Source organism: Cellulomonas sp. NS3 (assembly GCF_024757985.1).
GTDB lineage: Bacteria > Actinomycetota > Actinomycetes > Actinomycetales > Cellulomonadaceae > Cellulomonas_A.
On sequence record NZ_CP103289.1, the window covers coordinates 3,941,470 to 4,056,812 of the forward strand.

A 115,343-nucleotide genomic window follows, 5' to 3' on the forward strand; every position below is an offset into this window, starting at 1 on the left:
ACCCGCTGTGGGTCGACGAGGCCTCGGGCGAGTGGGGTCTGGAGTACCTGTTCGGCGTGGTCGAGGCCCCGGCGCGTCCGGGCGACGCGCCCGTCTTCCGGACGTTCTGGGCCCATGACCGTGCGGCGGAGAAGCAGGCGCTGCTCGACTTCCTCGACTATCTCACCGAGCGCCGCCGGCGCCACCCGCACCTGCACGTCTACCACTACGCGGCGTACGAGAAGTCGGCGCTGCTGCGGCTCGCGGGCCGGCACGGCGTCGGGGAGGAGGTCGTCGACGACCTGCTGCGCGACGGCGTGCTCGTCGACCTCTACGCGACCGTGCGCGCGAGCCTGCGCACGGGCGCCCCGTCGTACTCGATCAAGAAGCTCGAGCCGCTGTACCGCGACGCCGCACGCGACGAGGCGGGGGTGACGACCGCGGGCGACTCGATCGCCGAGTACGCCGCGGCGTGCACGCTGCGCGCCGTCGGGGCGCTCGACGAGGCGCAGCGCCGCCTCGACCAGATCGCGACGTACAACCGGGACGACTGCGTCTCGACGCTCGGGCTGCGCGACTGGCTGCTGGCCCGGGCGGCGGGGCACGGCGTGCACCCCCGGGCACCGCTCGACGCCGAGCCGCTCGACGGGGTCGACGACGAGGCGCCCGAGCGCGACCCGCTCGTCACGACCCTGCTCGCGTACGCGGACGCCCCGGCCGACGCGCAGCCACCCCTCGACGCAGCGCCGGACCGGCCCAGCGGGACGCGCACCGGGCAGCCGTCCGCCAGGAACGCCCGCACCGCCGACCAGCAGGCCGTCGCGCTCCTGGCGGCCGCGCTCGGGTACCACTGGCGCGAGGACAAGCCGTTCTGGTGGGCGCACTTCGACCGGCTGAGCGCCGCGCCCGACGAGTGGACCGAGCGGCGCAGCACGTTCGTGGCCGACGAGGTGGAGGTCGTCGAGGGCTGGTCGATCCCGCCGCGCGCCCGCACCGCGCGCCGGGTGCTGCGCCTCGTCGGCCGGCTCGAGCCGGGCAGCGACCTGCGCGGCGGGGCGAAGGCCTTCGCGCTCTACGACCCGCCCCTCCCCTCGGCGGCGAAGCGCAGCGAGGGCGGCCTGCGCGGCTGGACGGAGCGGGTGACCGTGCGAGCCGTCGGGACGGAGGCGACGATGCCCGCGGGCGTGCACCCGGGGCTCACCGCGCCGGACGGCGCCCCCGACGCGGGCGCCCCGCCGGGTCCGGCTCCGCTCGACGCGCCCGCCCGAGGAACCGCCCGCGCCGCCGACCGGGCCCCCGACCGTGACGTCGTGCTCGTGGAGGACGCCCTCCCGTCCGACGCCGACGAGCACGACGCCCTGCCGATGGCACTCGGCCCGTGCGCCCCGCCGCGCACCGCCTCGATCACCGCCGCGGTCCGCGCGCTCGCCGAGGCCGTCGCGGCGCACCTGCCCGGCGTCCCGCGCGGGCCCGCGCTCGACCTGCTCCGGCGCGTGCCCCCGCGGACCCGCAGCGGCGCCCCGCTGCCGGGCGTGCGTCGCGCGCCCGACGGCACGCCCGACTACGTCGAGGCGATCACCGCGGCGCTGCTGGACCTCGACGACTCCTGCCTCGCCGTCCAGGGACCGCCGGGCACGGGCAAGACGTACACGGGCGCCCGGGTCGTCGCGGCGCTCGTCGCACGCGGGTGGCGCGTCGGGGTCGTCGCGCAGTCGCACGCGGTCGTCGAGAACCTGCTGCGCGCGGTCGTCGCCGCGGGCGTCGACCCGGACCGCATCGGCAAGAAGCCGTCCGAGGCGACCGACCCCGCCGCTCCCTGGCGGCACCTGCGCACCGACGCGCAGTTCGCCGCGCTGCTGGGAGACCCGCCCCCAGCCCCGTCCGCCGGCGACGGCGCACCCGCCCCCGGTCCGCGCACGGGGCCCGGCGCGGTCGTCGGCGGCACCGCGTGGGACCTCACGCACACCGGCCGGGTCCCGCGCGGCTCGCTCGACCTGCTCGTCGTCGACGAGGCGGGGCAGCTCTCGCTCGCGGACACCGTCGCGTGCTCGGTCGCGGCACGGCGGCTCCTGCTGCTCGGCGACCCGCAGCAGCTGCCGCAGGTCAGCCAGGGCGTGCACCCCGAGCCCGTCGACCGCTCGGCCCTCGGCTGGCTGACCGACGGCCACGACACGCTCCCGCCGCACCTCGGGTACTTCCTCGCGGAGAGCTGGCGCCTGCACCCGGCGCTGTGCGCGGCGGTCTCACGGCTGTCCTACGACGGGCGGCTCACGAGCGTGCCGGCCGCCGCCGGGCGCTCTCTCGAGGGCGTCGAGCCCGGCGTGCACCGCGTGGTCGTCGAGCACGAGGGCAACGCCGTGGCGTCGGTCGAGGAGGCCGCAGCCGTCGTCGTGCTCGTCCGCGACCTCGTCGGACGCCGGTGGCGCGACCCCGCCGTGCACGCGTCCGGGGCCGCGGTGGACCGTCCGCTCGAGGCCGAGGACGTCGTGGTCGTCGCGCCGTTCAACGCGCAGGTGTGGACGGTCCGGCGCGCGCTCGACGCCGCGGGGCTCACCGCCACGCGCGTCGGCACGGTGGACCGGTTCCAGGGCCAGGAGGCGCCCGTCGCCGTGCTGACGACCGCCGCGTCGTCCCCCGAGGACGTGCCGCGCGGCATCGAGTTCCTGCTCGACCGGAACCGGGTGAACGTGGCCGTGTCGCGCGCGCAGTGGTGCGCGTTCGTCGTGCGGTCGGACCGGCTCACCGACCACCTCCCGGCCACCCCCGAGGCGCTCGCGCAGCTCGGGGCGTTCGTCGGGCTCTGCGAACCGGTCGTGACCCCTGCCGGGGCGCACCCCCGCAGCGCTAGCGTGGCGACGTGAACCGTCGTCCGCTGCCCCGGTCCCTGCTCGGCGTCCTCGTGGTGGCGATCGGGGTGGCCGCGCTGCTCGACCAGCTGGGTCTCCTCGACGTGAGCCTCGGCGACCTCGTCTCGACGTGGTGGCCGCTCGCCATCATCGCGGTCGGCGTCGCGGCGCTCGTGACGGTGCCGCGTGCCTGGGTCGGGCCCGCGGTGATCCTGACCGTCGGCGTCCTGCTCCAGCTCGGTCGGCTCGGCATGCTCGACGTGAGCCTGTGGGGCCTGCTGTGGCCCCTCGCGATCATCCTCGTCGGGATCTCGCTCCTCACGCGGCTCGGCAGTCCCGGGACCGACGACGCGATCGTGAACTCGGTGGTCCTGTGGTGGGGGTCCGAGCGGCGCTCGACGTCCCAGGCGTTCCGGGGCGGGAGCCTCAGCGCGATCATGGGCGGGATCGAGCTCGACCTGCGTCAGGCGGCGGTCGTCGAGCGCGCGGAGATCGCGGTGTTCGCGCTGTGGGGCGGCGTCGAGATCACGGTCCCGCCGACCTGGCGGGTCACCGTGTCCGGGCTGCCGCTGCTCGGCGCGTGGGAGAACACGACCACCCCGCCCGCGGACCCGCACGCCCCGGAGCTCGTCGTGCACGTCACCGCGATCATGGGGGGCGTCGAGATCACGAGCCCGTCGCTGCTGAGCACGGACTGAGCGTGACGACCGCCGGGACGCGGCACGACGTCCGCCTGGCCGACGGCCGGACGCTCGCCGTCCACGACACCGGGCCGTTCGCCCCGGGCGGACCCGCCGACGCGCTCACGCTCGTGTGGCACCACGGGTCGCCGCAGACCGGCGCGCTCCTCGAGCCGCTCGTGCGGGCGACGCGTCCCCGCCACATCCGGCTCGTGTCGTACGGCCGCCCGAGCTACGGCGGCTCGTCGCCGCTCCCCGGCCGGGACGTCGGCTCCGCGGCGCGGGACGTCGAGCAGGTCGCCGACGCGCTCGGGCTCGGGCGGTTCGCGGTCATGGGCTCGTCGGGTGGGGGCCCGCACGCGCTCGCGTGCGCCGCCGCCCTGGGTGACCGCGTGACCGGCGTGGCGACCTTCGCCAGCCCGGCGCCCTACGCCGGGGACGAGGCCTGGTTCGCCGGCATGGCTGACGACGCGGCGCTGCGAGCCGCACTGCTGGGCCGGGACGCGCGGGCGCGCTTCCAACTCACCGCGGAGTTCGACGCGAGCGTCTTCGTGGCCGCTGACTGGGACGCGCTCGCCGGGCCGTGGGCCGCGATGAACGACGACGTCGCCCTGGCCGCGAGCGCCGGGAGCGACGGGCTGGTGGACGACGACGTCGCGCTCGCCCGGCCCTGGGGCTTCGAGCTCGGGCAGGTCGGGGCGCCGGTGCTCGTCGTGCACGGCGAGGTGGACCGGATGATCCCGGTCGCGCACGCCGACGCCCTCCTGCGCGGCTGCCCGCGCGCGGACCTCTGGCTGCGTCCCCGCGACGGTCACGTCTCCGTGCTCAGCGCGGTCCCCGTCGCGCTCGACTGGCTGCTCGACCACGCGCACGACGGGGTGGGCGACCTGTCGCCGGTGGACCAGCGGCGTCCCGGGCAGCCCGCCCCGGCCTGACCGGTCGGGTCCATCCTCCGCTGTCGCTCGGCGCCCCGCGTACGCCCGTCGGAGGCGCGCCACGTCGGAGGTACGCGCCACGTCGGAGGCGCGCAGCTCTGCGGGCACCCTGCACCGGCGCGCCGCGGGCGCGTCGCGCGCCCGCGGATCGTCCGGCGCGACAGCCCTCAACGATCCGGTGCAGGTGCGCGTTGTGGTGTCAGCAGCCCGGGACGAGGGGAAGGACGCCGCGTGGCGCACTGGAGGAAGACCCTGGACCGGATGGTCCAGGAGCGGCGGTCGGCGCTCGTCGCCTACGCGTGCCTGTTCGTGGTCGACCGCCGCGACGCGGAGGACCTGGTGCACGAGGCGCTCGTGCGCACGTTCGCCCGGCCCCGCGTCGTCACGGACGTGCACGCGGCGGAGGGCTATGTGCGGCAGGCGATCCGGACGGTCTACCTCGACCAGGTGCGGCGTCGGCGCACGTGGCGGGAGAAGGCGCACCTCTTCGCCGGGGGCCCCCCGGCGCGCGCCGCCGAGGACGCCGCGACGGCCGCGACCGACGTGGGTGCGGCGCTCGCGCTCCTGTCGCCCCGGGAGCGCGCGTGCGTCGTCCTGCGCTACTTCGACGACCTGACGGTGCCGCAGGTCGCCTCAGCGCTGCAGATCAGCGAGGGCTCGGTCAAGCGCTACCTCGCCGACGGCACCCGCAGGCTCCGGGGCGCGCTGCGGCTGGACGGCCCGGCGTCCGACGACACCGAGATCGTGCACGTGACCGACACGGGAAGGAGCGGGGCATGAACGACGACCTCGCCGCCGCGCTGCGCGGCTTCGCTGACCAGGAGCGCCACGTCGCCGCGGCGTCCGCCCCGGACTCGGCGCGCGAGTCGCGCGCGCTCGCCCGGCGGGTGGTGCGCCGCCGCGCCGTCCGCACCGGTTCCACGGTGACCACGACGCTCGTTGTCGCCGGCGGGATCGCCGCTGGGGTCCAGGCGTGGGATGCCAGGCCCGAGCCCCCGGCGCGACCGGTGCCCGCGCCGACGGCACCGGCTCCGACGCCGACGTCACCGACTCCGGACGTCACGCCGACCACGACGCCCTCCCCGACGGCCACCTCGGCGCCGCCGCCCACCCCCACTTTCCGCGACGCGGAGCCGATGTCGCCGGGGATGCTCGAAGCCTCGGCCGCAGGGTGGATGCTCGTCCAGCACGGCACGTGGCTCGACGGGGAGCGGGTCGGCTCGCCGGTGCGGCTGTACCTGGTGAGTCCGGAGGGCCGGCCGTACGTCGTGCCGACCGCGGGGGACCCGACGGAGTGGCTGGCTCTCGACTGGGCGCCCGGGACCTCACGCGTGCTGGTGCACGTGCGGGCGACGGCCGAGGTCGCGGTGCTCGATCTCCTCACGGGCGTGCGGGGTCCGACGCTCGGGAGGGGGACCGAGGCGCGGCTGGTGCCCGACGGCAGCGGCGACGTGCTGCTCCCCTCCGTCGACGGGACGGTCCGGCGGCTGTCAGCGGACGGGGCCGTGCGGTCCCTCACCCCCGCGTCCCCGGTGTACCCGGTCTCGGCCACGGCCGTCCTCGGTCCGGACGGCAGCGCGTTCGTCACCAACGACCAGGCGGGTCCGCGCGCCGTCGACGCGGACGACCTCTCGGTCCTGCCGATGCGGAGCCCGTATCCGGACCTGCCGGGCGCGTGCCGGGCGTGGATGTGGGTCGGCGCCACGGAGGTGCTGCACGAGTGCTCCGCGGGCGGCGCGTCGACCTTCGTCCTGCCGTCACCCGGCAGCGAGCTCTGGCTCGTCCCCGTAGGGGCGGGCACGCCGCGCAGGCTCACCGGGCTGCCCCCGGTGACGGAGGTCGGCGGCGCGTGGCGCGTCGGCGACCGCGTGGTCGCGGGGTCCTTCGGCTGGAATGTGACCGAGAGCACCTGGTGGGACGTCACGGACGGTACGGCGACGCAGCTGAGCGGCGGCGGGAGTGCGAGTCTCACCGTCGTCGGTGTCCGTCGGGACGAGCTGATCGTGGCGGACACCCCCTACGGGCCCCGCGGCGACCTTCCCGCCCACTGGATCCGCGCGGTCGACCCTGTCACGGGAGCCGTGCGCAGTCTCGTGGAGGGCGAGCCCGCCGGAGTGTCGACGTTCGTCGTGCTCCCGGCGACCTACGCCTCGGCGCCTCCGACGGAGATGGGGGACTGACGCAGCCGCACCCGGTACTCCTGCGGACTCACGCCGTGCGCGCGCCGGAACGCGGCGCTGAGCGCGAACGCGCCGCCGTACCCGACCTGGCGGGCGACAGCCCCGAGCGTCGCGTCGGTGCTGCGCAGCGCGTCGGCAGCGAGCGCCATGCGCCACCCGGCGAGGTACGTCATGGGCGGCTCGCCGACGAGCTCGGTGAACCGGCGGGCGAACGCCGCGCGGGAGACCCCGACCTCGGCGGCGAGACCGGCGACGGTCCACGGCTCGCCGGGCCGGTCGTGCACGAGCCGCAGGGCCCGCCCGACGACCGGGTCGCCGTGCGCGCGGTACCACGCCGGCGTGCTCGCGTCCGGGCGCGCGGACCAGGCCCGGACGGCGGAGACGAGCACGAGGTCGAGCAGCCGGTCGAGCACGACGGCCTGGCCCGGGGCGTCGCGCGCGATCTCCTGGGCGAGAGCGTCGACGACCGCCGTCGACCCCTCGCCGTGCCGCACGACCACGAGCGGGGGCAGCGCGCGCAGCAGCCGCTCGCTCACGACGCTGTGCTCGGGGTAGGTGCCGATGAGCATGAGGTCGGGGCCGTCGAGGTCGTTGCCCCACGTGCGGACGCCGAGCTGCATCGAGAGCACGAGGCTGCGGCCGTCGAGCGTCGTGCAGCTCTGATCCGGGTGGACGAGCACGCCCGGGGGCGTCCCGGGCTGGTCCGCGAGCGTGTACGGGTCCGGGCCGCGCAGGATCGCGACGTCGCCGGGGCTGAGCGCCTCGGGTGCGCCGGACGCGGGCAGGACGCACGCGGAGCCGCGCAGGAGCGCCACGACGGTGATCGGCGCGCGGTCCTGCACGCGGATCGACCACGGCGGGGCCATCACGCCGCGGAGCAGGAACGCGCCGAGCGCTCGCGGGGAGTCGAGCAGCCCGGAGATCGGATCCATGGGCCACACCCTAGACGCTCGAACATGTCAGCGCGCTCCTGAGCCATTCGCCGTCTCGCGCGGACGCGGTTGGCTCGTCCCATGACCACCACGCAGAGCTCTCCGCCCTCCGTCCCGACGACCTCCACGACCGGCGCGACCCGCCGCACCCCTCTGCCCGACCCGGGCACCGTCCTCGTCCTCGGCGGCACCGGCAAGACCGGCCGCCGCATCACCGCCCGCCTGCGCGACCGCGGCGTCGCCGTGCGCGTCGGCTCACGCTCGGCGACGCCGGCGTTCGACTGGACCGACCCCTCGACGTGGGACGCTGCGCTCGCCGGGGTCGACGCGGTCTACGTGTGCTTCGTGCCCGACCTCGCGGTCCCGGGCGCCGTCGACGTCGTCTCGGCGTTCGTCGCGCGCGCCGAGGCGGCCGGCGTGCGCCGCCTCGTCCTGCTGTCGGGCCGCGGCGAGGAGGGCGCGGAGGAGTGCGAGCGGCTCGTGCTCGGCAGCAGCATCCCGTCGACGGTCGTGCGTGCCGCGTGGTTCGACCAGAACTTCAGCGAGTACTACCTCGTCGACGGCGTGCTCGCGGGCGAGGTCGTCCTCCCGGCGGGCGACGTGACCGAGCCGTTCGTCGACGTCGACGACCTCGCGGACGTCGCGGTCGCGGCGCTCACCGAGGACGGCCACGCGGGCGAGCTCTACGAGGTCACCGGCCCGCGGCTGCTGACGTTCGCGCAGGCGGTCGCCGAGATCGGCGCGGCGACCGGGCGCGAGATCGCGTACGTCGAGGTGCCCGTCGCGGACTACGCGGCGGCGATGACCTCGATGGGCGCGCCCGAGGACGACGTGTGGCTGCTCACGTACCTCTTCACGACCGTGCTCGACGGGCGCAACAGCAGCGTCGCCGACGGCGTGGAGCGCGCGCTCGGCCGCCCGCCGCGCGACTTCGCCGAGTACGCGCGCGACGCCGCGGCGGCGGGGGCGTGGGACGGCGCCCCGGACGCCTGACGGGCGGGAGGCGGGCGACGCGGGTGCCGGTGGCTGCCGGCACCCGCGTCGTCAGCGGCGGAAGTACCCCGAGACGTCGGCCACGAGGTGGAGCGTGCTCGACGGGGCGTAGAACGACACGCGGCCCCCGGTGCCGGGGCGCACGATCACCAGGTTCGGCTCGTCGCGCCCCGCGACCAGGTTGAGGTTCGACACCAGCGGGAGCGTCGCGGGCGTCGTCGTCGGGAAGACGCGGACGTGCGTGACGGCCTGCGGCGCGACGCCCGTCACGTTCAGGACGACCGAGCTCGCGTCCTCCGGCACGCCGCGCCAGCCGGTGACGGTCAGGGTGGCCGGCACGCCCGGCTGGAGCGGCCCGCCGGAGATGCCGAGCCCGGTGCGCGTGTCGGCGAGGCGCTGCGGGGCGAGGGCGACGTACCCGTTGTCGCCCGTCGGCGCGTAGTACCCGGCGAGGTCGGCGACGAGGTGCAGGTCCGCGGCGTAGGTGAAGAAGCGGACCCGCCCCCCGTCGCCGACGCGCACGGTCACCAGGTTCGCCTGGTCGCGCCCCGGGCGGAGGTTCAGGTTCGAGATGACCGGGGGCTCCGCGCTCTCCGACGCCGCCGGCGCGGGGTACACGCGCACGTGCGTCATCTCGGCCACGTGCGTCGCGGTGACGTTGAGCACCACGGCGGTCGCGTCCACGGGGACGCCGTTGCGCCCGGTGACCACGAGATCGACCCACCGGCCGCCGCGCACGGGCGCCGACGGCACTCCCCCCGTCCCGTCGCGCGTGTCCAGGGCGCGCACGGGCGACATGGGGACGAACGCCGTCGCCGCGCCGGGCGCGTAGTACCCCGCGAGGTCCGCGACCGCGTGCGTCGAGGGGCCGTCAGCCATGAGGTCGACGCTGCCACCCGCACCCAGCGCGACGGTCACGAGGTTCGGCTGGTCCACGCCCTGCACGATGTTGAGGTTCGAGACCTCCGGCGGCCCACCGGCTCCGGCCGGCGTCGGGTACACCCGCACGTTGCCGGTCCCGGTGGCCTGCGTCGAGGTCACGTTCAGGACGACCGCCGTCGCGCCCGGCGGCAGCAGGTCGCCGAGCGGGAGCGAGACGGGCCGGCCGGACTGGAGAGCGCCGCCGCCGACGCCGGTGCCGTCGCGCGTGTCGAGCACGCGCAGCGGGTCCACCGGCGTGAAGCGGTCCCCGCCCGCGGCGACCGTGAACCAGCTGCGGAACGTGCCGGGCTGGACGGCGCCGGCCGGGCTCGTGAGCCCCGAGACGAGGAGCTCGTAGTGCCGGCCGCGCACGAGGTCGGCGGTCGGGGTGATCGAGACCCTGTGGGTCCTCGCCTCGTAGCTGCGGGTCGCGCTCACCGCGGTCCCCGTGGTCCCGTCGACGAGCCGGACGGTCTGCTCGGTCACGGAGGACGGCGCGACGTCCGGGAACGTGTGCACGGTCACGGTCGGGCGGACCGCGACGCCCGCCGCGTGCGGCTCCGGGAACACGTCGTGGACCCAGTCGACTCGGCCTGTGGTCCAGTCGAGACGCGTCTGCCGCAGCGCCAGGACGCTGTCTCCCGCGAGGACGCCGTCGAGCAGCCCGTCGCCGTCGAGGTGGGCGAGCGCGAGCCCGTGCGCGGAGACCGTCTCCTGCCACGGCACGGCGGAGGACGTCGGCGTGCTGAGCGTGCCCGACGCGCTCTGGAACATCACGCTGACCGAGCCGGCCCGTCGCGCGGCACCGACCACGTCGAGGAGCCCGTTGCCGTCGACGTCACCCAGGGCGAGAGCTCTCGGTGTCGCGACGTTGTCGTACAGGAGTCGCTCCCCGAAGCCGCCGCCGGGCAGCGCGGGGTTGATGGACAGGCCGCCCGCGGCGCGCACGACGTCGGGCAGGCCGTCCGCCGTCAGGTCGCCGATCACGACGTTGCCTCCGGCCGGCCCGTCGAGCGCGACGCCGGGCCCGAACGAGCCGTCGGCGAGCTGCGGGTGCACCTCGGTGCCGCACACGACGTCGGGGCGCCCGTCCTGCGTGAGGTCGCCCACGGCGACGGGTGCGCAGAGCGTCCCGAGCGACGCCCCGGCCGTGAACCCGCCCGCGCCGTCGTTGATGAACGCCTGCGTGGCACCACCCGCGTCCGCTCCGGCGTTGACGACGAGGTCGACGTCGCCGTCGACGTCCAGGTCCGCCGCCTCGATCTCGCGCGCTCCCCCGGCCACGGGGGTGAGGCCTGCGGCGACGAGGGTCCCGGCGTCCTGGCGCAGGACCTGGATGCCACTCGTCGTGGTCACGGCGACGTCGGTGCGCCCGTCGCCCTCGACGTCGAGGACGGCGACCTGCGTGCCGCTCAGCGTGCCGCCCGCGGCGACCCGCACGGCCGGGGCCAGCGTGGCGTCTCCCCGCCCCGGGTGGAGCAGCACCGAGGTCTCGCCCGGGACCGCGAGCACCGAGTCGACGAGCCCGTCGCCGGTCAGCTCGGCGGCACCGACGGCGCCGCCGTCCGGACCCGGCTGGGCGGACGGCAGGAAGACCGGCCGGGGGGTCGCGGAGACCGTCAGCCGGTAGGTTCCCTCCGGGCTCGAGCCGTTGGCGTTCCGGACGGCGATGGAGAGGGACCATGCGTCCGGCACGGAGACGATGCCGCGCTCGCTCGTCTCCGACTCGTCGACGTCGAGGAGCACCCGGCCCCCGGGAGCCTGGACCTCGAGGACGAGGTCGAGGGCGGGCGACCGGTCCGCGCCGGCGTAGTTCTGGACCTCCACCGCGTAGTACCCGGCCGACGTGGCGTCGTAGCGGTACCAGTCGACGTCGCCCTCGGGCGCGAGCGTCCCCTGCGCGCTCGCGTGCGACCACGTCTCCACCTCGAGCACCTGGGAGTTCGTCGACGTGTCGCCCGCGTCGTCGGCGTCCCGCGGCGCCCGGTCCAGCGGCACCGCCGGCGCGACCGTGCGGGCGGTCGGGGAGTCGACCGCCGCCGCCGCGTCCAGCACGCCGCGCCCGTAGAACGGGTCGACGCCCCGCGGGCCCGCGTCGCGCGCGGTGCTCACGAGCCGGTCCTCGACCAGCGCCGGGGTCGCGCCCGGGGTCCGCGCGAGCACGAGGGCCGCGGTCCCGCTCACGAACGGTGCCGCGAGCGAGGTCCCGTCGGCCTGCGCGTAGCCGCCACCGGCCGCGGGTCCGACGATCCGGGACCCGGGCGCCGCGATCGACACCCAGTCGCCCCAGCTCGAGAAGTCGGTGAGGGCCCCGTCGTCGTCCGTCGCGCCGACCGCGAGCACGCCGGCCACCTGCGGCGCGTACGCCGCGGGGTACTGGGCGACGTCGCTGCCGTCGTTCCCCGCGGCGACGACCACGACGACGCCGCGCGCGACCGCGGCCTGCATCGCGGCGAGCAGCACCGGGGACGGGTCCGAGCCGCCGAGCGACAGGTTGAGCACGTCGGCGCCGTGGTCGACCGCCCAGGCGATGCCCTGCGCGACGACGGAGTCGGCGCCGTTGCCGCGCGCGTCGAGGACCTTGACCGGCAGGAGCCGCGCACCGTACGCGGCCCCGACCGCGCCGACGCCGTTGTCGCCGTGCGCCATCGCGGCGCCCGCGACGATCGTGCCGTGCCCGTGGTCGTCCGCCGGGTTGCTGTCGCCGCTCACGAGGTCGATGCCCGGCTCGACGGAGCCGGCCAGGTCGGGGTGCCGGGCGTCGACCCCGGTGTCGAGCACCGCGATCACCGTGCCGGCGCCCGTGCTCAGATCCCACGCACGCGGGAGCCGGGTCAGGTCGAGGTAGGGCCACGTGTGCTCGAGGAGCGGGTCGTCCGTCCACGCCGCGGCGGAGCGCACGTGGTCGAGCTGGACCTCCGCGACGAGCGGGTCCGCCTCGAGCCGCGCGAGGACGTCCTCGGGCGCCTCGTCCCCGACCGGGACCTCGACGAAGCCGGTGCCGTCGACCTCGTCCGCACCGCGGGCGCCGACGGCCCCGAGCACCGCCCGCTCCTGGGTCGGGGTGGCGTCGTCGACGAACCGCACGAGCACGTGGTCGGCCTCGGGCGCCGGCTCGGCCTCCGGCGCGGGGGCGAACGACGGGACGTCGCCGCGGTCCGTGGGCCGCTCGCCGCCCGTCGGGTCCGCGACCGCGGCGGGCGAGGCGCCGGCGGGTGCACCGGCGGCCGGGAGCACCCCGGCGGCCAGCCCGAACCCGACGCACAGAGCGGTGATGCCGGCGACGCGACGACGCACGATTCTCCTGAGCTCGTTCCCCCGCAGGACGCGCTCGCGCCCCCCGACCTGCCATCGGCAGGAGGACGCACGCCGTGAGTGCCCCTGCACCGCTGCGGCGCGACGACCGGGCCCCGGCCCGGTGCGCCCGCGCAGGCAGCGGCACGACGATAGGCCCACGACGGCGGCGCGCGAAGGGAGTTCCGGGAGCAGCTCGTCCTGTCACCCTTCCGGACGCGCCCCGCCCCCGCAGGAGGCCTTCTGCGGGGGCGGGGCGAGCGGTCTGCAGCGCGTGCGTCGCGCCGCGGGTGCGCTCCGCGGGTGCGCGCTGCGCGCGTGCGGGCCGTCGGTCAGGTGCCCGCGTTCGGGTGGATCCCCTCCACGCGCGTCGCCCCGCGCCGCCGGACCGTGACCGGCTCGGCGATGTCCTCGAGCGACGACCATCCAGTGGAACCTCGTCCACGGCAGCCGGTCCATGCGGGCGGGGATGAGGCTGCGTACGGCGGGCCGATCGGTGAGGCCCTGGGCTGTCGCGTCCATGCGGACTCCTGTGTGCGCGTTGCGACGGGGAGGGCGAGGGGACTCCCGGCCCCGCCTGATTTCCCGGCCGCTAGGCGCGCGCACAGGGGCCTGCAACACGAACGGGGTGGTCAGCGGCTCCCGCGGTAGGTGCTCCGGCACGCCGAGCCGGCGTCGGAGTCCACGGGGGCGGCGTCGGCGAGCACCGCGACGGCCCGCGACCGCGCGAGGTGGGCGTCCCCCAGGCCCTCGGGCGCGACGACGCGTCGGCCGTCGAGCACGCAGGAGCGCAGGGGCTCGTCGAGCGCGTCGAGCGCGGGCACCGCGTCCGCCGAGAGCCCTCGCAGGTACAGCACGTCGAGCTGTTCGCGGGCCTCCTCGGTGGTGTTGTGCCGCACGATCAGCGCGTCAGGGTTGGCGAGCGCGAGGGCGAGCATCGCGACGGCGACGACCTGGACCGCCGCACGCGGCAACCACGTCCCGCGCCAGCGCACGCCCGCGGCCATGACGAGCACGAGCAGCACCGCGAGCACGATCTCGGCGACGAGCACGAGCAGCCGCAGCCGGGTCAGCCCGAACGCCTCGACGTACAGGTCCATCCGGCGCAGCGCGGAGGCGACGACCCCGAGCGACCCGACGCACAGGAACCCGAGCGCGACGCGGGAGACCAGCCGGTCCTGCGCGGTCGCGCGCGGCGCCCGGCGGGCCGCGACACCGACGACGACGAGGGTCAGCGCGGTCACGGCCACGAGCTGCGCGAAGCCCTGGCGCGCGTACTCCGCGTAGCTCAGACCCAGCGTGTCGAGCACGTGCCGGTGGCCGTCGACCAGCGCGCCGACCTGGACCAGCACGAACGCGAGGACGAGCGTGCCGAGGGCCACGACCGGCAGCAGCCACTCCCCGCGCCGGGCGGGCCGCCCCTCGGGCAGCCGGTGGTCGGACCACGCGGGCGGCGCGAGGGCGAGGTGCGCGAGCGTCGCGGCGACGAGCGCGACGAGGGCCCCGACCGCGAGCTGCGCCGGCAGCAGCCCGACGCCGAACCGTGGCAGGTAGCTCGCGAACACGGTGTCCGCGCTCGCGAACAGCGCGCCGAAGACGACGAGCAGCGCGACGGTGACCCCGACGCTGCGGAGCGCGACCAGCAGCTCCGCCCGGCGCGCGCCGACGAGCGCACCCGCGCCGTGCCGGACCCACGGCAGCGCGCGGAGCAGCCCGGCCGCCCAGCCGAGCAGGCTCGACGCGACGGCCAGCGCGCTGCGTGCGGACGTCGCCGCCACCGCCCCGGCGACCGCCGCGACCGTCAGGCAGAGCGCGACGACCCAGGTCGCGTCCCGCACCGCGACCATCGCCACGAGGGCGACCGCGAGCGCCGCGGTCACGAGCGGGCCCCACGCCCGGTGGCGCACGAGCGACGGCACCGCCGCCCCCCAGACCGCGAGCCCGACGAGCGCCGCCCCGAGACCGAGCGGGTGACCGACGAGCAGCACCCCGCCGAGGGCTCCGACGCCGGCGCACGCCGCGAGGGTGGGCGCGGGGGCCGGTACCGCGCGGCCCGCCGCCCAGAACGCGTCGCGCGCGAGCGTGAACCGGGTCGGCGGGAGCGGCGGCGGCAGGTACGTCGGCGCGGGCCACGTGGTCGGCGGCATGGCGGTCGCGACGGCACCGCGCGCCGGGGCGCCGTACGGCGGGACCCCGGCAGGGGCGTGGGAGGCGGTCGCCGCCGGGGCGGGGTCGCGCGGGGTCGGGGGCGGCGCGGCGGTGGTCGGCGGTGCGGGAGCCGGCGGCGCGGCGGTGGTCGGCTGTGCGGGAGCCGGCTGCTCGGGGGCCGGCGTCGACGCGGCCGGCTGCTCGGGGGTCGGGTCGGCGGGGGTGGCGGGCGGGCCGGCGTCGGTCATGGCGGCCACGCTAGGGACTGCCGCGAGCCCGCGGCGGCCGCGCCGGGGGCGGTCCGGTGAGGGTTGTGTTCACGTCCGTGCACATCCGGTGACGGCGCCCCGGACCGGGGTGCCGCCAGGTCAGAACGTCGCGCGACCGTCCTCGGGCATCGGGTGGTCGGCGGTCTCGAACGGGGTCGGGCGCAGCGCCGAGTACACCGCGCCGGCCCGGGTGCGGCGCTGCTCGACGAGGTCGAAGCCGGTCGGCGGGGCGTCCTCGGCGAACAGCCGCTTGCCGTGCCCCACCGCGACGGGGAAGACCAGGAGCCGGAACTCGTCGACGAGGCCCGCGGCGTGCAGCGTGCGGACGAGCGCGCCGCTGCCGTGCACCTGCAGCTCGTCGCCGGGCTTCTCCTTGAGCGCGGCGACCGCCTGCACGACGTCGCCCTGGAGCACCGTGGTCGCCGCCCAGCCGGGCTCCGTCACGGTGCCCGACGCGAGGTACTTGGGCAGCCCGTTCAGCGCGACGCCGACGAGGTCGTCGGGGTCGGTGACCTGCGTCCAGTAGTCGCGCATCATGTCGAACGTCGTGCGGCCGAGCAGGATCGCCCCGGCGCGCGCGAACCAGTCGTCGACGATCGCGCCCATGTCCTCGTCGGCGTACGGCACGAGCCACCCGCCGCGCGTGAAGCCGCCCGAGGGGTCCTCGTCGGCCGCGCCCGGGCCCTGCATGACGCCGTCGACGGTCAGGAACGTGTGCACGGTGAGCCGCACGGGTCTCTCCTCCGGGAGCGGGGCGCTGGTCGGGGGGGTGGACCGGCGCGCGCCGCGGAACTCATCGTTCGCTGCGGGCAGACCTCGGGGGCCGGTGCGCACGCCGCGCGCGCTGCTACGTTCGCCAGGAGACGACCCCGGAGGTCCCCATGGCGCGTGAACCCCTGCTGCGACGGCTCGTCGGTGCGATCCTGCGGGCCCGGCGCGAGGCCCAGGGCCGCACGCTGCGCGACGTCGCGACCGACGCCCGGGTCTCGGTCGCGTACCTCTCCGAGATCGAGCGCGGCCGCAAGGAGGCGTCGTCCGAGGTGCTCGTCGCGGTCTGCGGCGCGCTGGGGATGGGTCTGGCCGACCTGCTCGCGGAGGCGCACCGGACCCTCGTCGGGCACGTGCAGGTCGTCGACCTCACGGCGGCCGTACCGGGACGGACGAGCGGCGGCACGGTGCACGTGCTGCAGCCCGCGCGCACCCCGGGGCCGGCGGCCGGCACGTCCGCCGCGGTCCTGCTCCGCGCGGCCTGACCCGGCACGTCGCGGTCCGCGCGGCTCCGACCCGGCACGTCGACGTCCGCCCGTCCTGACCCGGCACGTCGACGTCCGCGCGGCCTGACCGGGCACGTCAACCCGAGTCCCCGGGGCGTCCCCGGACCGCTGCGGTGGCCGGGCCCGGCCGTCGCGCAGCCGCCCCGCACGGCTACGCCGCCTGCGCCGCGCCCGCCTTGAGCGTGCGCACGACCCCGTCGACCAGCCCGTACGCGACCGCCTCGTCGGCCGTGAGGATCCGGTCCCGGTCGGTGTCGGCGCGCAGCTTCTCCACGGTGTGGCCCGTGTGCCGCGCGAGCACGTGCTCGACCTGCGCACGCAGCCGCAGCACCTCGCGGGCCTGGATCTCGAGGTCCGCCGCGGTGCCCTCGCCGCCGCCGGACGGCTGGTGGAGCAGCACCCGCGCGTGCTCGAGCGCGAACCGCTTCCCGGGCGCCCCGGCCGCGAGCAGGACCGCCGCCGCCGACGCCGCCTGCCCCATGCAGAACGTCTGGACCTGCGGCTTCACGAACTGCATCGTGTCGTAGATCGCCATGAGCGCGGTCAGCGAGCCGCCCGGCGAGTTGATGTAGAGGCTGATGTCGAGCTCGGCGCTCTCCGACTGCAGGTGCAGCAGCTGCGCGATCGTCACGTTGGCGACGCCGTCGTCGATCTCGGTGCCGAGGAAGATGATCCGCTCCGAGAGCAGCCGGCTGTAGACGTCCGAGAACCGCTCCCCCGTCGGCCGCTGCTCGACGACCATCGGGACGGTGTGCTGCCCGGCCATCAGAGGCCGACCTTCGCGCGGCCGGCGTCGGGGCGCACGTCGTCGAGCTGCGTGACGACCCGGTCGACGATCCCGTACTCGCGCGCCTCGTCCGCGGTGAACCAGCGGTCCCGGTCGCTGTCGCGCTCGATCGTCTCGACGCTCTGGCCGGTGTGCTCGGCGATGAGCCCCTGCATGGTGCGCTTCACGTGGGCCATGTTCTGCGCCTGGATGGCGATGTCGACGGCCGTGCCGCCGAGCCCCCCGGACGGCTGGTGCATGAGCACGCGGGCGTGCCGCAGCGCGAACCGCTTGCCGGGCGTGCCCGCGGCCAGCAGGAACTGCGCGGCGCTCGCCGCGAGCCCCATGGCGAGGGTCGCGACGTCGTTGGGGATGAGCCGCAGGGTGTCGTAGATCGCGAGCCCGGCGCTCACCGAGCCGCCCGGGGAGTTGATGTAGAGCGCGATGTCGCGACGCGGATCCTCGGCGGACAGCAGGAGGAGCTGGGCGCAGATGCGGTTCGCGATCGCGTCGTCGACCTCGCGGCCGAGCACCACGATGCGCTGGTGCAGGAGCCGGGTCGCGAGCTGGTCGTCGAACGGCGCGGGCGGCGCCTCGGTGCGCGCCGTGGGCGGTGGGACGGTCGTGGCGAGCGGAGGGAGCAAGGACGGGACGGTCATCGTGGTGCCTTCCGGTGCGGGGTTCGGTCCCCCCACCGTCACACCGCCGGAGCCCCCGGGACCCGCCCGTCTGCCTGCGGCAGATCTGCCGACGGCAGACGCGTGCGGCGTGCGAGCACCCACCAGACGATGCCGCCCGCGAGCATGAGGAGGCCGACGAGGCCGAGACCGATCGCGAGGAACACCCCGAGGATCGACCCGAAGATCCCGGCGAAGAACGGCGCGAAGTCCTGGTCGGGGGCGAGCAGCACCGTCGCGGGCGAGCCGTCCTCGGTCGGCGGCGAGACCACCGTGTACGTGCCGGGCTCGGTGATCGTGAACGACGCGACGGTGCGTGCGGTGACGCCGCCGCCGCCCGTGGTCGAGGTCACCTGGGGCCCGCGCGAGGTGTCGACGACGGTGCCGTCCGCGGCGGCGACGAGCAGGTCGGCCGCGAGCCCGGCGGCGTCGTCGGCGTCGTCGCGGCCCGCCGACGGCTGCGCGACGTAGACCGCGTACCGGTCCGCGGCGAGCTCGACCTCGGTGACTCCCGGGGCGTCGAGGCTGGCGACGACCGCGGAGCCGGGCTCCCCCTGCGACGTGAGGATGCCGAGCGGGAGCACGCCGAGGAACACCCGGGCCACGCCGATGCTGAGCGCGAGCGTGAGGAGCAGCACGAGCGCCCCGCCGGCGGTGAGGATCTTCGCGCCGCGCGTCGAGCGCGGGGGCGCCGGCGCCGTGGGGCGCGACCCGGCCGGGGGGTGCGGGACGGGGTGCTGGGTGGGGCTCGGGCCGTTCTGCGGGACGGAGGTGCTCACCCGCGGACGGTAGCGCGCGCCGGCCCGGCACGGGACCCGCTGCGTCGACACCGTTGACCGGACAGGACGTTCGGTAGTACACCTGCTACATACGATGGTAGGCGAACGACATCCCAGGAGTGAGCCCATGCGTCACGACGAGGTGGTCATCGACGTCCGCGACCTGCGGATGCGCTACGGCAGCACCGACGTGCTCGACGGCGTCGACCTGCAGGTCCGGCGCGGCGAGGTCATCGCCCTGCTCGGGCCCAACGGTGCCGGCAAGACCACGACCATCGAGATCCTCGAGGGCTTCCGGAACCGCTCGGGCGGTGAGGTCCGGGTGCTCGGCGAGGACCCCGCGGCCGCCGGCGAGGACTGGCGGGCTGGCATCGGGATCGTGCTCCAGTCGTGGCGCGACCACGGTCGCTGGCGGGTCCGCGAGCTGCTCGAGCACCTCGGCCGCTACTACGCGCCCTACGGCGCACCCGGCCGGCCGCGACCCCGCGACACCGACGAGCTCGTCGCGACCGTCGGGCTCACCGCCCACGCCGACCAGAAGATCTCGACGCTGTCGGGGGGCCAGCGCCGGCGGCTCGACGTCGCGATCGGCATCGTCGGGCGGCCCGAGCTGCTGTTCCTGGACGAGCCCACCGCCGGGTTCGACCCCGAGGCCCGACGCGAGTTCCACGACATCGTCACCGGGCTCGCCGACCTCGAGGACACCACGATCCTGCTCACGACCCACGACCTCGACGAGGCGGAGAAGCTCGCCGACCGCATCCTCATCCTCGCGGGCGGCCGGATCGTCGCCGACGGCAGCGCCGACGCGCTCGCCCGGGAGGTCGCCGGCACGTCCGAGGTCCGCTGGGCGCGCGGCGGCGAACGGTTCGTGCACCCCGCGCACGACGCCACCGCGTTCGTCCGCGAGCTCCTCGCGCAGCACGCCGACGTCACCGACCTCGAGATCCGCCGCACCACGCTCGAGGACTCCTACATGACCCTGGTGCACCGGCACGAGACGGCCCCGGAGAGCCGGCGGCTCCTGGAGGTGACCCGATGAACCACACCACCTACGCGATCCGGGTCGGGATCGGGCGCGGTCTCGCCGAGTTCCGGCAGAGCCTGCGCAGCTCGCAGGACTGGATGTTCTACGTCGTCGTCGGGCTCGGGTCCCTCGCCTACCTGTGGGCGAACCGTGCCACGCCCGTCGAGGGGACCGGGCTGCTCCTCCCGACCCTCATCCTGCCCAGCATGCTCGGCGGCCTCGTCGTGTTCGGCGGCATCGTCGGGCCAGCGTTCACGCTCGCGATCGAGCGCGAGGACGGCACGCTCCTGCGCGCGAAGGCGGTGCCCCACGGCATCACCGGCTACATCTCCGGGCAGGTCCTGTTCCAGAGCATCGGCGTGCTGCCCATGCTCGTCGTGCTGCTCGTGCCGAGCGCGCTGCTGTTCGACGGGCTCATGCACCAGGGCGCGCGGGGCTGGCTCGTCGTCGCCGGCTACCTCGTGCTCGGCCTGGCCACCTGCCTGCCGATCGGCTTCATCATCGGCTCGCTCGCCACGACCCCGAACAAGGTCAGCACGTGGGGGATGCTGCCCGTCATCGGGCTCGCGATCATCTCCGGCATCTTCGTGCCGCTCAGCTCGCTGCCGGGGTGGCTCCAGAGCGTCGCCCAGGTGTTCCCCATGTACTGGGTGGGGCTCGGCATGAGGTCCGCCTTCCTGCCCGAGTCCGCCGCCGCGCTCGAGATCGGCGGCTCGTGGCGCACGCTCGAGACGCTCGTCGTGCTCGTACTCTGGGCGGTCGTGTCGATGCTCCTGCTCCCCCCGCTGCTGCGCCGCATGGCCCGGCGCGAGTCCGGCTCGTCCGTCGAGGCCCGCCGGCAGGAACGGATGCAGCGCGTTGGCTGAGGCCGTGGGTCAGGAGGCGGAGGGCCGGGAGGCGGACGGCCGGGAGGCCGAGGGCCCGCAGGGCGGCGGCGCCCGGACCGCGGGTCCGCAGGCCGTGGGACCGGAGGCCGTCGGTCCCCAGGCGGCCGGGCAGCGGTCGCCCGAGACCGTCCACAACCGCATCGCGGTGCTGCGCGCCGAGCGCGGGATCTCGCGCCGCCAGCTCGCCGAAGCCCTCGACGTGCACTACCAGACCGTCGGCTACCTCGAGCGCGGCGAGTACAGCCCGAGCCTGTTCCTCGCGCTGCGCATCGCCGAGTACTTCGAGGTGCCCGTCGAGGTCGTGTTCTCGACGCGACCGTTCCCGCGCATCGGGAGCTGACCGGCCCGGACCGCCGGAGGCACCCGTTGTCCACCGGCGCCTGCCCTCGGTGTGCGCAGCTCGACGTCCGTCCTGGTCAGGAAGCCCCCTCCGACGGCACGGCGTCCTTCACCGAGTCGAAGCCGCACTCGTCGAACGGGACGAGCAGCACGCGCCGGTGCTCGGCCTCGAGCGACTCCCCCGCCGCGAGCGCTGTGGCCGCGTTCTGGATCCCGCCGGCGACCCGCGAGACGTACACGCCCTCAGGAAGGTCGTCGTCGGTGAGTCCGATGCTCCGGAAGGCGTCGAGCGACGCGCTGTAGAGCGCAGTCTTGACCGGCGCCGGCAGCCGGACCTCGTTGAGAGCTCGACCGGCCGCGACGACCGCGCGGCTGGGCAGCGCGAGCTCCGCGTAACGGCGCCACACGTCCTTCCCCGTCGAACGCACCTCGTCGAGGAACGCCTCGACGAGCTCGCTGTGGGCCCCGAACCTGTGTGCCATCCTCACCCCTCGTGTCAGGTGCCCGACGCGGACGCAGGCACGGCGTCGACCACCTTGATGCGGACGTTCATGCGGACGTCTCCCAGCAGGTGCGCCGGGATGCCGGACTCCGCCGTCAGTGCGTCGAGCTCGAGCCGGAGCGTCTCGGCGTTGCGGCCGGCGCCCCACCCCCAACCGTAGGCGCTGTTCACGCCGCCCTCGCCGAGCCCGGTGAAGTGCCGCGGGTTGCCGCCGCCTCGCTGGTCGGGTCCGTGCAGCGCGAACTCGTTCGCGAGCTCCGTGCGTGCGCGCGTGAATGCGTCCTTCCTGGAGACCCCCTCCCTCATGAACCCTTCGGCCATGAGGCGGATCTGCGCGCGGCGGTACTTCCCCTGGAACTTCTCGTCCGTGCGGCCGTGGGTGTCGTAGTCGCTCATGCGCTTGTTCCAGTCCGCGACCGACTGCTGGTTCACGCTCTGCTGCTGGAGCTGTCCCTGGCGCGCGAACTCGGCAGCGTCGTGGTTCGGGTTCGAGCGCGTGAACGTGATCTCGATCGGCTCGGCCATGCGGAGGACGCCGTTGTCGATGACGACGACCCCACGGTCCACGAACGGCTGCAGCTGGTCCGGGACGAGCGCCGGGTGCAGGAGCCGGCCGCTGTTCGTGAGGCCGGTCGGCGAGATGGTGTCGGGGTCGATGGTGCCGACGTTGCCGTGCTGACCGCGCGGCACGGCGTCGTAGTGCGGGTGGGCCGGGTCGAGCTCGGGGTTGCCCCAGTGCTCCTCCGGGACGGCACGCACGTCGGGCCGCCCGTTCAGCCGCGTCGGGCCGTCCCACACCGGGGCGTTCCCGTGCGGCGGTGCAGGCGTCCCGCTGCCGGAGCCACCTCCCGTCGGCGACGACCCGCCCGCACCCGGCCGGGACGAGCCGAACAGGTCGGTGCTCACCGACGGCGGGCTGTGCGGCACGACGTGCGACGGCGTGTTGCCGGTGACGGCGTTGACCAGTCCGGTCATGCTGAGCCGCACCCCGCCCGCACCGGCACCCGCACCCGCGAGCGCCGGGCTGCGGAACCCGCCGGCCATCAGGTCGCCGCCGAAGACGAGCGCCTCCCGCAGCCCCGTGACGAGCTTGATGCCGCCCTTGACGACCCACGAGCCGCCCTGGACCACGAACTCCGTCCCGGCCGCGGCCATCTTGGTCAGCTTGGCCGTGGCTGACGCACCCTTCGCGAAGGACCCGACCTGCCCCGCGCCGGGGATGAAGAACGTGCCGATGCTCAGCACCGCGCCGGTGCCGGCTGCGACGCCGTCCTCCTTCCACTTGTGCCAGCCGTCCTCGGCCCCGTGGTCGTACCCGATCAGGGTTCCGAGGCCGCCGACGACGGTGTCGTAGCGGTCGTCCATGAACCGGACGAAGTCGTTGTCGGTGTTCCCCGTCGCCTGCATGCCGATCGCGACCCACGCGACCGGCGAGGCGAAGAGCGCGATGGACCCGACGAGGTCACCGAGACCGCCCCACGCCTGCCCGTACGCCTTGCCCTCGAACCAGCCGCCGGTCTCGGGGTTGTAGCCGAGCACGAGCTGCCCGGCCCCCTGGATCAGGTCCTTGCCGAACGTGTAGGCACCGCTGCCGACCGACTCCGGGCAGTTGCGGTCCTCCTCGCGCGGCTCGCCCCACGGCATGGGCTGCGCCGGGTTGGTGAACGCCTCCGCCGGGATGACCTCGACGGGCGTGACGCACATGTTCTTGACGAGGCCGTTGATGTCGTTCGCGCACTGCGCGCTCGCCGTCGAGACGTCCTCGAGCAGCTCCGCGTACTCGGCGAGCAGGTCCTTGTTGCGCTGGACGGTGTCCCCGTCCTCGTACCAGGGCACGGTCACCTGACGCTCGTCGACCCCGGCCCACTCGAGCATGCCCTTCCCGTAGTCCAGGAGGCCCGCCTCGTTGGACGACGACGCGTCGATCTGCACCCCGTTGATGACCTCGGCCCGGAACGCCGCCGCGCGCCGCTCGAACGAGGCGAGGCGCGGCTTGATCCCGTCGAGCGCGGCCGCGTACGTCTCGAGGTGCCCCGCCATCGTGTGGAACGCCGTCTTGAGCTCGTTCGCCGACGTCACAGCCGGGCGCATCAGGTCGTAGACCCGCTGCTGCTCGGGCGCCTCGTAGCTGTGCGTCAGACCGCTCCAGCTCGTCGCGATCGAGCTCGTCTCGTCCTGCACCGACGTGCCCATCGTCTTCACGGACGCCGCCGAGTCCCGGATCGTCTCCGGGTTCAGGTCGGCCGACTTCGCCGGAAACATCGCGGGGTTGATCAACCCGCCGTCCGCGACGCACTGCGTCGGTGTGACCGTCATGTCTGCCCCCTCAGGCCTTGTACCCGTGCTTCACGAAGTACGAGAAGTCACCCGACTCCGCGGACTTCAGCAGCTCCGCCTGGTACGACCCGGCCATGTCCTGCTGGCCGTTGTTGTACGCGATGACGGCGTTCGAGACGCCGACGACCCCCGCGTTGATGCGGTTGCCGATGTTCCGCAGGTTCGCGCTCTGGTCGCCCAGGACCGCGTTGACGGCGGCCGCGACGTCCTGCGTGAGCGGGCCGCCCCAAGTCAGGCCGTCGAGCACGCCCTGGAACTTCGCCTCGGTGAGCGCCTTGCCGAGCTCCTCCGCGTCGGCGTTGACCCCCGTCAGGATGCCCTGCACGTCGGCCGGCGTGATCTTCCAGCGCGTCATGCCCGCTCCCCTCTCCCCCTGGTGACCGCCACGGTGGTGCGGGCGGTCCTGATGGTCCTCGTCGTGCTCGTGCTGGTGGAGCTCGTGCTGGTAGAGCTCGTGCTCGTGCTCGTCATGCGCGCTCCCGGATGACGCCACCCACCGCGTCGGCGATGGCCTCCGCGAGCGCCCGCGCCGTCTCCGGCGCGCCGTACGGGACTGCCAGGTCGGTCCACAGCGCGAACGACTGCGGCGGGTCCTGCACCGCGGCCGCCGCCTCGCGGGGGACGGACACCGGACGTGTCCGGTACACCTGCAGCAGCGCCCGGCCCTCGGCGTCGACGAACTGGCGGATCTGCCCGTCGCGGTACTCGAGGAAGGTCCCCAGCGGGTGCTCGACCGACGCCGCACGGACCATCGCCTCGGACGTCGGCTCGACGTCGCTCAGCAGGACGAGCTCGGTGGGCACCTCACACCTCCGTGTCGAGACCGGTCGCCGCGGCGATCCTGTCGTACCCGAGGTCGTGCGCGAACGCGACGAGCTGCGCCCACAGCCCCACGTCGGGGTCGCTGAACCGCACGAGCACGCTCGGCAGGCGCTTGCGCCCGAGCACCGTCACGTCGTGCCGCTCCGCGAGCTGCGCCGGGTCCACCCGCAGGTCGTGCACACCGCGTGGCCCGATGACGACCGCGAGCGGGACCTCGAGGCGCTTCGCCGAGACGCCCTGGGTCACGCCCTCGTCGGTCTCGGCGAGCGACACGAAGCCGATCGTCGGCTGGAACGCCTCCGCGACCGCCGCGAGCGTCGCCGACGCCTGCGCGACGACCCCGCCGATGGTGCCGGGGTACGCCCCGACCGGGACGCCGCCCTTGACCTGCTCGAGGACCCCCCGGCGCGTCCGTGCGACCGCCACGTCCACGAACGAGCCGTCGGGCCCGCGCGCGTGCATGAGCTCGGACGCCGGCATCCCGCGCCGGGCCGTCTCGGTGAGCACCGCGGTGTCCCACGCCTCGACCAGCGGCTCGTGCAGACCCCACACGTCGAGCGGCTGCCCGCCGAGCGAGCCCACGACCGATGCGGCGAGCTCCCCGATGCGCGTGTCCGCCGCGGCGCGCTGGTGCGCGAAGACGTCGAACATCAGGGCACCGCGCGGCTCGGCCGACCACCGCTCGAACGTCCCGAGCCGGTCGCGGTCCTCCGTTCCCGAGCGCTGCCACAGGTCCGGGAACGAGTCGATCCGGTACCCCGAGAGCCCGTCGAACACCCGCCCGTCCTCGTGCCGCACGGCCCAGTGCCCCGCGGCGCGACGCATCGCGAGCGAGACGAACGGGCTCAGGCGTGCGTCCGCCGACGTCACGAGGACCGGGCGCAGGCGCTCGGTCCTCGCGAAGTCGAGGAACGCGGCGAGCGGCTCCGACAGCAGCACGGAGCGGCCCGACGCCACGAACACCGCGTACTCGTCATCCCACTCGTCGGCGACCGGGTGGACGATGTGCACGGTCAGTCCGGGATGTAGGACGCGGCCTGCTGCAGGCCGCGACGCGCGATCTCGTCGTTGTCGGCCAGCGAGTTGCGGATCGCCGAGATGATGCCGCGGACCTCGGTGCCCGCCGCGTTCCACTGCTGCTCCATCGCGGCGTAGCGGTCGCTCACGCCGTCGGCCTGGTACACCGCCATCGCGGCCTTGACGTCGGCGTCGCGTCGCGCGAGCGCCGCCTCGAGAGCGCTCGCGGCGCGCTCGAAGTTGGCCTGCGCCGACTGCGAGGCGTTGATGTCGTAGTCGTTGCGGTCCAGCTGGTTCGTCGACATGGCGGTCCCCCTCAGGCCCTCGGTGCGAACTTGGACGTGTCGGCACCCGCGAAGTCGGCGGAGCCCTCGGCCGAGCGGTGGACGTCGGCCCCCTCGTCGGCGGTCGTGACGAACGCGCGGTTCTGCCCGGCGATCGACTCGGTGATGCCCACGAGCGCGTTGTTCAGGACCGTCGAGATGTCGTCGGTGCGCTCCTTGAAGGAGACGAACGACGCCTTCGCGACACCGTTGAACGTGCCCTCGAGCGGCTCGGCCGCCTCCTTGAGGTTCCGCACGAGCTGCCCGAGGTCGTCGGACTCCGTCGCGGTCTTCCGGCCGAGCACCTGCAGCGCGTCGGCCTCCATGGCGAACTTCATGAACCCTCCCCTGCGTGTCATGAAACCGCCCGAATCGGGCAGCGGCACGATCGTAGGGCGGGCGTCCGACACGCGCTACGGAGTTCCCCCGACCGGCACGGAACCTCCACGACAGATGTGGGCGGCACGCGCTAGCGTCGAGGCCGGTCAGCGAGCACAGGGGGTCCCATGCCGACGTTCACGAACTTCACCCGCACCACGGCGGTCGCCGAGGAGACGGTCGCGCGGTTCGAGGCGTCCGTGCCGCCGGAGATCGCCCGGGTGTGGCGGGAGGACGGCGCCGGTCTGGTGGGCGACGGGTTCGTCCGCGTCGTGGACCCGGACCGCGCGACGACGATGCTCGAGGGCGTCGTCGGCATGCCCGCGGGCGCCGTGCCGGTCCTCACGACCGCCCTCGCGGACCTCGTGATCTACATCCGTCCCCTGTTCCACGTGCTGCGGTTCCGGTTCGGGGTCATCGACGTGATCGGCTTCGACGCGGCGCAGCTGCTCGCGGACGTGCAGGACGAGACGTTCCTCGACGAGGTGCTCGCCCGGCAGCCCTACCCCGCGGGGGTCGAGCGGCTCGGCGTCCCCGGGCCGGACGAGTGCTTCGGGTTCGTCCCGCTGCTCGCGCTCGGCGGCGCACCCGACCCCGCCCGCCTCGACCGTGGCGGGCTCTGGGAGCACATCGCGATCATCATGGAGCTCGCGGGCCCGCCCCGGTCGCGCGCGTCCTCCTGACCGCTCCCCGACACCGCCCCGCCCCGGACGACCACCGACCGTCACCGATGAGTGCCTTCACCGCCGTCGACCCGCCGCGCACGGACGCACCGTCCGCCGTGCCGCGCGCGCCCGTGCCCACGGCCGTCCTGTTCCACGGCGTGGTGCTCGCCGAGACGCGGCGGACCTGGGCGCTGCTCGTGGACGCCGGCGTCGTGGTGCTCGCGCTCGTCGTCGGGCTCGTGCTGACGCCGCTGCTCGGGCTCGTGCTGCCCGTCGTCGCGGTGCTCGCGGTCCTCGCCGGGCTGGTGCGCCACGGGCGCACCCCGGGCCACCTCGCCCTGCGGCTGCGGACCGTGGACGCGCGCACGGGCATGCCCGGGGGTCCGCTCGCGCTGCTCCCGGCACGCGGGGTGACCGCCGACCTCGCGCGCGGGCGCGACCCGCTGCGGGTGATCCCCTCGGCGCTGACCCCCGGCCCGCGCACCCCGGCGCCGCGCTCCGCCGACCCGTGGGCCGAGGGCAGCCGTCGCCCGGCGACCGTCGTGCTCCTCACCGACGACGGCTCGGTGCTGCACGTCACCGGCCCCACCATCGTCGGGCGCAGCCCCGTGGACCCGACCGGGGCGCACCTCCTGCTCGGCATCCCGGACCTGAGCCGGAGCATCTCGCGCAGCCACGCCCTGCTCGAGCCGCACGGCGCCTCGGTGTGGGTCACGGACCTCGGGTCGGCGAACGGCACCGCGGTCGCGCTGCCGGGCGAGCCGCTCGTCCGGCTCGCCCCGAACGTGCGCGTCGAGGCCCCGGTGGGCGCGCGGCTCGCGCTGGGCGACCGCGTGGTGCACCTCGCGCAGGCGCAGACCACCGGCCCCGGACCGGAGGGAGCACGGTGAACGACCCGGACCGGACCCTGATCGAGACGACGCGGACGCACCGCGACCGGCTCGCGTCGGCGCTGTCGTTCGGCGCGCTCGACCGGCGGCGCCCGGTCAACACGAACCTGCGCCGCTTCGTCGGCTCGGTGGTGCTCGCCGCGGTCGCCGGGGTCGGCTGCCTGACCTTCTCGTTCGTCGTCCACCTGCTCGACGACCGGCGCGAGGACCAGGCGCTCGCCGCGTTCCGTGCCGCGCTGTCCGCCAACCCGATCCAGCCGACCGACCAGATGCCCGAGGACCCGCTCACGGGCTTCCTCGAGGACCCGGCGTCCGAGGACCTCATCGACCCGCAGACCGGGTTCGTCGTCGACCGCGAGACCGGGCTGGCCCGCGACCCCGAGGGGAACACCATCGACCCGCGCATCGACTGGTACCTGGACCCGGCGAGCGGGTACTACACCGACCCGGCGTCGGGCGTGACGATCGACCCACGCACGCTGCAGGTCGTCGAGGAGGACCGGTGACCGAGTACACCCGCGTCACGGTGCAGGGCGAGGGGCGCAAGGCCGACCTCGTGCTGCCCGACGACGAGCCGGTCGCCGCGATGCTGCCCGACGTGCTGTCGCTGCTCGACGACGGCCAGGCCCGCTCGGCGCGTCCCGTCGCGCTCGTCACGACCGTCGGCGACCAGCTCGACCCGTCGCTCACCCTCGCGGAGCAGGCCGTCGCGCACGGCACCCTCCTCCGCGTCGTGCGGGTCGACCAGGCCCCGCCACCCCCCGAGGTCGCGGACGTCACGGACGTCGCCGCCGACGCGGTGCAGTCCCGGTCCGACGCGTGGCGCCCGGTCTGGGGCGTCGTCGCCGGGGCGGTCCTCGCGGGCGTCCTCGGGTTCCTCGCGGCCGGGCTCGCGGTGCGCGACCTCGACGTCCGGGCCGCCACGCTGCTCGGGGTGTGCGCCGCGCTCGCCGTCGTCGCGGCGCTGCTCGCGCGCCGGGACCGCACCGAGCCCGCCGTCGTGGCGGTCGCCGCCGCCGTCGGGGCCGCCGTCGTCGCTGCCCGCGAGCTGACGTCGGGCGCGCCCGGGGAGACCGCCCTGGTCGCGTTCGGGCTCGTGGGGCTGCTCGTCGCCGTGGTCGCCGCGGCCGGGTCCCGCGACACCGGGCTCACGCTCGGGGGCGCCACCGCGGCCGCCCTCGTGGGTGCGGTCGTCGGGATGCACGCGCTCGACGCCGAGCCCACGCACACCGCCGCGGTCGTCGCGGTGCTCGGCTGCCTGCTGGTCGGGCTGCTGCCCGGGATCGCGATGTCGGTGAGCGGCCTCAACGGGCTCGACGACCGGGTCGTCGAGGGCCGGCGCGTCTCGCGCGCGGAGGCGCACCGCGCCGTCGGCACGACGCACCGGGCGCTCACGTGGTCGACCGTCGCCGCCGCCGTCGTGACCGGCGCGTGCGCCTGGGTGCTCGCAGGCGGCGAGGACCCCTGGAGCCGGCTGCTCGCGGTCGCCGTGGCCGGGGTGCTGCTGCTCCGCACGCGCGTCTTCCCGCTCGCCCCGCAGCGCCTCGCGCTCCTCGCCGCGGGGGCCACGCCGCTCGTCGCGCTGCTCGCGGAGCTCGGGAGGACCGACCCGGCGCGGGCCCTCGCCGTCGCCGGGGTCGTGCTCGTCGTGCTCGCGCTGCTCGTGGGCGCACGTCCGCGCGAGCACGTCGTCGCCCGCGCCCGCCGGCTCGGGAACGTCGTCGAGCTCGTCGCGGTCGTCGCGCTCGTCCCGCTCGTGCTGGCGCACCTCGGCGTGTTCGCGGACCTCGTGGAGACCTTCTGATGGGCCGCGCGTGGACGACCGTCGTCTCGGCGCTGCCCGGGCGCGTCGACGAGCTGCGCCGGCTCGACGCGGCGGTGCGCGCACCGCTGCCGCTCAGCACGCGCGTCGGGTTCACGGGCGTCGCCGGCGGGATCGGCTGCTCGGTGGCCGCAGGGCTCGCGGCGTCGGTGCTCGCCCGGCGGCGGGACCACCGGGTGCTCGCGGTGAACGCCTCGCCCTCGACGCGCTCGCTGCTGTGGCACGCCGGGCTCGCGTCACCCGCGACGAGCACCCCCGAGCACGAGGTCGAGCGCCGCGCCGCGCGGCACTCCTCGGAGGCGACCGCGGGCCTCGCGCGCACGCCCGGCGGGCTGCACTGCCTGGACCTGCACGCCGACGGGACGCCCGTGCGCGACGCGCGCTGGTGGGAGGCGGTCGCGCCCGCAGGCCGGTTCTTCGACTTCGTGGTCACCGACTGGGGCGTGCGCGACGCGGCGACGATCGGCAGCGTCGTCTCGGCCAGCACGGTCGTGTGCGTCGTGACCGCACCGGACCGCGCGTCGGTCCAGGCCGGCGTCGACCTCGCGCACGCCGTCGACGACCCGGCGGTGCGTGTCCTGCTCGCGGTGGTCGACGCGGCCGGTGCGCGGCGGGCGGCGACCGGCGACCTCGTCCGCCTCCTGCCCGTCCCGGCGGTCGAGGTCCCCCGGGACCGGGCGCACGGCGCCGTCCGTCCGGTGCCCGGTCCGCGGCTGCGCGCGTCGACCCACCTCGCGGCGCTGCGGCTCGCGGCGGCGCTGGTCGACGCGGCCGTGCCCGCGGGCGGTCCGGTGCCGGGCGCCCGTCCGCGGCGGGAGCGTGCCGCGTGACGCTGACCCTCGTCCACCGGCCGACCCGCAGCACGGTCCCGCTGACCCGCCCCGACGCCGAGCAGATCGCGCCGCCGCCGCCGCTCGGCGACGACCCGGGCGGACGGACGCCGCTGCAGTTCCTGCTGCCGATCGTCGGCGCCATGTCGTCCGTCGTCATGATGGTCGTGCTGCGCAACGGCCAGCCGCTGTTCCTCGTCATCGCCGCCCTCGTGTTCGTGGTCGCGATCATCGCGGGCGTCGGGTTCGCTATCTCGTCGCGCGGCGCACAGCGCAAGCAGCACCGCGCGCAGCGCGAGCTCTACCTCGACTATCTCGAGCAGCTGCGCCGCGACCTCACGCGGCGCACCGAGGCCGCGCGGCTCGACGCCGCGGTGCTGCACCCCGAGCCCGCGGCGCTCGTCCCGCTCGTCCGCGACCCGGCACGGCTGTGGGAGCGGCGGCGGCGCGACGCCGACTTCCTGGCGGTGCGGCTCGGGACCGGCTCGGTGCCGTGGTTCGGCCTGTCCGTGCCGCCGCCCGAGTCCCCGATGCAGCCGCACGACCCCATCCTGCTCTCGGAGGCCCGGCTCATCGCCGAGCAGTCCGAGCGCGTCGAGGCGATGCCCGTGACGGTCGACCTGCGCGGCGCCGGGGTCGTCGCGGTCATCGGCGAGCGCGCACAGGCCGTGGGCGTCGTCCGCAGCCTGCTCCTGCAGCTCGCCGCGCACCACGGGCCCGACGACGTGGCCGTCGCCGCCGCGTTCGACGAGGACCGCGCCGCCGACTGGCACGGGCTCGACCTGCTGCCGCACGTGCAGGACCCCGAGCTGTTCGACGGCCCGGTCCCCGCCCGCCGGATCGCCCCCGACGTCGACGCGCTCGCGCACGTGCTCGGCGCGACCCTGACCGACCGGCTCCAGCACGCGCACTCCGCCCGGCGCACCGGCGCGACGCGCACGCAGCCGTCGCGGCTCGTCGTCGTCGTCGACGACCACGGCCGGCGCGCGTCCCGGCTGCCCGTGGGCGGCGGGGCGTCGCTGCGCGAGCTCGCCGTGACGGTCGTGCACGTGCTCGCGGACCGGCTCGACGAGCCGAACGACGTCGACGTGCGGGTCATCCTGCGCGGCGACGGCTCCCCGGGGCCGTCCACCGGCGAGCCGGTCGGCACGTCCGTCCGCGCGCGCGCCCTCCGGTCGGCCCCCGGCGCGGCCGGCGCGCCGGTCGTCGGGACCGGCGGTCAGCCCGTCGACGAGGGGAGCGTCCTGACCGTCGACGCGGGGACCCCCACGGCCGTCGACGTGGCGCTCGTCCCGGACGTCACCAGCCCGACGCTGTTCGCCTCGACCGCCCGCGCGATGGCCGCCCTGCGCGTCTCGGCGGCGGCCGCGCAGGACGAGCAGGGCAACCGCACGCTCGACGTCGCCGAGCTCCTCGGGGTCGACGGGGTCGAGGACCTCGACCCCGAGCTGCTGTGGCGGCCGCGCGCCGCGTCGGAGTTCCTGCGCGTGCCGTTCGCGACCGACGACCTCGGCAGCCCCGTGCACCTCGACCTCAAGGAGAGCGCGCAGCTCGGCATGGGGCCGCACGGCATCTGCATCGGGGCGACCGGCTCGGGCAAGTCGGAGATGCTCCGGACGCTGATCCTGTCGCTCGCGCTCACGCACCCGCCCGAGGACCTGTCGATGATCCTCGTCGACTACAAGGGGGGCGCGGCGTTCGCCCCGTTCGTCGGGCTCCCGCACCTTGCGGGGCTCATCGACAACCTCGCCGACGACCCGCAGCTCACGACGCGGGCCCGGGCGTCGATCCAGGGCGAGGTCGTGCGGCGCCAGCGGCTGCTCAAGGACGCGGGGTCCTCGCCGTCCATCACGCACTACCGCGAGCTGCGCCGCGAGCGCCCCGACCTGCCGCCGATGCCGCACCTGTTCGTCGTGATCGACGAGTTCGGCGAGCTGCTCACCGCCGAGCCGGAGTTCATCGACCTCTTCCTGCAGATCGGGCGCATCGGCCGCTCGATCGGCGTGCACCTGCTGCTGTCGAGCCAGCGCATCGAGGGCGGCAAGCTCCGCGGGCTCGACACGTACCTGTCCTACCGGCTCGGGCTGCGCACGTTCAGCGAGCCCGAGTCGCAGATGGTGCTGAGCACGGCCGACGCGTACCACCTGCCCGCGCTGCCGGGGTACGGCTACCTCAAGGTCGACACGAGCGTGTACACGCGCTTCCGGGCGGGCTACGTCTCGGGCCCGGTCGAGCGGCTCCGGGCGCCGCGCGACGAGGGCGTCGAGCCCCGCCCGCTGCTGCTCCCCCGGTACAACGGCATCCGCCGCGAGCGGGCCGACGAGGGCGGCGCCCCGGTCCTGTCCCGCCCCGGCACCGGGCGCACGTTCATCGACGAGTCCGTGCAGCGCGTGCGCGACGACGAGCGCGCCGTCCGGCCCGTGTGGCTGCCCCCGCTGCCCGACCGGCTCGCGCTCGGCCTCGTCGTCGACCGCGCGGGCGACCGCGGCCCCGGGCTGAGCACGGTCATGGGCCTCGAGGACGACCCCGCGCAGCAGCGTCAGGACCCGTGGCGCCTGGACCTCGCGCGTGCCGGTGGCCACGTCGCCGTGATCGGCGCCCCGCAGTCGGGCCGCAGCACGCTCCTGCGCACGATCGCGGCGTCGCTCGCGCTGACGCACACGCCGCGCGACGTCGCGGTCTACGGCATGGACCTCACGGGCGGCGGCCTCCAGCGCATCGAGCAGTTCCCGCACGTCGGCGGCGTCGCGACGCGCGCGAACCGGGACCGGCTCGCGCGCCTCGTCGAGGAGCTCGGCGGGATGCTCGCGCTGCGCGAGCAGGTGTTCAAGGCCCGGTCGATCGACTCGATGGCGCAGCTCCGGGTCCAGCACGCCGCCGGCCGGGTCCCCGAGCTCGACGCCGCCGACGTCGTGCTGCTCGTCGACGGGTACGGCCAGATCCGCCAGGACTTCGAGGAGCTCGAGGCCGCCTTCGTCGACATCATGCTCCGGGCGGCCGGCTTCGGGATCCACCTCGTGCTCGGCATGACGCGGTGGAGCGAGCTGCGGATGGGGCACCAGGCGCTCGTCGGCACGCGCGTCGAGCTCCGCCTCAACGACCCCTCCGAGTCCAGCATCGACCGCAAGCTCTCCTCGACGATCTCGGTCGACACACCGGGCCGGGTGCTGCTCGACAGCAAGAACTTCGCGCACGTGGCCCTCCCGGTGCTCGACGTCGTGCCGGACGAGGCGGTCGGCGACGAGCTCGAGGCGCTCGCGCGGCGCACGGCGCAGTCGTGGAGCGGCCCCGCCGCGGCGCCCATCCGGCTGCTGCCGCTGCACGTCGACCCGGCCGAGCTCCCCGACGCGTTCGACGAGCCCGACGTCGTCCCGATCGGGCTGCGCCAGGACACCATGGAGGCGGCGCTCTGGGACTTCGCGGGCGACGACCAGCACCTGCTCGTGCTCGGCGACGCGCGCTCCGGCAAGTCGACGCTGCTGCGCACGATCGCGCGCGGGCTGCAGGACCGGTTCTCGAGCGACGAGCTCGCGATCGCGGTCGTCGACGTGCGCGGGCACGTGCCCGGCGTCATCGAGGACGACTACCTGGCGGCGCACGCCCGTAACGCCGCCCAGGCCCGCGGGCTCGCCGCGTCGATCGCAGCGGAGCTCGAGAAGCGCCCGACGCGGGACGCCGAGCAACGCGCGAAGGAGCCCCGCATCGTCGTGCTCGTCGACGACCACGACATCGTCGCGGCGGGCGGCGACGACCCGCTCGCGCCGCTGCTGCCGTACATGCCGAGCGCGCGCGACCTGGGCCTGCACGTCGTGCTGACCCGGCCCGTCGCCGGCGCGAGCCGCGCGATGTACACCCAGGTCATCCAGACGACGCGCGACACCGGCGGCTCCGTGCTGCTCATGTCGGGCGAGCGCAGCGAGGGCCAGGTCGTCGGCCGGCTCTACCCCGAGCGCTTCCCGCCCGGGCGCGGCCGGTTCGTGCGCCGCGGCGTCGCGCCCTACGTCGTGCAGGTCGCCGCGACGCCCGAGGGCGAGGCCTCGTGAGGACGCTCGCGCTCGTCGCGGCGACGCCCGAGGGCGAGGCCTCGTGAGGACGCTCGCGCTCGTCGCCGCGTCGTCCGGCGCCGGGGCGACGACCTTGGCCGCGCTCGCGTTCGCCGGGCTGCGGGACGAGCCGCGAGGCGCACCGCGGCTCCTCGGCGCCGAGCGCGGCGGGCTGCTCGAACGGGCCGACGGCGCCGAGGCGGACACGGTCGACCCCGAGCGCGCGGTGTGGGACGCCGGGGTCCGCCCGCTCGGCGAGGTGCTCGCGGTGCTCGGGCCGCTGGACCCGCTGGTCGTGGTCGCACCCGCGACGCCGCTCGGCGCGGCCGACGCCCGCCGCCTGCTCGACGAGGTCGCCGCGACCGACCCCCGCGGCCTCGACCGGGTGACCGTCGTGCTCGCGGAGGTGCACGGGCGCGCCCGGACGCTCGCCGCCCCGCCGGGCGCCCCGGTGCTGCGGCTCCCCTACGACCGGGCGCTCGCGCAGCCCGGAGCCGTGCTCGCCGACGGGACCCGGCTCGCGCGGCGCACGCGGGCCGCCGTGACCGCGTGGCAGGACTGCTGCGCGGAGCTGCTGAACCGCTGAGCGAGAGCGAGGGCACCGCCGGCTCGCGCGTGAAACCCCTGGCCAGGTTCCCGGCGCCCTCTGGCACCATGTGCCGCTCGACCGCGAGGAGGACCCATGGGCGACAGGCAGCGCGACGGCTACGTGCTGACGCAGGACGCGGAGCTGATCGACCTCGACCGGGTGCACCGGTGGCTCTCGGTCGAGTCCTACTGGGCGACCGGCCGCGAGCGCGACGTGATCGAGCGCTCGATCGCCGGGTCGCGGCCGTACGCCGCGCTTCACGACGGCACGCAGGTCGCGTTCGCGCGCGCGGTGACCGACGGCGCGACGTTCGCGTGGGTGTGCGACGTGTTCGTCGACGAGGCCCACCGCGGCCGCGGTCTCGGGACGTGGCTGGTCGACAGCATCGTCGAGGACCTGACGGAGGCGGGCGTGCCCCGGATCCTGCTCGCCACGCGCGACGCCCAAGAGGTCTACGCGCGCTCCGGCTTCACGGTGCTCGACGCGGGCGGGCGGTTCATGGAGATCGACCGCCGCCCCACGCGTGCGGCGATCCTCGGGCTGTCCTGAGCACCGGGGACCTCGGCGTCCCCGCGGTGATGTCCGCCGCTGTCCCGGCCATGCGGCGTCGTACGGTGGCGGGATGGACCTACCCACGGCGCTGAGTCCCCGGGACCTCGCGCACCTCCGCCGCTGCGTCGAGCTGGCCCGCGAGGCGCTGGCCGACGGCGACGAACCCTTCGGGTCCGTGCTGGTCGACGCCGCGGGAGCCGTGCTGCACGAGGACCGCAACCGCACCGCGGGCGGCGACCAGACCCGCCACCCCGAGCTCGCGCTCGCGCGGTGGGCGGCGGCGCACGTGCCGGCCGAGGCGCGGCCGGGCTGCACGGTCTACACCTCGGGAGAGCACTGCCCGATGTGCGCGGCCGGCCACGCCTGGGTCGGGCTGGGCCGCATCGTGTACGCGGGCTCGGTCGGCCAGCTCACCGAGTGGCGACGGGGCTGGGGGCTGTCGCCGTCGCCGGTCGCGGCGCTGCCGATCACCACCGTGGCTCCCGGCGTGCCCGTCGGCGGTCCGGCACCCGAGCTCGCCGACGAGCTCCGCGACCTCCACCGGCAGCACGCCGAGAGGCACGCCGCTCCCTGACCCGTCGCGACCGCAGCGGGGACACGCGAACGGCCCCCGTCGCGCATCTGCGGGTCGGGGCGAAGGGCTCGTCACCTCACGCTCTCGAACCACGCGTTCGTCGAGCCCGTCGCGGTCTGGCTCGGCGTATCAGCGGCCCCGGGCGAGCGTCCTCCACGTGCACGCGGGTCTGCGGCAGACGCGTCGCGAAGCTCCCACCGGGCGCGGTCAGCGCCAGCCGTCCCACACCACTGACCGGACCCGCGAGCCCTCCGGGCACGCGCACCGGACCGCGCGATCCCGCGAGGCCCGCACCCGGCTCCGCGCGAGCCGGGCACGCCCGCGACGCGAACGAGGCCGATCATGTGCTGGCACAGGGAAGACAACGCACCACCGAGCTTTGCGTGGACCCTCACGACGACGACGGTCGCAGGCACCACCGTGCGCTATCACAACCCGCCGGGCGCGCTCGGGCTCGTGCTCCTCTTCGACGGGGGTGGGGGCGGCAGCGTGTGGTTCACCCTCATGGAGAACCGTCTCCTGGTCGAGGCGCTGGTCGACGCCGGCTACGCGGTCGCCGCCCTGCAGAGCGCCGGCCCGGGCGGCGACTTCGACATGACCGCGGACCCGCTGACGAACCAGGACCTGCAGAACGTCGAGGGCACCATCACGGCCCTCGGCTTCGCGGGCGCGGACCCGTACTACGTCGGCTTCTCCTCGGGCGGGGCGTTCGCCAGCCTCGCGACCGTGTACACCCCGGCTCGGGCGATCGCCCTGCTCAACGTCCGAGGCCTCGCGAGCACCTACACCAACCCGGCGCTCCCACCTCCCCCGACGCTCTGGGTCGTGGCCCGCAACGACCTGCGCGTCCCACCGACGGACGCCGCGCTGGCCGCGAACTGGGCTGCCATCGCGGCCAGCGGCGTCGACTGGGAGTTCTACGTCAACGAGCCGGCGGGACTGCTGCCCGAGGCGTTCGAGCGCATCAGCGACCCGAGCTCGAGCGTGAGCCCGGCCGACTCGAGCGCCGCCGTCGCGGACCTGCAGGCCGGCGGGCAGCTCGACGCCTGCGCCGTGCCGATCGGACCCGCGAACACCCTGAACTGGGGCGTCGTCTCGCCGGGCCCGTCGTTCACCGCGGCCTTCCAGGCCGAGGCGCAGCGGCAGGTCAACGAGCTCTACGCGTCGCACGTGGTGACCGCCGACTTCCGGCAGCAGGTGGCCGACTTCTTCCTGGCCCACCCCTGAGGCGGTCCAGGCGCGGGTCGGTGGCCCACGAAGATCCACCGATCCGTCGCGGAGCACACGAGCGCCGGCGCCGCAGGAGACGTCACGGGAGTGGGAACGAGGAAACCCCGCCGGACTGTCAGCGTTTCCGCTGGTCCGACGGGGTTCCGGGTGGAGCCGCCTAACAGAATCGAACTGTTGACCTTCTCATTACGAGAGCGTTCCGTGCGCCTTTCGGCGAGGCGGTGCAGCGGTGAACAGGGTGCTTCGGTGCCCTACGGCGCTCATGTTTTTCGGCTCGGGGGGCACCGGGGGGGCACGCTCGGCGTCGGTGATTCTGCCTCGTGCCCGCGTGGCATCCCAGCGCCGCGGCCCGCCGGTGGGAACTTGAAGTGTGCGTCCGGTAGCGACGCAGGGGGCCTCGCGCGCAATGACGCGCGCGACGAGTTGCGAGCAGGTGCTCGACGTTCTGAGGCGCGTCACGCGCCCCACACCAGAGAACCAGGACACATCCTCACCGGAGGCAGTCATGAGGGCTGTATCGAACGCGCACGCGCTGGCGACCCAGGTCGGCGGTTTCGGGACGACGGGCCTGTCGGCCTGGATCCAGAACAACGTCATCACGATCATCCTGCTGATGATCGCGGCGACGGCGCTGTGGGCCGGGAAGAACGGCAACATCTCCAAGGTCGTGACGATCGCGGCCTGCGCGGTGGTCGGTGTGACCGTCCTCGCGCTGGCGACCACGGGTGCGGCCACGGACGTCGGTGGCTGGCTCGTGGGTCTGTTCCGGGCCTGAGGTGCGCGATGCGCCTTCCGGACGACGACGAGATCTATGACGTCGACCAGACCTATCTGGGTCCACCCGGCCGGTACATCGGCCGCTTTCGGTACCGCGCGATCCTTATCGGGCCCGTGGTGTTCCTTCTCGGGCTCGTCACGGTCAACCAGAGCCGCATCGGCTACTCGCTGCTGTCGGTCGGCCTGCTCGCGATCGGCACTGCCTGGCTGACGGGCTGGATCGTCGACCACACGAGCCAGGAGCGTCCGGTCGGGGTGCTGATCCGGACCATGGCGCACGAGCTCACGGCGCGCCGTGCTGTCGCGAAGGGGCATCGCAGCCGTCGCACAGCGGCGTTCCGGGCTCCCACCACGGAGGTCGGCGCAGCTCACGGCCTCCCGGCGAGCCGCAGACGGTGGCGCTCGTACGCGAACCACGCATCAGGTCAGGGGGCATGATGCACGTCAACCTCAAGGCTCTCTTCGTCAAGGGCACGTCGCAGCCGGCGGACGAGCCGCTGGTCGACTACGACCCCGCCGAGGAGGAAGCGACGACGGGCCGGGTAGTCAAAGCCGGCCGCCGTCGGTCCTCGCATCCGGATGTGCCGAAGCCGCGCGGTGACGAGATGGGGTGGTCTCTGTCGCGCGTCGCCGGCCACGTGACGTTCACCGACCGGCGGATGACGGCGTGGTACCTACTGGATCCCCAGATGTGGAGCTTCCGATCGGTGGCGGACGGCGAAGCACTGATCACGGCGATGGCGGCCCAGCTCGCGGAGCTGACTGGGCGCACGATGTACGGGCGGATCACGAGCCGTCCGTACCCCGTGGCGAGCTGGGCGGCGGCGGCCTACAGCAACTCCCCCGCGCCGACCCAGGGGTTCGAGAAGATCCTCGAGCGCGATCAGCTCCAGCTCGCCACACGGATGCAGAGCGACAAGCTCGTGTACTTCGGGGTCGACCTGGGTACGCGCTCGGCCGTCGTCGACGTCACGTCGCGCATGGTCTCCGACGTGGCCCGACGCGAACGTGAGGCGTTGCAGGCGAAGCTCGACGAGACCGACGCGATCATGGCCGGTCCGGGCATCGAGGCGATCCCTGCCGTCGGGAACGACATGGCCTGGCTGCTGGCCCGGTCGTTCGCGCTCGGGTGCCCGGTTCCCCATCAGGACAGCGTCGAGGAGTTCTCCTGGACGAAGGAGGATCTCGACGAGTTCGCCGGCGCGGTCGACTGGACGGCGGAGCCCTTGGCTCTGTCGACCCGGATCGAGTCGACGATGGGCGACGGCCGCATCACCCGACACGTCGTCGTGCTCACCGTGGGGCGGATGGGCGAGCTCCTGATCCCGGAGAAGGAGGAGCCGTGGATCGCCAAGACGGACAAGCTCCGGTTCCCGGTGGAGTGGTCGTTCCGGATCGACGTGCGCCGGCCCGAGGACACCTCGCGCGAGATGAACAAGCTGTCGGACCGGATCGCGGCGCAGATCGATCACTACGTGAAGGACCACGACAAGGAACCGCCTCGCCAGCTCAGCCGTCAGTCTGCCCGGGCGAGTGAGGTCGAGGACGAGATGCGGTCCGGGTTCGACGGGCTGCGGACGCGGGTGCGCGGGTGGTTCCGGATCGCTGTCTCTGGTCCAACGGAGGAGGAGGCGCTGGCGCGGGCAACGGCGGTCCAGAACCTCTACAAGCCGAACATCCGGATCGAGCGCGAGTTCGACCAGTACCGGTTGGCGCGGGAGTTCGTCCCCGGGGAGCCGCTGGCGAACTCCGGTCACACGCGCCGGATGCCCGTGCTGAAGTTCGCTGCCGGTGTGCCGGCCGCTACCGCCGAGGTGGGAGACAAGCGCGGCGTGCTGCTCGGGTACACCGCCGGCTTCGCGGAGCGAGCTGTCACGTGGGACCCCTGGTACGGGCCTGAGGTCGTGGAGGGCTCGGGGCTCGTTCCGCTCGTCGGTGGGCTGGGCGCCGGGAAGTCGTGGCTGATGGGCGGGGTCGTCTACAAGACGTGTGTGCAGGGTGTGGCCTGGACGATCATGGATCCGTCGGGGCGCCTCGGAGCGCTGACCACGCTGCCGGAGTTCCGCGGGATCGCGCTGAACGTCAACCTGCTCGACTCCGAGCCGGGGACGCTGAACCCGTATGCGATGGTGCGGAACCCGCTCTTCCAGTGGTTCAGCGACGAGGAGAACCCTGAGGTCGCGTGGCGTCTCGCGATGAGCGCCGCGGAGGCCCAGCGACGGGACCTGGCCTACGACACCCTGCGGTGGTGCCTGCCTCCGGCGACGGCGGTGCGGGAGGAGGTGCAGAGCGTCCTGCGTGACGCGATCTCTGCGGCGCCGGCGCTGGCGAGCTCCAAGGTCGAGGCAGTGATGTCGGCGCTGAACGGACGGGCTACCCGGGACGACGACTCGGTCGCGCGCACGATCCATGCCCGCCTCTGCGAGGCGAAGGAGCGTGAGCTGTCACGCCTGTTCTTCGCTACACCGGGCCGGGGTCACGACGGTGGCGAGGTCAGCACGCCGAGGCTGACGGTGTTCAACCTCAAGGGCCTCGTCCAGGCGCAGGAGGACAAGCCACGCGAGGACTGGTCCTACGACGAGCTCATGAGCCGGCCGATCATGAACCTCGCCGCGTGGTCCGCCCTGCGCAACGTGTACCGGGCGGACGTCCACGAGCGGAAGGGCATCGCGATCGACGAGGCCCACGAGATCACCAAGGTCGGCACGGGCGCGACGCTGGTACAAAAGGTCGCCACCGACACCCGCAAGCACAACATCGCCGCCCTGCTCTCGACCCAGAACGCGAGCAACGTGCTCGGGCAGAACATCAACAACTTCGTCGGCGCCGCGTTCGTCGGGAAGACCACGGACGAGCAGGCTCAAGCCGACGCGTGCCGGCTGCTCGGCCTGCCCGTCGGTGTGGGATACGAGACGGTGATGGGCCGGCTCAGCCCTCGGCCGCGCCGCTCGCACCAGCGCAACCAGGAGCCGCGGGAGTTCATCTTCCGGGACGGCATGGGAGGTGACGGCGGTCGCGGCGGCATCGAGAAGATCCGAATCGACTTCACCGACCACCCAGGGCTGTCGGCAGCGCTGGACACCACGGCCGACCCGACGAAGCGTCGTTCGCTGCGCGTGCTCGACGGCGACGCCGAGGGGGTGGCGTCATGAGGGGCGCTCGCGGTACGGCGTGGATGCGTCAGATCGGTGCGCTCGTCCTCGCGCTCGTGATCCTGCTCGGCGGGCCGGCGATGGCTGCCGCCGCGGCGCCGTCGCCCGTGGCTGCTGGCCCCTCGGTGTCGGCGATAAAGGCGTGTGCGCCCGCCCCTGCACCGAACCGCCCGAGCGCGGGACTGCCCGGCAAGCTGACGCCGCCGCATCCTGAGACCAGCCCGGGCGATCCGTTCTCGGACCCGGACATCGCGATCTCGGACGTGTACGGCTACAGCTACCGCTGGGTGAACTACGACAACGGCTGCGTGCCGGGAGCGAGCTGGGGGCCCGGGTTCGTCACCGGCATCGGCAACCTGCTCCTCGCTGGGGCGTCTGCCACGAACGCCCTGGTGCACAGCACGCTCGGCTTCGTCGTCGAGCCGACGTGGCTGGAGCCGCTGGACCAGACGATCACTCAGGCGACCGAGGCGGTGCGGACCGGGGTGTGGGCGCCGTGGATCACGGTGGCGCTCGTCCTGGTGGCCGCGACCGTGCTCGCTGCGGCAGCTCGTGCGGAGGTGTCGAACGCGGTGACGTCCGCGGGGTGGGCGCTCCTCGTCCTCGTCGCCACGACGTACGTCATGAGCTATCCCCTCTCGTCCGCGCGGGCGGTGGACGGCCTGATCCAGCAGACGGTGACTGCCTCGGCAGAAGCCACATCGTCGGAGAACGTGGACGACGCGGCCGATGCGCTGACCCGTCAGATGGACACGATCAACCGGAACAGCCTCTACAGCGCCTGGCTCGAGGGGACTCTCGGCTCCTCGGACAGCACGGTCGCCCGCGAGCACGGACCCGATCTCTTCCGGGCGTCGCACCTGACCTGGTGGGAGGCCGAGACGCTCGACGCGGACCCGACCGCTGGGCAGGCGCTCATCGAGGGGAAGAAGACGCTGTGGAGTGAGACCGCCGCGAAGGTGGAGAGCTCCGACCCGCTCGCGTACCGGCAGCTCACGGGAAATCAAGGCCGATGGGACGCCACGGCGACGATCACGATCATGACGGCGATCACGATGCCGTTCCTGCTGGTGGCCGGGGTCTTCGTGGTCATCGCCTACTCGGTGACGCGGCTGTTCATTCCTCTCGCGCCGGCGCTCGGGGTGTTCGGGATGCTGGAACTGTGCCGCGGCTGGGTGATCGGCGTGGTGGGGCAGCTCGGGCGGTTCCTCATCATGGGCCCGCTGTACTGGATCGGGGCGCTGCTGAACCTCGCGCTGATCTCCGCGGTGTTCCGGTCCGATGTGCCGTTCGCGTTGCAGGCGGTCATCGCCTTGGCTCTCCCGCTGATGCTCTTCAAGCTGCTGCGCCCGAAGGCGTCGGTGCCTGGGTCCAAGCTCGCGCGGCGCCTGGGCCGACTGGCGGTGCGGACCGCCGCGACCAAGGGTGCGGTGAAGGCCGGCGTCGACGACGCGATCACGCCCGAGCGGAGGGTCGAACCGAACGGTGCCGGGCCTGTCGCGCATGGTTCGTCGACCGGCGATGACGGCGGTTCGGTGCGTCAGCCGGCTCCCACTTCGGCGTCCGCTCCCGCCTTGATCGGTGCGGGGGTCGGGAGTCGGGCGGTTCTCGGGTCGCGTCCCGAGCTCGTCGAGTGGGCTGAGGAGTCGCAGTCGGGTCGGGACGTGGAGTTCGCGATGGGTGGTGGTGCTGCGGCCCGGCGAGCTGGTACTGCCACGGTGGCGGCCGGTCCGAGGGTGCGTGCGATCGAGTTGGAGCGGGCGGAGTCGTGGCGTGAGCATCCGGCTATCGCTCCGGGTGACGGCTCCGATCGGTTGCCGCGCCAGGTCACGCGGAACGACAGGTCCTCCGCACCGACACACGCTGCGTCCGCGGCCGACGAGGAGAATCTCGCGGCGCCGGCCGCTGCACGCGTGATGGGTTCCGAGGAACACGTGCCCGCGGAGATCGCGGAAGCGAATGTGCGTGAGGAGAACGGCGAACAGGTCTTCGAGCTGTGGCGCCCGGATCCGGCGCGCACCCATCCGGACGCCGACTCGGATGACGGCGGGGGTGGGCGCTGATGTGGCACCTCTTCGGTCCGATCGTCCGCTGGCCCCTGCACTCCCCCGGGCGCCTGCTGGGCGTCGTCGCCGTGGCCGTGGCCGCAATCTTGGCGCTCGGGGCGATCAACGACCGGGGCTCCGGTCCGGACACGGTCTCGTCGACGCCCTCGGTGATGGCTCTGGGTCGTACTGCGGTCGCGTCTGACAAGGCGTCCACGAGCCTGCCAGGCCGTACAGCGACGCCGCCGGGTACCAAGGACGGCAGCTCGACGAGCGCGGGAACGGACGCGTTCAGTGAGGACCCGGCGGCTAGTAGCGCCATCGTCGCGGCGCAGGAAGCCGCAGCGCAGTTCGTCGCAGCATGGGCACGCCCTGACCTGGACCCGGTGAGCTGGCTGGGCGGCCTCGCTCCGTACGCGACGCCCGAGCTCCGCCAAGCCCTGGCGGACACCGACCCGGTCAACGTGCCGGCGGTGACGGTCTCGGGGCAGCCCGTGCAGGTCGCGATCAACGCCGAGGCCGGCGTGTTCGACGTGCCGACGACGGGCTCGTTCGTGCGGGTGTTCGTGGAGCTCGTCGACGGGACGTGGCTGGCCTCGGACGTGCAACCGACGCGCTCAGCGCAGGACGTCACCGCGGGCGGCTGAGATGGACGTCCTGACCTCGATCGGCGCGTGGGCGACCCAGCAGGGCGTGTCCTGGCTGCTGCGTAACCGCGGTCGGATTGCCGCGCTGATCGGCGTCCTGGGCGTCGGTGCGTTCCTGGTGGGTGCGGGGATCGGCGCGATCGTGTCCGGTGGAGGTTCGGACGAGCAGGCTCGCGCGACGTGCCGGGCGATGGGGTTCACGGTTCCGAATGCCGCGGGAGGTGCGGAAGGTGGTTACGTCCCTGCGCCTGTTGATGCGACGCCGGCGATACCCGAGGGCGGCCTTGTCGATGGGTTCGGCCCGGTCGAGGACGAGCAGATAGCGGTCGCCCAAGCCATCGTGGCCGCCGGCGCAGCGGCTGGTGTGGGCACGCGTGGCATGGTCGTGGGGATCGCCGCGGCGTTGCAGGAATCGGGCCTCCGTCAGCTGGACTACGGCGATCGTGACTCGCTCGGGCCGCTCCAGCAGCGACCGTCGCAGGGATGGGGCACCCCGGAGCAGGTGATTGACGCCGGCTTCGCGGCGCGCGCGTTCTTCGGCGGCGCCAACTCGCCGCACTTCGACGCCGCTCGAGGAGCTGCCAGTCCTGGCGGGTTGCTCGAGGTGGCCGGCTGGGAGCAGATGCCGGTCACCGTGGCGGCGCAGAAGGTGCAGCGCTCGGCGTTCCCCAACGCGTACGCGAAGCATGAAGCGAGAGCGACGCGGATCGTCGCAGCGCTCACGGGCGGCGCACCGATCCGGACCCTGCTGCCGGCGGCAAGTACCGGGGTGGGCGGAGGCGGCGCTGCGAGCCTCATGACAGCCGAGGACTACCGCGCGAGCGGGTTCGACATCGACGGCTTCTGCGCTGCGAATGCGGCCAACCCCGGCGCGGTGGCGAGCGGTGGGCAGACGATCCCTGCGGGCGCCTGGACGGCTCCCCTGGCGAGCTCGATCACCTCGGAGTTCGGGATGCGCCTGCACCCGATCCACGGCGTGTGGAAGCTGCACGAGGGGACGGACTTCGCGGCGCCTGTGGGCACTCCCCTGCGTGCGGCCTCGGACGGGGTGGTCAAGAAGGTGACCTGGTACGGCGGAGGTGGGCTGATCGTCGCTGTGGAGCACGCCGGCGGGGTGGAGACGTGGTTCCTGCATCTGTCGCAGGTGCTGGTGGTGCCGGGTGACGCGGTCATGGGTGGGCAGGTGATTGCCCTGTCGGGGAGCAGCGGCACGGGCACAGGGCCGCACTTCCACCTGGAGACACACGTCGGCGGTCTCCCGGTTGATCCCGTCCCGTTCATGCGTGAGCGAGGCGTCGATCTGGAGGCGAGGGCGTCATGAGCGAGTCGTGGGATGCCGAGGTGTTCCGTGTTCCAGACATCGCCTGGCAGACGGAGGTCCCGCCAGCGCGGTATCCCATCCCGGTGCAGTACGTGCCGGACCTCGACGTAGGGGACGAGCTCACGATCGGGTTGCCAGGGCGCTACTTCATCGACGGGCAGCTCCTCGCGCGCGCTGATCGGGAACTGATCGCGATGAATGGGGAGAGCGACGAGCTCGAGTCGTTGGCGGTTGCGGCGCCGTATGCCTACTGGCTGGCGAAGGCCTACCCGAAGGCGGCCCTGACGATGCAGTGGTGGCCCATTGCGTACTCATGGACGTACCGCGACGCGGTCAAGCCCGAAGTGCAACGTCCTGAGGTAAGTACAACCGCGAAACGCCTCGACGACACCGGCTCCTGGCTCGACCATGTACGCACAACGCTCGACGAGCCCCCGATCCGCAAGCCCTCCCCCGCACGCATGGCGGGATCGCTGTCGGGCCGCGTCGTACGCATGCAGCATGACCGCGGGCTCTGGTCCTGGTGGATCGCGGTAAGCGAGCCACTCGACGACGACGGCGACTTCTTCGTCCACGTGACGAGCCCCCGGAACTACTGGCTTTCCCAAGTCACGTTCGACCCGGCAGCGACGCAGAAGCCAGTGCCGCTCCACCGCCTGTTCGTATACGAATGAACCGACCAGAATCGCGGCGATGTCGGGATCGTCCATCACAAGAAGGGACCGGCGTCGCGCCGTCGCTTGCGAGGTGGAGGGCGCAGCGGCGAGAACGAGCGCCCAAGCTGCCGCTCCCTTGACGCGCCGCAGCCCGGGCCCACGCCGATCGGTGCCCGGGTCTGCACGGCTTCGCAGTAGCACCGGAGGATGCCCGGGCACCTCCGATGCCATCATCGACACGTCGCCCTTGCGAGCCTGTCTCAACTCTGTGCGCTGCTGCCGGCGGTGACGCAGTTCGAGCACCCACGGTCGGCCCCGTCCCATCACATGCCCCGGACGTCATCGAGTTCGGCTCCTCCAAGGCGAACCAGTCGCCCTCGAAGCCTGGCACACGCTCGGGCGGGTCATCCTGCTGCCGACACGGCCAAGACTCACCCAGCCAGACTGACCGCGCCCCTGCACCTGCGGGTGGACTCCCACAGCATCTTCTCGCGCCCGGAGGACCCCCCAGCCACGCGATACACGGCATGATGAGCATGTGGTGACATCAGACCTCGCTCAGTACCGAATCGCTGACTTTCTCGCGTGGCACCGAAGCGGCCAATTGGAGTTGAATCCCTATTTCCAACGTCGGTCCGTCTGGACACAACCCGCGCGCGTGTATCTTATCGACACCGTCCTTCGGAGGCTTTCTATGCCGAAGGTCTACCTGCGCACTTCTATCGACCTCCGTACGCAGCAGGCGGTCCGCGAAGTGGTGGACGGCCAGCAGCGACTCCGAACAATTCTGGATTTCGCGCACGACGAGTTTGCGCTGACCAGTCGGGCAGGCGACCTCTCAGGCCTCCGATACTCCACGATGAACGAAGAGTTGCAGGAGCAGTTCCTGTCCTACACACTTTCCGTTGAACAACTGTTGAACGCCTCCGACAGCGACGTTCTTGAGGTCTTCGCGAGGCTAAACAGCTACACGACAACCCTCAAGCCCGCGGAACGCAGACACGCCGAGTTCCAGGGCCCATTCAAGTGGGCGGTTCACGAAGCGGCCCGGCGCTGGACGCCACTTTGGGAGGACTATCGAATCGTGTCCGTACGAGACCGAGTACGGATGGGAGACGATTCGACTATAGCCGAGCTACTTGGTGTCCTGATCGATGGAGTCAGGGACGGTGGAGAGCCCTACCTCAACAGCCTCTACAAGAGGATGGACGCCGAGGATGAAGAGGCGGTCAACAGTCTGTTGGCACGGCTGGACGATCTGCTCAACGACTGTCTGGACAGACTCGGTGCCGCGATCCGCGATTCTCCTCTCGCGCGGCGCCCTCAATTCCTCATGCTTTTCGCAGCCTACGCCCACCAAGTATCCGGCATCCCGTCTGGCGACCTGAGCCGAGTGCCCGACCGCGGCACGATGCTGGAGCCGGAGAAGGCGATAGCGAATCTACGTGCGCTAGCTAGTAGTCTGGAAGAGGACGACCCAGATACCTTGCCAGCATTGCAGCGTCGGTTCCGAGCTGCATCCGTCGCCAGTACACAGCGGATAGCCAGCCGTGAAACGCGCTTCGAGGCGTTCACGAGAGCCCTGCTTGGCCGTCGTTGAGACGCAGGTCGCTCGCGGATCTCGCGCAGCGCGTTGCGCGTGAAGGTCAGAGTATGGCTACCTTGCTGCGAATTGAAGGAAGCCACGGGTCGATGTATCCATCTTGCTGTGCGCTGCATGAGGGAGCGATCGAGGCGGCCATCATCCGGCTCCACGACATGTGGGCGCGATACTGCCGCGAACTAATTATTGCATCGGCATCGGGCGCTCGAACGTCCCAGGGTTCAATCTTACCCGGCCTGGTCAGAGAACCTCGCGAAGTTCTGCCCCTGCTCCGCACAAAGTATGCGAAGGCGAAGCCGCCGTGGTACGAACCACGGTGGGCTGACGCCGCAGAATGCGTCCAGGCTGCGCGACTTCTAGGGATCCCGAACTTGAGCAACGTTGCTGCTGCACTCGGCTCGACCGGCTCACCCGCGGAGCCCCTCCGTTCAGTGCGCAACTTCGTCGCACATCGCTCGGCTGGAACTGCACAGAAAGCAGCAGCCCATTTTGGAGGCACTCCGTCCGAATTCAACGCTTTTGCGGTTGCTCTCCACCCGGTTTCGGGATCTGCTCGCCTTGAAGTATGGGCAAGAAGCTTTGCGTCGATCGCGTTCGCTGCCTCACGATAGACATCGGAGCGTTTGCGACCTGGACTGCTTTGCCGCCCGCTTCTCCCGACATGACCGAACAGGTTATCGCTATGGTCGTAGATTCGCGCCTGATCCGTGCCGCCGACGCGGCGCACCGAGGCTCAGAGGGAGACGGCAAATGCCAATACATGGCCAAGGTCAAGCGTAAGTGCGCGGCCGATCTCGTTGTGACCCAGAGCCCACGACGCGAACTGCAATCATATGGACGGTTAGCGATCACTTTCGGCGGTAGGCGCGGGCGTGACGGAGCGATGCGCCGCGGCGCGCCCTGTTCGCGCGACAACTTCCGCAGCGCCTAGCGTCCTCGCTGGGTAGACACGGGCGCTAGCGTTGGGGCCTCAGAGTCGACGCGGAGGGCTTGAGCCAGGTGAGTACCGATCCCAACGCCCCGGGCGGCACGAGCACGCGCGGACTCGCGACGCTGGCGATGCTGAAGACCAACTTCGACAACGGCCGAGATCACTTGGCGATGTTCGAGCCGTTCGTCGAGGACACCCTGATCGCCGAGGATTTGGACGGCAAGACGGCAGCTGACGTACAGGCTGCGGTAGCGGAACGCCATCGACTCATGTTGCCCCTGGCGACGGTGCGCACGCTGCTCTCACGAGCTGGCAAGCGAAGCCTGATTCGGCGCGAGGGTGGCAGGTATTTCACGACTCAGAATCCCTCGCGGGTTGGTACTAAAGATCTCCTTCAGCTGCGGATGCATGTGGAAGAGCGCCAGGCTCGATTGGCGGAAGCGTTTCGTCGGCACGCGAACGAACATCAAATTGATATCGAGTCGCGGGAAGCTAGCCTGAAGCTGCTAATAGGCTTCGTCGAGCGTCACCACGTTCGCCTGGCTCTTGCCGGCCCTGATGATGTGAAGATTGGAGTCGATGCCGGGGCAGCGGGAGACGCCTCATTTGATCGGCTAATTGCCACGTTCTTGACGGAAGCGGCGCTGAAAGGCTCGACGGAAGCGGAGGTCTTCGCCGAGATCCTGGAGGGCTATGTGCTTCAAAACACGCTGCTGCTCGCAGATATCTCGACGGCCGAGCGGCCCTTCCTGAACCTGCACGTGTTCTTCGACAGCAACCTCCTATTTGGCGCTCTCGGATTACAGGGCGAGGGGAACGCGCTGCTGAGCGGCGAGTTTATTTCCCTCTTGCGTGAGCGTGGCGCCCGCCCCGAGGTCTTCAAGACCACTGTTCGCGAGATGCGGGCCATCCTTGCACTATATGAGTCGAAGCTCGGAAGCCACGCCGGTCGCAAGAGCTTGTATCAGACGGACATCACGCGTCACTTGCTTACCACTGGGGCGACGCCCGCCGACATGCGGACCGCGAATTCGTTGCTGGAGCGATCCCTATCCGAGTTAGGCGTGACAGTAGTCGATACGCCTACACATGTGGCTGCGTACACTCTAGATGAAGCCGAGCTTGCGAATAGACTCGCCGCGCACCCGGGCGGTGATCGGCAGCCGCGCGTGCTTCATGACGTGGACTGCATTGCCGCGATCCTCACGCTCCGGGCGGGGATGGAACCCGAAAGCCTCGATCAAGCGAAGGCGGTGTTCGTCACTTCGAGCGCCCTGACCGTTAGAAACGCTACTTCCTGGTTTCGTGACGAAGACGGGGCTGGAATCCCTCCGATACTCCATTACTTCACAATGTCGAATTTCGCCTGGCTGAAGAAGCCGGCGGGGGCAGCGTCTCTGAAGATGCATGAGTTGATCGCGCTGTGCGGGGCAGCTCTTCGCCCAACGCGCAATGTGTGGGAGGCCTTCTTGAGCAATCTGAATAGACTGGAGGAATCTTCCGTTGTCTCTTCAGACGAAGTTGCAGCGATCATGGCGAACAGCTTGACCGATCGGCTACTCGCGGATGAGGACATCGGGAATGACCCAGATGCCAGCACTCTTACCGAGGTAGTCGAGCGAGTGAAAGAGTCGCTCATCGGCGAGGCGGCGGATCGAGTCGCTGACACAGATCGCAAAGTCGCGAAGCTTGAGGACGAGAGGACCCGGCAGGAAGCCGTTACGACTGCTAGAGCGAAACAAGTTGGTAATATCGTTGCGCACACGGCCGCGGCCGCGCTCATCGCGAGCTTCACACTCGGCACCTTCGCCGGTGTGCAAAGTATCGCTTTGGGTCGACCTAGCGCCTGGAGTATTCTTTTCGGCGCCGCACCCCTTGCAATTGGCGCTCTTCTGGGCGTCCTTTGGGGGTTCAATGTCCGAACTTGGCGGGAAAAGGTTGCGGCCCGCTGCGCCACGGCCGTTGCTCGATGGCTCAGCGCCGATGAACGAACCTTCAGCGGGAGTTGATCGTACGGCCCGTATCGTCTTGATTGCCGGCGTGAGCCCTCGACTCCTCGGCGCACAGTTGGTTGTCGCAGGAAGTCCAGAAGGTCCGGCCAGGATCTCGCGCAGGTCGACTCGGCGACGGTCCTTCAAAGGCGGTCCCGCGGGAGGACCGGCAAGCCGGACCGAGTCGCGTCCTACGGATCGGGGTTGCCGAGGACGGCGCGCCAGCGCCGCCCGCAGGCGGCACGCCGGCGCAGCCGGCGTCATCTTGATCAGATAGAGGCCAACTCGGCAGCCCGGGGGCGGCACAGGACGCCGAGTAGCACGGTCCTTGCACCGGAGAGGCAGACGCGAACAAGCGCCTCCCAGGCCCCGCCTGAGAGAGCACGTGACGGACTCGCGCGTGTCGGCGGCGCGCCGCAGCACAGGCGAAGGACGCGCCACATGCGGGAGCCATCTGGCGAGGCTTAGCCTTCCGGAGCCGGGCCGAGCTCAACAAGCAGATCCTGCACCGCTAGCACCTCGATCCGATGTTGGCTCTGCGATGAGCTGAGACGGTGGGTGCTTCCGTAGTACGTGCGCCCCGCCCAGTTGTTTGCGTCGAACTTCTCTAGGTCATAGTCGCCAATCGCGTCAGCAAGAGGCACGGCCCAGACAACCGCCAAGTCGCAGAATTCAAAGTACTTCTTGCTGGGGTCACCATCCGGCGCGGAGAAGTTGTCGACAAGGTCCTCCAAGCGAAGCTTAAACTCAAGCCACTTCCCCGTGCGCTTCAGCAAGCCCCCAGCCGCCTTTGTCTCCGACACTCCGAGGGTTCGCTCACCTTCTGCGGGATGAGCAAACGACGCGGTCTCGAAATCGAACAGGCCGTCGTAGCGCGTGGCGCTTCCAGGTATCGCCAGCACGTTGTAACCGTGCAGCCTTCCCGTCGCGAGGAGACCGCCAAAGATCGCAATCAACTCGCTCTCGAAATTGGGGGCTCTATCAAGCCCGAGGCGGACGCCGAGCGACTGGCGCGCGTTATGCTTCTTACGAAACTCGTCAACCTGGTGTTGCAGCTGCTCCTTGGCCTCCTCGTAGCTGCCAGAACTGTGCGGCGCCTCGTCGTTCGACTTGACGAGGCGAGAGACGTGCTTGAGGAAGAGACTTTGGAGCTGGAGTTCAAGCCAGTTGAGCAGCGCCCGATCGGCGGACGGAATCGTTTTACGCCCTAGATCCGGTGAGTACTTATCGTTGAAGCCCACAGCCACAAACATTCGCCGCTTGTATTCTGGCTTCATTGTGACGTATGGGTGGTCGTTGATTTCCCCGATTGGCATGCCGACACTGGTCACAAGCAGACCGCTGCGAACGTTGTTATACTGGTACCGCTTCGCCTCTTCGGAGATTCGACTGCGGAACAAATCCTCATACCAGGTGTTTTTGTATGCCCAGCTAGCGTATACCGAGGTGTCGTACGTGCGGAATGCGTTAAGAATCTCCTGATCCTCCGGCTGGTCACTATCCGCCAGCACTTGGAGCTGTGACGCCAGCACAATCTCGAGCGCGGCGTTGTCGTACTCGGCGTAAAGCAGCTCGTAGCGAGCACTCTGCGACGTGTTTCCTGCCGACAACGCCTGAAGCGAAACCTTCGTTGTTGCGTCGTGGTGCGGGAGTTGGAATCCCACTGGCACAATTTCTGTACCCGAACCCGGCACGCCGGCTAGATGCAGCTCGACTTTGAGGTGCTTCAACCATGCTGGCAACTTGTGAACAGGCAGGCCTATCGAAAGGTTGCCCACAGCCGTAAATGTTCGGAGAACGAGCGCCCATGTCGCGAGTTTGTTGTACTGGGCCGTCTTGAGGCGACCGAATCGGGTGTCCTCACCGACTCCTATGGTCACGGACGTTCCGCTGGACAGGTCGTTCAATTGCGCGGGCCCTTGCACTCGCTTGAAGGCCGGGAGGTCATCGACTGAAGAACCACGTACCCAGGACAGGCCGCCGTCGATCCGATATGCAATCTCGGACGATCCTGCGACCTTCGTGCGAATCTCGAAGTGAGGGTGGCCATACGCAAGAAACGTCGTTCCAACGCCTTTATGTCCGCGCGTGGGCGCAGGATCAAGCGACTTTGGGCTCATATGAGGGACGAGGGAGGTGAGGAGCGCAGAGTGCTCGATGCCAACTCCATTGTCCGTCACGGTGATTTCATCCGCGGCCGCATCGAGCGTGACGATGAGGCGAGGAAGCTCCGGGCCAAACGCTGTGCTGGCGGCCCAACGCTTTTCTAGCGCGTCCATAGAGTTCTGTACGCTTTCGACGAGTACGTCGAAGCGGCCGGTATAGCTGTCTAAGACGTTCTTGACCGTGTTTCGGGCGTGTGCCGCCACATGCTCTGCACTGGTGAGGTGCATGCTGAGCGGCTGCAGTGCCTCCGGAAGTGCGAAACCTGTTGCGGTTGTCGACTCAGTCACGCCACGACCCTATAGCGGTGCGCCCGCCAACTTGACCGCGCCGCGCCGCGCCGTCGCCGTGGCGCGATCGGGCTGCCTCGGCAGCCGACTTGCATCCGCGCCGCGAGGCACCTGGACACCACTGTTCGCCGCAGTGAGTGGGCCGGACTACTGACGCTCCCGGGATCGCTGACAGCCCTACGGGGACCGTCGGGCGGACGCATCTGGCGCTCAGCTGCGTCAGCCAGCGCCGTTGCCGTCGTCATGCGCTCTGCCGCTGCACGCCGCATGAACTCGCTGCACCGCCGCGCTTAGGTCACGAATCACCTCGTGCTCCCAGAGACGAACAACCGTCCAGCCAGCATGCTGGGCGAGCGCCGTCGAACGCTCGTCCCGCTGACGGTTTCGCTCCATCTTCGCGCTCCACAAGGACGCGTTGGGTCCGGACCACTGTTTGCGACGGCCGTGGTCAGGGCAGCTGTGCCAGAAGCAGCCGTCCACGAAGACGGCTACACGGTGCCTCGGGAGCGTCAAGTCGGGTGTGCACCCGCGAGCGACTTGCGGGTGTAGGCGGAATCTGTCCCCAGCCGCATGCAGCGCCCGTCGGAGTACGACCTCAGGCTTGGTAGACGTCTTCACACGGCCGGCCAGATGTGCGCCAGCTGCGGTACTCGTCCAGTTCTCGGTCACAGCCTTGACGGTAGACCAGCAAGCCGGCGCGAGCGCGAAGAGAGATGCTAAGAGGTACCAAGTGCGGCTCCGCAGCCCCTCCGACCCGAGTCCCGGAGCGCCGCCTCAACAACGGCTCGGAGTTCGTGTTGGCCGGTTCCATTACGCCGGAGCTAGCACGGCCGCGACCTGCGCGGCGAGCGGTGGCGGGACGCAATTGCCGAGCTGTGCCTGCACGCTGCTCCGTCCCCCTACAAGCTCGAACTCGTCGGGGAAACCGAAGAGACGCTTCACTTCTCCAACACGCAGGCGGCGATTCTCCCAATGGAACGGCCCAACGTAGGGCCCTGGCTGCGCCTGGATCGTCGGCGCGGGCCTATCGGGGTCCAGCTTCAGCAGGAACGACCAGAATCGGCTCCGCCAGGCGAACTGTGGGTCCGGGTGTCCGCGCTCCTGAGTGTAGTGAAGGTAGTTCTCGCCCGGCGGGATTTCCGGCAAGAGATGCCCGTACTGCCCCCCAACTGACTCGCCAGGTTCAGGATCGCAAACGAGTCCGCGCAGGGCCTCCCCCGTGGTGACGTGCCCTAGCTCGTGATGCCCAGTCTTTCGCCGCTCCCACGTGCCGCCGTGCGTCGGTTCAGGATGCTCGGGAACCGGCAGGCCTTTTTCGACCCCAATTACGAACAGACGGGGTCGAGCTTGAGGCACGCCGTAGTCGGCCGCGTTGAGTACCTTCCACCTGAAGTCGTAGCCCGCCTCACTGATCTCTCGCAACAGTCGCTGGAACGCCGGCTTGGAGGCGCGGTTGTTGTACGTGAGCGCGTAGACATTCTCTAGGAGGAAAGCCCGCGGCTTGGCCTCCGCCAGCACGCGCGTGTACGCCTGAAGCAAGCTCGCGTCGGGATCGAGTCCAGCACGCTTCCACTCGAGATGAAACCCGCTCTTGCTGAAGGGAGTGCACGGCGGCCCCCCGACCAGGAGGTCGGGACGCTCGGCGCCCGTGAGCCCCGCAGCTTCGAGGATCGCTGCCGTTGGCACATCCAGAATGTCTTCCTGAATGACCGGCGCGGCCAGGGTCTGGAAGTTCTTTTCCATGGTTGCGGCGGCGTCAGCGTTGCGTTCGACGGCCGCCCTGACTTCCCAGCCCGCCTGCTCGACACCGAGATCCAGACCTCCGGCTCCCGAGAAGAGGCTGATTGCGACGCCGTTCGTCCGCTGCTGATCCACGGAGTCAGTGTCGCAGCCGCCACCGACAGAGACCAAAGCGGCGCACCGCGGCCGACTCAGCGGCCGTTCGAGGGATCATCTGACGAGGGCTGCTCACGAGGTCAGTCCTGTGGCAAGCTCCGGTCCGTGCCCATGTGCCTGGCCGCGTCAAGACGGAGTGGCTCATGACTGCCCGGACCGAGCTCGTCCTCCGGATCGCCGAGCTGGTCGGTCCTTCGCTGGTGATCGACAGCCTTCGGAACGGATGGCCCGCCCTAGCGACGCTGGAGCTGGACGGGTCCCCCGTACCCATCGCGCTGTTCGCGAGCCGGGTCGGGTTGAGTCACCGCAACCGGGATGCCGTCGAACGGCGCTTCCAGAACCCAGCCGGGAAGACGGCGCTCGTCGAGGTTCCCGGGCGAGTGTCCGTCTTGGCCGGCCTGTGGGACGCCGATTCGCTGACGACCGTGCCCAGACCGCTCCTCGTCACCGCCGACGCGACTCGTCGAGCCGACGGCCGCACGACGCGATGGTCCGTGTTCATCCCGCTCTCGACGCTTGAGGAAGCGCTCGCAACGGGATGGTCGACCCACGTAAGTGACTCGGGCGAACTCATTCGGTGCGCGCATCCTGCGCTGCTGCCCGCCGTTGTCGCGGCCGAGGCCGCGCATGTCGACCCCTCCGCCGTGCTGGTTCGCGCCGCCGTTGGCGCCTCTGGACTGCTCGACGACGCGGACACCGCCACCGACGCCCCAGCCGCCGAACGGGCCAGAAGAGCGGCGACGTCCCTGGTCCGGGACGCCCGCTTCAGTCGCAGCGTTCTGGCTTCATACGACGGGTCCTGCGCCATGTGCGGCCTCGGCTTGCAGCTCGTTCAGGGCGCGCACATCTACCCGGCATCCGCTCCAGGCTCACAGGACGAGCCCTGGAACGGCCTCGCGTTGTGCGGAACTCATCATCTCGCGTTCGACCGGCATCTCGTCGCCGTCCGAGCGCCCAGCATGGAACTGGTCTTCCGTCCCGATGTGCTCGCCAAGGCTGACACGGACCCTGCTGTGCGGCGGCTCATCGAAGCCACCCTGCCGACGCTCCGCAGAGCGAACGGAGCGCCGCCCTCAGAAGCAATGTTCCAGAAGCGCTACGCGCACTTTGGAGAGCAGTACGACTGGCTCAGGTGACTCCGAGCGCAACGAGCGTCACGGTCGGACGGTTCTCGTCGGGGATCGATCTCCGCCACGCTCTGACGTTGGCGTGCAGCCCAGAGACGCTGCCGGCCGGTCGTTAGAAGGCGCGCGGCACCACTGCGCGCGGGCGGCCTCCAGGGCAGTCGAGATTGGTCGCACATGAGGGTTGTTCCTCGCAGCGGAGCAGGGTGGTGTCGGCTCGGGCGGGGTCAAAGGTGGCCGGAGGCCATCACGGAGTGACGCCCGTGGGCGCCCTTGACGCGGCCCGAGGTGGGGCCAGATCGTGAACGGGGAGAGGAGCAGCGCCGCTCGCTAGTGTGAGGCGATGGTTGGTCCCACTCTCGCCCGCGCTGTTGATATGGCGGAAGAGCGCGTCGCACACCTTGGCCTGCGGTGGACACATGTGCGGGCGGTCGGCGCGCGCTGCGCGAGGCTGTGCCGGGATCACAACATGCCCGAAGCACTAGCTGTTGCGGCTTGGCTTCACGACATCGGCTACGACCCGGCTCTGGCTGAGACCGGCTTTCATGCTCTCGACGGCGCACGCTTCCTTCGCGATCTCGGCGCAGACGAGTTAGTCGTATCGCTAGTGGGATACCACTCGGGCGCTGTGTTCGAAGCTGAAGAGCGACGGCTGTCCGCCGAACTCGCGACGGTGCCGCCACCGCCCGAGGCGCTTCTCGACGTGCTGACCTGGATAGACATGACGACGAGCCCTGGCGGCCACATCGTTCCGGTCGACGATCGTCTGTCCGAGATCGCTCAACGTTACGAGATGTCGGATCCCGTGTCGCGCGCCATCGTCAGATCCGCGAAGTCGCTGCGAGAGGCATCGGCGCGTGGCGCAGCTCAGTTTGGACTAGCCGATGTAGGGAGTGTCCCGCTTCTCTAGCGCGTGTTGAATGCGAAGGCGCATCGACGGGTGCAGCTCGAGGCGATTGATCGCGTCCTCGGTGACCCACTCAACGGCCTTGCTCTCGCTGCTGGTGGCCGGCTTTCCCCCGACGAGACTCGCTCGGAAGGCGATGGAGAACTGCTGACGGACCTCGCCGTCGTCGTACGCCATGACGTGGCGGGGGTTCGTGTAGAGGCCGGTGACGCGCCCAACGGCGACGTCGTAGCCGGTCTCCTCCTTGACCTCGCGAACGACTGTGTCGGCGATGGACTCGCCGATCTCGTGTCCGCCGCCCGGGAGTGCCCAGAGGTCGTTGTCTGTCTTGTGGATGAGGAGGACCCTGCCCTCGTCGTCGGTCACGATCGCCACGACGGAGGGCACGACGCTGTTGGCCTTCGGGGCGTTCGGGTCGTCGATATAGTCGATGCGAGCCACACAACGAGCCTAGGCTGCGGCGTCCTTCTGCACGAGGGTGGCCGAGTCCCACACTCGCTCGAACGCGCCCATGAAGTGGGGGAAGAGCCGCCCACCGGTGACCCGGTGCAGGTGCAGCACAGGGGAGTGGTTCGCGGGTGCACCGTAGGCGTGGGTGTTCGCGAACAGGTCCTCGTCGAAGCGGAAGATCGAGGAGTAGAGGGTCGTGTCGTGCATGCGCGCCTCTATCCCCTGCATGTCGATGCACGGCCTGAGGTACTTCCAGGTCAGCGAGCACCGGGCGGCTAGCGAGTCGCCGATGTCCTCTTCCTCGCCACGGATGCGGACAGCGCGACCGTCGGGGTCACCGAAGAGGAGTCGGACCCGAACGCCCTGACGCGCCTTCCTCCGCAAGACGTCGTCGAAGTCCGCGATGGTGTCGTGGAAGAAGCTGGCCGCGAAGGCCAGAAGGTCGATCGACTCGGTGGCCCCCTCGAGCAAGGACTGCCAGGTGCCTGCGGGGACGGAGCCGCGGTTGGGGTGCATGGCGACGAACTCCGCCTGACTGGCTGACTGCGCGCGAGCCTCCGAGACAGCGGCCGGCCAAAGGAATGCCTCATCTCGGCCGAGCGCAGCGCACAGCGCTTGGCGGTTCGTTCGGTGCGGGACACGGTCAGTCGAGACCCAGCGCTCGACCGTCTTGGGATCGACTTCGATCCGCTCACTTAGCGCTGCCAGCGTCATCCCCGACCCGGAGATCGCTGAACGCAGCCTCTCGTTCGCCATACCGCCAGCGTCGCAGATTGGGACGTTTTGTCAATACAGAGACGTCCTCAAACGTCCCTCAGGGCGGTGATGCCGTCCCTATCGGCGGAGGTCTCCTGGAGACGAGCCACTTCCGGCTCGCCACGAGAAGGGGATCACCATGGCACTCGCGCGGCGGTTCAAGGTCCCGCACCACGACGTCTTCCCGTTCGGGGCGTACCTCGTCTCCGAGGTGACGCCCGTGTACGACTTCGAGAAGTCGACGCGGGAGGTGAAGGTGCAGGACCACGACAAGGAGACCGGTCTGCCGCTGTGGCAGGTTGACGTCCTTGACGCCGACCCGGAGGCGGCCCGGAAGTCCAAGACGGTCACGATCAAGATCGCGGCGAAGGTGCAGCCAGTGCCCCCGCCGAACGACAGCTCGTCGCCGTTCACGGCCGTGGTGTTCGAAGGGCTGACGGCGACGCCGTGGGTGGACTCCACGCGGTGCACGGGGCCGGAGCCGGGCAAGTCGCACCGGTGTCGGGCGCAGTCGGCGTGGTCGTTCCGCGCCGAGGGCATCGCTCCGAGCAAGCGAGCCGGCAGCACCGCCTCGGCGAGCACCGCGGCGTGACGCCATGAGCTTCGTGCTGCTCGTCCTCCTGGTGATCGGTCCCGCGGTGGCGGCGCTGCTGTGCCGGTGGCTGTGGCGCCGCGGTGTGCGCGTGCTCGGCTGGATAGTGCGCCGTCCGACGCTGCTCGTCGCCCTGGCGGCGGTGCTGTGGCTCACGTGGCAGACCGCCGACCGCGGGCCGGTGTTCGCCGTCGCCATCGCACTCGGAGTGATCGGGGTGCTGGTCGCGCTCCGGGTGCTGTTCCCGTCGTGGTTCGCCGCTGGTGTCCAGTCGCGGACGGCTGGGTGGTGGCGCGAGGTGCGGGTGTATCGGGGTGCGTGGCAGTCGGCGATGGTCACGACGGGGCTGGCGCTCCGCGAGGGTCGCGAGCTCCACCTGCCGCGCCTGATCGAGGTGCGCACCCATGGTGGGATCGACCTCGTGCGGGTGCGGATGCTCCCGGGCCAGGTCCTGGAGGACTGGGCGCAGTGCGCACCGCGGCTGGCCCAGACCTTCGGGACCCAGGAGTGCCGGGTGCGGACCGTCGCGCGGCGCAAGCACGACCTCGACCTGTGGTTCCTCGTCACCGATCCTCTGGCCGTCGACGTGCCGCCGTTCGATGTCGACACGACGGACGCGAGGGCGCTGCCGGTCGGTGTGCGAGAGGACGGGCGACGCTACGACCTGAGCCTCCTCGGGACCCACGTGCTGGTCGTCGGCGCGACCGGGGCAGGCAAGGGATCGGTCCTGTGGTCGATCGTCGCAGCGCTCGGGCCGGCGCTGCGTGACCGCACAGCCCAGGTATGGGCCCTCGACCCGAAGGGCGGCATGGAGCTCGGCGGCGGCCGGCTGCTGTTCGAGCGCTTCGTCTACGGCGATCCCGAGGACGAGGCAGTGTACGAGCTGGACTTCGCGCGGACTCTCGAGGACGCGGTGGAGATGATGCGCCGGCGCCAGTCGCAGCTGCGCGGCGTCGCCCGGCTGCACACGCCCTCCCCCGACGAGCCGCTGATCGTCATCCTCGTCGACGAGCTCGCGAGCCTGACGGCCTACGTCACCGACCGCGACGCCAAGCGCCGCATCGGCTCCGCGCTCGCGCTGCTGCTATCCCAGGGCAGGGCCGTCGGAATCAGCGTCGTTGCGGCCGTGCAGGACCCACGCAAGGAGGTCGTGATCGTGCGCGACCTCTTCCCGACACGCATTGCACTGCGCCTCTCGGAGGCCGAGCAGGTCTCGCTGGTTCTCGGCGCGGGAGCCCGGGATCGCGGTGCCCGGTGCGACGAGGTCCCCGAATCCCTGCCGGGCATCGCGTACGTGGGGATCGATGGCGTCGCTGAGCCGGTCCGCGTCCGGTTCTCGCACATCACCGACGCCGACATCACCGGACTGGTGACTCGCTTCCGGACGGTCGCCGCGGCGTCGCCCGTCGTCGAGGAAGGCGCGGCGTGACATGCCTGCGGACCGCCCCGACACGCTGTGGATGATCGACGCAGCGTGCGGCCGGCGCCTGGACCTGCCCTGGCTGGCGGACTCCACGAAGGTTGCCCCGGACGACGTGCTCACGATGCGTGAGGTCTGCCGGCACTGCCCCGTCTTCGGCCACTGCCGGGACTTCGCGCACCGCGTGGGTGCCTCGGGCGGCTTCTGGGCCGGGACCTCCTACGACGCGCGCACGCGCGCCTTTCCCGGGTTGGGGGACGTGGCATGAGAAGCATCGTGATCGACGACGACGTGATCCGCGAGCTCGCGATCGAGCAGGCCGTGTGTGTGCGCCCGGTGATGCGCCGGGTCACCGACCGGGCGACAGGTGAGGTGACGACCGTGCCGATCCGGTGCGGGGTCACCCGGGACTCCGTGTGCCCGAGCTGCGCCGCAAAGGCACGCCGGCTGCGGATGACGCAGTGCGCCGAGGGCTGGCACACCGACGCCGAACCGGCCGTACCGGAGCACGAGCGCGCCGACGAGCAATCCGTCGGAACGCTCGACGACGAGAGCGCCGAGACCGAGGCGGACGAGCCGCGCCAGACACGGTCGACCCGGCGCCGCGCCGACGCCCCGGACCTGCCGACGAGGCCGACCGACCCGCGCACGATCGGACGGGTGTTCACCACGCCGGACGGCAAGACCTACCGGCCGTCAATGTTCGTGACGCTAACCCTGCCGTCCTACGGCAAGGTCCGCCCGCACCTGGGCGTCCCCGTGGACCCTGCCCGGTACGACTACCGCCGCGCTGCGCTCGACGCCCTGCACTTCCCGAAGCTGCTCGACCGGTGGGTGCAGAACCTGCGCCGGTGCGCCGGCTACCAGTGCCAGTACTTCGGTGCCGTCGAGGCTCAGCGACGCCTCGCCCCGCACTTCCACGCCGCCATCCGCGGCGCGATCCCCCGGGCGACAGTCCGGGAGGTGACCCGTGCGACGTACCTGCAGCTGTGGTGGCCACCCATGGGCGACCCGGTCTACGTCCGCCGCGTACCGATCTGGGCCGACGAGCAGTACCGCGACCCCAACACCGGAGCGGCGCTGCCCACGTGGGACGAGGCGATCGCTGCCCTCGACGACGACCCGGACGCACGGCCTGCGCACGTGATGCGCCTCGGGCAGCAGGTCGACGTCAAGGGCATCCTCGGCGGCACCCCGGACGCCGACCGCACCGTGCGCTACCTGACCAAGTACCTGACGAAGGCGGTCGCCGAGACCTACGCCGACGACCAGGGGGACGACTCGGCGTACGAGGCGCACATCGATCGCCTGCACGAGCACGTGCGCTGGCTGCCGTGCTCGAAGGAGTGCGCGAACTGGCTCCGCTTCGGCGTGCAGCCTCACGACGCCGGCCCCGGCCTCGTCCCGGGGCAATGCGCGTCCAAAGCGCACGACCGCGACCACCTCGGCGTCGGCGGGCGACGGGTCCTGGTGTCCAGGCGCTGGTCCGGCAAGACCCTCACGGAGCACAAGGCGGACCGTGCCGCGGTGGTGCGCGCCGCGCTGGAGGCCGCCGGCATCGAGCCGCCCGCGGCGAACCGGATGGCCGCCGAGACGCTGCACCAGGATGGCCGCCCGCGGTTCGTCTGGGACGACGTTCCGCTGTCCCAGTACGACTACGGCCGCGTCGTCATGGCCACCGTCATCGAGGCGCGCCGATGGCGAGCGCAGTACGACCGCGCCAAGGAACTCCTGGCGGGCACCGATCCGCCTGTGGACAACGATTCGGCAACCGCGAGCGTGCGGGCCCGCAGCATGCGACCCGCGCTGACTGAAGGGATCTGACGATGAGCGCACGAACGAAGTCCGCCGCGGTCCGGACGGAGCTGCCGGTGATGCTGACGAGCTACGAGGTGGCCCGGGTGCTGCAGGTGTCGCCGTCGACGCTGTGCCGCTGGCGGCAGACCGGCCAGGGGCCGCGGGTCACGTGGCTGACGCCGAACTGCCCGCGGTACGCCAAGGACGACGTCGACGCGTGGCTGGCGAGGATGGCGGCATGAGCGTCGTGAAGCTCCCGAACGGCCGGTGGCGAGCCAAACTCAAGAGCGGCCGGGTCGACGTCGCGAGCAAGGCCTTCGACACCCGGCGCGAGGCCCTGGCCTGGCTCGCGCGAGAGCGGGCTGCACTGGCCGGTGGGGTGGACCCGCGAGCTGGTCGAGAGCGTGTGCGGGCCCTTGTGATCCGGTGGTTGCAGATCCGTCGGACGACAGTGGCCGGCAAGACCTACCGCTCGGATCAGGACCTCCTGCGGCTGATGCCGACGAGCATGCTGGCGCTGCAGGTGGGATCGGTGTCGGGGCGCGAGGTCGCCCGCTCTTACGAGGCTCTGCTGGCCCGCGGACTGGCCGAAGGCACGGTGCGCCGGTACCGGGCGAGCCTGTCGTCGTTCTTCGCGTGGTGCGTGCGCGAGAAGATGATCGCGGCCAACCCTGTGACCGAGGTCCGGGTCCCCCGCCAGTCGCACGTCGTCGAGGAGATGGACCCGTTCACGGAGTCGATGCTCGAGGACGCGCACGCGGCATGGGCGGGGGCATCCCCGCAGGTCGCGGACATCCTCCTCGTGCTGGCCTGGACCGGGCTGCGGTGGGGCGAGGCGCGAGCGATGCGCGTCGAGGACGTCATGCAGGTGCCGACACCCGGTCTGATGGTGCGTCGGTCGCAGCCGGAGGGCCAGGCGGTCAAGGCAACGAAGGGTCGCGCCTCACGCCGGGTACCGCTCGCGAACCGCGTTCTGCCGATCGTGCTGCGGCTGGCAGCGGACAAGGCGTCGAGCGACCTGCTGTTCACCACGGCGAACGGAGGGCAGCTGCATCGCACAGCAGCGGTGCGGTCGGTGCGGTGGGCCGAGACGAGCCGAGGGCGCCGCGTGCACGACCTCCGCCACACTGCCGCGTGCCTGTGGCTCGCCCGCGGTGTCGACCCCGGAACCGTGCAGGCGTGGATGGGTCACGAGTCGATCGCGACCACGAACCGCTACCTGCACTTCCTCGGGACCGGGGCCGATCTGGTGGGTCTGGACAGGCTGAATACCGACCTGGGGGGCACCAGGGGGGCACGACGGGACACGTCAGGGGGGTGGGAACGATGAAACCCCGCCGGACCGTCAGCGTTTCCGCTGGTCCGACGGGGTTCCGTCCGGAGCCGCCTAACAGAATCGAACTGTTGACCTTCTCATTACGAGTGAGACGCTCTACCGACTGAGCTAAGGCGGCACTGCTGGTTGCTGCTGTGGTGCACGCGTCGCGCGGACGAGCCGAGCGGGCTGCGCCACTCTACCTGGCGTCCGGCCCAGGTTTCAAAACCAGCTCCCGCCGACCCCGTCGTCGCAGGCCAGCGCCGCACCGAGCCCAGGGCCGCGCACCGTCAGCAGCGCGTCCCGTCCTCGGGCACGGTGCCCTCGAGCAGGTACGCGTCGACCGCCCCGGAGATGCACTCGTTGGACCGCCCGTACGCGGTGTGCCCCTCGCCCTCGAACGTCAGGAGCACCGCGGAGGACAGCACGTCGGACAGCGACTCGGCCCAGACGTACGGCGTCGCGGGGTCGTTCGTCGTGCCGATCACGACGATCGGCGCGGCGCCCTCGGCCGTGTACGAGTCGAGCCCGCCGGCCTCGGGGACCGGCCAGCGCGCGCACACGACGCCGCCGTACCCGAAGAACCGCCCGATCGTCGGCGCGACGTCGACCATCCGCTCGGCCGACGCCCGCATCTCGTCGGGGTCGGTCGTCGCCCGGTCGTCCGCGCAGCCGATCGCCCAGAACGCCTCGGTCGTGTTGCTCCCGTACGTGCCGTCGGGGTCGCGGTCGTAGTACAGGTCCGCGAACTGCAGGAGCCGTGAGCCGTCGCGCTGCTGGATGGCGCCGGTGAGGCCCTCGGTCAGGTAGGGCCACAGCGTGTTGGCGTAGAGCGTCTGCGCGATGCCCGCGAACGCGAGGCTGGCCGTGAGCGGCCGCTCGGGGTCGGTCGTCTCGAGCGGGTTGCGGCGCGCGTCCTCGAGCAGGTCGGCGACGGCGGCCAGCCCTTCGTCGACCGTGCCCTCGAGCGGGCAGTCGCGGCCGGCCTGGCAGTCGGTCACGTACGCGCGCAGGGCCGACTCGAAGCCGGCCGCCTGGCCCGCGGCGATCGCGTCGGAGTCGAGGGTCGGGTCGAGCGCACCGTCGAGCACGAGCCGGCCGACGCGCTCCGGGAACAGCGAGGCGTACGTCGCACCGAGCGCCGTGCCGTAGGAGAAGCCGAGGTAGTGGAGCTGCTGGTCGCCGAGCACCGCGCGCAGGACGTCGAGGTCGCGCGCCGCGCTCACGGTGTCGATGTGCTCGAGCACCTCGCCGGTGCGCTCGAGGCAGCCGGCGGCGAACTCGCCGTAGCGCGCCTCGACCTCCTCGAGTCCCTCGGCCGTCGAGTAGTCGGCGTCGAACGCGACGAGCTCGTCCATCTCGGGGCCGTCGACGCACTCGACCGGGTGCGACGTGCCGACGCCGCGCGGGTCGAAGCCGACGAGGTCGTAGCGCTCCTTGACCCCCGTCCCCATGCGCTGGAGCACGACGGTCTCGAGCGCCTCGGTGCCCGACGCCCCCGGGCCGCCCGGGTTGGTCAGCAGCGAGCCAATCCGGTCGTCCCCGGTCGTGCGCGACCGGTTCACGGCGAGCTCGATCGAACCGCCGCCGGGCTCCTCCCAGTCGATGGGCACCACGACGGTCGTGCACTCGAGGTCGCCGCACGCGGTCCACTCGGGCTGCTGCTCGTAGAACTCGGCGAGCTCGGGGGCGACGCCCTCGCCGGACGACGCCGGGGCGCTCGGGTCGACGGTGACCTGGTTCTTGGGGCTCGAGCAGCCGGCGACCACGAGCGCGCCCACGACCAGCAGCCCGGCGGCGCGCAGCAGCGGGCGGCCGGAGCGCGAGGCGTGGCGCAGCGGGGCGGGCGTCACCGCGGCCAGGGGCTGCTCGGCGGCACGGCGGACGTCACGTGGGGCGAGGGGCACCGCCCCAGCCTAAGCGGGATGCGGCGGCGGTCTCGTCGCCCGTTCGGCGCAGCACGCTCCCCGCGGGGTCTCCGAGGGCTCAGCCCTGCGGACGCAACGCGATCGCCATCGCCTCGACCGCGAGCAGCGGCGCGACGTTCCCGGCGAGCCGCGTCCGGGCCACCCCGACGGCGTCCATCCGGCGCAGCGTCTGCTCGGGCGAGCTGCTCTCGGCGAGCGTCCGCACGGTCTCCTCGTGCTCGACGTTGACGAGCTCGACGCCCGCGCCCAGCTGGATCACGAGCACGTCGCGGTAGAGCGACAGCAGGTCGACCATCGCGCGGTCGAGCACGTCGCGCTGCGCCCGCGTCGCGCGGCGCTTCTGGTCCTCGTCGAGCTGACGGACCTGGGCCCGCAGCGCCGGGGGGATCGTCGCCGCCCCCTCCGCGCCGAGCGAGCGCAGCAGCGCCGAGCGTTCGCTCGCGTCGCGCTCCTCGGTCGCGGCCTTCGCGTCCGCCTGCGCGGTCTCGACGAGCTCGCCGGCGGCCAGCACGGCGTCCCCGACCCCACGCACGCGCGGCGCGAGCGAGAGCACCTTGGCCCGGCGGGCCCGCGCCTCGGGGTCGCGTGCGAGCCGGCGGGCGATGCCGATGTGGCTCTGCGCCGCCCGGGCGGCGACGGCCGCGACGTGCGGGTCAACGCCGTCGCGGCGGACCAGCAGCTCGGCGACCGCGTCGACCGGCGGGACGCGCAGCGGGACCGAGCGGCTGCGCGAGCGCAGCGTCACGAGCACGTCTTGCGGGCTCGGCGCGCACAGCAGCCACACCGTGCGCGGCGGCGGCTCCTCGATGGCCTTGAGCAGCACGTTGCCGCTCGTCTCGTTGAGCCGGTCCGCGTCCTCGACGACGATGACCCGCCAGCGCCCCTCCGACGGCGACCGCTGCGCGAGCTCGACGAGCGGCCGCGCGGTGTCGACGCGGATGAAGACGCCCTCGGTCGCGACGAGCGTCACGTCCGGGTGCGTGCCGTGCAGGACCGTCGTGCACGCGTGGCAGTGCCCGCAGCCGCCCTCGAGGCACTGCAGCGCCGCCGCGAACGCCCGCGCCGCGTTGGACCGGCCCGAGCCGGGCGGCCCGGTGAGGAGCCACGCGTGGGTCATGCGGCTCGGGTCGAGTGCCGCGCCACGCAGCTCGGCGACGGCGGGCTCCTGCCCGACGACGTCGTCCCAGACGCTCATGCGGCACCGGCCCCGGAGGTGGCACCCGGGACGATGTCGTCCCCGGCGGCAGCGCCCGCCGTTCCCGGCCCCGGCCCCGGCCCCGGCCCCGGCTCAGCAGGTCTGCCGCCCGCCGCACGCACCGGCGTCCGGCCGCCGGGAGCGAGGTCGTCCCCGAACCCGCCCGCTTCGGCGACGCGCGCCAGCACGCGGGCCGCGAGCTCGTCGACCGGCAGGGTCGCGTCGAGCACGAGCCAGCGTCCGGGGTCCCGCTCGGCGCGCGCCAGGAACGCCGCGCGCGTGCGGCGGTGGAAGTCGTCGCCGGCCCGCTCGAGCCGGTCGGGGGTGCCGGTGAGCCGGGTGCGGCCGACGTCCGGGTCGAGGTCGAGCAGCACCGTCACGGCCGGGAGCAGCCCGCCGGTCGCCCACAGCGAGATGCGCTCGACCTCGTCGGCGCCGAGGTCCCGCCCCGAGCCCTGGTAGGCGACCGACGAGTCGAGGTAGCGGTCGGTGAGGACGACGGCGCCGCGCTCGAGCGCCGGGCGGACGAGCGACGCGACGTGGTGCGCGCGGTCGGCGGCGTAGAGCAGCACCTCGGCGCGCGGGTCGACGTGGTCGCCGTGCAGCAGCGCCTGGCGCAGCTCGACGCCCAGCGGGGTCCCGCCCGGCTCACGCGTCAGCACGACCTCGCGGCCGAGCTCCCGGAGCCGGTCCGCGAGCGCGCGCGCCTGCGTCGACTTGCCCGCGCCGTCGCCCCCCTCGAACGAGACGAAGAGCCCGGGGGCGCGGACCGGCGTCGTCGCATCGTCGCCCCGCGGACCGTCGGCCGGGGTGGGCTGAGCGGCTCGGCTCTCGGGCTGGGCGTCGCTCGCGGTCACGGCGCCAGGGTAGCCCGCGGGACCCACGGCCCGACGCCGCGGCGGAGCCACCGCCGCGCACCGTCGAGCGTGCACCGCCGTCGTGCGCGACCCGTGTCGAGCCGCGTCCGGGGATGTGCCGGTGATCCACCCCGTCAGGGGCAGACCGACGGCCGGCCGCCGCGAGCGCGTGCTCCCGGCGACCGGCCGTCGTCGACCGGTGTGCCGGCTACTTGCGCCCGGCCGTCCAGTTCATGCCCCAGCCGTACTGCCGGTCGAGCTCGGCCTGGCTGCCCTGGATGTAGCGGACCTCGCGGTTCACGGACAGTTCGCCGCCCGTGTTCTCGATCATCGCGATCGCGCACATCGGCGAGCGCGGGTCGTGCTCGTCGAGCCGGACCTCGATCTCGGGGCCCGAGGCCGGGAACAGCGTGACGACGCCGTCCGCGGCGGCCCAGTTCGGCACGCCCTGGTAGATGAACGCGAACACGAGGATCCGGCGGATCTCGCTCACGTGCGCGAGGTTGACGAACAGGTTCTCGCCGCCGGAGTTCGTACCGCTGCGGTCGTCGCCGTCGAGCCACGTGATCGCGTCGCCGCGGCGCGTGTCGCGGAACGCGTTGCCGAGCGCCTGCACGACGCCCTTGGACCCGTCGGTGTACTCGTACAGGGCCGCGAGGTCGAGGTCGATCGACCCGCCGCCGCCACCGCCCGTGAGCCGCTTGAGGAACCCGCCGCCGCCCTGCGGGGCACCGGCGGGGCGCGCGTTCCAGTTGAGGTTGACGCGCAGGATCCCGCTCGCACCGCCGCGCTTGGTCAGCGACACCGACGGCGCCGCCTTGGTGAGCGTGACCTTGCTCAGCGAGACGGGCGCGGAGCCGCCCGGCGTGCCGCTCTCGGGTGCGGGCTCGGGCGCCCCCGGACGCTTGGTGTAGTCGATTCCCATGCTGACCTCCTCGGTGTGCCGGCGGACCGGCGGCTGGTCGTGCTGCTCAGGCTCTGCTGGTTCGGGCTCTGCTGCTGCGCGCACCTCGCGGGTGCCGCGGCCCGCTCACACGAGCGGGGTCCGGGCGTCGACCCAGGTGATCTCGTCGAAGCCGTGCGCGGTGCACGCGTCGCGCAGCGTGCCCTCGACGAGCTCGTCCTCGGCGCGGAGCACGAGCTCCCCGCCGACCCGCAGCACCGACAGCGCGACGAGCACGCCCGCCGAACGCCCGTGCCGCAGCGGTGCCTCGACGCGCAGGCCGCCGAAGCCGTGCACGACGAGCGTGCCACCCCAGTCCAGCTCCGCGCCGGACTCGGAGTAGGCGAGCACGACGAGCCGCTCGACCGCGCGGACCTGCCGCAGGTCCACGACGAGCTGCTCGAAGCGCTCGCGCGACGACACGACCACCGGGCGGCGGGGCTGCAGCCCCGCCAGGGGGACCCCGCGGCTGTGCGCGACGAGCGAGGGCCGCGCGCCGGCGAGCCGGTACGCGCACGCGAGGCGCAGGTCGCCGACCGCGTCGGAGCACGCCGCCTCGACGGTCAGCCCGCCGACGCCCGACTGCAGCGCCGTGAGCGCGACGACCGGCTCCGTGCGGCTGAGCACGACGGGCGTGCCCGCGTGGACCCGCGGGGGCGTGAACGCGAGCACGGCGTCGCCCGCGGCGGCGGACGGGGGCTCCGGCCGCGCGCGACGTGCGGGAACGGCGGCGGCGGGCGACGCGGTGAGGTCGAGCGACGTCGTCGGGCTCGCCCCGTGCAACGCGGACGGGCCCGCCGACGCGGGCCGTGCCGGCGGTGCCGACGGCGCGGGCGGTGCCGGAACGGGTGCTCGCGGGCCGGTCCCGGCGGGGGCGGCGGTGCGCGCCGGGGCGGAACCGAGGTCCAGCGACGTCGAGCCCGCGCCCGACGAGCCCGCGGCGGGAGACCCCGAGCCGGTCGCCGGCGCGCCCAGGTCCAGCGAGGACGTCACCGCAGCCGCCGGCGCCCGGGTCGCCGTCGCGGGAGGGGCGCCGGACGGCACCGTGGTGGAGGCGGGCACCGGAGTGGACGCGGGCGCCGGGGTGGACGCGGGCGCCGGGGTGGTCGGCGGCACCGGCGCAGGCGGCGGCGCCGACGGACCGGACGCCGCAGCACCGGCCGCCGGCCGCCCCGACGCCGGCACATCGGACGCGGGTGCAGCCGACGCGGGAGTCCCAACCTCGACGCGCGTCCGCAGCGTCCGCCGCCGCAGCCACGGCAGGTCGTCCCGCACCTCCGTGCTCGACCCGGGCGGCCCGGGTGGCCGGGGCGAGGTCACAGCGGCACGCCGTAGTCGGCCGCCATGCCCTCGAAGCCGTTCGCGTAGCCCTGCCCGACGACCTTGAACTTCCAGCCGGTCGTGTGCCGGTAGAGCTCCCCGAGCACGAGGCCCGTCTCGGCACGCAGCGACGGCGCCAGGTTCTCGGAGCGGACGAGCTCGGAGCTGTCCCGCAGGTCGAGCACGCGCACCGCCGCCTCGCGCAGCTGCCCGAGGGTCCGGCGCTGCCCGAGCGCCTCGTTGATGTACGCGACGACCACGATGCGCGCGACGTCGGCAGGGACGCCCGTGAGGTCGACCTCGACCTGCTCGGTGTCGGTCCCGACGACCCGCTCGAGCTGCGCGACCGAGAGGTCCGGCTCGACGAGCTGGTTGAAGAACACGACGTGCCGGTCCGAGAGCACGCGGCTGCGCGCGTCGCACAGCAGGGTCGCGACCACGATGTTGTCCATCAGCACGGGCTCGCTCGACGCGAACCGCACGCCGAGCACGACGCCGGTGAGGGACGGGATCTCGCGGGTCAGCTCGACGTTCGAGCCCCGCGCCATGGGCCGCGCCGCCATCACAGGTCTAGGTCCGAGCCGGAGAACCGCGTGCGGAGGAAGTTGCCTTGCGTCATCAGTGCGTCAGCGTCCTGGTTCTGGGTCGCGTGCAGGGTCGCGGTCGCCGACTGCAGGAGCGCGTCGAGCTGCATCATGAGCGACTGCGTGGGCGTGTGGCCGGCTCCGCGCGGGGTGTCGAGGAGCCGCGCGTCGACGGCGAGGTAGGTCTGGAGCGTCGTCGGCAGGTAGTCCTCGACGGTGCCGCGCACGGACATCGTGGCGTAGACGTCGAGCGGCCGGGTCTGCGCCTGACCGACGACGGCCCGCAGCACGTCGGTGATGCGGCGCGCGTTCGCGACGGCCGCCGCCGGCAGCCGCCCGGCGTTGCGGTTGACCAGACGCTCGAGCCCCGCGACGCCCGCGAGCAGCTGCTCGGCGCTGTCCGCGGGGTCGTCGGCGGCCGGGAGCGGAAGCGGCGGGACGACGGCGTCCTCACGGGCGTCCGTGAACCGCCTGAACCACCTCACGGTCGGGCTCCTCCTCGGTCGGCCGTCAGGACGTGATCTCGCCCTGCCGGGTCCGCGCGAGGTACGGCTGGGCGCGCTGGATCTGCCCCTCGAGGGCGGTGACGGTCTGGGCCATGCTGTCGACGGCCTGCGCGCGGAACGTGTCGAGCGCGTCCATCGTGGCGAACACGTTGTCGAACGCCGCCTGCAGCTTCTGCACGTCGATCGTCGACTCGGCGGCCTGCTGGCTGATCTGCGCGCCCTGCGTGCGCAGCTGCGCGGACGTCTGCTCGATGAGGTTCGACGTCACGGTGTTGAGCGCCGTGATCTGGTCGAGCACGAGCTTCTGGCGCGAGAGGGCCTGCGACACGATGACGGCCGTGCGCAGCGCCGCGATGGTCGTGGTCTGCGCGCGGTCGACGCCCTTGATGAGCTCGATGTTGTTCTTCCGGACGAGGTCGAGCGCCATGTAGCCCTGGACGTTGACGGCCATCTGCGTCATCAGGTCCTGGCGGCGCTGGCGCACGGGGAACAGCGCGTCGGCGCGGACCGTGTCGGCGTCCTGCTGGCGCCCCGCGGCCTCGAGCTGGGCGACCTTGTCGACGAGCGCGGCGTCGAGCGCCGCGGCGAGCTCGTTGTACTCGGCGAGCCGGCCCATCGTGGCCCACATGTTCGCCTTCTCGGTCTCGATCGCCGCGTTGTCCTTGCGGAGGTCGTCCTGGCCCGAGTTGAGGGACTTGATGATCGCGTCGAGGTGCTGCTGCGCGGACTGGTACCGCTGGAAGTAGCTGTCGATCTTCGAGCCGCCCGGGAGCCAGCGCAGCGCCTTCTTGACGCCCGTGAGGTCGGCGCGGTGCGGGTCGAGCTCGGTCACGGTCTGGCGGAGCTGGGCGATGGTCGTCGCGACCCGGACCTGCGCGTCGCCGCTGCCCGCCGTGGAGCCGCCCTTCGCCTTGCCCATCGCCGCGGCGGGCCGGTCGAGCATGCGGCTCGACACCGCGGCGGCGGCGCGCATGTCCTGCTCGCCCATCGACGTGATCGAGGCGACCTTCTGCGCGAACTCGGGCGAGCGCGTGTCGAGCGCGACGAGCTCGGTGACGAACGCGTCGGCCTTCTGCCGCAGCTCGACCTGCTTCGCGGAGTCCACGGGGACGGCGCCCGCGGCCTGCTCCTTCTCGACGACGACGACGGGTGCGGGTGGGGTGAGCACGAGCGCCCCGGACGTGGGCGCGGCGGGCGCCGGGTCGGGCGTCGCGGTGGAACCCAGGTCGAGCTCGGACATCGTCGTGTCTCCCTGTCGTCGTGTGCGCCGGCGCACCCGTCGCGCGCGTGGCCGGTCCGTGTCGACTCTAAAGTCTCGGCGGCGCGCGGGGGTGCCTGCGACCCCTGATGTCACCCTGAAAGGACCCTGATCCTGCACCGAAGGAACTCCGGCGCCGACACCGGCGTTGTTAGCATCGGTGCGCCGTCGAGCCTGGCGGTAGCGCGGTCAGCACGACGGGGGGCACGCCTCCGTCAGAAGCCTCTGGAGGATCCGTGGGAGTCAGCCTCAGCAAGGGCGGGAACGTCAGCCTCACCAAGGCCGCACCCGGTCTCACCGCCGTGGTGGTCGGCCTCGGCTGGGACGTCCGCACGACGACGGGCACCGACTTCGACCTGGACGCCTCGGCGATCCTGGTCGACGCGAACGGCAAGGTCGTGTCCGACGCGCACTTCGTGTTCTTCAACAACCTGAAGAGCCCCGAGGGCTCGGTCGAGCACCTCGGCGACAACCTCACCGGCGAGGGCGAGGGCGACGACGAGCAGCTGAAGGTCCAGCTCTCGACGGTCCCCGCCGAGGTCGACAAGATCGTCTTCCCCGTCTCGATCTACGACGGCGCCGGCCGCGGCCAGAGCTTCGGCCAGGTCCGCAACGCGTTCATCCGCATCGTGAACCAGGCGGACAACAACGAGCTCGCGCGCTACGACCTCACCGAGGACGCCTCGACCGAGACCGCGATGGTCTTCGGCGAGCTGTACCGCAACGGCGCCGAGTGGAAGTTCCGCGCCGTGGGCCAGGGCTACGCCTCGGGCCTCACGGGCATCGCGAAGGACTTCGGCGTCAACGTCTGACGCCCACGCACGACGGTCGGGCGCGCCTCGCGGGGTGCGCCCGACCGCCCGCGTCAGCGGTCGTCGCACCGCCTCGCACGTCCCGCACCACCCCGCACGAGCCCGCCGGCCCTGGCCGGTCCCGCACCACCGCACCGACCTTCCAGACCTGGAGGAGACCGACCATGGGCGTCAGCCTGAACAAGGGCGGGAACGTCTCGCTCACCAAGCAGGCCCCGAACCTGACGGCCGTCGTCGTCGGCCTCGGCTGGGACGCCCGCACGACGAGCGGCGCCGCGTTCGACCTCGACGCGAGCGCGCTCCTCGTCGGCCCCGGCGACCGCGTCCTGTCCGACCAGCACTTCGTGTTCTTCAACAACCTCGTGAGCCCCGACGGCTCGGTCGAGCACACCGGCGACAACCTGACCGGCGAGGGCGAGGGCGACGACGAGTCGATCAAGGTCGACCTCGCGCGCGTCCCCGAGCAGGTCACCCGGATCGTGTTCCCGGTGTCGATCTACCAGGCCACGGAGCGGGGCCAGAGCTTCGGCCAGGTCCGCAACGCGTTCATCCGGATCGTCAACCAGGCCGACGAGCAGGAGCTCGCTCGGTACGATCTGAGCGAGGACGCGTCGAGCGAGACCGCGATGATCTTCGGTGAGATCTACCGGCACCTCGGCGAGTGGAAGTTCCGGGCCATCGGCCAGGGCTACACGTCCGGTCTGCACGGCATCGCCAAGGACTTCGGGGTCGACGTCGCCTGACCCTCACCCGGGGCACGCCCGCCCCGGTGCACCACCCCACCTGCTGCGCCTCCCGGCGCTCATCCCCCGAGAGAACGAGGACCCCCCGTGGTCATGCGTACCTTCGGCTGGTCATTCGGTGTGACCGCCGTGTCCCTCGTCGTGGCCTTCCTCTACGGAGGTTGGAACGCGCTGTTCCTGTGCACGATCCTCGGCATCCTCGAGGTCTCGCTGTCGTTCGACAACGCCGTGGTCAACGCCAAGATCCTCGAGCGCATGAGCGAGTTCTGGCAGAAGATCTTCCTCACCGTCGGCATCGCGATCGCGGTGTTCGGCATGCGCCTGGTCTTCCCGCTGCTCATCGTCGGGATCACCGCAGACCTCGGCCCGATCGACGCGATCTCCCTCGCCATGGAGAAGGGCGACCCGGAGACCCCGGGCAGCTACGCGTACCTGCTCAACGAGGCGCACCCGCAGATCGCGGCCTTCGGCGGCATGTTCCTGCTCATGCTCTTCCTCGACTTCATCTTCGAGGACCGGGACATCAAGTGGCTGACGTGGCTCGAGCGCCCGCTCGCCCGCATCGGCAAGCTCGACCAGCTCGCCGTCATCGTCGCCAGCGTCGCGCTGATCCTCGCCGCCCAGCTGCTCGCGGAGGACCCGGCGGTCGTCCTGCTCTCCGGGCTGCTCGGCATGATCACCTACATCGCGGTCAACGGCCTCGGCTCGCTGTTCGAGGGCCAGGGCATCGAGGAGGCCTCGGGCACGATCATCGAGGACGGCGCGGCCGAGGAGGGCACGGGCGCGAAGGACCGCACGGGCCCGACGCAGCTCGCGAAGGCGACCGGCAAGGCCGGCTTCTTCCTGTTCCTCTACCTCGAGGTGCTCGACGCGTCGTTCTCGTTCGACGGCGTCATCGGTGCGTTCGCGATCACGTCCGACCCGATCATCATCGCCCTGGGCCTCGGCTTCATCGGCGCGATGTTCGTCCGGTCGATCACGGTGTTCCTCGTCCGCAAGGGCACGCTGGCCGACTACGTGTACCTCGAGCACGGCGCCCACTGGGCGATCGGTGCGCTCGCGACGATCCTGCTCGTGAGCATCGGCTACCACGTCGACGAGATCATCACGGGCCTCGTCGGGGTCGCGTTCATCGGCGCCGCGTTCACGTCGTCGATCCTGCGCAACCGTCGCCTCAAGGCCGCCGGCATCGAGCCGGAGCCCGTCATCGTGCACGCCGACTGACGACGACGACCCCCGACGATGCGCCACTTCGCGCACCTCGCGCCCGACGAGCGCGAGCGGCTCTTCCACGTCGAGCCGCAGGAGTTCACGGCGCACGACGACCGTGAGCTGCTCGCGGTGGCGCTCGGGGCGACCCTGTACCTGCCCGGGACGAGGCCGGCCATCGCGGCCGACCTCGTCCGGCGGGCGGCGCAGGGCGTCACCAGCGCGGTCGTCTGCCTCGAGGACGCCATCGCCGACCGGGACGTCCCCGCGGCGGAGGCGAACCTCGTCGCGCAGGTGCGCAGCCTCGCCGAGTCGGGCGAGGCCGGCCCGCTCGTGTTCGTGCGCGTGCGCACGCCCGAGCAGATCGGTCGCGTCGTCGCGGGTCTCGGCGAGCACGCCGGAGCGCTGTCGGGCTTCGTCGTCCCGAAGTTCACCGAGGACCGGGGCAGCGACTTCCTCGACACCGTCGCGCAGGCCTCGGACCTCACCGGGCACCGGTACTACGCGATGCCGATCCTCGAGTCCGCCGAGGTCATCCACCGCGAGACGCGCACCGACGCGCTCGTCGGGATCCGGCGGGCGCTCGACAAGCACCGCGAGCGGGTCCTCGCGGTGCGGATCGGCGCGACGGACCTGAGCTCGGCGTACGGCATCCGGCGCAGCCGGGACCTCACGATCTACGACGTCCTGCCGGTCGCGCAGGTCATCGCCGACGTGGTCAACGTGCTCGGGCGCGCCGACGACACGGGCTTCGTCGTCACGGGCTCGGTCTGGGAGTACTTCGAGGGGCAGGAGCGGCTGCTCAAGCCCCTGCTGCGCGAGTCCCCGTTCATCGAGCACGACGAGCGCGCGCTGCGCACCCGGCTCATCCGCAAGGCGCTCGACGGCCTGATCCGGGAGATCGTGCTCGACAAGGCCAACGGGATCACCGGCAAGACCGTCATCCACCCCTCGCACGTCCCCGCGGTGCACGCGCTGTCCGTCGTGACGCACGAGGAGTACGTCGACGCGGCGCACGTCCTGGGCGTCGAGATGTCCGACGGCGGCGTCGCGGCGTCCGGCTACCGGAACAAGATGAACGAGGCGAAGCCGCACCGCGCGTGGGCCGAGCGCACGATGCTCCGGGCCCGGGTGTTCGGCGTCTCGGGTGAAGACGTGTCGTTCGTGGACCTGCTCGGCGCGGGCGACCCCACGTGACCGGACGGCACGTGGCGGGCGCCGACGGTGCGCCGGCGGCCGGCCGGTCCTCGCCGGGTGGCGTGTGGACCGGCGGCTGGGTCGCGGAGCGGCTCGGCGTCGGCCTGGTCACGACGGGCTCGCCGGTCGGGGTGACGCTCCCCGAGCTCGTCGGGCTCGCGCTGCGCCGCAACCCCCGCCGCGCGCACCTGCTCGTGTCGACCGTGCTCGGCAAGCACGTGCCGACCGACCCGCGCGTCGTGCACGCGTCCGCACAGCTGCTCGGGGCGCTCGCGGCCGCGCGCATCGCGGGCTCGGGGGACGACGACGCGTCGACGCCCGCGTGGACCTCCGCCGTCGATGCGCTCGCGCCCGCGGTGGCCGGGGTGCCCGGCTCGGCGGCGACCCTGCGCGCCCGCACCGACGCCCTCGTGACCGACCTCCGGGCCCGGCACGCGTCGGCGCTCACCGGCACGGTCGTGCTCGGCTACGCGGAGACGGCGACCGCGCTCGGGCACGGCGTCGCGGAGGCGCTCGGGGCCCGCTACCTGCACTCGACCCGCCGCGCGGTGCCCGGGGTCGCGCTCGCGGGCGGCTTCGAGGAGCAGCACTCGCACGCGACGTCGCACCTGCTGCTGCCCGAGGACCCCGGCTTCCTCGCCGGCCCGGGCCCGCTCGTGCTCGTCGACGACGAGCTCTCGACCGGGCAGACGATCCTCAACACCGTCGCCGCGCTGCACGAGCGCTACCCGCGGGGCCGGTACGTCGTGGCGGCGCTCGTGGACGTGCGCTCCGACGCCGACCGGGCGCGCCTGGCCGACCTGGCCGACCGCCTCGGGGTCCGCATCGACGCGGTGGCGCTCGTCGCCGGGACCCTCGCGCTCGGGGACGACGTGCTCGCGGAGGGCCGACGGCTCGTCGAGGAGCACTCCGCACGGGACGCCGACCCCGACGGCTCCCGCTCCACCGGTTCCGAGCCGGCCGGCTCCGGGTCCCGACGGGGCGCCGTCGCCCGGCTCGGCACGCTCGGGTGGCCCGTCGACGTCCCGGACGGCGCCCGGCACGGCCTCACCCCGGCGCAGCTCGACCGGCTCGGCGCGGCGGCCCGCGACGCGGCGTCGGCGCTCGCGGGGCACCTCGGCGGCCCGGCCCCCGCGCAGCCGTCGACCGCGCAGCCTGCGGTGACGCCCGCCGGACCGACGGCGCGCCGTGTCCTGGTGCTCGGCACCGAGGAGCTCATGCACGCGCCGCTGCTCGTCGCGGCGCACCTCGCCGACCGGCTCGACGCGCACGGCACCACGGTCGCGTTCTCGTCGACCACCCGCTCCCCCGTCCTCGCGCTCGACGCCGAGGACTACGCGATCCGCACCCGCCTCGTGTTCCCGAGCCACGACGAGCCCGACGACGGGCCCGGCGACCGGTTCGCGTACAACGTCGCCCCGGGAGCCGACCCGCGCCGCCGCTTCACGGACGTCGTCGTGGTCGTCGACTCGGCCGGCGACACCCCCGCGCTGCACGCACCGGGCGGGCTCCCGGCCCGCGTCGCAGAGCACGCCGACCGCGTGCACCTCGTCACCCTCCCCTCGTACCGGCCCGCCGCCGGAGCACCCCACCCGCAGGAGACCACCCCGTGACCGCGACCACGCCCGCCCCGCTCCCCCCGCCGCTGCGCGGCCCGGAGTTCGGGAGCTACGCCGCCGACGAGGTCGCCTGGCTGCTCACCGACCTCACGCACGTCGCGCTCGAGGCGCCGCTCGAGGAGCGCGAGGAGGCCATCCAGGCCGGTCAGGCGCACTACGCCGAGTCGCTGCCGGTCGAGTTCCAGCCGAGCGCCGAGTACCAGGAGCTGTTCCACGCGTCGCTCGCGGAGTCCGCGGCGAAGCTCGCGCACGCCGTCGGTGTCGTCACCGAGCTCACGCTCGCCGAGCGGGGCCGGGGCGCCGTGCTCGTCTCGCTCGCGCGCGCCGGGACTCCGGTCGGGATCCTCATGCGCCGCTGGGCGCGCGAGGTGCACGGCCTGGACCTGGCGCACTACGCGGTGAGCATCGTGCGGGGCCGCGGCATCGACACCGTCGCGCTCCGCCACCTCGCCGCGCACCACCGCCCCCAGGACGTCATGTTCGTCGACGGGTGGACCGGCAAGGGTGCGATCGTCCGCGAGCTGACCGCCGCGGTCGCGGAGGCGAACGTCGCGCTCGGGCTCGCCCCGGGCGAGGGCTTCCGCCCGGACCTCGCGGTGCTGGCCGACCCCGCGGGCTGCGTCGAGCTCTACGGCACCCGCGAGGACTACCTCATCCCGTCGGCGTGCCTGAACTCGACGGTGTCGGGCCTCGTGTCCCGCACGGTGCTCAACGACCACCTGATCGGCCCCGGGGACTTCCACGGCGCGAGGTTCTACGCCGAGCTCGCCGCCGCGGACGTCTCGAACCGGTTCCTGGACGCGGTCTCGGAGCGCTTCGCCGAGGTCGCCGACGACGTCGCGCGGGACTGGCCGGTCCTCGCCGCGAGCGACCGCACCCCCACGTGGAGCGGCTGGGCGACCGCGGAGCGGCTGAGCGTCGAGCACGGCATCCACAGCGTCAACCTCGTCAAGCCCGGGGTCGGCGAGACCACGCGCGTGCTGCTGCGCCGGGTCCCGTGGAAGGTCCTCGTCCGGCGCCGCGCCGACCCCGAGCTCGCGCACGTCCTGCTGCTCGCCGAGCAGCGCGGCGTCGAGGTCGTCGAGGTGCCCGACCTGTCCTACCGCTGCGTCGGCCTGGTGCACCCCGGCTTCACGCGCGGGGCGCGTGCGGGGGCCGACGACGCGCTGACCATCACCCCGTCCAGCGAGGCCTCGGGCCCCGACGAGGTCGCGGGCGACGACGTCCTCGCGACGGAGGTCCGCGCATGACCGCCCAGGCGCCCACGCTCACCCCGCGCACGGCCCCCGCCCGGCCGGCAGGACCGGCGGCAGGCCCGACCGTCGTCGCGTGCGACCTCGACCGCACGCTCATCTACTCGCGCGCCGCGATGGCGCTGCCGGACGGCCCGGAGCCGGAGCTCGTGTGCGTCGAGCACTACGACGGGGCGCCGCTGTCCTACGTGACCGAGCGCGCCGAGCGGCTGCTCGTCGAGCTCGCGGCGTCCGCCGTCGTCGTGCCCACCACCACGCGCACGCGCGCGCAGCTCGCCCGGATCCGCATCCCGGGCCCGCCGTCGCCCTACGCGATCGCGGCCAACGGCGGCATCCTGCTCGTCGACGGCGAGCCCGACGCCGCCTGGACCGCCGCGGTCCGCGAGCTGCTCGCCGCGACGAGCGTCCCCCTCGCCGACGTCCGCGAGCACATGCGCACCGCGTTCGACGACGCGTGGACCCTCTCGCGCCGCGAGGCGGAGGAGCTGTTCTGCTACGCGGTCGTCGACCGCGCGGCGCTGCCCGAGGGCTTCGTCGCGGACCTGTCCGGGTGGGCCGCCGAGCGTGGCTGGACCGTCTCGCTGCAGGGCCGCAAGCTCTACGTCGTCCCGTCGGCGCTGACCAAGGGCGCCGCGGTCACGGCGCTCGCGGACCGGGTGGGCGCCGCACGCGTGCTCGCCGCGGGCGACTCGCTGCTCGACGCCGACCTGCTCGACGCCGCGCACGCCGGCATCCGGCCGGCGCACGGCGAGCTCGCCGAGAGCCGTTGGACCCGTCCGCACGTGGCCGTGACGGCGCGCGCGGGGATCCTCGCGGGCGAGGACGTGCTGACGTGGCTGCTCGGCGAGGTCACCCGCGGCCCGGTCGGCGCGCACGCCGGGTCCACGACGGCCTGACGGCGCCGCGACCGGTCCACCCGGCCGGGCCCTGCGTCCGCGCGGCGGCTGCTGTCACACTGGGGACGGGACGAGGCCGTCCCCGAGGGCCGAGACGAGGACGCGGGAGGTCGCATGACCCAGCTCTACCCCGCGGCGCTGCTCCCCGGCTCCGTCCTGCTCCCGGCCCGCCGCGACGAGTCGTTCGAGCGGTTCGCGCGCGTCGCGCAGCGCCACCTCGGCGTCCCGCTCGCGCTCGTGTCGCTCGTCTCGCAGGAGGGCCAGGTGTACCCCGGCGCCGCCGGGCTGCCACCGGACATCGACGAGTCCCGGCACACGCCCCTCACGCACTCGTTCTGCAAGTACGTCGTCGCCGACCGGTCCCCGCTGATCGTCGACGACGCCCGCCGCGTCGCCCTGCTCAAGGACAACCCCGCGATCCCCGAGCTCGACGTGATCGCGTACGCGGGCTACCCGCTGCTCGACGACACGAACGCCGTGGTCGGGTCGATGTGCGTGATCGACCACGTGCCGCGCCGCTGGACCGCCGACGAGCTCGCCCTGCTCGAGGACCTCGCGGCGGCGTGCAGCTCCGAGCTGCGGCTCCGCGGCGAGCGTGAGCGGGCCCGCCGCTCGCAGCAGCAGGCGACGCTCGCCTACCGTCAGGCCGGGCTGCTCCTGCTCGTGAGCGACGCCTTCCAGGACGTCCTCACGGTCGACGACGTCGCGGCGACCTCGGCGCGCGTCGCGGACACGGGGCTGGGCGCGACGATGTCCGGCATCGCGCTGCTCGACCCGGACGGCCGGGGCCTGACGTACACGACCGTCGAGCGCTTCACCGAGGACTTCGACCCGCGCTGGCAGCACGCACGCATCGACGAGGACCGGCCCGTCGCGCACGTGGCCCGCACGCACGAGCCGCTGTTCTTCCGGGACAACGCCGAGCTCGTCGCGCAGTTCCCCGCGATGGCGCGCCCTGCGACCCGCGACGCCGGGGCGAGCGCCGTCCTGCCGCTCGTGTCGGGTCAGGAGCTCCTCGGCGTGCTCACGCTCGGCTGGCGGCTGCCGCGGGAGTTCGACGAGGGCAACCGCACGATCAAGAACGCGCTTGCCGCGTACACCGCCCAGGCGCTGCAGCGTGCGCAGCTCCTCCAGCAGCGCCGGGACGTCGCGCGCACGCTCCAGGACGCGATGCTCACCGCCCTGCCGGAGCCGCCGCACCTGCGCCTCGGCGCGCACTACCTGCCGGCCGGGCGCGCGGACCGCGTCGGCGGGGACTGGTACGACGCGATCGAGCTGCCCGACGGCGGCGTCGCGCTCATGGTCGGCGACGTCACCGGCCACGACATGGACGCCGCGGCCCGCATGGGCCAGCTCCGCTCGACGCTGCGCGCGTTCGCGTGGGACCACCCCGACACCCCGTCCTCGTGGCTCACCCGGCTCGACCGGGCGATCGAGGGCCTGGGGCTCGGGACGATCGCGACCGCGCTCGTCGGGCGCATCGACCCCGACCCGGAGACGGGCGCGCACCGGTTCACGTGGTCGAGCGCGGGGCACCCGGCCCCGGTGCTCGTGCGGCCGGGGCAACAGAGCATCGCGCTGCAGGGGCCGCAGAACGACCTGCTGCTGGGCGTCGACCCCCGGACCGCACGGCACGACCACACGCACACCCTCGACCGCGGCGACACGCTGCTGCTGCACACCGACGGGCTCATCGAGCGGCGCGGGGCGTCCCTCCCGGACGAGGCCGCGGCGCTCGTGGACGCCGCCGGGCGGCTCGCGCACCTCGACCCCGCGCAGCTCGTCTCCGCGCTCGCGCACGGACTCGTGCCCGGTCACCCGGCCGACGACGTGGTCCTGCTCGCCGCCCAGGTCGTCGGGGGCTGACGCGAGGACGCCGTCACCCGCCGGCTCGACGCCCACGCCGGGAGGCGACGGTCGCCGGGCGGGGGTGCCCGGCGACCGTCCGCCTCACTCGCCGGGGTAGACGACCCCGACCTGCGCGCGCACGGCGTCGAGCGTGCGCATGACCTCGACGGTGTGGTCCCACGTCATGAGCGGGCTCTGGGTGTCCCCCGCGGCGACCCGGCGCGCGACCTCGGCGGCCTCGTACTGCAAGCCCTTCTTGCCGGGCTGCTCGAACGTCCACACGCGGCCGTCGCGGCGCTGCACGCGGAACGACGACGGGCCGTAGAAGTTGCCGGCCACGTGGATGAAGCCCTCGGTGCCCGAGATCGCGGCGGTCGTCGGGGTCTTGGCCCACAGCGTCGTCGAGAGGGTCGCCTGGGTGCGCTCGCCGTAGCTCAGGACGATCGACGCCTGCCCGTCGACGCCGGTCTCGGTCAGCGTCCCCGTCGCGTGCACCGCGTCCGGGACACCGAGGAAGTCGTGCGCGAACGACACCGGGTACACCCCGAGGTCGAGGAGCGCTCCGCCCGCGAGCTGCGGGTCGAACAGCCGGGAGGCCGGGTTGAACGGGAAGTACTGCCCGTGGTCGGCGGTGAGGTTGATGATCTCGCCGATCTCGCCGGCGTCGATGACCTGGTGCAGCGCGGCCACGTGCGGCAGGAACCGCGTCCACATGGCCTCCATCACGAAGACACCGGCGGCCTTCGCGGCGGCGAACACCTGCTCGGCCTCGGCGGCGTTGCGGGTGAAGGCCTTCTCGACGAGCACGTGCTTGCCGGCGGCGATCGCGAGCAGCGCGTGCTCGAGGTGCTCGGAGTGCGGGGTCGCGACGTACACGGCGTCGACCTGGCGGTCCTCGACGAGGTCGCGGTAGCCGATGTGGGTCGTCGGGACGCCGTGCGCGGTCGCGAAGCGCTCGCAGCGGTCCCGGTTGCGGGAGCCGACGGCGACGAGCTGCGCGCGGGTGTGCGCGTTCACCGCGTCGGCGAAGGCACCGGCGATGTTGCCGGCCCCCAGGATTCCCCAGCGGATGGACGGAGCGGTCGACGGGTCCTCGGTGCGAGCCATGCGGCCAACCTAGTACGGCCGGGCGCGCCGGTCCTGGCGGTCCGGGTGCCGGTCCGGCCGGCGGGTCAGGACTTCGCGGCGGCCTTCTTGCGCGGGGCCGCGGCCTTGCGCGCGGGGGCCTTCTTCTTGACGGGCCCGCGCGCACGCTTCTCCGCGAGGAGCTCCTGCGCGCGCTCGGGCGTGATCGACTCGACCGCGTCCTCCTTGCGGAGCGTCGCGTTCGTCTCGCCGTCGGTCACGTAGGCGCCGAAGCGGCCCTCCTTGACGACGATCGGCTTGTTCGACACCGGGTCCTCGCCGAGCTCGCGCAGCGGAGGCGCCGCGGTCGCGCCCCGGCCCCGCTTGGGCTGGGCGTAGATCGCGAGGGCCTCCTCGAGGGTGACCGTGAACATGGCCTCCTCGGACGGGAGCGTGCGCGAGTCGGTGCCGCGCTTGAGGTACGGGCCGTAGCGGCCGTTCTGCGCGGTGATCTCGGTCCCGGTCTCGGGGTCGACGCCCACGACACGCGGGAGCGAGAGCAGGCGCAGAGCGTCCTCGAGCGTGACGGTCTGCAGGTCCATCGACTTCAGCAGCGACGCGGTGCGCGGCTTGGGCGCGGCCGCCAGGGCCCGCTTCTTCGCGGCGGCGCTGAGGTTCGGGTCGAGCTCGGGCTCGGGCAGCAGCTCGGTCACGTACGGGCCGTAGCGGCCGCTCTTCGCGACGATCGTCGTGCCGGTCACGGGGTCCTCGCCAAGCACGAGGTCACCCTCGGGCTGCGTCTCGAAGAGCTCGCGGGCCTTGGGGACCGTGAGCTCGTCGGGCGCGAGGTCCTCGGGCACGGACGCCCGCCGCGGCGTCCCGTCGGGCCCGCTGAGGTCGCGGGTGTCCTCGAGGTACGGGCCGTAGCGCCCCACGCGCAGGGTGATCCCCTCGCCGATGTCGATCGAGTTGACCTCGCGCGCGTCGATGTCGCCGAGGTTCGCGACGAGGTCGCGCAGTCCCCCGCCGTCGACCGAGCCCGGGCTGTCGCCGAAGTAGAACTGGCTGAGCCACGCGCTGCGCTCGCGGTTGCCGGCCGCGATCTCGTCGAGGTCGGCCTCCATGGAGGCCGTGAAGTCGTAGTCGACGAGCTTGTCGAAGTTCTCCTCGAGCAGCCGCGTGACGGCGAACGCGAGCCAGCTCGGCACGAGCGCCTGCCCGCGGCCGGTCACGTAGCCGCGGTCCTGGATGACGGAGATCGTGGCCGCGTAGGTCGACGGGCGGCCGATCCCGCGCTCCTCGAGCGCCTTGACCAGGCTCGCCTCGGTGTAGCGCGGCGGCGGGGAGGTGCGGTGCCCGTCGGCCGTGAGGTCGGTGCCCGTGAGCGCGTCGCCCTCGACCATGTTCGGCAGGCGGGCCTCGCGCTCCTCGGCGGCCTTGCCGGCCTTGCCCGTGGCCTTCGCGGCGCCGGCCCCGTCCGCGTCCTCGGTCGCGCCGTCGACCCCGGCGACCGCAGTGGGCGCGTCGTCCTCGTACCGGTCGGCGTCGCGGCCCTCCTCGTACGCGGCCAGGAAGCCGCGGAACGTGATGACCGTGCCGGACGCGGCGAACACTGCGTCGACGTCCCCGTCGCCGAGCGGCGAGCCCGACGCGCCGGGGGCGCCCAGCCGGGCCGTCGCGCCGATCCGCACCGAGGCTGTCGAGCCCCGCGCGTCCGCCATCTGCGAGGCGACCGTGCGCTTCCAGATGAGCTCGTAGAGCCGGAACTGGTCGCCCGAGAGCTCGCGCGCGACCTGCGCCGGCGTGCGGAACTGGTCCCCGGCGGGCCGGATGGCCTCGTGCGCCTCCTGGGCGCCCTTGGCCTTGCTCGTGTAGACGCGCGCCTTGTCGGGCACGTACTCCGCGCCGTACAGCTCGCCGGCCTGGCGGCGCGCGGCGTCGATCGCCTGCGACGACAGCGCCGGGGAGTCCGTACGCATGTAGGTGATGTAGCCGTTCTCGTACAGGCCCTGCGCGGTGCGCATCGTCTGGCGCGAGCCCATGCGCAGCTTGCGGCTCGCCTCCTGCTGCAGCGTCGACGTCGTGAACGGCGCGGCCGGCTTGCGCGTGTACGGCTTCGTCTCGAGGCTGCGGACCTCGAACGACGACTCCGCGAGCCCGGCGACGAGGGCGCGCGCGGCCGGCTCGTCGAGGTGGCGCACGTCCTGCTGGCGGAGCGTGCCGCGGTCGTCGAAGTCGCGCCCGGACGCGACGCGCTGCCCGTCGACCTGCACGAGCCGTGCGCCGAACGACCCCGCGCGGGTCTCGTCGCCGCGCGTGTCGACCTGGCCGAACGTGCCCGTGACGTCCCAGTACTCGGCGGTGCGGAACGCCATGCGCTCGCGCTCGCGCTCGACGACGAGGCGCGTCGCGACGGACTGCACGCGCCCGGCGGACAGGCCCTGGCGGACCTTGCGCCACAGCACGGGCGAGACCTCGTAGCCGTAGAGCCGGTCGAGGATGCGGCGGGTCTCCTGCGCGTCGACCAGGCGGTCGTCGAGCTCGCGGGTGTTCGCGAGCGCACGCTGGATCGCCTCGCGGGTGATCTCGTGGAACACCATGCGCTTGACGGGGACCTTGGGCTTGAGCTCCTGGAGCAGGTGCCACGCGATGGCCTCGCCCTCGCGGTCCTCGTCGGTCGCGAGGAAGAGCTCGTCGGACTCCTTGAGGAGCCGCTTGAGCTCCGAGACCTTCTTCTTCTTGTCGGCGTCGACCACGTAGTACGGGTCGAACCCGTTGTCCACGTCGACCGCGAACTTCCCGTATGGGCCCTTCTTCATGTCCGCGGGCAGCTCGCTCGGCTGCGGCAGGTCGCGGATGTGGCCGACGCTCGCCTCGACGTCGTACCCCTCGCCGAGGTACCCCGCGATCGTGCGCGCCTTGGCGGGCGACTCCACGATGACGAGCTTGCGACCTGCGGACATGCGTTCCTGCTTCCTCGTGGGGTGGGGGACGGTTCGCAGGCCGTGCCCCCGGTGGCGGACGGTCGCCGCCCCGCGCCGGGCCGGCTGGTGCGTCGACACCGTCGCCCCGGCACTCTACGACCTTGCGTCAAGGAGCCTCGACGCGCGCGGTGGCGGCGTGCCGCACGAGGAGGATCACGGCGAACGCGAGCGCGCTCACCGCGACGACGGCGAGCACGGCCCCCGCGTACGCGGTGAGCAGGTCGGCGCGCGCCTCGAGCTCACCGGCCCGGTCCCACGTGCGGCGCAGGGACAGCGCGGACGGGACGACGGCCGCGACCCCGACGAGCCCGAGCAGCAGCGCCCCGGTGCGCGAGCCGGCGACGGACGACCCCGAGCTGCGCGCGAGCGCGATCTCGCCGGTCGCGGTCCGCGGCGCGTCGCCGGGGACGCCGGGGTGGCGCGCGACGAGCACGCACGTGACGCACGTCCAGAACAGCACGACGAGCACCGCCGCGATGACGTCGCTCGGCCGGTGCCACTGCCCGACGAGCGTCGAGACGCCCGTCGCCGCGGTGTACCCGGCACCGAGCGCCGCGGCCCACGGCCGGACCCGCGGCGGGACGACGAGCACGAGCACCGCCGAGACCGACGCGGCCGCGGTCGTGTGCCCGCTCGGCAGCGCGTTCATCCCCGGCCCGGGGACCCCGAGGTCGGGGCGGTCGGTGACGACCTTCTTGATCAGCTGGGTCGTGATGTTGGAGCCGGCGACGAGCACGACGACCTGGATCGCGAGCGCCCACCGCCGCCGGAGCACCGCGATGAGCATGGCCGCGACGAGCACGACCGCGATGTAGCTGACCGACACGACGTCGAGCACCGGCTCGGCCACCGTCCACAGCGCGCCCTGGCCGTACTCGGCGCCGCGCAGCACGGCCTCCTCGGTCCACTGGCCCGCCCACGTGTCGACGAAGACGCGCCACGTCGCGACGACCCCGAGCACCGCGACGACCGCGACGAGGACCCCGGGCAGGCTGCTGGCGCGTCGGGGGCCGCCGGGCACGTCGCTCGGGACGCGTCCGACGGGCCGCTCTCGGGGTGGGCTCGCACTGGGCACGGGCCCACGGTAGGCGACGCCCGGCGTCCCGTGCGCCGAGGAGCGGCCCGAGCGGCGGGAGGCCACAGAGAGTTCACAGGGTTCCGTCAGACCCACCACAGGCAGCCCGCGCACGCTGGCGACCATGACGCTCACGACGCCCCGCCGCGACCACCTGACCCGTGCCGACGGGACCGCGGTGCGGGCCCTCGTCGTCGACGACGAGCCGATGCTCGCCGAGCTCCTCTCGACCGCGCTGCGCTACGAGGGCTGGCAGGTCGGGTCCGCGCTGACCGGGCAGGCAGCGATCGCCGACGCGCGGCGCCTGGAGCCCGACGTGATCGTGCTCGACATGATGCTCCCCGACCTCTCGGGCCTCGAGGTGCTGCGCCGCATCCGCGCGTCCCACCCCTCCGTCCCGGTGCTGTTCCTCACCGCGAAGGACGCCGTCGAGGACCGGGTCGCGGGGCTCACCGCCGGTGGCGACGACTACGTGACCAAGCCGTTCGGTCTCGAGGAGGTCGTGGCGCGGCTGCGCGCGCTGCTGCGCCGGACGGGCGCGGTCGCCCAGCGCGAGGAGGCTGTGCTCGTCGTCGGGGACCTGCGCCTCGACGAGGACAGCCACGAGGTCTCCCGCGCCGGCCGTGACGTCCGGCTGACCGCGACCGAGTTCGAGCTGCTCCGCTACTTCATGCGCAACCCGCGCCGGGTGCTGTCCAAGGCGCAGATCCTGGACCGCGTGTGGCAGTACGACTTCGGCGGCCAGGCCAACATCGTCGAGCTGTACGTCTCCTACCTGCGGCGCAAGATCGACGCGGGGCACGAGCCGATGATCCACACGCTGCGGGGCGCCGGGTACGTGCTCAAGCCGGCCGTGTGAACCGATTCGCGCAGCGCCGACCCTCGCCAACCCGGACTTTCTTCGGTAACTTCACAAAGCCTCGTCCGCGAGGCCGCACCGAGCGTGCGCCCGGTGCGGTGACCACCTGGAGGTTCAATGAGGAACCCGACCCTGGCGCGCCGCGCGCGCGCCCTGACGGCAGCGGTCGCCGCCGCGGCCGTCGGAGGTCTGACGGCGACGCTCCCGGCCCAGACCGCACCCGTCGCCCCGGCCGCACCCGTCGCGGAGACCGCGACCATCGTCGACCCCGGGGCCACCCCCGAGACCCGGTCGCTCTTCTCGTTCCTGCGCGACGTGCGCGGCGAGGGCATCCTGTTCGGTCACCAGCACACGACGTCGTTCGGCGTCACGGTCGGCGACCCGCCCGACGGCACGCGCTCCGACGTCGAGGCGGCGGTCGGCGACTTCCCGGCCGTGTTCGGGTGGGACACGCTGATCCTCGAGGGCCGCGAGAAGCCCGGCGTCCTGGGCGCACCCGTCGAGCAGAACATCGCGGTGTTCGCCGACTACATGGAGAAGGCGCACGCGTTCGGCGGCATCAACACGATCAGCGCGCACATGAACAACTTCGTCACGGGCGGTGACTTCTACGACACCGAGGGGAGCACCGTCACGGCGATCCTGCCGGGCGGCCCGAAGCACGCCGAGCTCAACGCGTACCTCGACGACATCGCCGCGGTCGCGGACCAGACCCGCGACGCCGACGGCGACCTCATCCCGATCATCTTCCGGCCGTGGCACGAGAACGCGGGCTCGTGGTTCTGGTGGGGCGCGGCGCACGCGACGCCGGGCGAGTTCGTCGAGCTGTGGCGGTACACCGTCGAGTACCTGCGCGACACCAAGGGCGTCAGCAACTTCCTCTACGCCTACTCCCCCGGCGGCAGCTTCGGCGGGGTCGACGGCGTGTACATGCGCACGTACCCCGGCGACGCGTACGTCGACATCCTCGGCTACGACAACTACGACGGCAGCACCACGGCCGACAGCAGCGCGTGGCTGAACGGCGTCGTCCAGGACCTCGCGATGATCGCCGACCTCGCCGACGCGAGGGGCAAGATCTCGGCGTTCACCGAGTTCGGGCCCACGGGCGGCAAGCTCCGCGCGAACGGCGAGGGCGTCAACCTCGACTGGTTCACGGACCTGCTCGACGCGATCGAGGCCGACCCGAAGGCGTCGCGCAGCGCGTACATGCCGACGTGGGCGAACTTCGACCCGCTGCGCCCGGCGATCCCCTACCCCGCGACGGGCGACCTGCCCGCGCACGAGATGCTGCCGGACTTCCAGGCGTTCGAGGCCGACCCGTTCAGCTTCTTCGCGGACGACCTCGACCTCGCGGACGTCTACGGGCGGACGGTCGAGACCACCGAGCACGCGCCGTTCGCGCACGTCGTGACCCCGGCGGCCGGCCAGCGGATCACCGCCTCCCCCGCCGTGGTCCGCGCCAAGCTCGTGGGCGGCGAGGCGACCGGCGCGTGGTTCACGGTCGACGACGACGACACGCGCCACCCGCTCGCGCTCGACAGCGACGGCTACCTCTCGGCCACCTGGACGCTCACGCCCGAACAGCTCGACAACAGCACGCACACCGTGCACGTGACGGTCGAGGTCGCCGGCTCCGAGCCGCTCACCGCGAGCTCGAAGGTCATCCTCGGCGCCCGCCCGGTGCTCGCGCCCGGGGTGGTCGACGACTTCGAGGGCTACGGCGACGACGAGGCCCTGCGCGCCGAGTTCTCGACCGCGGGCGTCAACACGATCTCGCTCGAGACCGGGACCGTCGGCGGTGGCGACCAGGCGCTCCGGCTCGACTACGACTTCACGTCGCAGACCTACACCGGGATCATCAAGAAGTTCTCGGGCGACTGGACGCGGTTCTCCGACCTGTCGATCTGGGTGCGCCCGGACGGCTCCGACAACCGGATGGTGCTCCAGCTCGTCGCCGACGGCGTCTCGTTCGAGGCGTACCCGTCGCTCGCCGGGACCGACGCGCAGGTCGTCACGATCCCGTTCGAGGACTGGCGCCCGGCACCGTGGGACACGTCGAACGCGGACCGGCGGCTCACGCACGACGAGCTCGCGAAGATCACGCAGTTCAACGTCTACGTCAACGAGGAGCCCGCCGCCGGGGTGAAGGCCGGGAGCATCGTGTTCGACGAGATCCGCGCGACCGGCGTGGCGTCGTCCGGCTTCACCGACGTCACGGCGGAGCACCCGTACTTCGCGGAGATCGCCTGGGCGAAGCGTGCGGGGATCGCGACCGGCTGGCCCGACGGCACCTTCCGCCCCTCGGCGCGGCTGAGCCGCGAGGCGCTCGCCGCGTTCCTCCACCGGTACACCGACCCGGAGTTCGAGGCGCCCTCGACGGCCACGTTCAGGGACGTCCCGACGAGCCACGCGTTCTTCACCGAGATCGAGTGGCTCGCCTCGACCGGTCTGCTCCCGGGCGACCCGTACCGGAAGTTCGGGCCGTCCGGCACCGTCTCCCGGGCCACGGTCGCGAGCATCCTCTACGCGCTCCGGGGCACCGACGAGCTCCCCGAGCCCGGCACGCAGACGTTCAAGGACGTCACGCCGTCGCACCCGGACTGGGCCGCGATCGAGTGGGCCGCGGCCGCCGGCGTCACCACCGGCTACCCGAACGGCACCTTCAGGCCGAGCACGCCGATCACGCGGGAGGCCGTCGTCGCCTTCCTCCACCGGTACGACCGGCTGCCCGAGCCGCCCGTGGAGTCGGTCCCGCTGTTCGACTTCGCGGACGGCACCCAGGGCTGGACGGGCGCCGGACCCGTCGCGGCGGACGCGGGGCGGCTCGCGGTCACGAGCCCGGCCGGCGGCGGCTGGTTCGGGGTCGACGCGCCGCTCCCCGACCTCACCGGGCGCACCGAGATCCGGATGGACGTCGTCGAGACGGCCGGCGTCAACCCGAAGCTCGCGCTCAAGCTCGGCGGCGCCTGGCAGTGGTGCGAGACGGCCGAGGCCGGCTGGACGTCGGAGCCGCGCACCGGCGAGGACGCGCTCGTCTTCGACCTGACGACGCTCACCGCGGAGTGCGCGGCGATGCTCGACGACGTGCGCGGCTTCAACGTCTACCTCAACGAGGGTGGGCACGTCCTCGACACCGTCGAGGCGCGCTGACCTCCCTCAGCACGTCCCCGCCGGGGCGTCGGTCCGCACCGGACCGGCGCCCCGGTCGTGCGGCGCGGGTCGCGCGTCGTGCGTTCGTGGGTCGCGCGTCAGAGCGGGAACGCCGCGTACACGTCCCGGATCTGCTCGACGGGCGCGGTCGCGCGGAAGACCGTCGTCCCGTTGGACCAGAGCGCGATCCCCGAGCCGTCGCCGGCGTCGACGATGGTGAACGTCCCGACGGGCTGCCCGTCGACCACGACCTCGCCGGTCTGCGGGAGCGGCGCCGGGGCGGTGGTCGCACCGGGCGACGGGCTCGCGGACGCGTCCGCGGGGATGCCGGCCGGGAGCCCGGTCGCCAGCGCCGCGAGCTGCGCGGCGGCCTCCTCGGGCGTCTCCCACTGACCGGACTGCACGACGACCTGCGCCGTCCCGCCGTCCGAGTAGGTCTCGGTGTAGGCCTCGAGCGCACCGGCGGCGGTCCACGCGTCCTCGGGGCCCGACGACGCGAGCGCGTACTGCAGCACCGAGGGCGGCAGGGCCGCGGCGAACGCCGTCGTCGACGCGCGGGCGACGGGCTGCGCGGTCGGCGTCGGCGGCGCGAGCGTCACCGTCTCCGCGGCGGGCGCGGCCCCCGGCTCGTCGTCGCCGCCGGTGAGCACCGCGATCAGGACGCCCCCGACCACGACCACCGCGGCCACGGCACCGCCGACCAGCAGCAGCCTGCGGCGGCGCGCGTCCGCGTCGACCGCGGGCTCCGGGTCGCCCGGTCCCGGGCGGGCGTCCCCCTGCGGGAGCGGCGCGCCCGGCGTCCCGGCCTCGGGCCGGCCCGGGGTGGGCGCCGTCCAGCCGGTGGACGACGGCGGCGGCTGCGGCAGGTTGCGCCGCGGCTCGCCGGTGGGTCCGGTGTGGCTCATGGACGTCTCCCCTGCTGCGCGATCGGCCCCGCGGCGTCGCGCAGGTCGGTGTCGACCGGCAGCCTACTGGCGCGCCCGGCGCGGTCGTCGCACGGTGGCGCCGGTGTGCTCCGCGCGCGGCGGCGCGTCGGGCGGGCGTGTGGGTGGCGACGTCTAGCGTGCCCGCCATGACCTCCTCGACCGTCCGGCGCACCGCCTCCGGCTCCGCCGGCACGTCGACCGCCGGGCGGTCGTCCCGCACGCCCCGGCCCGGGTACCGCTGCTCGGAGTGCGGGTGGACGACGGCGAAGTGGGCCGGCCGGTGCGGGGAGTGCCAGGCGTGGGGCAGCGTCACCGAGGACGCCGGACCGGGTGGTGGCGCGCCGCGCACCTCGGTCGTCTCGCCGGCGCGCAACCCCGCGCGGCCGATCGCGGAGATCGACGTCGAGGCGAGCCGGGCCCGGCCCACGGGCGTCGACGAGCTCGACCGCGTGCTCGGCGGCGGGCTCGTGCCGGGTGCCGTCGTGCTGCTCGCCGGCGAGCCGGGCGTGGGCAAGTCGACCCTGCTGCTCGACGTGGCCTGCCGCGTCGCGCGCGGGACCGAGGGACCGGACGCCGAGCGACCGGGTGCCGGGGGCGAGCCCTCGGGGCGCCGGGTGCTCTACGTGACCGGGGAGGAGTCGGCCGGCCAGGTGCGGCTGCGTGCGGAGCGCATCGGCGCGCTCGACCCCGGGCTGCTGCTCGCCGCCGAGACGGACCTCGGCACGGTCCTCGGGCACATCGAGCACGTCGCACCCGACCTGCTCGTGCTCGACTCGGTGCAGACGATCGCCTCCGCGGCGGTCGAGGGCACCGCAGGCGGCGTCAGCCAGGTCCGCGAGGTCGCGGCGGCGCTCATCGCGGCCGCGAAGGAGCGGGACCTGCCGGTCGTGCTCGTCGGCCACGTGACCAAGGACGGCTCGGTCGCCGGGCCGCGCACGCTCGAGCACCTCGTCGACGTCGTGTGCCAGTTCGAGGGCGACCGCCACTCGCGCCTGCGCCTGCTGCGCGCGACCAAGAACCGCTTCGGCCCGACGGACGAGGTCGGCTGCTTCGACCTGTCGGAGTCCGGCATCGTCGGGCTCGCGGACCCGAGCGGGCTGTTCGTCTCGCACGAGCGCCACCACGTCCCGGGGACGTGCGTGACCGTGACGCTCGAGGGGCGCCGGCCCCTCGCGACCGAGATCCAGGCGCTCGTCGCCCCGAGCATGCTCGCGAACCCGCGCCGCACGACGAGCGGGGTCGACGCGAGCCGGCTCGCGATGGTCCTCGCGGTGCTCCAGCGACGTGTCGGTGCGCGGCTCGCCGACCAGGACGTCTACGTCTCGACCGTCGGGGGCGCCCGGGTGGTCGAGCCGTCCGCCGACCTCGCGCTGGCCCTCGCGACGGCGAGCTCCCGCGAGAACGTCGCGCTCCCGCGCGGGCTCGTCGCGCTCGGCGAGGTCGGGCTCGCGGGCGAGCTGCGGCCGGTGACCGGGGTCCTGCGCCGGCTGTCCGAGGCGGCCCGGCTCGGCTTCGTGCGCGCGGTCGTCCCGGCCGGCTCGATCGAGCCCGGCACCGCCCCCGCGGGGATCGAGCTGCTCGAGGTGGCCGACCTCGCGGAGGCGGTCCGGGCCACGGGCGTCGCGGGAGACCGCCGCACGTGAGCCTGCAGGAGGTGTCGGCGCCCGCAGTCACCCGTCCGGACGCACCCGCCCCACGCGTGGCCTTCACCTCGTCACCACCCGGGCCGCGTAGGATCGCGCGCGTGCCCACCACTCCGTCGCCGGACGACCTCCTGCGGACCACGCTCGCCGCGGTCGCGCCGGGCGGCGAGCTGCGCGACGGTCTCGAGCGCATCCTCCGGGGGCGCACCGGCGCGCTGATCGTCCTCGGTCACGACGCCACCGTCGAGTCGATCTGCTCGGGCGGCTTCGTGCTCGACGTCGAGTTCTCCTCGACCCGCCTGCGCGAGCTCGCCAAGATGGACGGCGCGATCGTCGTCGACCACGACGTCTCGCACATCGTGCGCGCCGCGGTCCAGCTCCTGCCCGACTCGACCATCGAGACCACCGAGTCCGGCACCCGCCACCGCACCGCCGAGCGGGTCGCGAAGCAGACCGGCTTCCCCGTCATCTCGGTCTCGGCGTCGATGCGGATCGTCGCGCTGTACGTCGGCGGCCTGCGGCACGTGCTCGAGGACTCGAACACGATCCTGTCCCGCGCGAACCAGGCGCTCGCGACGCTCGAGCGCTACAAGTCGCGCCTCGACGAGGTCAGCGGCACGCTCTCGGCGCTCGAGATCGAGGACCTCGTGACGGTGCGCGACGTCTCCGCGGTGGTGCAGCGCCTCGAGATGGTCCGGCGCATCTCCGAGGAGATCGAGGGCTACGTCGTGGAGCTCGGTACCGACGGGCGCCTGCTCGCGCTCCAGCTCGACGAGCTGACCGGCGGCATCGGCTCCGACCGCGAGCTCGTCACGCGCGACTACATCGACCTGCGCAAGGACCGCGACGAGGCCGGCGTCCAGGCCGCGCTCGCCGACCTCGACTCGACCGAGCTCCTCGACCTCGCGCACATCGCGCGGGTCCTCGGGCTGCCCGGCGGCGGGGACACCCTCGACGCCGCGGTCGGCCCGCGCGGCTACCGCCTGCTGTCGAAGGTCCCGCGCCTCCCCGTGGCGATCGTCGACCGGCTCGTCGGGCACTTCGGCGGCCTGCAGAAGCTCCTCGCGGCCGGCATCGACGACCTCATGACGGTCGACGGGGTCGGCGAGCAGCGGGCGCGTGCCGTGCGCGAGGGGCTCTCGCGTCTCGCCGAGTCGAGCATCCTCGAGCGCTACGTCTGATCTGGGCCTCCCGGACCGCGCGGTCGGACCTGCTCGCGTCGCTCGGCTGACGCGTCCTGACCTGTACTGCACGCATCGCTCGGCTCACGCGTCCCGACCTGCGCTGCACGCGTCGCTCGGCTCACGGTCCTGGCCTGCACGCATCGCTCGCCTCGCGCGTCCGGACCCGCGTCTCGAGCGCCCACCACCCGTCGGCGCCCGCCGGCCGTCACTCCAGCACGAACACCACGGGGGCCGGGGCGATCGGACCGAGCGTGAGCGCCGCGGAGTAGGTGCCGGGCTGCGCCGCCGGCTGGTCGGCCGGGCAACCCTCCGCGGAGCGCACGCGCTGCCACTGGAGCTGGGTCGTGTCGGCCGTCCCCGGCGCGAGCAGGATCTCGCGGGCCTGCGTCTCGGGGCCCGCGCAGTCCCGGCTGGACCAGATGCGGTCCGCCCCGGACATGATGACGATCTCGCGCTGCGCCTCGCCGACGTCGATCAGGCAGGGCGCCGGCCCGTCGTTGGAGAGCGCGACCGTGAGGGTCGGGATCGCGCCGGCGGCGTAGCTCGTGCCGTCCGCGGTGAGCGTGAGGCCGAGCGTCTGCGGGTCGCACGCCCGGGGTGTCGCGTCGTCCTCCTCCGCGGGCTCGGTGGTACCGGTCGCGGGGGCGGCGTCCTGGCCCGGGTCGGCGCCGGCCCCGTCGTCGGGCGAGGCGCCACCCCGTCCCACCAGGACCCAGACGACCACGGCGACGAGAACGAGCGGGATCCCGACGACCACGAGCCGCCGGAACCAGTACACGCGTGCGGGCAGCGGCCCCGCCGGCTTGAGCACACCCATGGGCCAACCCCTCCGTGTGGCGCGCACCCGGCGAGCGGAGTGGGGGTCCGTCGGGGCGCGGTGCCCCCACGCTACCGACGGAACCGGCGTGCGCCGCCGAGCGGTCCCGGCACGTCGCGAACCGGACAAACCCGGAGCCCGGGCCCGCCCCGGCGTGTCCGCCGGGCAGGAGAGGATGTCCGCGTGACCCACGACCCCGGCCTGCCCCTGGTCCCCCGGGTGCTCGACTGGTTCGCGGAGAACGCACGGGACCTGCCGTGGCGTGCGCCGGACCGGACCGCGTGGGGGGTCCTCGTCAGCGAGGTCATGCTCCAGCAGACCCCGGTGGTGCGCGTCGAGCCGGCGTGGCGCGCGTGGATGTCCGCGTGGCCGGAGCCGGCGGACCTCGCCGCGGCGAGCACCGCGGACGTGCTGCGCGCGTGGGACCGGCTGGGCTACCCCCGGCGGGCGCTGCGGCTCCAGGAGTGCGCGCGCGCGGTCGTCACGCGCCACGGCGGCACGGTGCCGACCGGCGAGGCCGAGCTGCTCGCGCTCCCCGGCGTCGGCAGCTACACGGCCGCGGCGGTGCGGGCCTTCGCGTACGGGCGCCGGTCGGTCGTGCTCGACACGAACGTGCGCCGGGTGCTCGCGCGCACCGCGGCCGGCGCGGCGCTCCCCGGTCCCTCGCAGACGGTCGCGGAGGTGCGCCTCGCGGAGTCGCTCGTGCCCGCCGACGACGCGACCGCCGCACGCTGGGCGGCCGCGTCGATGGAGCTCGGCGCGCTCGTCTGCACCGCGCGGAGCCCGCGCTGCGACGCCTGCCCGGTCGCGGACCTGTGCGTGTGGCGGGCGGTGGGCTACCCGGCCGACGTGCACGCGTCCCGGCGGCGGACGCAGGGGTTCGCCGGGACGGACCGCCAGGTGCGGGGACGGGTCATGGCGCTGCTGCGCTCGGCGCTCGAGCCGGTGCCGCTCGACGAGGTCGAGGCGGTGTGGCCGGATCGCGCGCAGCTCACGCGCTGCGTCGAGGGGCTCGTCGGGGACGGGCTGGTCGCGGCCGTGCCGCACCCGGGCGGCCCGGACGCCGGTCCCCCGACGTACCGGCTGCCGCACTGACGCCGACGGAAGCCTGGCGCACCGGCGTCCGCCGCCGCGCCGACGCCGGGCGGGTCCGGCGGCCGCCCGGCCGGGCCGGGACGGCGACGCGTCACCGGTCCGCGAGCGTACGTCCGTGCGGCGCGGACGCCCTGGCGCCTCAGTCGAGCTCGACCAGCATCCGCGTGTTGCCGAGCGTGTTCGGCTTGACCCGCGCGAGGTCGAGGAACTCGGCGACGCCGTCGTCGTGGGAGCGGAGCAGCTCGGCGTAGACGTCGGGCGTCACGGGCGTCCCGTCGATCACGTGGAAGCCGTGCGCCGCGAAGAAGTCGACCTCGAAGGTCAGGCAGAACAGCCGCCGCAGCCCGAGGTCGCGGGCCCGCTCGACGAGAGCGTCGAGCAGCGCGTGCCCGACCCCCCGCCCGCGCCACGACCGGTCGACGGCGAGCGTGCGGATCTCGGCGAGGTCCTGCCACATGACGTGCAGCGCGCCGCACCCGACGACGGCGGCCGGCTCCCCGGGCGCCGTCCCCGCGGGCGCGGCCGCCTCCGCCACGACGAACTCCTGCACGGCCTCGTAGTACCCGACCCACTCCTTGGCCAGGAGGATCCGCTCGGACGCGTACGGCTCGACGAGGTCACGGATGGCCCGGACGTCGGCGGGGCGTGCGGGGCGCACGCGGAGGGCAGGCTCGGTCACGCGCCCAACCTACCGACGCCGCGCCGGGTGGCCCGACCGGCGGCTGCCCGACCGGCGGCGCACCGGCCCGCCCGGCGGCCGGCGGCGCGCCGGCCCGCCCGACGGCTGGGCAGTCGGCGCGCCCGCGGGACGGACCCGCGGCTCCGTCGGCGACGCCCCCGACGCCTCACGTCGGGCGACGACGTGCCGATGTGCGGGGTGCAGTGCCCCGCGCCGCCGGACGTCGCCGTCCGGCTGCCCCCGCCGAGCGCACAGAGGTCGCCATGATCCACGTCGGTGTGCTGACGCCCATCACCGGGGGGTTCTACTACGGCGACGTCGTGGCCAACGTGACGCGGGCGGTCGCCGCGGCGGGCGGGCACGTGACGCTCGTCCAGACCATCGACGCGGGCCGCTCGCGGCAGAAGCTGCCGCCGGCCCCGGACGTCCCCCACATCGGCTGGGAGTCCTTCGACGGGATCGTGGCGATCGCGCAGGCCGCGAGCGCGTCGTCGCTCCGGTCCGCGATCGCGTCGGGCACGCCCGTCGTCACCGTCGGCAGCGAGATCGACCTCGACGCGGCGCAGGTCGTCGCCGACAACCGGGACGTCGTGCGAGGCGCGGTGGGCCACCTCGCCGCGCACGGCCACCGGCGGATCGCGTTCGTCGGCAACCTCTCGCAGTCGGACACGAACGCGCGGCACGAGGGGTACCGCGCCGGGGTCGCGGAGCACGGGCTCGACGAGGCGACCCTGATCACGACGGTCGACCACGTCGAGGCCGGCGGGCGCCTCGCGGCCGACGCGGTCCTGGCGTCCGGGGTGACCGCGGTGGTCACGGGGACGGACCGCATCGCCCTGGGCCTCGCTGCTGTCCTGCGCGAGCGCGGGGTGCGGATCCCGGAGGACCTCGCGGTCGTCGGGTACGACGACGTCGAGGAGGGCTGGTGGCACGACCCGCCCCTGACGACGGTCCACCAGGCCATCGGCACGCTCGGCACCCGGGCGGCGGAGCTCCTGCTCGCGGAGCTGCGCGGGGAGCCGGACCACGGGATGCACGTCGTCGCGTCGACGTTCGTGGCCCGCGCGACGTGCGGCTGCCCCGCGGGCGCGGGCGGGTCGGCTGCCCTCGGGGTCGACGACGCGGACGAGCTCGTCGCCGCCGTCGTGCGGCACCTCGCACGGCCCGCCGGACCGGACGCCGGGCAGGCCGCCGGAGCGGACGCGGCGCAGGACGCCGTGACCCGCGACGACACGACCGGCGACGACGCGACCGGCGCGCTCGCGGCCCTCGACGGCGTGCTCGCCTCGACCGTCGCGCGGCTGTACCCGTCGCCGCCGCCGCCGGAGGCGATGCTGAGCTTCACCGAGGCGGTCGTCGACCGCTTCGCCGTGCTCGCGTCGGACGCCGCGGGACGGGGCGACCCGGCCGCCGGGCTGCTGCGCCGCGTGGCGGCCCGCACGATGATCGCCCTGCGCGACCACGAGCGCGGCGTGTCGCTCGAGCGCACCGAGCGGCTCGCGTCGTCGATCGTCGAGCAGTACGACGTCGGCATCGAGGTCCTGAGCACGTCCTCCGGCGACCCGGAACGGCTCGGGTGGCTGAGCAAGGCGTCGGCCCGGGTCGCGTGCCTGGCCCTGTGGGACGGCGACCCGGCGGACGGCGTGCTGCGCGTCACCGGCGTCTTCGACCCCGACGGGCGGCTCGACGAGGCGCCCTCCGGCACGACGCGGATCGAGGAGTTCCCGCCGCGGGCGCTCGTCGAGCAGGCCGATGCGGGCGTCGGCGACGTGCTGTACGTCGTCCCGGTCCGCGGCGTGAACGGCGACCACGGCTTCCTCTGCGTGCTCGGCACGTGCGAGCGGGGCTCGCGCTCGGACCCCGCGACGTACGCGCACTGGGCGACGACCCACAACCACTGGGCCGCGGTGCTCGGCGTCGCGCTCAAGCAGAAGGCGCTCCTCGAGCACCTCGGGCGCAGCGAGGAGCGGTACTCGCTCGCCGCGACCGCCGCGAAGGACGGGCTCTGGGAGTGGGAGGCCGGCGACGGGCACGTCTACGTGTCCGAGCGGTGCCGCGAGCTGCTGGGCGTCGCCGACGACGCCTCCGTCACGCTCGAGACGTGGGTCGCCCTCGCGCACCCCCTCGACACGGACCGGGTGGCGGCCGAGCTCGCGCACGCGGTCGCGGAGCCGGGCGTCCCGGTCGAGGTCGAGTACCGCGTCGCGGGCGCGGACGGCACGACGCGCTGGGTGCTCACGCGCTGCCTCGCGGTCGCGTCGGACGGCGTGGTGCAGCGCGTCGTCGGCTCGGTCTCCGACATCCAGACGCGCAGGGACCTCGAGGAGCAGCTGCGCCAGGAGGCCCTCTACGACAACGTCACCGGGCTGCCGAACCGCCGCCTGTTCGTCGACCGGCTCGACGCCGCGCTGCGGCACCAGGACCGGCGCGACCGCGAGGACACGGCAGGGTTCGCGGTGCTGTTCTTCGACCTCGACGGGTTCAAGCTCGTGAACGACTCGCTGGGCCACCTCGCGGGCGACGAGCTGCTCCGTGTCGTCGCCGACCGGCTCCGCGTGGCGCTGCGCCCGCTCGACACCGCCGCGCGCTTCGGGGGCGACGAGTTCGCGGTGCTGCTCGTCGACCCCGTGCCCGAGGACGTCCTCGTGGTGGCGCGGCGGCTCCAGGACCGGCTCGCCGAGCCCGTCCCGCTCGGCGGTCAGGTGGTCGCCGTGACCGCGAGCGTCGGGGTCGCGACGTCCTCCTCCGGCTACCGCACCGCCGACGACGTCCTGCGCGACGCCGACGCCGCGATGTACCACGCGAAGGGCACGCACCGCGGCTCCGCGTCGGTCTTCGACCCCGACATGCACGTGCGCGCGACGGGCCGGCTGCAGGTGCGCGGGGAGCTGCGCGGCGCCCTCGCGCGCGGGGAGTTCGTCGTGCACTACCAGCCCGTCGTCGCGCTCGACGGCTCGGGGGTCGAGTCGTTCGAGGCCCTCGTCCGGTGGGAGCACCCGGAGCGGGGCCTGCTGCTGCCGGGCGCGTTCCTGCCCGTGATGGAGGACGACGGCTCGGTCGTGCAGCTCGGTCGCCTCGTGCTCGACGAGGTGTGCCGGCAGGTCGCGCAGTGGCGCGCGGACCGCGGCCTGCCCGTGACCGTCGCGGTGAACCTCTCGCACCGCGAGTTCTGGGCGCCGGACCTCGTCGCGGCCGTCCGGGACGCGCTCGCGCGGCACGGCGTGCCGGCCGGGCACCTCGTGCTCGAGATCACCGAGTCGGTGGTGATCTCGCGGCCCGGCGAGGCGCGCGACCTGCTCGAGGCCCTCGACGCCCTCGGGGTCGGGCTGCACATCGACGACTTCGGCACCGGGCAGTCCTCGCTCACCGCGCTGCGGACGCTCCCGGTGCACGCGATGAAGGTCGACGGCTCCTTCGTCCGGGAGCTGGCGAGCACGCCCGCGACGCGGGACCTGGTGCGCGTGATCCTCGACATGGGCCGCGTCCTCGGGCTCGAGGTCATCGCGGAGTGCGTCGAGACGGAGGAGCAGGCGGAGATCCTGCGGGCGATGGGGTGCACGGGCGCGCAGGGCTGGTTGTACGCGAGCGCGCTGCCCGGCGACGCGGCGGGCGCTCTGCTCGGCGCGCCGGCCGCCGCGGTCGGGGCTGCCCGGGTGCCGGACGCGACGCGGGTCTGACCGGGTCGTGACGCGGCCGCGCCGGGTCGCGACGGCTCGGCGATGATGTCCCCGTGATGCCCCGATGACCGCGCGCGCCGACGAGCCCGCGGTCACCGCCCCCGGTCGGCGCCGCGCCGCGGCGATCGCGCTGCTGGTCGCGGGCCAGAGCACCGCGGGGCTCGCGCTCGGCGCGGTCGGCCTGTTCCTGCCGCTGATCCGTGCGGACCTCGGCATCGGGTTCACCCAGGCGGGCGGCATCGCGGCGGCGGCGATGATCACGTACGCGCTCATGCAGGTCCCGGCGGGTCACCTCGCGGACGTGCTGGGGGCACGCCGGCTGTTCGTCGTGGGCACGGTCGGCGTGAACCTGTGCACGCTCGGGATCGCGGTCGCGCCGTCGTACGCGTTCCTCGTCGTGGACCAGGCGGTCTCGGGGGCGCTGCGGGCGCTCGTCTTCATCCCGGGCATGGTGCTGATCACGGGGTTGTTCGCGGCCGAGCGCCGGTCGACCGCGCTCGGGGTCTTCGCGATCGGCGGCGTGTCCGGGAACGTGCTGCTCGGCGCCGTCGGGCCGCTGCTCGTCGGGCCGCTCGGGTGGCGGGGCGTGCTCGCGCTGTTCGGCGCGGCGGGGCTCGTGCTCGCGGTGGTCTACGGCGTGCTGCGCGACGCCGGCGCACCGCAGGCGAGGCCGGCGCCGGGCGGCGCGGGGGCGCGCGACGTGCTGCGCCACCCGGTGCTGTGGGTCGCCGGCGTGGTGCAGCTCGTGCGGTTCGGGGTCGTCAACACCCTGACGTTCTGGCTGCCGACGCTGCTCGTCGAGGAGCGCGGCGCGACGCTGCGCACCGCGGGGGTCGTGATGGGCGTCGGCGGGCTGCTCATGGCGCCGATGAACTACCTCGGCGGGGTGCTCGCCGACCGGACCGGGCGCCCGGCGACCGTCGTGGGCGGGTCGCTCGTCGTGCTCGGCGCCGCCCTGGCGGTGCTCGCGGGAGCCGACGGCCTGACCGTGACGGTCGCGTGCGTGCTCGTCGCGCACGTCGTCATGCAGCTCTACTTCGGGCCGCTCTTCTCGATCCCGGTCCGGGTGCTCGGCCCCGCGCGCGCGGGGCTGCTCACGGGGGTGTCGAACGGCTGCGCGTGCCTCGGTGCGGTGACGTTCTCGTGGGCGCTCGGCTGGACCAAGGACCTCACGGGGTCGTTCACGCCGGGGCTCGTCGGGCTCAGCGTCGCGTGCGCGGTCGCCCTGACGGCGACCTGGCCCCTGGGGCGGATGCTGCGAGCAGCGCCGTCGCGGTGAGCTCGTCGACCACGAGGTCGGTCACGGCGCCCGCGCGGATCGCGGCCAGCAGCGGGACGACCTTGTTGTCCCCCGCGGCGACGCACACGCGCCGCGGGACGCGCTGCAGCTCGACGGGGGTCGGCCCGGTCGCCCGCGCGTTCAGCGGCACGTCCTCCCACGTCCCGTCGGCGCGCAGGAACACCGTGCACACGTCCCCGACGACGCCCTCGCGGTGCAGCACCTCGATGTCGCCGTCCTCCAGGTAGCCCGCGGAGTACACGTGGCTGGGCACGGCCCCGGCGACCGCGCCGACGGAGAACACCGCGACGTCGGCGCGCGCCTGCACGTCGAGCACGCGCCGCACGGACCGCTCGCGCCACATCGCCTGCTTGGTGTCGGGGTAGTCGAAGAACGCGGGCACCGAGAAGTGGTGCACGGTCGCCCCGAACGCGGACCCGAAGCTCGAGATGAGGTCGCTCGCGTACTCGACACCGGACGTGCGCGTGTTCGCGGCCCCGTTGAGCTGCACGACGGCGCTGCCCCGGGTGGGCTTGGGGACGAGGCGCCGGGACACCGCGGCGAGCGTCGTGCCCCACGCGACGCCGAGCACCATGTCGGAGTCGAACCACGAGCCGAGCAGGCGCGCGGTCGTGAGGGCGACCTGGTCGAGCCGCTCGACGTGGCTCGCCTGGTCGGGGACGGGCACGACGTAGGCGTCGACCCCGAACGTCGCGGCGATCGTCCGGCCGAGCCCCGGTGCACGCGTGCTCGCGGGGCGCAGCGTGATCTCGACGAGCCCGGTCGCGCGGGCGCGCTTGAGGAGGCGCGAGACCGTCGAGCGCGAGGTGCCGAGATGGCGCGCGATCACCTCCATCTTGAGGTCCTGCAGGTAGTACATCGACGCGGCCCGCAGCACGTCCTGCTCACGGTCGAGCGCGTCCCCGCTGTCCCCCAAGGGCTCGCCGTGTCCGCCGATCTGTGCACGTTCGTGCATCCCGGTTGCGCGTTCGTTCGTCACATGACGACGATAACGAGCGGACCGAGGCCGGGGGAACCTCCCGGACGGTCCGCGTCCATGCACGGACCAGCACGTACGGAACGCACCAGCACCCCGGGGGTCGGACGCACGATGAGGACTGCAGCACTGACGGCACGGCTCCGGAGCGACGCGCTCGACGCCCTGCGGAGCACCACGGAACCCGGCCAGGAGCTCGACGTGCTCGTCGTCGGCGGCGGCGTGACCGGGGCCGGCATCGCGCTCGACGCCGTCTCCCGCGGCCTGTCGACCGCGGTCGTCGAGGCCCAGGACTGGGCCAGCGGCACGTCGAGCCGGTCGAGCAAGCTCGTGCACGGCGGCCTGCGCTACCTGCAGATGCTCGACTTCCACCTCGTCCGCGAGGCCCTCACGGAGCGCGACCTCCTGATCAACCACCTCGCGCCGCACCTCGTGAAGCCCGTGAGCTTCCTGTACCCGCTCGAGAACCGCGTCTGGGAACGCGCGTACGTCGGCGCCGGCGTCGCCCTCTACGACACGCTCGCGTCGGTCTACGGCACCAAGCGCGCGCTGCCGATGCACCGCCACCTGACCCGCAAGGGCATGGAGCGCCTGTTCCCCGACCTGCGCCACGACGCCGCGATCGGCGCGGTGCGGTACTGGGACGCGAGCGTCGACGACGCGCGCCTGACCTCGACGATCATCCGCACGGCCGTCTCGTACGGCGCGCACGCCGCGTCCCGCACGCAGGTCGTCGGGCTCCAGACCACGTCGGGCGGCGCCGTCACGGGCGCCGAGCTCGTCGATCTCGAGACGGGTGACCACCTCGACGTGCGGGCGCGCCACGTCATCAACGCGACGGGCGTGTGGACCGAGGAGACCGAGTCCCTCGCGCAGACCGAGGGCGGCCTGCGCGTGCTCGCGAGCAAGGGCATCCACATCGTCGTGCCGCGCAGCCGCATCGCGGGCGACACCGGGCTGATCCTGCAGACCGAGAAGTCGGTCCTGTTCATCATCCCGTGGTCGCGGTACTGGGTCATCGGGACGACGGACACCCCGTGGGAGCAGGACCTCGTGCACCCTGTCGCGACGTCCGCCGACATCGACTACGTCATCGAGCACGCCAACGAGGTGCTGTCCCGGCCCATCACGCGCGAGGACGTCATCGGCACCTGGGCCGGCCTGCGCCCGCTGCTGCAGCCCGGCACCAAGGCCGGCACCTCGTCGGCGAAGGTCTCGCGCGAGCACACCGTCGCGTCCCCGACGCCGGGCCTGACGGTCATCGCGGGCGGCAAGCTCACGACGTACCGGGTCATGGCGAAGGACGCGGTCGACTTCGCGATCGGGTCGCGGGCGACGAGCCTGCCGTCCATCACGCACGAGCTCCCGCTCGTCGGTGCCGAGGGGCTCGCGGTCCTGCAGCGCCGGTCCCGGGCCATCGGGCAGAAGTACGGCTGGGACCGCGGGCGCATGGACCACCTGCTGCACCGGTACGGGTCGCTGCTCGGGGAGCTGCTCGACCTCGTCGACGCCGACCCCTCGCTCGGCGACCCGGTGCCGGGCGCCGAGGCGTACATCGGCGCGGAGGTCGTCTACTCGGTCAGCCACGAGGGTGCGCTGCACCTCGACGACGTGATGATGCACCGCACGCGCCTCAACTACGAGGTCGCGGACAAGGGCGTCGCCGCGCTCGAGCACATCGTCGACCTCATCGCGCCGGTCCTCGGGTGGAGCGACGCGCAGCGCGCCGCCGAGCTCGCCGGGTACCGCGAGCGCGCCGCGGCCGAGGAGGCCGCGGCAGCGCTGCCCGACGACGAGTCCGCGGTCCGCGAGCGCCTGCGCGCCGCGGACATCGCCCCGCTCGTCCCGATCTCCGGCGGGCAGGTGCCCGCCGGTTCCTGACCGCTGAGGCGGTCTCACTCCTACAGGAAGGGGCGCAAGGATGGGCTCCGTCACCACTCTGCAGGTCTTTCTCTCCGAGGTCGTCGGTACCGGCCTCCTGATCCTCCTCGGCGCGGGGGTGGTCGCGAACGCGATCCTGCCTCGCTCCAAAGGGTTCGACGGCGGCTGGCTGCTGATCAACTTCGGCTGGGGCCTCGCGGTCTTCGTCGGCGTGTACGCGGCGTTCCGCTCGGGCGCGCACCTCAACCCGGCCGTCACGCTCGGGTTGTTCGTCGCGCAGGAGCCGTTCGCGAGCCGCACGGTCGACGGCGAGACGATGGCCACCGTCGACCCGACGTTCGCGAACCTGCTCGTCTACTTCGGTGCCGAGCTGCTCGGTGCGTTCCTCGGCGCGGTCCTCGCGTACCTGGCCTACAAGAAGCACTTCGACGAGGACGCCGACCCGGCGACCAAGCTCGCGGTCTTCTCGACCGGCCCGGCGGTCCGCTCGTACTCCTGGAACTTCGTCACCGAGGTCATCGCGACGTTCGTGCTGGTGTTCTGGGTCGTCGGCGCCGGCATGACGCCGTCGGGCCTCGGTCCTCTCGCGGTCGCGCTCGTCGTCGTCGGCATCGGCGCGTCGCTCGGTGGTCCCACCGGCTACGCGATCAACCCGGCGCGCGACCTCGGCCCCCGCATCGCCCACGCGGTGCTGCCGATCCGCGGCAAGGGCTCGAGCGACTGGTCGTACGCGTGGGTGCCGATCCTCGGCCCGCTCGTCGGCGGCGCGCTCGGCGGTCTCGCGGGCTCGATCTACCTCTGACCCACCCCCAGCCCCACCACTCACCCCCACCCCACCGACCGACAGGACCCCCGGACGCGGGACCCGCGCAACGGCGCACGGGCCCCGCTCCGGGCGCTCCGCCCCCCGCCGACGCCTCGCCGTCGCACCCCCGTCGAGCCCCACCAGCTCGCACCACCCGAGAGAGGTTCCTCCGCATGGCTGACTACGTCCTCGCGATCGACCAGGGCACCACGAGCACGCGCGCGATCCTGTTCGACCACTCCGGCCAGATCGTCGCCACCGGTCAGAAGGAGCACGCGCAGATCTTCCCGAGGGCCGGCTGGGTCGAGCACGACGCCACCGAGATCTGGGCCAACACCCGCGAGGTCGTCGGCCTCGCGCTCACCCGTGCGAACAAGACGCACAGCGACGTCGCCGCGGTCGGCATCACGAACCAGCGCGAGACGGCACTCGTCTGGGACCGCACGACCGGCGAGCCCGTGTACAACGCGATCGTCTGGCAGGACACCCGCACGCAGAAGATCGCCGACGAGCTGGGGGCGCTCGGCGGCGGCGCGGACCGCTACAAGGACAGGGTGGGCCTGCCGCTCGCGACGTACTTCTCCGGCCCGAAGATCCGCTGGATCCTCGACAACGTCGAGGGCGCCCGCGAGCGCGCCGAGCGCGGCGACCTGCTGTTCGGCAACACCGACTCGTGGGTGCTGTGGAACATGACCGGCGGCGTCGACGGCGGCGTGCACGTCACCGACGTCACGAACGCGTCGCGCACGATGCTCATGAACCTCGACACGCTCACGTGGAACGAGGAGATCGCCGCCGAGATGGGCATCCCCATGTCGATGCTCCCCGAGATCCGCTCGTCGTCCGAAGTGTACGGGCAGGGGCGCCAGGGCGGCATGGTCCCGGGCGTGCCGATCGCCGGGATCCTCGGCGACCAGCAGGCCGCGACGTTCGGCCAGGCGTGCTTCGAGGTCGGCAACGCGAAGAACACGTACGGCACGGGCAACTTCATGCTGCTCAACACCGGCACCGAGCCGATCCTGTCGAAGAACGGGCTGCTCACCACGGTCGCCTACAAGATCGGCTCCGCGGACCCGATCTACGCGCTCGAGGGCTCGATCGCGGTGACCGGCTCGCTCGTGCAGTGGCTGCGCGACAACCTGGGCCTGTTCGCCGACTCCCCCGACATCGAGTACCTGGCCGGCAAGGTCGAGGACAACGGCGGCGCGTACTTCGTGCCGGCGTTCTCGGGGCTGTTCGCGCCGTACTGGCGCTCGGACGCGCGCGGCGCGCTCGTCGGGCTCACGCGGTTCGTCAACCGCAACCACGTCGCGCGCGCCGCCCTGGAGGCCACGGCCTTCCAGACGCGCGAGGTGCTCGACGCGATGAACGCCGACTCGGGCGTCGCGCTGACCGAGCTCAAGGTCGACGGCGGCATGACCGGCAACGAGCTGCTCATGCAGTTCCAGGCCGACGTCCTCGGCGTCCCCGTCATCCGCCCGAAGGTCGCCGAGACGACTGCGCTGGGTGCCGCGTACGCCGCGGGCATCGCCGTGGGGTTCTGGTCCGGCGAGCAGGACGTGATCGACAACTGGGCCGAGGACAAGCGCTGGGAGCCGTCGCTCGAGTCGGGCGAGCGCGACCGGCAGTACCGCCTCTGGAAGAAGGCCGTGACGCGCACGTTCGACTGGGTGGACGACGACGTGCGCTGATCCGCGCCGACCGCCGACCCGATCCGACCCGCAGGGGCACCCCGACGAGGGGGCCGTACGCGCCGGGCAGGCCGCTCCCCACGCGGGGGCGCGCCTGCCCGGTGCGCACAGTTCATCCGCTCAGGCCCGGCGCGCGCCGCCGCCCGATGACAGGATCACGCTCATGACCACCGTTGCTGTCACCGGAGCGTGCGGCAAGGCGGGCCGTGCCGTCGTCGCGGACCTCCTCGCCCACGGGTACACCGTCCTGGCCACCGACGTCGTCGGCGTCCCCGGGGACGAGGGCGACCTCGGCACCCCGCTGGTGCACGCCGACCTCACCGACTACGGGCAGGCCATCGAGGCGCTCGCGGGCGCCCAGATGGTCGTGCACCTGGCGAACATCCCCGCACCCGGCCGCTCGACCCCGCCCGAGACGATCAACCGCAACACGACGATGAACACCAACGTGTTCCTCGCCGCCGCGCGGCTCGGCGTCCGCAAGGTCGTGTGGGCGTCGAGCGAGACGACCCTCGGGCTGCCGTTCGCGAACGGTCCGCAGTACGTCCCCGTCGACGAGGCGCACTTCCCGCACCCTACGACGACGTACGCGCTGTCGAAGGTGCTCGGCGAGGAGACCGCGAAGCACATCTCCACGCTCACCGGCATCCCGTTCGTGGGCCTCCGGATCTCGAACATCTTCCGGCCCGAGGACTACGCGCGCGTGCCCGGTTTCCAGGACGACGCGCAGGCGCGCCGGTGGAACCTCTGGGGCTACGTCGACGCGCGCGACGTCGCGCAGGCCGTGCGCCGCGCGCTCGAGACCACGACGACCGGCTCGCACAACGTCATCGTCGCCGCGGCGGACACGATCATGGACCGGCCCTCGGCCGAGCTGCTCGACGAGGTGTTCCCCGACGTCGAGCGCCGCCGCGACGTCAGCGGCAACGAGACGCTGCTGTCGATCGACGCCGCACGCGAGCTGCTCGGGTACGTCCCGGAGCACTCGTGGCGCGACCAGCCGGGCGCCTCCGGCGGGGCGCGCGAGGACGCGCGGGACGACGACGCACGCCACGAGCGGGCGGACGACGAGGCCCGCCGCCGGGACGACGAGGCGATCGACCCGCAGATCTGACGGACGCTCCTGCGCCCCGCCGCCCGCACCGGGCCGCGGGGCGCAGCCGTCCGCACCGGGCCGCGGGGCGCAGCCGTCCGCACCGGGCCGCGGGGCGCAGCCGTCCGCACCGGGCCGCGGGGCGCAGCCGTCCGCACCGGGCCGCGGGGCGCAGCCGTCCCCGCCGGGGCGGCGGTGCGGTCAGCCGCGGCGCAGCAGCCAGCGGAGCTCGCGCGCGAGCAGCCCCCGCCGCCCGTGCGACTCGTAGGACTCGACGCCGTGCCCGAGCGCGTCGTAGACGACCCGCCCGCGCCCCACCTCCGGCACGCCCTCACGCGCCCACGCGACCGGCTGGCGCAGCCCGTCGGCGGCGAACCAGACGAGCGGCTGCACGCCGTCGGCGACCTCGAGGTCGGTGTACCGCTCGTCGTGCAGCTCGAACGGCTTGAGCCCGGCCGTCACGGGGTGCGTCTCGTCGGGCTCGACGGTCCAGCGCTCGATCGGCGGGTGCCACGAGCGGCCCTCGACCCAGCGGCCGCCGAGCAGGTGGTCCCACGCGGGGCTGTCGCGGAACGTCATCGCCGCGGCGTGCAGCCCGAGGAGCGACCCGCCCGTGCGCACGTGCTCGGCGAGCGCGCGGTGCCCGGGCGCCCAGTCGGCGTCGGTCCCGTCGAACTCGGGGTCCGTGCGCCCCACGGAGGCCATCACGACGACGAGGTCGGGCCCGTCGGTGGCCAGCGCCTCGAGCGACCCGGGGCGGACGCCGCGCACGTCGACGTCGACGTCGAGCGCCGTGAGCTCGCGCGCGACCCGGTAGGCCGTCGCCGGCAGGTCGTGCCAGGCGTCCTCGTACCGACCCGTGCCGACCAGGACCCACGCACGCTGCCGCATCCGGCCAGGCTACGGGCGCGGACGCGGCGGCGCGGTGGTTCGCGGGCCCGTCCTGGCCCGTCGGGCCGGCAACGGCGGGCGCATCCCGCTCGGCGGCGCGGATTGCCCCTACCCTGACCTCCATGGCCGGACCCGTGACCCTGAGCGACGTCGCCCGCGAGGCAGGCGTCTCCCTCGCGACGGCGTCCCGCGCCATCAACGGCAGCGCGAACCGGACCGTGCGCGAGGACCTGCGCGAGCGCGTGCTCGCCGCGGCGTCGCGGCTCCGGTACTCCCCCGACGCGAACGCCCAGGCGATGGCCCGCGGGCGGACCACGTCGCTCGGCCTCGTCGTGCACGACATCGCCGACCCGTACTTCTCGTCGATCGCGGCGGGCGTGACGACCGCCGCCGACACCGCCGGGCTCGCCGTGACGCTCGCGAGCACGCAGCACGACGCCTCGCGCGAGACCGAGCTCGTGCAGCTCATGCACCGCCAGCGCGCCCGGGCGATCATCATCGCGGGCGGCCGGCTCGACGACGAGGACGCGAACCAGCGCCTGCGCCGTGCGCTCGCCGACTACCGGCGCGGCGGCGGCTCGGTCGCGCTCGTCGGGCAGCCGATCCTCGAGGTCGACACCGTCGTGGTCGGCAACGCCGACGGCGCGGCGGCGCTCGCGCGGGCCCTGCACGGGCTCGGCTACCGGCGCTTCGCGGTCCTCGCCGGACCGGAGGGGCACCTCACGGCGCGCGACCGGCTCGCGGGGTTCTCGGACGCCCTCACGGACCTGGGGCTCGTGCTCGAGCCGAGCTCCGTGGTGCGCAGCGCGTTCACGCGCGACGGCGGCTACGAGGGCATGCGCACGCTGCTGGGCTCGGGCGCCCAGGTCGACGTGGTGTTCGCCGTCAACGACGTCATGGCCGTCGGGGCGATGGCCGCCGCGCGCGACGCCGGGCTCGAGGTGCCGCGCGACGTCGCGGTCGCCGGGTTCGACGACATCGTGACGCTGCGCGACGTGACTCCCCCGCTCACCACCGTCCGCGTCCCGCTCGTCGACATCGGGATCGCCGCGACCCAGCTCGCGCTCGCCGCGCCCGCCGACGAGCCGCGCCTCGTGCACGTCGAGGGCACCGTGGTGCTGCGGGCGTCGACGCCGGAGCGCACGCCCGCGGGCTGACGGGCCGAGCAGCTCGGTGCCGGGGAGGCGGCCCGGTCCCGGGCTCGCCCGTCGCGACGGCCCCGGCCGGCGCTCGCCCGTCACGGCGCGCGGCTCAGGCTCGCCCGTCGGGGCGTTCCGGGCCCGGAAGACCGGTCAGCCCTGTCCGTGCGGCCACCGACGCGTCAGGATGGGCCCAGGAGGTGCGCCGTGCGCAATCACGCGTTCGTGCTCGTCGTCGCCGTGCTGACGCTCGTCGGGTGCGCCGCCCCGCGCGAGGACGAGCCGGGCGACGCACCGTCGCCGTCCGCGACGCCCGGGCGGGAGACGACCGCCCCCACCCCGAGCGCGACGACCGAGGCGCCGACGGCCGCAGCCGCCCCGGTCGGCGCCTCGCTCACGATCGTGCTCGACGAGACCGGCTCGGGGGACGTCCGGACCATGACGCTGACGTGCGACCCCGTGGGCGGCGACCACCCGGACCCGGCGGCTGCCTGCGCGGCCCTCGCCGCCGCCGGCCCCGGCGCCTTCGACCCGCCGCCGGGCGACGCCCTGTGCACCCAGCTGTTCGGCGGGCCGCAGGTGGCGGTCGTCGAGGGCACGGTCGCCGGCACAGCGGTGAACGCACGGTTCTCGCGCACCGACGGCTGCGAGATCGGCCGCTGGGACGCGCTGGCTCCCCTCCTCGGCAGCACCGGGGGCGTCTGACCCGGCGTCCGGACGCCGCGCCGGACCGCACCGCCCGCCGCCGCGCCGCACCGCACGCACGGCGACGGCCGGGGTGCACCGTCCACCCCGGCCGTCGTCATCCCCTGCTCAGGGCTCAGCTCGTCGCGTTCTTGACCTCGGCGGTGAACTGCTCGGCGGCCTGCTCGGGCGTGAGCCGGTCGAAGAGCACTTCCTGGTTGATGCGACGGATGATGGTGGCGACCTCGCCCGACCCGACGGGCGGGACCGGGACGCCGTCGACGATCTCGTCCTGCAGGTCCGACAGGAAGTCGGCGGCCTGCTGGTCGACGGGCGAGAACTTGGGCTTCACGGCCTCGCGGACCTCGAGGTTCGCCGGGAGCCCACGGTCGGACAGCAGGATCTCGCCGGCCTCCTCGCTGTTCACGAGGAAGTCGATGAACTGCGCCGCGGCCTGCGGGTGCTTCGAGCTCTTCGCGATCGAGTAGTACATCGCGGGCTTGAAGTACATGCCCGTGCGCTCGTGCTCCGACTCGCCCGGGAAGCGCAGCAGCTTGAGCTCACGTCCCGCGGCGGTCGAGATGGCGCCGAGCTGGTTCGTCCACCAGACGCCCATGGCTCCCGTCTGCGTGCCGAGCAGCGAGCCCTCGGGGCCGGCGGCGTCGACCTCGACCGACTTCGCGCCGTCGGGCTGGCCGCCCGCCTTGCGGAGGTCGACCGACAGCTGCCACCACTCGGCGAGCAGCTCGTCGTCGTAGCCGACCTCGCCGTTCTCGTCGTAGAGGTTCTGGCCCTGCTGACGCGCGTAGATCGAGAAGCCCGGCTCGTTGAACGCGTAGTCCTGCGTGCCGTAGATCGTCCCGCCGGTGCTCGCCGTGATCTTCGTGGCGATGTCGAGGTAGTCGTCCCACGTCCACGTCTTGTCGTCGGGCAGCTCGACGCCCGCCGCCTCGAACGCCGCCGGGTCGGCGAAGACGGCGTACGCGTTGACGCCGGTCGGGACGCCGAACGTGCCGTCGTCGAACGACGCCGACTCGACGACCGAGGGGTCGATGTTCGACAGGTCGAGCGTGTCCTCGACGGTCGACAGGTCGAGCAGCACGCCGCGCGTCGCGTAGTCGCGCAGGTACCGCTCCTCCTGCGTGATGACGTCCGGGGCGTCGTCCGCGGCGATCGACGTCGCGAGCTTGTCCCAGTAGCCGCCCCAGTCGGTGAAGTCGCCCTGGACCGTGATGTTCGGGTACTTCGCCTGGAACGCCTCGATGACCCGCTGCGTGAGCTGGTGGCGGGTGTCGGAGCCCCACCACGAGAAGCGGATGGTGACCGGCCCGGTCTCGGTGGGGGCCGAGGCGGGCTCGGAGGCTTCCGGCGTCGCCTCGCCCTGCCCGCACGCGGTGAGGGCGAGGGCCGCGACACCGAGCGCCGCGGCGAGCCGCACGCTGCGCCGCAGGTGCGGGCGGCGGGTCGTGAGAAGAGACATCGTGCTCCTTCAGTGGGGGTGAGGGCGGTACTCCGTGCGCACCGTCGCGCACGGTCGAGGGCCGAGCCGAGCGGTCACTTGATACCCGTCGTGGCGATTCCCTTGACGAGGTACTTCTGACCGAAGAGGAAGACGAGGAACAGCGGGACGAGGGACACGATCGACATCGCGAACATCGGGCCCCACGAGCTCTCGCCCGTGGCGTCGATGAAGCTCCGCAGCGCGATCGGCACCGTGTACATGTCCGGCTTGGTGAGGAAGATGAGCTGCCGGAAGAAGTCGTTCCACGTCCAGATGAACGAGAAGATCGCGGTCGTCGCGAGGGCCGGCGTGGACAGCGGCAGCATGATCTGGAAATAGATCCGGGCGTGCCCCGCGCCGTCGATCCGCGCGGCCTCGTCGAGCTCGCGGGGAAGGCCCCGGAAGAACTGGACCATGAGGAAGATGAAGAACGCGTCGGTCGCGAGCAGGTGCGGCACGATGATCGGCAGGAACGTGTTGATCCAGCCGAGCTCGGAGAACAGCACGTACTGCGGCACGATCACGACGTGGATCGGCAGCATGATCGACATGAGCATGATCGCGAACCAGAACTTGCGGCCCTTGAAGTTGAGCCGCGCGAACGCGTACGCCGCGGCGGAGCACGAGAGCAGGTTCCCGAGCAGGACGCCGAGCACGAGGATCGCCGAGTTCAGCAGGTAGTGGCTGAACGGGTGCGTGAGCGCGTTCCAGCCGACCGAGTAGTTGCTGAGGTCGATCGCCGACGGGATGAGACCCGGCTCGCGGAAGATCAGCGCGCTCGGCTTGATCGAGCTCGCGATCATCCACAGCAGCGGGTACAGCATCACGAAGCCGAAGGCGACGAGGGCCGTGTGCTTGAGGGCCGTCTTGATGTGACCGACCCACGGGGAGCGGCGCTTGCGGGTCGCGGTGGCAGCGGCGGAGGCGGCCTCGACCGCGGCCGTCCGGTGCTGGTCGTTGTGCACGACGGGGCGGTGCGCGGTGTCAGTCATTGTAGAAGACCCAGTACTTGGAGGCGATGAAGTTCAGGGCGGTCATGCCGGCGATGATGGCCAGGAGGAGCCACGCCATCGCGGACGCGTACCCCATGTCGAGCGCACCGAAACCGCGCTGGTAGAGGTACAGCGTGTAGAACATCGTGGAGTCCACCGGGCCGCCGGTCCCGCCGCTGACGATGAACGCCTGCGTGAACGACTGGAACGCGTGGATGACCTGCAGCACGAGGTTGAAGAACACGATCGGGCTGAGCAGCGGGACGGTGATCGCGACGAACTGGCGCACCTTTCCCGCGCCGTCGATCGACGCCGCCTCGTAGTACATCTCGGGGATCTGGCGCAGGCCGGCGAGGAAGATGACCATCGGGGCACCGAACGTCCACACGTTGAGGATGACGAGCGTCCCGAGCGCGTAGTCGGGGTGGGAGACCCAGCCCTGGCCCTGGATGCCGAAGTACCCCAGCACCTGGTTGATGAGGCCGTCGGAGCCGAAGACCTGGCGCCACAGCAGCGCGATGGCGACGGAGCCACCGAGCAGCGAGGGCAGGTAGTAGACCGACCGGTACAGGGCGAGGCCGCGCAGGCCGCGGTCGAGCACGAGGGCGAGCCCGAGCGCGGCGGCGAGCTGCAGCGGGATCGACACGAACACGTAGGTGAACGTCACGCGCAGCGAGTTGTGCAGGCGGGTGTCCTCCAGCATGCGCTGGTAGTTCTCGAGGCCGATCCAGCTCGGGTCCTCGAGCAGGTTGTAGTCCGTGAAGGACAGGTACAGCGAGGCGAGGATCGGGCCCACGGTGATGACGGTGAGGCCGAGGAACCAGGGCGCGAGGAAGACGAGCGCTGCCTTGTTGTCGCCGCGCTCCGCGGGGGCCACGGAGGCCGGTCCCGAGGTGCGGCGCAGGGCGCGGAGCTCGGTGATGGTCGCCACCGTCACCACCCCCCGCAGAGGCAGGTGCGGGTGGTGGACCCGTCCCTGCCTGTCGTGCCGTGCTGGACGTTCGTCATGCGCACTCCCGGTGGATCCTCATCGATGTCCCGAGCAGGGTGGAAAGCGCTCTCCGCTTCCTGGTAGTAGTTTGGTACCAGTCCGGAATGTGTGATGTCAACCACACAGCCGGGTGCCAGAGAGGTGCCGGAGCAGGGGGACAGCCTGCTGACCAGCGACGACGCGAGCGGAGCCGAGCGTGCCAGAGACCGCCCCCATGATCGACGGCGACGGGCACCCGCACGGGTTCCCACCTGCGGGGACGCCCCGCCAGGAGGCCCCGGAGCCCGGCGGCGGGGCCGCTCGTGCCGCGTCGCGACCGGTGTCGGTGGCCCTGGTCGGGACCCACGGGCACGGCACATCACATCTTGGTCACGTTCGCTCGCTCGCCGACGCGGGGGCCGTCCGGCTCGCCGCCGTCGTCGACCCGCACCCGCTCGCGACGGCTGCCGAGGTCGCCGAGGGCGCGACGCGCGGGCAGCGCCTCGCGTCCGTCGACGACGTGCCCGACGGCACCGTGTGGCACCCCGACCTCGCCGCGCTGCTCGCCGCCGGGGCGCCCGACGTCGTGATCCTCTGCACCCCGATCGACACGCACGCACCGCTCGCGACCGCCGCGCTCGAGGCCGGCTGCGACGTGCTGCTCGAGAAGCCGCCGACCGCGTCGCTCGCCGAGCTCGAGGGGCTCGTCGCGACGCAGGAGCGCACCGGCCGGACCGTCCAGGTCGGCTTCCAGACGTACGG

General features: G+C 73.1%; 97 protein-coding genes and 1 tRNA gene (2 of these 98 only partly in view). 59 read left to right on the forward strand and 39 right to left on the reverse strand.

Going from position 1 to position 115,343, the window contains the following annotated elements; translation table 11 throughout:
- From NXY84_RS17840 to NXY84_RS17860, 5 genes are all read left to right on the forward strand, one after another.
- Positions 1 to 2,840: the 3' portion of a TM0106 family RecB-like putative nuclease gene (locus tag NXY84_RS17840; RefSeq protein WP_258724367.1), read on the forward strand. 1,183 nt of this gene lie to the left of the window's left edge; only the last 2,840 of its 4,023 coding nucleotides appear in the window; its start codon lies off the left edge, out of view; its stop codon occupies positions 2,838 to 2,840.
- Positions 2,837 to 3,523, forward strand: coding sequence for a cell wall-active antibiotics response protein (locus NXY84_RS17845; protein ID WP_258724368.1), 687 nt, complete (start codon positions 2,837 to 2,839; stop codon positions 3,521 to 3,523). The genes NXY84_RS17840 and NXY84_RS17845 overlap by 4 nt, the downstream gene beginning before the upstream one ends.
- A 2-nt stretch (positions 3,524 to 3,525) precedes the next feature.
- Entirely contained in the window at positions 3,526 to 4,440 is a 915-nt protein-coding gene (locus NXY84_RS17850) for an alpha/beta fold hydrolase (RefSeq protein WP_258724369.1), read from the forward strand.
- 231 nt (positions 4,441 to 4,671) lie between these two features.
- Positions 4,672 to 5,220 carry an RNA polymerase sigma factor gene (locus NXY84_RS17855; protein WP_258724370.1) on the forward strand — a complete coding sequence of 183 codons (549 nt, stop codon included), beginning with the start codon at positions 4,672 to 4,674 and terminating at the stop codon, positions 5,218 to 5,220.
- Positions 5,217 to 6,620, forward strand: a complete 1,404-nt coding sequence (locus NXY84_RS17860) for a hypothetical protein (RefSeq protein WP_258724371.1) — start codon at positions 5,217 to 5,219, stop codon at positions 6,618 to 6,620. The genes NXY84_RS17855 and NXY84_RS17860 overlap by 4 nt, the downstream gene beginning before the upstream one ends.
- Here NXY84_RS17860 and NXY84_RS17865 read toward each other — a convergent pair.
- Positions 6,584 to 7,552 carry an AraC family transcriptional regulator gene (locus NXY84_RS17865; RefSeq protein ID WP_258724372.1) on the reverse strand — a complete coding sequence of 323 codons (969 nt, stop codon included), beginning with the start codon at positions 7,550 to 7,552 and terminating at the stop codon, positions 6,584 to 6,586. The genes NXY84_RS17860 and NXY84_RS17865 overlap by 37 nt on opposite strands.
- 81 nt (positions 7,553 to 7,633) lie before the next feature.
- Here NXY84_RS17865 and NXY84_RS17870 point away from each other — a divergent pair, with 81 nt between their 5' ends.
- Positions 7,634 to 8,545 (forward strand): NAD(P)H-binding protein, encoded by a 912-nt coding sequence (locus tag NXY84_RS17870; protein WP_258724373.1) that lies wholly within the window; start codon positions 7,634 to 7,636, stop codon positions 8,543 to 8,545.
- A gap of 51 nt (positions 8,546 to 8,596) precedes the next feature.
- Here NXY84_RS17870 and NXY84_RS17875 read toward each other — a convergent pair whose 3' ends face one another.
- The 3 genes from NXY84_RS17875 to NXY84_RS17885 all read right to left on the reverse strand — a co-directional run bounded on the left by NXY84_RS17875 (position 8,597) and on the right by NXY84_RS17885 (position 15,909).
- Entirely contained in the window at positions 8,597 to 12,763 is a 4,167-nt protein-coding gene (locus NXY84_RS17875) for a S8 family serine peptidase (RefSeq protein WP_258724374.1), read from the reverse strand.
- A gap of 629 nt (positions 12,764 to 13,392) precedes the next feature.
- Positions 13,393 to 15,156: a DUF4153 domain-containing protein gene (locus NXY84_RS17880; protein ID WP_258724375.1), complete on the reverse strand. Its 1,764-nt coding sequence runs from the start codon at positions 15,154 to 15,156 to the stop codon at positions 13,393 to 13,395.
- A 120-nt stretch (positions 15,157 to 15,276) separates the two neighbouring features.
- Positions 15,277 to 15,909, reverse strand: coding sequence for a dihydrofolate reductase family protein (locus NXY84_RS17885; protein ID WP_258724376.1), 633 nt, complete (start codon positions 15,907 to 15,909; stop codon positions 15,277 to 15,279).
- 149 nt (positions 15,910 to 16,058) lie between these two features.
- On the opposite strand from NXY84_RS17885, the gene NXY84_RS17890 reads away from it, so the two are divergent.
- Positions 16,059 to 16,430 carry a helix-turn-helix domain-containing protein gene (locus tag NXY84_RS17890; RefSeq protein ID WP_258724377.1) on the forward strand — a complete coding sequence of 124 codons (372 nt, stop codon included), beginning with the start codon at positions 16,059 to 16,061 and terminating at the stop codon, positions 16,428 to 16,430.
- Between the two features lie 172 nt (positions 16,431 to 16,602).
- On the opposite strand, the gene NXY84_RS17895 is transcribed toward NXY84_RS17890, so the two are convergent.
- Genes NXY84_RS17895 through NXY84_RS17905 form a run of 3 tightly spaced genes read right to left on the reverse strand, consistent with a single transcriptional unit; the run spans position 16,603 to position 18,673 of the window.
- Positions 16,603 to 17,217 carry an ATP-dependent Clp protease proteolytic subunit gene (locus NXY84_RS17895; protein WP_258724379.1) on the reverse strand — a complete coding sequence of 205 codons (615 nt, stop codon included), beginning with the start codon at positions 17,215 to 17,217 and terminating at the stop codon, positions 16,603 to 16,605.
- A complete protein-coding gene (locus tag NXY84_RS17900; protein ID WP_258724380.1) occupies positions 17,217 to 17,876 on the reverse strand; it encodes a ClpP family protease in 660 nt (219 codons plus the stop codon). Before NXY84_RS17900 ends, NXY84_RS17895 begins: the two co-directional genes overlap by 1 nt.
- Before the next feature lie 38 nt (positions 17,877 to 17,914).
- Entirely contained in the window at positions 17,915 to 18,673 is a 759-nt protein-coding gene (locus NXY84_RS17905) for a hypothetical protein (RefSeq protein ID WP_258724381.1), read from the reverse strand.
- 127 nt (positions 18,674 to 18,800) lie between these two features.
- On the opposite strand from NXY84_RS17905, the gene NXY84_RS17910 reads away from it, so the two are divergent.
- From NXY84_RS17910 to NXY84_RS17920, 3 genes are read left to right on the forward strand one after another with little or no spacing between them, the layout of a single operon-like run.
- Positions 18,801 to 19,715 carry an ABC transporter ATP-binding protein gene (locus NXY84_RS17910; RefSeq protein WP_258724382.1) on the forward strand — a complete coding sequence of 305 codons (915 nt, stop codon included), beginning with the start codon at positions 18,801 to 18,803 and terminating at the stop codon, positions 19,713 to 19,715.
- Positions 19,712 to 20,566, forward strand: a complete 855-nt coding sequence (locus tag NXY84_RS17915; RefSeq protein ID WP_258724383.1) for an ABC transporter permease — start codon at positions 19,712 to 19,714, stop codon at positions 20,564 to 20,566. Before NXY84_RS17910 ends, NXY84_RS17915 begins: the two co-directional genes overlap by 4 nt.
- Before the next feature lie 4 nt (positions 20,567 to 20,570).
- Positions 20,571 to 20,927 carry a helix-turn-helix transcriptional regulator gene (locus NXY84_RS17920; protein WP_258724384.1) on the forward strand — a complete coding sequence of 119 codons (357 nt, stop codon included), beginning with the start codon at positions 20,571 to 20,573 and terminating at the stop codon, positions 20,925 to 20,927.
- Between the two features lie 76 nt (positions 20,928 to 21,003).
- Here NXY84_RS17920 and NXY84_RS17925 read toward each other — a convergent pair whose 3' ends face one another.
- The 7 genes from NXY84_RS17925 to NXY84_RS17955 form a co-directional block, all read right to left on the reverse strand.
- Positions 21,004 to 21,408: a hypothetical protein gene (locus tag NXY84_RS17925; protein WP_258724385.1), complete on the reverse strand. Its 405-nt coding sequence runs from the start codon at positions 21,406 to 21,408 to the stop codon at positions 21,004 to 21,006.
- Positions 21,409 to 21,422: 14 nt separating this feature from the next.
- Complete coding sequence (locus NXY84_RS17930) at positions 21,423 to 23,744, reverse strand: polymorphic toxin type 15 domain-containing protein (RefSeq protein WP_258724386.1); 2,322 nt, start codon at positions 23,742 to 23,744, stop codon at positions 21,423 to 21,425.
- A gap of 10 nt (positions 23,745 to 23,754) precedes the next feature.
- Complete coding sequence (locus NXY84_RS17935) at positions 23,755 to 24,120, reverse strand: DUF6507 family protein (protein WP_258724387.1); 366 nt, start codon at positions 24,118 to 24,120, stop codon at positions 23,755 to 23,757.
- 112 nt (positions 24,121 to 24,232) lie between these two features.
- Positions 24,233 to 24,568 carry a hypothetical protein gene (locus NXY84_RS17940; protein WP_258724388.1) on the reverse strand — a complete coding sequence of 112 codons (336 nt, stop codon included), beginning with the start codon at positions 24,566 to 24,568 and terminating at the stop codon, positions 24,233 to 24,235.
- A 1-nt stretch (position 24,569) separates the two neighbouring features.
- Entirely contained in the window at positions 24,570 to 25,598 is a 1,029-nt protein-coding gene (locus NXY84_RS17945) for a DUF6177 family protein (RefSeq protein ID WP_258724389.1), read from the reverse strand.
- 2 nt (positions 25,599 to 25,600) lie between these two features.
- Positions 25,601 to 25,909, reverse strand: coding sequence for a hypothetical protein (locus NXY84_RS17950; RefSeq protein WP_258724390.1), 309 nt, complete (start codon positions 25,907 to 25,909; stop codon positions 25,601 to 25,603).
- 11 nt (positions 25,910 to 25,920) lie between these two features.
- Complete coding sequence (locus NXY84_RS17955) at positions 25,921 to 26,265, reverse strand: hypothetical protein (protein WP_034633396.1); 345 nt, start codon at positions 26,263 to 26,265, stop codon at positions 25,921 to 25,923.
- Between the two features lie 168 nt (positions 26,266 to 26,433).
- Between NXY84_RS17955 and NXY84_RS17960 the strand changes: the two genes are divergently transcribed.
- The 19 genes from NXY84_RS17960 to NXY84_RS18050 all read left to right on the forward strand — a co-directional run bounded on the left by NXY84_RS17960 (position 26,434) and on the right by NXY84_RS18050 (position 50,641).
- The gene (locus NXY84_RS17960; protein WP_258724391.1) at positions 26,434 to 26,988 is read left to right on the forward strand and encodes a T6SS immunity protein Tdi1 domain-containing protein; all 555 of its coding nucleotides are present in this window, start codon (positions 26,434 to 26,436) and stop codon (positions 26,986 to 26,988) included.
- Between the two features lie 47 nt (positions 26,989 to 27,035).
- The gene (locus tag NXY84_RS17965) at positions 27,036 to 27,860 is read left to right on the forward strand and encodes an FHA domain-containing protein (RefSeq protein WP_258724392.1); all 825 of its coding nucleotides are present in this window, start codon (positions 27,036 to 27,038) and stop codon (positions 27,858 to 27,860) included.
- Positions 27,857 to 28,366 carry a hypothetical protein gene (locus NXY84_RS17970; RefSeq protein ID WP_258724393.1) on the forward strand — a complete coding sequence of 170 codons (510 nt, stop codon included), beginning with the start codon at positions 27,857 to 27,859 and terminating at the stop codon, positions 28,364 to 28,366. The genes NXY84_RS17965 and NXY84_RS17970 overlap by 4 nt, the downstream gene beginning before the upstream one ends.
- Positions 28,363 to 29,664: a type VII secretion integral membrane protein EccD gene (gene eccD, locus NXY84_RS17975; protein WP_258724394.1), complete on the forward strand. Its 1,302-nt coding sequence runs from the start codon at positions 28,363 to 28,365 to the stop codon at positions 29,662 to 29,664. Before NXY84_RS17970 ends, eccD begins: the two co-directional genes overlap by 4 nt.
- Positions 29,664 to 30,512 carry a hypothetical protein gene (locus NXY84_RS17980; RefSeq protein ID WP_258724395.1) on the forward strand — a complete coding sequence of 283 codons (849 nt, stop codon included), beginning with the start codon at positions 29,664 to 29,666 and terminating at the stop codon, positions 30,510 to 30,512. The genes eccD and NXY84_RS17980 overlap by 1 nt, the downstream gene beginning before the upstream one ends.
- Positions 30,509 to 34,555: a type VII secretion protein EccCa gene (gene eccCa, locus NXY84_RS17985; protein ID WP_258724396.1), complete on the forward strand. Its 4,047-nt coding sequence runs from the start codon at positions 30,509 to 30,511 to the stop codon at positions 34,553 to 34,555. The genes NXY84_RS17980 and eccCa overlap by 4 nt, the downstream gene beginning before the upstream one ends.
- A 43-nt stretch (positions 34,556 to 34,598) precedes the next feature.
- Positions 34,599 to 35,141, forward strand: coding sequence for a hypothetical protein (locus NXY84_RS17990; RefSeq protein ID WP_258724397.1), 543 nt, complete (start codon positions 34,599 to 34,601; stop codon positions 35,139 to 35,141).
- A gap of 96 nt (positions 35,142 to 35,237) precedes the next feature.
- Positions 35,238 to 35,693, forward strand: coding sequence for a GNAT family N-acetyltransferase (locus tag NXY84_RS17995; RefSeq protein WP_258724398.1), 456 nt, complete (start codon positions 35,238 to 35,240; stop codon positions 35,691 to 35,693).
- Between the two features lie 73 nt (positions 35,694 to 35,766).
- On the forward strand, positions 35,767 to 36,270 hold the full coding sequence (locus NXY84_RS18000) for a nucleoside deaminase (protein WP_258724399.1): 504 nt from the start codon (positions 35,767 to 35,769) through the stop codon (positions 36,268 to 36,270).
- 420 nt (positions 36,271 to 36,690) lie between these two features.
- Positions 36,691 to 37,497: a hypothetical protein gene (locus tag NXY84_RS18005; protein WP_258724400.1), complete on the forward strand. Its 807-nt coding sequence runs from the start codon at positions 36,691 to 36,693 to the stop codon at positions 37,495 to 37,497.
- A gap of 508 nt (positions 37,498 to 38,005) precedes the next feature.
- On the forward strand, positions 38,006 to 38,275 hold the full coding sequence (locus NXY84_RS18010) for a hypothetical protein (RefSeq protein ID WP_258724401.1): 270 nt from the start codon (positions 38,006 to 38,008) through the stop codon (positions 38,273 to 38,275).
- Positions 38,276 to 38,283: 8 nt separating this feature from the next.
- Positions 38,284 to 38,715 (forward strand): hypothetical protein, encoded by a 432-nt coding sequence (locus tag NXY84_RS18015; RefSeq protein ID WP_258724402.1) that lies wholly within the window; start codon positions 38,284 to 38,286, stop codon positions 38,713 to 38,715.
- Between the two features lie 167 nt (positions 38,716 to 38,882).
- Positions 38,883 to 41,429 carry an ATP-binding protein gene (locus NXY84_RS18020; protein ID WP_258724403.1) on the forward strand — a complete coding sequence of 849 codons (2,547 nt, stop codon included), beginning with the start codon at positions 38,883 to 38,885 and terminating at the stop codon, positions 41,427 to 41,429.
- 23 nt (positions 41,430 to 41,452) lie between these two features.
- Complete coding sequence (locus NXY84_RS18025; RefSeq protein ID WP_258724404.1) at positions 41,453 to 43,492, forward strand: hypothetical protein; 2,040 nt, start codon at positions 41,453 to 41,455, stop codon at positions 43,490 to 43,492.
- Complete coding sequence (locus NXY84_RS18030; protein ID WP_258724405.1) at positions 43,492 to 44,121, forward strand: hypothetical protein; 630 nt, start codon at positions 43,492 to 43,494, stop codon at positions 44,119 to 44,121. The genes NXY84_RS18025 and NXY84_RS18030 overlap by 1 nt, the downstream gene beginning before the upstream one ends.
- 1 nt (position 44,122) lies before the next feature.
- The gene (locus NXY84_RS18035) at positions 44,123 to 45,442 is read left to right on the forward strand and encodes a M23 family metallopeptidase (protein WP_258724406.1); all 1,320 of its coding nucleotides are present in this window, start codon (positions 44,123 to 44,125) and stop codon (positions 45,440 to 45,442) included.
- Positions 45,439 to 46,116, forward strand: a complete 678-nt coding sequence (locus NXY84_RS18040; RefSeq protein ID WP_258724407.1) for a hypothetical protein — start codon at positions 45,439 to 45,441, stop codon at positions 46,114 to 46,116. Before NXY84_RS18035 ends, NXY84_RS18040 begins: the two co-directional genes overlap by 4 nt.
- A gap of 523 nt (positions 46,117 to 46,639) precedes the next feature.
- Positions 46,640 to 47,698 (forward strand): DUF262 domain-containing protein, encoded by a 1,059-nt coding sequence (locus NXY84_RS18045; protein WP_258727269.1) that lies wholly within the window; start codon positions 46,640 to 46,642, stop codon positions 47,696 to 47,698.
- Positions 47,699 to 48,760: 1,062 nt separating this feature from the next.
- Positions 48,761 to 50,641, forward strand: coding sequence for a hypothetical protein (locus NXY84_RS18050; RefSeq protein ID WP_258724408.1), 1,881 nt, complete (start codon positions 48,761 to 48,763; stop codon positions 50,639 to 50,641).
- Positions 50,642 to 51,087: 446 nt separating this feature from the next.
- Here NXY84_RS18050 and NXY84_RS18055 read toward each other — a convergent pair whose 3' ends face one another.
- From NXY84_RS18055 to NXY84_RS18060, 3 genes are all read right to left on the reverse strand, one after another.
- Positions 51,088 to 53,076: an ATP-binding protein gene (locus tag NXY84_RS18055; protein WP_258724409.1), complete on the reverse strand. Its 1,989-nt coding sequence runs from the start codon at positions 53,074 to 53,076 to the stop codon at positions 51,088 to 51,090.
- Positions 53,077 to 53,295: 219 nt separating this feature from the next.
- Positions 53,296 to 53,745: a very short patch repair endonuclease gene (locus NXY84_RS21895; protein WP_396126285.1), complete on the reverse strand. Its 450-nt coding sequence runs from the start codon at positions 53,743 to 53,745 to the stop codon at positions 53,296 to 53,298.
- Positions 53,746 to 53,886: 141 nt separating this feature from the next.
- A complete protein-coding gene (locus NXY84_RS18060; protein ID WP_258724410.1) occupies positions 53,887 to 54,951 on the reverse strand; it encodes a DNA cytosine methyltransferase in 1,065 nt (354 codons plus the stop codon).
- A 164-nt stretch (positions 54,952 to 55,115) separates the two neighbouring features.
- Here NXY84_RS18060 and NXY84_RS18065 point away from each other — a divergent pair, with 164 nt between their 5' ends.
- Complete coding sequence (locus NXY84_RS18065) at positions 55,116 to 56,108, forward strand: HNH endonuclease (RefSeq protein ID WP_258724411.1); 993 nt, start codon at positions 55,116 to 55,118, stop codon at positions 56,106 to 56,108.
- A 331-nt stretch (positions 56,109 to 56,439) separates the two neighbouring features.
- Complete coding sequence (locus NXY84_RS18070; protein ID WP_258724412.1) at positions 56,440 to 57,006, forward strand: HD domain-containing protein; 567 nt, start codon at positions 56,440 to 56,442, stop codon at positions 57,004 to 57,006.
- Here the strand turns inward: NXY84_RS18070 and NXY84_RS18075 are convergent.
- Both NXY84_RS18075 and NXY84_RS18080 read right to left on the reverse strand, forming a co-directional pair.
- Positions 56,974 to 57,444 (reverse strand): NUDIX hydrolase, encoded by a 471-nt coding sequence (locus NXY84_RS18075; RefSeq protein WP_258724413.1) that lies wholly within the window; start codon positions 57,442 to 57,444, stop codon positions 56,974 to 56,976. The genes NXY84_RS18070 and NXY84_RS18075 overlap by 33 nt on opposite strands.
- Positions 57,445 to 57,453: 9 nt before the next feature.
- Entirely contained in the window at positions 57,454 to 58,209 is a 756-nt protein-coding gene (locus NXY84_RS18080) for an XRE family transcriptional regulator (RefSeq protein ID WP_258724414.1), read from the reverse strand.
- Positions 58,210 to 58,348: 139 nt separating this feature from the next.
- Here NXY84_RS18080 and NXY84_RS18085 point away from each other — a divergent pair, with 139 nt between their 5' ends.
- The 6 genes from NXY84_RS18085 to NXY84_RS18110 are packed head-to-tail and all read left to right on the forward strand — an operon-like array spanning position 58,349 to position 63,348.
- The gene (locus tag NXY84_RS18085) at positions 58,349 to 58,801 is read left to right on the forward strand and encodes a plasmid replication, integration and excision activator (RefSeq protein WP_258724415.1); all 453 of its coding nucleotides are present in this window, start codon (positions 58,349 to 58,351) and stop codon (positions 58,799 to 58,801) included.
- Between the two features lie 4 nt (positions 58,802 to 58,805).
- Positions 58,806 to 60,230: an FtsK/SpoIIIE domain-containing protein gene (locus NXY84_RS18090; RefSeq protein WP_258724416.1), complete on the forward strand. Its 1,425-nt coding sequence runs from the start codon at positions 58,806 to 58,808 to the stop codon at positions 60,228 to 60,230.
- Between the two features lies 1 nt (position 60,231).
- Positions 60,232 to 60,489, forward strand: coding sequence for a WhiB family transcriptional regulator (locus tag NXY84_RS18095; RefSeq protein ID WP_258724417.1), 258 nt, complete (start codon positions 60,232 to 60,234; stop codon positions 60,487 to 60,489).
- Positions 60,486 to 62,045: a replication initiator gene (locus NXY84_RS18100; RefSeq protein ID WP_258724418.1), complete on the forward strand. Its 1,560-nt coding sequence runs from the start codon at positions 60,486 to 60,488 to the stop codon at positions 62,043 to 62,045. The genes NXY84_RS18095 and NXY84_RS18100 overlap by 4 nt, the downstream gene beginning before the upstream one ends.
- Before the next feature lie 2 nt (positions 62,046 to 62,047).
- Positions 62,048 to 62,260 carry a helix-turn-helix transcriptional regulator gene (locus NXY84_RS18105; protein ID WP_258724419.1) on the forward strand — a complete coding sequence of 71 codons (213 nt, stop codon included), beginning with the start codon at positions 62,048 to 62,050 and terminating at the stop codon, positions 62,258 to 62,260.
- Complete coding sequence (locus NXY84_RS18110; protein WP_258724421.1) at positions 62,257 to 63,348, forward strand: tyrosine-type recombinase/integrase; 1,092 nt, start codon at positions 62,257 to 62,259, stop codon at positions 63,346 to 63,348. Before NXY84_RS18105 ends, NXY84_RS18110 begins: the two co-directional genes overlap by 4 nt.
- Positions 63,349 to 63,399: 51 nt before the next feature.
- Here the strand turns inward: NXY84_RS18110 and NXY84_RS18115 are convergent.
- From NXY84_RS18115 to NXY84_RS18155, 9 genes are all read right to left on the reverse strand, one after another.
- A tRNA-Thr gene (locus NXY84_RS18115) sits at positions 63,400 to 63,472 on the reverse strand.
- Between the two features lie 151 nt (positions 63,473 to 63,623).
- On the reverse strand, positions 63,624 to 65,240 hold the full coding sequence (locus NXY84_RS18120; RefSeq protein WP_258724422.1) for an alpha/beta hydrolase: 1,617 nt from the start codon (positions 65,238 to 65,240) through the stop codon (positions 63,624 to 63,626).
- A gap of 79 nt (positions 65,241 to 65,319) precedes the next feature.
- Positions 65,320 to 66,456, reverse strand: a complete 1,137-nt coding sequence (locus tag NXY84_RS18125; RefSeq protein WP_258724423.1) for a DNA polymerase III subunit delta' — start codon at positions 66,454 to 66,456, stop codon at positions 65,320 to 65,322.
- Complete coding sequence (gene tmk, locus NXY84_RS18130; RefSeq protein WP_309485022.1) at positions 66,453 to 67,313, reverse strand: dTMP kinase; 861 nt, start codon at positions 67,311 to 67,313, stop codon at positions 66,453 to 66,455. The genes NXY84_RS18125 and tmk overlap by 4 nt, the downstream gene beginning before the upstream one ends.
- Positions 67,314 to 67,521: 208 nt before the next feature.
- The gene (locus NXY84_RS18135; RefSeq protein WP_258724424.1) at positions 67,522 to 68,238 is read right to left on the reverse strand and encodes a TerD family protein; all 717 of its coding nucleotides are present in this window, start codon (positions 68,236 to 68,238) and stop codon (positions 67,522 to 67,524) included.
- 105 nt (positions 68,239 to 68,343) lie between these two features.
- A complete protein-coding gene (locus NXY84_RS18140) occupies positions 68,344 to 69,249 on the reverse strand; it encodes a hypothetical protein (RefSeq protein WP_258724425.1) in 906 nt (301 codons plus the stop codon).
- Positions 69,250 to 69,572: 323 nt separating this feature from the next.
- Positions 69,573 to 70,124, reverse strand: a complete 552-nt coding sequence (locus tag NXY84_RS18145; protein WP_258724426.1) for a TerD family protein — start codon at positions 70,122 to 70,124, stop codon at positions 69,573 to 69,575.
- Between the two features lie 14 nt (positions 70,125 to 70,138).
- Positions 70,139 to 70,645 (reverse strand): hypothetical protein, encoded by a 507-nt coding sequence (locus NXY84_RS18150; RefSeq protein WP_258724427.1) that lies wholly within the window; start codon positions 70,643 to 70,645, stop codon positions 70,139 to 70,141.
- A gap of 25 nt (positions 70,646 to 70,670) precedes the next feature.
- Entirely contained in the window at positions 70,671 to 71,906 is a 1,236-nt protein-coding gene (locus NXY84_RS18155; protein WP_258724428.1) for a toxic anion resistance protein, read from the reverse strand.
- A 254-nt stretch (positions 71,907 to 72,160) separates the two neighbouring features.
- Here NXY84_RS18155 and NXY84_RS18160 point away from each other — a divergent pair, with 254 nt between their 5' ends.
- The 8 genes from NXY84_RS18160 to NXY84_RS18195 all read left to right on the forward strand — a co-directional run bounded on the left by NXY84_RS18160 (position 72,161) and on the right by NXY84_RS18195 (position 81,519).
- On the forward strand, positions 72,161 to 72,736 hold the full coding sequence (locus tag NXY84_RS18160; RefSeq protein ID WP_258724430.1) for a TerD family protein: 576 nt from the start codon (positions 72,161 to 72,163) through the stop codon (positions 72,734 to 72,736).
- Positions 72,737 to 72,900: 164 nt separating this feature from the next.
- On the forward strand, positions 72,901 to 73,479 hold the full coding sequence (locus NXY84_RS18165; protein WP_258724431.1) for a TerD family protein: 579 nt from the start codon (positions 72,901 to 72,903) through the stop codon (positions 73,477 to 73,479).
- A gap of 87 nt (positions 73,480 to 73,566) precedes the next feature.
- The gene (locus NXY84_RS18170) at positions 73,567 to 74,703 is read left to right on the forward strand and encodes a DUF475 domain-containing protein (protein ID WP_396126287.1); all 1,137 of its coding nucleotides are present in this window, start codon (positions 73,567 to 73,569) and stop codon (positions 74,701 to 74,703) included.
- Positions 74,704 to 74,721: 18 nt separating this feature from the next.
- Positions 74,722 to 75,885 carry an HpcH/HpaI aldolase/citrate lyase family protein gene (locus NXY84_RS18175; protein WP_258724432.1) on the forward strand — a complete coding sequence of 388 codons (1,164 nt, stop codon included), beginning with the start codon at positions 74,722 to 74,724 and terminating at the stop codon, positions 75,883 to 75,885.
- Entirely contained in the window at positions 75,882 to 77,498 is a 1,617-nt protein-coding gene (locus tag NXY84_RS18180; protein ID WP_258724433.1) for a phosphoribosyltransferase family protein, read from the forward strand. The genes NXY84_RS18175 and NXY84_RS18180 overlap by 4 nt, the downstream gene beginning before the upstream one ends.
- A complete protein-coding gene (locus NXY84_RS18185; protein ID WP_258724434.1) occupies positions 77,495 to 78,754 on the forward strand; it encodes a cysteine protease StiP family protein in 1,260 nt (419 codons plus the stop codon). The genes NXY84_RS18180 and NXY84_RS18185 overlap by 4 nt, the downstream gene beginning before the upstream one ends.
- Positions 78,751 to 79,653 (forward strand): HAD family hydrolase, encoded by a 903-nt coding sequence (locus tag NXY84_RS18190; RefSeq protein WP_258724436.1) that lies wholly within the window; start codon positions 78,751 to 78,753, stop codon positions 79,651 to 79,653. Before NXY84_RS18185 ends, NXY84_RS18190 begins: the two co-directional genes overlap by 4 nt.
- Positions 79,654 to 79,767: 114 nt before the next feature.
- Positions 79,768 to 81,519 (forward strand): GAF domain-containing SpoIIE family protein phosphatase, encoded by a 1,752-nt coding sequence (locus NXY84_RS18195; protein WP_258724437.1) that lies wholly within the window; start codon positions 79,768 to 79,770, stop codon positions 81,517 to 81,519.
- Positions 81,520 to 81,603: 84 nt separating this feature from the next.
- On the opposite strand, the gene NXY84_RS18200 is transcribed toward NXY84_RS18195, so the two are convergent.
- The 3 genes from NXY84_RS18200 to NXY84_RS18210 all read right to left on the reverse strand — a co-directional run bounded on the left by NXY84_RS18200 (position 81,604) and on the right by NXY84_RS18210 (position 86,625).
- The gene (locus NXY84_RS18200) at positions 81,604 to 82,608 is read right to left on the reverse strand and encodes a Gfo/Idh/MocA family protein (protein WP_258724438.1); all 1,005 of its coding nucleotides are present in this window, start codon (positions 82,606 to 82,608) and stop codon (positions 81,604 to 81,606) included.
- 65 nt (positions 82,609 to 82,673) lie between these two features.
- Positions 82,674 to 85,529 carry a type I DNA topoisomerase gene (gene topA / locus NXY84_RS18205; RefSeq protein ID WP_258724439.1) on the reverse strand — a complete coding sequence of 952 codons (2,856 nt, stop codon included), beginning with the start codon at positions 85,527 to 85,529 and terminating at the stop codon, positions 82,674 to 82,676.
- A 127-nt stretch (positions 85,530 to 85,656) separates the two neighbouring features.
- Positions 85,657 to 86,625, reverse strand: a complete 969-nt coding sequence (locus tag NXY84_RS18210; protein ID WP_258724440.1) for a phosphatase PAP2 family protein — start codon at positions 86,623 to 86,625, stop codon at positions 85,657 to 85,659.
- A gap of 124 nt (positions 86,626 to 86,749) precedes the next feature.
- On the opposite strand from NXY84_RS18210, the gene NXY84_RS18215 reads away from it, so the two are divergent.
- Together NXY84_RS18215 and NXY84_RS18220 are read left to right on the forward strand one after the other, a co-directional pair.
- Positions 86,750 to 87,484 (forward strand): response regulator transcription factor, encoded by a 735-nt coding sequence (locus NXY84_RS18215; RefSeq protein WP_309485023.1) that lies wholly within the window; start codon positions 86,750 to 86,752, stop codon positions 87,482 to 87,484.
- 117 nt (positions 87,485 to 87,601) lie between these two features.
- On the forward strand, positions 87,602 to 90,637 hold the full coding sequence (locus NXY84_RS18220; RefSeq protein ID WP_258724441.1) for a glycosyl hydrolase: 3,036 nt from the start codon (positions 87,602 to 87,604) through the stop codon (positions 90,635 to 90,637).
- A gap of 98 nt (positions 90,638 to 90,735) precedes the next feature.
- Here the strand turns inward: NXY84_RS18220 and NXY84_RS18225 are convergent, their stop codons facing one another.
- Entirely contained in the window at positions 90,736 to 91,542 is an 807-nt protein-coding gene (locus tag NXY84_RS18225; RefSeq protein ID WP_258724442.1) for a hypothetical protein, read from the reverse strand.
- Between the two features lie 167 nt (positions 91,543 to 91,709).
- Between NXY84_RS18225 and radA the strand changes: the two genes are divergently transcribed.
- Positions 91,710 to 93,206 carry a DNA repair protein RadA gene (gene radA, locus NXY84_RS18230; protein ID WP_258724443.1) on the forward strand — a complete coding sequence of 499 codons (1,497 nt, stop codon included), beginning with the start codon at positions 91,710 to 91,712 and terminating at the stop codon, positions 93,204 to 93,206.
- Between the two features lie 101 nt (positions 93,207 to 93,307).
- A complete protein-coding gene (disA, locus tag NXY84_RS18235) occupies positions 93,308 to 94,387 on the forward strand; it encodes a DNA integrity scanning diadenylate cyclase DisA (protein ID WP_258724444.1) in 1,080 nt (359 codons plus the stop codon).
- 208 nt (positions 94,388 to 94,595) lie between these two features.
- Here the strand turns inward: disA and NXY84_RS18240 are convergent, their stop codons facing one another.
- Positions 94,596 to 95,207, reverse strand: coding sequence for a hypothetical protein (locus tag NXY84_RS18240; protein WP_258724445.1), 612 nt, complete (start codon positions 95,205 to 95,207; stop codon positions 94,596 to 94,598).
- A 183-nt stretch (positions 95,208 to 95,390) separates the two neighbouring features.
- Between NXY84_RS18240 and NXY84_RS18245 the strand changes: the two genes are divergently transcribed.
- Entirely contained in the window at positions 95,391 to 96,302 is a 912-nt protein-coding gene (locus NXY84_RS18245) for an A/G-specific adenine glycosylase (protein WP_258724446.1), read from the forward strand.
- 139 nt (positions 96,303 to 96,441) lie between these two features.
- Here NXY84_RS18245 and NXY84_RS18250 read toward each other — a convergent pair whose 3' ends face one another.
- Positions 96,442 to 96,981: an amino-acid N-acetyltransferase gene (locus NXY84_RS18250; RefSeq protein ID WP_258724447.1), complete on the reverse strand. Its 540-nt coding sequence runs from the start codon at positions 96,979 to 96,981 to the stop codon at positions 96,442 to 96,444.
- Positions 96,982 to 97,244: 263 nt separating this feature from the next.
- Here NXY84_RS18250 and NXY84_RS18255 point away from each other — a divergent pair, with 263 nt between their 5' ends.
- Both NXY84_RS18255 and NXY84_RS18260 read left to right on the forward strand, forming a co-directional pair.
- Positions 97,245 to 100,658 (forward strand): EAL domain-containing protein, encoded by a 3,414-nt coding sequence (locus tag NXY84_RS18255; RefSeq protein ID WP_258724448.1) that lies wholly within the window; start codon positions 97,245 to 97,247, stop codon positions 100,656 to 100,658.
- 64 nt (positions 100,659 to 100,722) lie between these two features.
- Positions 100,723 to 101,937: an MFS transporter gene (locus NXY84_RS18260; protein WP_258724449.1), complete on the forward strand. Its 1,215-nt coding sequence runs from the start codon at positions 100,723 to 100,725 to the stop codon at positions 101,935 to 101,937.
- On the opposite strand, the gene NXY84_RS18265 is transcribed toward NXY84_RS18260, so the two are convergent.
- Positions 101,861 to 102,913: a sugar-binding transcriptional regulator gene (locus NXY84_RS18265; protein WP_258727272.1), complete on the reverse strand. Its 1,053-nt coding sequence runs from the start codon at positions 102,911 to 102,913 to the stop codon at positions 101,861 to 101,863. The genes NXY84_RS18260 and NXY84_RS18265 overlap by 77 nt on opposite strands.
- Before the next feature lie 135 nt (positions 102,914 to 103,048).
- On the opposite strand from NXY84_RS18265, the gene NXY84_RS18270 reads away from it, so the two are divergent.
- From NXY84_RS18270 to NXY84_RS18285, 4 genes are all read left to right on the forward strand, one after another.
- Positions 103,049 to 104,815, forward strand: coding sequence for a glycerol-3-phosphate dehydrogenase/oxidase (locus NXY84_RS18270; RefSeq protein WP_258724450.1), 1,767 nt, complete (start codon positions 103,049 to 103,051; stop codon positions 104,813 to 104,815).
- Between the two features lie 40 nt (positions 104,816 to 104,855).
- Positions 104,856 to 105,617, forward strand: coding sequence for an MIP/aquaporin family protein (locus NXY84_RS18275; RefSeq protein WP_258724451.1), 762 nt, complete (start codon positions 104,856 to 104,858; stop codon positions 105,615 to 105,617).
- Between the two features lie 176 nt (positions 105,618 to 105,793).
- The gene (gene glpK / locus NXY84_RS18280; protein ID WP_258724452.1) at positions 105,794 to 107,311 is read left to right on the forward strand and encodes a glycerol kinase GlpK; all 1,518 of its coding nucleotides are present in this window, start codon (positions 105,794 to 105,796) and stop codon (positions 107,309 to 107,311) included.
- A gap of 163 nt (positions 107,312 to 107,474) precedes the next feature.
- The gene (locus NXY84_RS18285) at positions 107,475 to 108,425 is read left to right on the forward strand and encodes an NAD-dependent epimerase/dehydratase family protein (RefSeq protein WP_258724454.1); all 951 of its coding nucleotides are present in this window, start codon (positions 107,475 to 107,477) and stop codon (positions 108,423 to 108,425) included.
- Between the two features lie 180 nt (positions 108,426 to 108,605).
- Here the strand turns inward: NXY84_RS18285 and NXY84_RS18290 are convergent, their stop codons facing one another.
- Positions 108,606 to 109,295 carry a ThuA domain-containing protein gene (locus NXY84_RS18290; RefSeq protein WP_258724455.1) on the reverse strand — a complete coding sequence of 230 codons (690 nt, stop codon included), beginning with the start codon at positions 109,293 to 109,295 and terminating at the stop codon, positions 108,606 to 108,608.
- A 122-nt stretch (positions 109,296 to 109,417) separates the two neighbouring features.
- On the opposite strand from NXY84_RS18290, the gene NXY84_RS18295 reads away from it, so the two are divergent.
- Positions 109,418 to 110,452, forward strand: a complete 1,035-nt coding sequence (locus NXY84_RS18295) for a LacI family DNA-binding transcriptional regulator (protein WP_258724456.1) — start codon at positions 109,418 to 109,420, stop codon at positions 110,450 to 110,452.
- Between the two features lie 189 nt (positions 110,453 to 110,641).
- A complete protein-coding gene (locus NXY84_RS18300) occupies positions 110,642 to 111,139 on the forward strand; it encodes an SSI family serine proteinase inhibitor (protein ID WP_258724457.1) in 498 nt (165 codons plus the stop codon).
- A 115-nt stretch (positions 111,140 to 111,254) separates the two neighbouring features.
- Here the strand turns inward: NXY84_RS18300 and NXY84_RS18305 are convergent, their stop codons facing one another.
- The 3 genes from NXY84_RS18305 to NXY84_RS18315 all read right to left on the reverse strand — a co-directional run bounded on the left by NXY84_RS18305 (position 111,255) and on the right by NXY84_RS18315 (position 114,542).
- The gene (locus tag NXY84_RS18305) at positions 111,255 to 112,598 is read right to left on the reverse strand and encodes an ABC transporter substrate-binding protein (RefSeq protein ID WP_258724458.1); all 1,344 of its coding nucleotides are present in this window, start codon (positions 112,596 to 112,598) and stop codon (positions 111,255 to 111,257) included.
- Positions 112,599 to 112,672: 74 nt separating this feature from the next.
- Positions 112,673 to 113,611: a carbohydrate ABC transporter permease gene (locus tag NXY84_RS18310; protein WP_258724459.1), complete on the reverse strand. Its 939-nt coding sequence runs from the start codon at positions 113,609 to 113,611 to the stop codon at positions 112,673 to 112,675.
- Positions 113,604 to 114,542 carry a carbohydrate ABC transporter permease gene (locus tag NXY84_RS18315; RefSeq protein WP_258724460.1) on the reverse strand — a complete coding sequence of 313 codons (939 nt, stop codon included), beginning with the start codon at positions 114,540 to 114,542 and terminating at the stop codon, positions 113,604 to 113,606. The genes NXY84_RS18310 and NXY84_RS18315 overlap by 8 nt, the downstream gene beginning before the upstream one ends.
- Before the next feature lie 256 nt (positions 114,543 to 114,798).
- Between NXY84_RS18315 and NXY84_RS18320 the strand changes: the two genes are divergently transcribed.
- Positions 114,799 to 115,343, forward strand: the beginning of a protein-coding gene (locus tag NXY84_RS18320) for a Gfo/Idh/MocA family protein (protein WP_258724461.1). Its footprint extends 769 nt past the window's final position; only the first 545 of its 1,314 coding nucleotides appear in the window; the start codon lies at positions 114,799 to 114,801; the stop codon falls past the right edge of the window.

Bases quoted from the DNA above. Each gene is read 5' to 3' on its own strand.
- NXY84_RS17880 (WP_258724375.1), bottom strand. From the start codon at position 15,156: ATGACCGACGCCGGCCCGCCCGCCACCCCCGCCGACCCGACCCCCGAG.
- NXY84_RS17900 (WP_258724380.1), bottom strand. From the start codon at position 17,876: ATGACCGTCCCGTCCTTGCTCCCTCCGCTCGCCACGACCGTCCCACCG.
- NXY84_RS17965 (WP_258724392.1), top strand. From the start codon at position 27,036: ATGAGTGCCTTCACCGCCGTCGACCCGCCGCGCACGGACGCACCGTCC.
- NXY84_RS18080 (WP_258724414.1), bottom strand. From the start codon at position 58,209: ATGGCGAACGAGAGGCTGCGTTCAGCGATCTCCGGGTCGGGGATGACG.
- NXY84_RS18105 (WP_258724419.1), top strand. From the start codon at position 62,048: ATGAGCGCACGAACGAAGTCCGCCGCGGTCCGGACGGAGCTGCCGGTG.
- NXY84_RS18125 (WP_258724423.1), bottom strand. From the start codon at position 66,456: ATGAGCGTCTGGGACGACGTCGTCGGGCAGGAGCCCGCCGTCGCCGAG.
- NXY84_RS18225 (WP_258724442.1), bottom strand. From the start codon at position 91,542: ATGAGCCACACCGGACCCACCGGCGAGCCGCGGCGCAACCTGCCGCAG.
- NXY84_RS18010 (WP_258724401.1), top strand. From the start codon at position 38,006: ATGAGGGCTGTATCGAACGCGCACGCGCTGGCGACCCAGGTCGGCGGT.
- NXY84_RS17860 (WP_258724371.1), top strand. From the start codon at position 5,217: ATGAACGACGACCTCGCCGCCGCGCTGCGCGGCTTCGCTGACCAGGAG.
- NXY84_RS17955 (WP_034633396.1), bottom strand. From the start codon at position 26,265: ATGAAGTTCGCCATGGAGGCCGACGCGCTGCAGGTGCTCGGCCGGAAG.
- NXY84_RS18095 (WP_258724417.1), top strand. From the start codon at position 60,232: ATGCCTGCGGACCGCCCCGACACGCTGTGGATGATCGACGCAGCGTGC.
- NXY84_RS18220 (WP_258724441.1), top strand. From the start codon at position 87,602: ATGAGGAACCCGACCCTGGCGCGCCGCGCGCGCGCCCTGACGGCAGCG.
- NXY84_RS18285 (WP_258724454.1), top strand. From the start codon at position 107,475: ATGACCACCGTTGCTGTCACCGGAGCGTGCGGCAAGGCGGGCCGTGCC.
- NXY84_RS18200 (WP_258724438.1), bottom strand. From the start codon at position 82,608: ATGGCTCGCACCGAGGACCCGTCGACCGCTCCGTCCATCCGCTGGGGA.
- NXY84_RS18265 (WP_258727272.1), bottom strand. From the start codon at position 102,913: ATGCACGAACGTGCACAGATCGGCGGACACGGCGAGCCCTTGGGGGAC.
- NXY84_RS18270 (WP_258724450.1), top strand. From the start codon at position 103,049: ATGAGGACTGCAGCACTGACGGCACGGCTCCGGAGCGACGCGCTCGAC.
- NXY84_RS17865 (WP_258724372.1), bottom strand. From the start codon at position 7,552: ATGGATCCGATCTCCGGGCTGCTCGACTCCCCGCGAGCGCTCGGCGCG.
- glpK (WP_258724452.1), top strand. From the start codon at position 105,794: ATGGCTGACTACGTCCTCGCGATCGACCAGGGCACCACGAGCACGCGC.
- NXY84_RS18070 (WP_258724412.1), top strand. From the start codon at position 56,440: ATGGTTGGTCCCACTCTCGCCCGCGCTGTTGATATGGCGGAAGAGCGC.
- NXY84_RS18000 (WP_258724399.1), top strand. From the start codon at position 35,767: ATGGACCTACCCACGGCGCTGAGTCCCCGGGACCTCGCGCACCTCCGC.
- NXY84_RS18165 (WP_258724431.1), top strand. From the start codon at position 72,901: ATGGGCGTCAGCCTGAACAAGGGCGGGAACGTCTCGCTCACCAAGCAG.
- NXY84_RS18015 (WP_258724402.1), top strand. From the start codon at position 38,284: ATGCGCCTTCCGGACGACGACGAGATCTATGACGTCGACCAGACCTAT.
- NXY84_RS18020 (WP_258724403.1), top strand. From the start codon at position 38,883: ATGGGGTGGTCTCTGTCGCGCGTCGCCGGCCACGTGACGTTCACCGAC.
- NXY84_RS17870 (WP_258724373.1), top strand. From the start codon at position 7,634: ATGACCACCACGCAGAGCTCTCCGCCCTCCGTCCCGACGACCTCCACG.
- NXY84_RS18145 (WP_258724426.1), bottom strand. From the start codon at position 70,124: ATGGCGCGGGGCTCGAACGTCGAGCTGACCCGCGAGATCCCGTCCCTC.
- NXY84_RS18190 (WP_258724436.1), top strand. From the start codon at position 78,751: ATGACCGCCCAGGCGCCCACGCTCACCCCGCGCACGGCCCCCGCCCGG.
- NXY84_RS17960 (WP_258724391.1), top strand. From the start codon at position 26,434: ATGCCGACGTTCACGAACTTCACCCGCACCACGGCGGTCGCCGAGGAG.
- NXY84_RS18155 (WP_258724428.1), bottom strand. From the start codon at position 71,906: ATGTCCGAGCTCGACCTGGGTTCCACCGCGACGCCCGACCCGGCGCCC.
- NXY84_RS18065 (WP_258724411.1), top strand. From the start codon at position 55,116: ATGACTGCCCGGACCGAGCTCGTCCTCCGGATCGCCGAGCTGGTCGGT.
- NXY84_RS18030 (WP_258724405.1), top strand. From the start codon at position 43,492: ATGTGGCACCTCTTCGGTCCGATCGTCCGCTGGCCCCTGCACTCCCCC.
- NXY84_RS18025 (WP_258724404.1), top strand. From the start codon at position 41,453: ATGCGTCAGATCGGTGCGCTCGTCCTCGCGCTCGTGATCCTGCTCGGC.
- NXY84_RS17930 (WP_258724386.1), bottom strand. From the start codon at position 23,744: ATGACGGTCACACCGACGCAGTGCGTCGCGGACGGCGGGTTGATCAAC.
- NXY84_RS18260 (WP_258724449.1), top strand. From the start codon at position 100,723: ATGACCGCGCGCGCCGACGAGCCCGCGGTCACCGCCCCCGGTCGGCGC.
- NXY84_RS18135 (WP_258724424.1), bottom strand. From the start codon at position 68,238: ATGGGAATCGACTACACCAAGCGTCCGGGGGCGCCCGAGCCCGCACCC.
- radA (WP_258724443.1), top strand. From the start codon at position 91,710: ATGACCTCCTCGACCGTCCGGCGCACCGCCTCCGGCTCCGCCGGCACG.
- NXY84_RS18310 (WP_258724459.1), bottom strand. From the start codon at position 113,611: ATGACTGACACCGCGCACCGCCCCGTCGTGCACAACGACCAGCACCGG.
- NXY84_RS17980 (WP_258724395.1), top strand. From the start codon at position 29,664: ATGGGCCGCGCGTGGACGACCGTCGTCTCGGCGCTGCCCGGGCGCGTC.
- NXY84_RS17935 (WP_258724387.1), bottom strand. From the start codon at position 24,120: ATGACGCGCTGGAAGATCACGCCGGCCGACGTGCAGGGCATCCTGACG.
- NXY84_RS17915 (WP_258724383.1), top strand. From the start codon at position 19,712: ATGAACCACACCACCTACGCGATCCGGGTCGGGATCGGGCGCGGTCTC.
- NXY84_RS18305 (WP_258724458.1), bottom strand. From the start codon at position 112,598: ATGTCTCTTCTCACGACCCGCCGCCCGCACCTGCGGCGCAGCGTGCGG.
- NXY84_RS18195 (WP_258724437.1), top strand. From the start codon at position 79,768: ATGACCCAGCTCTACCCCGCGGCGCTGCTCCCCGGCTCCGTCCTGCTC.
- NXY84_RS17995 (WP_258724398.1), top strand. From the start codon at position 35,238: ATGGGCGACAGGCAGCGCGACGGCTACGTGCTGACGCAGGACGCGGAG.
- NXY84_RS18175 (WP_258724432.1), top strand. From the start codon at position 74,722: ATGCGCCACTTCGCGCACCTCGCGCCCGACGAGCGCGAGCGGCTCTTC.
- NXY84_RS18240 (WP_258724445.1), bottom strand. From the start codon at position 95,207: ATGGGTGTGCTCAAGCCGGCGGGGCCGCTGCCCGCACGCGTGTACTGG.
- NXY84_RS18215 (WP_309485023.1), top strand. From the start codon at position 86,750: ATGACGCTCACGACGCCCCGCCGCGACCACCTGACCCGTGCCGACGGG.
- NXY84_RS18090 (WP_258724416.1), top strand. From the start codon at position 58,806: ATGAGCTTCGTGCTGCTCGTCCTCCTGGTGATCGGTCCCGCGGTGGCG.
- NXY84_RS17925 (WP_258724385.1), bottom strand. From the start codon at position 21,408: ATGGCACACAGGTTCGGGGCCCACAGCGAGCTCGTCGAGGCGTTCCTC.
- NXY84_RS18255 (WP_258724448.1), top strand. From the start codon at position 97,245: ATGATCCACGTCGGTGTGCTGACGCCCATCACCGGGGGGTTCTACTAC.
- NXY84_RS18110 (WP_258724421.1), top strand. From the start codon at position 62,257: ATGAGCGTCGTGAAGCTCCCGAACGGCCGGTGGCGAGCCAAACTCAAG.
- NXY84_RS18085 (WP_258724415.1), top strand. From the start codon at position 58,349: ATGGCACTCGCGCGGCGGTTCAAGGTCCCGCACCACGACGTCTTCCCG.
- NXY84_RS17950 (WP_258724390.1), bottom strand. From the start codon at position 25,909: ATGTCGACGAACCAGCTGGACCGCAACGACTACGACATCAACGCCTCG.
- NXY84_RS18295 (WP_258724456.1), top strand. From the start codon at position 109,418: ATGGCCGGACCCGTGACCCTGAGCGACGTCGCCCGCGAGGCAGGCGTC.
- NXY84_RS18290 (WP_258724455.1), bottom strand. From the start codon at position 109,295: ATGCGGCAGCGTGCGTGGGTCCTGGTCGGCACGGGTCGGTACGAGGAC.
- NXY84_RS17895 (WP_258724379.1), bottom strand. From the start codon at position 17,217: ATGGCCGGGCAGCACACCGTCCCGATGGTCGTCGAGCAGCGGCCGACG.
- NXY84_RS18100 (WP_258724418.1), top strand. From the start codon at position 60,486: ATGAGAAGCATCGTGATCGACGACGACGTGATCCGCGAGCTCGCGATC.
- NXY84_RS18275 (WP_258724451.1), top strand. From the start codon at position 104,856: ATGGGCTCCGTCACCACTCTGCAGGTCTTTCTCTCCGAGGTCGTCGGT.
- NXY84_RS18050 (WP_258724408.1), top strand. From the start codon at position 48,761: ATGCTGAAGACCAACTTCGACAACGGCCGAGATCACTTGGCGATGTTC.
- topA (WP_258724439.1), bottom strand. From the start codon at position 85,529: ATGTCCGCAGGTCGCAAGCTCGTCATCGTGGAGTCGCCCGCCAAGGCG.
- NXY84_RS18040 (WP_258724407.1), top strand. From the start codon at position 45,439: ATGAGCGAGTCGTGGGATGCCGAGGTGTTCCGTGTTCCAGACATCGCC.
- NXY84_RS18035 (WP_258724406.1), top strand. From the start codon at position 44,123: ATGGACGTCCTGACCTCGATCGGCGCGTGGGCGACCCAGCAGGGCGTG.
- NXY84_RS17890 (WP_258724377.1), top strand. From the start codon at position 16,059: ATGGCGCGTGAACCCCTGCTGCGACGGCTCGTCGGTGCGATCCTGCGG.
- NXY84_RS17910 (WP_258724382.1), top strand. From the start codon at position 18,801: ATGCGTCACGACGAGGTGGTCATCGACGTCCGCGACCTGCGGATGCGC.